At 59.0% G+C, this 115343-nt stretch carries 102 protein-coding genes and 7 pseudogenes (1 of these 109 cut by a window edge); 72 read left to right on the top strand and 37 right to left on the bottom strand.

Annotated elements, in window-relative coordinates; genetic code table 11:
- Positions 1-631 carry the end of a molybdopterin cofactor-binding domain-containing protein gene (locus KW849_RS08650; RefSeq protein WP_218428988.1) on the top strand. It extends 2939 nt beyond the left edge of the window, so the window shows 631 of its 3570 coding nt (coding positions 2940-3570); the start codon falls outside the window, past its left edge; it ends in the stop codon at positions 629-631.
- On the opposite strand, the gene KW849_RS08655 is transcribed toward KW849_RS08650, so the two are convergent.
- A complete protein-coding gene (locus KW849_RS08655) occupies positions 625-1290 on the bottom strand; it encodes a TetR/AcrR family transcriptional regulator (RefSeq protein ID WP_218428989.1) in 666 nt (221 codons plus the stop codon). The two genes, KW849_RS08650 and KW849_RS08655, sit on opposite strands and share 7 nt — an antisense overlap.
- A gap of 313 nt (positions 1291-1603) precedes the next feature.
- Between KW849_RS08655 and KW849_RS08660 the strand changes: the two genes are divergently transcribed.
- Positions 1604-2797, top strand: coding sequence for an XdhC family protein (locus KW849_RS08660; protein WP_218428990.1), 1194 nt, complete (start codon positions 1604-1606; stop codon positions 2795-2797).
- 193 nt (positions 2798-2990) lie between these two features.
- Here KW849_RS08660 and KW849_RS08665 read toward each other — a convergent pair.
- A pseudogene (locus KW849_RS08665) lies at positions 2991-3395 on the bottom strand (methyl-accepting chemotaxis protein); the annotation flags it as partial.
- A 178-nt stretch (positions 3396-3573) separates the two neighbouring features.
- Here KW849_RS08665 and KW849_RS08670 point away from each other — a divergent pair.
- The 3 genes and pseudogenes from KW849_RS08670 to KW849_RS31310 all read left to right on the top strand — a co-directional run bounded on the left by KW849_RS08670 (position 3574) and on the right by KW849_RS31310 (position 5950).
- Positions 3574-4965, top strand: coding sequence for a nodulation protein NfeD (locus tag KW849_RS08670; protein WP_371319122.1), 1392 nt, complete (start codon positions 3574-3576; stop codon positions 4963-4965).
- Between the two features lie 3 nt (positions 4966-4968).
- Positions 4969-5061, top strand: a pseudogene (locus KW849_RS08675) (slipin family protein); the annotation flags it as partial.
- Positions 5062-5449: 388 nt separating this feature from the next.
- Positions 5450-5950 (top strand): hypothetical protein, encoded by a 501-nt coding sequence (locus KW849_RS31310; protein WP_256357132.1) that lies wholly within the window; start codon positions 5450-5452, stop codon positions 5948-5950.
- Positions 5951-6626: 676 nt separating this feature from the next.
- Here KW849_RS31310 and KW849_RS08685 read toward each other — a convergent pair.
- Complete coding sequence (locus KW849_RS08685; protein WP_218429149.1) at positions 6627-7217, bottom strand: helix-turn-helix domain-containing protein; 591 nt, start codon at positions 7215-7217, stop codon at positions 6627-6629.
- Between the two features lie 53 nt (positions 7218-7270).
- Positions 7271-7432, bottom strand: coding sequence for a hypothetical protein (locus KW849_RS08690; RefSeq protein ID WP_218428992.1), 162 nt, complete (start codon positions 7430-7432; stop codon positions 7271-7273).
- A 347-nt stretch (positions 7433-7779) separates the two neighbouring features.
- On the opposite strand from KW849_RS08690, the gene KW849_RS08695 reads away from it, so the two are divergent.
- The 4 genes from KW849_RS08695 to KW849_RS08710 all read left to right on the top strand — a co-directional run bounded on the left by KW849_RS08695 (position 7780) and on the right by KW849_RS08710 (position 12902).
- The gene (locus tag KW849_RS08695) at positions 7780-9774 is read left to right on the top strand and encodes an ATP-binding cassette domain-containing protein (protein WP_371319128.1); all 1995 of its coding nucleotides are present in this window, start codon (positions 7780-7782) and stop codon (positions 9772-9774) included.
- 13 nt (positions 9775-9787) lie between these two features.
- The gene (locus KW849_RS08700) at positions 9788-10837 is read left to right on the top strand and encodes a glycine betaine ABC transporter substrate-binding protein (protein WP_218428994.1); all 1050 of its coding nucleotides are present in this window, start codon (positions 9788-9790) and stop codon (positions 10835-10837) included.
- A complete protein-coding gene (locus KW849_RS08705; RefSeq protein ID WP_218428995.1) occupies positions 10834-11754 on the top strand; it encodes a homocysteine S-methyltransferase family protein in 921 nt (306 codons plus the stop codon). The genes KW849_RS08700 and KW849_RS08705 overlap by 4 nt, the downstream gene beginning before the upstream one ends.
- A 128-nt stretch (positions 11755-11882) precedes the next feature.
- The gene (locus KW849_RS08710) at positions 11883-12902 is read left to right on the top strand and encodes an ABC transporter substrate-binding protein (protein WP_218429150.1); all 1020 of its coding nucleotides are present in this window, start codon (positions 11883-11885) and stop codon (positions 12900-12902) included.
- Positions 12903-12911: 9 nt separating this feature from the next.
- Here KW849_RS08710 and KW849_RS08715 read toward each other — a convergent pair whose 3' ends face one another.
- A complete protein-coding gene (locus KW849_RS08715; RefSeq protein ID WP_218428996.1) occupies positions 12912-13763 on the bottom strand; it encodes a LysR substrate-binding domain-containing protein in 852 nt (283 codons plus the stop codon).
- 244 nt (positions 13764-14007) lie between these two features.
- Between KW849_RS08715 and KW849_RS08720 the strand changes: the two genes are divergently transcribed.
- From KW849_RS08720 to metC, 10 genes and pseudogenes are all read left to right on the top strand, one after another.
- On the top strand, positions 14008-14850 hold the full coding sequence (locus KW849_RS08720) for a transporter substrate-binding domain-containing protein (RefSeq protein WP_218428997.1): 843 nt from the start codon (positions 14008-14010) through the stop codon (positions 14848-14850).
- A gap of 61 nt (positions 14851-14911) precedes the next feature.
- Positions 14912-15763 (top strand): transporter substrate-binding domain-containing protein, encoded by an 852-nt coding sequence (locus tag KW849_RS08725; RefSeq protein WP_218428998.1) that lies wholly within the window; start codon positions 14912-14914, stop codon positions 15761-15763.
- Positions 15760-17178: an FAD-binding oxidoreductase gene (locus KW849_RS08730; RefSeq protein WP_218428999.1), complete on the top strand. Its 1419-nt coding sequence runs from the start codon at positions 15760-15762 to the stop codon at positions 17176-17178. The genes KW849_RS08725 and KW849_RS08730 overlap by 4 nt, the downstream gene beginning before the upstream one ends.
- Positions 17175-18386, top strand: a complete 1212-nt coding sequence (locus KW849_RS08735) for an aminotransferase class I/II-fold pyridoxal phosphate-dependent enzyme (protein ID WP_218429000.1) — start codon at positions 17175-17177, stop codon at positions 18384-18386. Before KW849_RS08730 ends, KW849_RS08735 begins: the two co-directional genes overlap by 4 nt.
- A complete protein-coding gene (locus tag KW849_RS08740; RefSeq protein ID WP_218429001.1) occupies positions 18383-19117 on the top strand; it encodes an amino acid ABC transporter permease in 735 nt (244 codons plus the stop codon). Before KW849_RS08735 ends, KW849_RS08740 begins: the two co-directional genes overlap by 4 nt.
- Positions 19107-19895, top strand: a complete 789-nt coding sequence (locus KW849_RS08745) for an amino acid ABC transporter permease (protein ID WP_218429002.1) — start codon at positions 19107-19109, stop codon at positions 19893-19895. The genes KW849_RS08740 and KW849_RS08745 overlap by 11 nt, the downstream gene beginning before the upstream one ends.
- Positions 19882-20718 (top strand): amino acid ABC transporter ATP-binding protein, encoded by an 837-nt coding sequence (locus tag KW849_RS08750; RefSeq protein WP_218429003.1) that lies wholly within the window; start codon positions 19882-19884, stop codon positions 20716-20718. Before KW849_RS08745 ends, KW849_RS08750 begins: the two co-directional genes overlap by 14 nt.
- 17 nt (positions 20719-20735) lie before the next feature.
- The gene (locus KW849_RS08755; protein ID WP_218429004.1) at positions 20736-21332 is read left to right on the top strand and encodes a cysteine dioxygenase; all 597 of its coding nucleotides are present in this window, start codon (positions 20736-20738) and stop codon (positions 21330-21332) included.
- A pseudogene (locus KW849_RS08760) lies at positions 21329-21484 on the top strand (thiol:disulfide oxidoreductase); the annotation flags it as partial. The gene KW849_RS08755 and the pseudogene KW849_RS08760, both read left to right, overlap by 4 nt.
- 73 nt (positions 21485-21557) lie before the next feature.
- On the top strand, positions 21558-24308 hold the full coding sequence (gene metC, locus KW849_RS08765; RefSeq protein ID WP_218429005.1) for a cystathionine beta-lyase: 2751 nt from the start codon (positions 21558-21560) through the stop codon (positions 24306-24308).
- 448 nt (positions 24309-24756) lie between these two features.
- On the opposite strand, the gene KW849_RS08770 is transcribed toward metC, so the two are convergent.
- Positions 24757-25995, bottom strand: coding sequence for an acyl-CoA dehydrogenase family protein (locus KW849_RS08770; protein WP_218429006.1), 1239 nt, complete (start codon positions 25993-25995; stop codon positions 24757-24759).
- 391 nt (positions 25996-26386) lie between these two features.
- On the opposite strand from KW849_RS08770, the gene msuE (KW849_RS08775) reads away from it, so the two are divergent.
- From msuE (KW849_RS08775) to KW849_RS08810, 8 genes are all read left to right on the top strand, one after another.
- Entirely contained in the window at positions 26387-26950 is a 564-nt protein-coding gene (msuE, locus tag KW849_RS08775; RefSeq protein WP_218429007.1) for an FMN reductase, read from the top strand.
- A 46-nt stretch (positions 26951-26996) separates the two neighbouring features.
- A complete protein-coding gene (sfnG, locus tag KW849_RS08780; RefSeq protein WP_218429008.1) occupies positions 26997-28097 on the top strand; it encodes a dimethylsulfone monooxygenase SfnG in 1101 nt (366 codons plus the stop codon).
- A 15-nt stretch (positions 28098-28112) separates the two neighbouring features.
- Positions 28113-29276, top strand: coding sequence for an AMP-binding protein (locus tag KW849_RS08785; protein ID WP_218429009.1), 1164 nt, complete (start codon positions 28113-28115; stop codon positions 29274-29276).
- Between the two features lie 14 nt (positions 29277-29290).
- The gene (locus tag KW849_RS08790; RefSeq protein WP_218429010.1) at positions 29291-30082 is read left to right on the top strand and encodes an ABC transporter ATP-binding protein; all 792 of its coding nucleotides are present in this window, start codon (positions 29291-29293) and stop codon (positions 30080-30082) included.
- Positions 30083-30152: 70 nt separating this feature from the next.
- Entirely contained in the window at positions 30153-31034 is an 882-nt protein-coding gene (locus KW849_RS08795) for a branched-chain amino acid ABC transporter permease (protein WP_218429011.1), read from the top strand.
- Between the two features lie 11 nt (positions 31035-31045).
- Positions 31046-32113, top strand: coding sequence for a branched-chain amino acid ABC transporter permease (locus KW849_RS08800; protein ID WP_218429012.1), 1068 nt, complete (start codon positions 31046-31048; stop codon positions 32111-32113).
- A 78-nt stretch (positions 32114-32191) separates the two neighbouring features.
- Entirely contained in the window at positions 32192-33517 is a 1326-nt protein-coding gene (locus tag KW849_RS08805; protein ID WP_218429013.1) for an ABC transporter substrate-binding protein, read from the top strand.
- 73 nt (positions 33518-33590) lie between these two features.
- Positions 33591-34361: an ABC transporter ATP-binding protein gene (locus KW849_RS08810; RefSeq protein WP_218429014.1), complete on the top strand. Its 771-nt coding sequence runs from the start codon at positions 33591-33593 to the stop codon at positions 34359-34361.
- A gap of 13 nt (positions 34362-34374) precedes the next feature.
- On the opposite strand, the gene KW849_RS08815 is transcribed toward KW849_RS08810, so the two are convergent.
- The 4 genes from KW849_RS08815 to KW849_RS08830 all read right to left on the bottom strand — a co-directional run bounded on the left by KW849_RS08815 (position 34375) and on the right by KW849_RS08830 (position 37669).
- Positions 34375-35478, bottom strand: a complete 1104-nt coding sequence (locus KW849_RS08815; RefSeq protein WP_218429015.1) for a sigma-54-dependent Fis family transcriptional regulator — start codon at positions 35476-35478, stop codon at positions 34375-34377.
- An 8-nt stretch (positions 35479-35486) separates the two neighbouring features.
- On the bottom strand, positions 35487-36674 hold the full coding sequence (locus tag KW849_RS08820) for an acyl-CoA dehydrogenase family protein (protein WP_218429016.1): 1188 nt from the start codon (positions 36672-36674) through the stop codon (positions 35487-35489).
- A gap of 10 nt (positions 36675-36684) precedes the next feature.
- On the bottom strand, positions 36685-37248 hold the full coding sequence (msuE, locus tag KW849_RS08825) for an FMN reductase (protein ID WP_218429017.1): 564 nt from the start codon (positions 37246-37248) through the stop codon (positions 36685-36687).
- Between the two features lie 253 nt (positions 37249-37501).
- Positions 37502-37669: a hypothetical protein gene (locus tag KW849_RS08830; RefSeq protein ID WP_218429018.1), complete on the bottom strand. Its 168-nt coding sequence runs from the start codon at positions 37667-37669 to the stop codon at positions 37502-37504.
- Between the two features lie 136 nt (positions 37670-37805).
- Here KW849_RS08830 and KW849_RS08835 point away from each other — a divergent pair, with 136 nt between their 5' ends.
- Positions 37806-37961 carry a hypothetical protein gene (locus KW849_RS08835; protein ID WP_218429157.1) on the top strand — a complete coding sequence of 52 codons (156 nt, stop codon included), beginning with the start codon at positions 37806-37808 and terminating at the stop codon, positions 37959-37961.
- Between the two features lie 90 nt (positions 37962-38051).
- Here the strand turns inward: KW849_RS08835 and KW849_RS08840 are convergent, their stop codons facing one another.
- From KW849_RS08840 to KW849_RS08860, 5 genes are all read right to left on the bottom strand, one after another.
- Entirely contained in the window at positions 38052-39320 is a 1269-nt protein-coding gene (locus KW849_RS08840) for an OprD family porin (protein ID WP_218429019.1), read from the bottom strand.
- Between the two features lie 178 nt (positions 39321-39498).
- A complete protein-coding gene (locus tag KW849_RS08845; RefSeq protein ID WP_218429020.1) occupies positions 39499-41271 on the bottom strand; it encodes an acyl-CoA dehydrogenase C-terminal domain-containing protein in 1773 nt (590 codons plus the stop codon).
- A 68-nt stretch (positions 41272-41339) separates the two neighbouring features.
- Positions 41340-43010 carry a cation acetate symporter gene (locus KW849_RS08850; RefSeq protein ID WP_218429021.1) on the bottom strand — a complete coding sequence of 557 codons (1671 nt, stop codon included), beginning with the start codon at positions 43008-43010 and terminating at the stop codon, positions 41340-41342.
- Positions 43010-43336, bottom strand: a complete 327-nt coding sequence (locus KW849_RS08855) for a DUF485 domain-containing protein (RefSeq protein ID WP_218429022.1) — start codon at positions 43334-43336, stop codon at positions 43010-43012. The genes KW849_RS08850 and KW849_RS08855 overlap by 1 nt, the downstream gene beginning before the upstream one ends.
- A gap of 122 nt (positions 43337-43458) precedes the next feature.
- Positions 43459-45081, bottom strand: coding sequence for an acyl-CoA synthetase (locus KW849_RS08860; protein ID WP_218429023.1), 1623 nt, complete (start codon positions 45079-45081; stop codon positions 43459-43461).
- A 219-nt stretch (positions 45082-45300) separates the two neighbouring features.
- Between KW849_RS08860 and KW849_RS08865 the strand changes: the two genes are divergently transcribed.
- From KW849_RS08865 to KW849_RS08895, 7 genes and pseudogenes are all read left to right on the top strand, one after another.
- Complete coding sequence (locus tag KW849_RS08865; protein WP_218429024.1) at positions 45301-47574, top strand: PAS domain S-box protein; 2274 nt, start codon at positions 45301-45303, stop codon at positions 47572-47574.
- Between the two features lie 10 nt (positions 47575-47584).
- A complete protein-coding gene (locus KW849_RS08870; protein WP_108217675.1) occupies positions 47585-48220 on the top strand; it encodes a response regulator transcription factor in 636 nt (211 codons plus the stop codon).
- Between the two features lie 239 nt (positions 48221-48459).
- Positions 48460-48867 carry a thioesterase family protein gene (locus KW849_RS08875; RefSeq protein ID WP_218429025.1) on the top strand — a complete coding sequence of 136 codons (408 nt, stop codon included), beginning with the start codon at positions 48460-48462 and terminating at the stop codon, positions 48865-48867.
- 247 nt (positions 48868-49114) lie between these two features.
- Positions 49115-49225, top strand: a pseudogene (locus KW849_RS08880) (serine dehydratase beta chain); the annotation flags it as partial.
- A gap of 11 nt (positions 49226-49236) precedes the next feature.
- Complete coding sequence (locus KW849_RS08885; protein ID WP_218429026.1) at positions 49237-50262, top strand: GlxA family transcriptional regulator; 1026 nt, start codon at positions 49237-49239, stop codon at positions 50260-50262.
- A 228-nt stretch (positions 50263-50490) separates the two neighbouring features.
- Positions 50491-51702, top strand: coding sequence for a M24 family metallopeptidase (locus KW849_RS08890; RefSeq protein WP_218429027.1), 1212 nt, complete (start codon positions 50491-50493; stop codon positions 51700-51702).
- A 226-nt stretch (positions 51703-51928) separates the two neighbouring features.
- Positions 51929-53269: an MFS transporter gene (locus tag KW849_RS08895; protein ID WP_218429028.1), complete on the top strand. Its 1341-nt coding sequence runs from the start codon at positions 51929-51931 to the stop codon at positions 53267-53269.
- Positions 53270-53412: 143 nt separating this feature from the next.
- Here KW849_RS08895 and KW849_RS08900 read toward each other — a convergent pair whose 3' ends face one another.
- From KW849_RS08900 to KW849_RS08910, 3 genes are all read right to left on the bottom strand, one after another.
- Positions 53413-54429 carry a GlxA family transcriptional regulator gene (locus KW849_RS08900; protein WP_218429029.1) on the bottom strand — a complete coding sequence of 339 codons (1017 nt, stop codon included), beginning with the start codon at positions 54427-54429 and terminating at the stop codon, positions 53413-53415.
- Between the two features lie 308 nt (positions 54430-54737).
- Entirely contained in the window at positions 54738-56132 is a 1395-nt protein-coding gene (gene gabP, locus KW849_RS08905; protein WP_218429030.1) for a GABA permease, read from the bottom strand.
- Positions 56133-56211: 79 nt separating this feature from the next.
- Positions 56212-56994 carry a creatininase gene (locus KW849_RS08910; protein WP_218429031.1) on the bottom strand — a complete coding sequence of 261 codons (783 nt, stop codon included), beginning with the start codon at positions 56992-56994 and terminating at the stop codon, positions 56212-56214.
- Positions 56995-57427: 433 nt separating this feature from the next.
- Between KW849_RS08910 and KW849_RS08915 the strand changes: the two genes are divergently transcribed.
- Genes KW849_RS08915 through KW849_RS08930 form a run of 4 tightly spaced genes read left to right on the top strand, consistent with a single transcriptional unit; the run spans position 57428 to position 61421 of the window.
- Positions 57428-58555 (top strand): extracellular solute-binding protein, encoded by a 1128-nt coding sequence (locus tag KW849_RS08915; protein ID WP_218429032.1) that lies wholly within the window; start codon positions 57428-57430, stop codon positions 58553-58555.
- Positions 58556-58578: 23 nt separating this feature from the next.
- On the top strand, positions 58579-59499 hold the full coding sequence (locus KW849_RS08920) for an ABC transporter permease (RefSeq protein ID WP_218429033.1): 921 nt from the start codon (positions 58579-58581) through the stop codon (positions 59497-59499).
- The gene (locus KW849_RS08925; RefSeq protein WP_218429034.1) at positions 59496-60293 is read left to right on the top strand and encodes an ABC transporter permease; all 798 of its coding nucleotides are present in this window, start codon (positions 59496-59498) and stop codon (positions 60291-60293) included. The genes KW849_RS08920 and KW849_RS08925 overlap by 4 nt, the downstream gene beginning before the upstream one ends.
- A 39-nt stretch (positions 60294-60332) precedes the next feature.
- Positions 60333-61421 carry an ABC transporter ATP-binding protein gene (locus KW849_RS08930; RefSeq protein ID WP_218429035.1) on the top strand — a complete coding sequence of 363 codons (1089 nt, stop codon included), beginning with the start codon at positions 60333-60335 and terminating at the stop codon, positions 61419-61421.
- 285 nt (positions 61422-61706) lie between these two features.
- Here the strand turns inward: KW849_RS08930 and KW849_RS08935 are convergent, their stop codons facing one another.
- Entirely contained in the window at positions 61707-62063 is a 357-nt protein-coding gene (locus tag KW849_RS08935) for a hypothetical protein (RefSeq protein WP_218429036.1), read from the bottom strand.
- Positions 62064-62500: 437 nt separating this feature from the next.
- On the opposite strand from KW849_RS08935, the gene KW849_RS08940 reads away from it, so the two are divergent.
- The 5 genes and pseudogenes from KW849_RS08940 to KW849_RS08960 all read left to right on the top strand — a co-directional run.
- Positions 62501-62857 (top strand): metalloregulator ArsR/SmtB family transcription factor, encoded by a 357-nt coding sequence (locus tag KW849_RS08940; RefSeq protein ID WP_218429037.1) that lies wholly within the window; start codon positions 62501-62503, stop codon positions 62855-62857.
- Positions 62858-62899: 42 nt separating this feature from the next.
- A complete protein-coding gene (locus tag KW849_RS08945) occupies positions 62900-63043 on the top strand; it encodes a hypothetical protein (protein WP_218429038.1) in 144 nt (47 codons plus the stop codon).
- 23 nt (positions 63044-63066) lie between these two features.
- The gene (locus KW849_RS08950) at positions 63067-64071 is read left to right on the top strand and encodes an ArsJ-associated glyceraldehyde-3-phosphate dehydrogenase (protein WP_218429039.1); all 1005 of its coding nucleotides are present in this window, start codon (positions 63067-63069) and stop codon (positions 64069-64071) included.
- A 9-nt stretch (positions 64072-64080) separates the two neighbouring features.
- Positions 64081-65301, top strand: a complete 1221-nt coding sequence (gene arsJ, locus KW849_RS08955; RefSeq protein WP_218429040.1) for an organoarsenical effux MFS transporter ArsJ — start codon at positions 64081-64083, stop codon at positions 65299-65301.
- 185 nt (positions 65302-65486) lie between these two features.
- Positions 65487-65555 (top strand): annotated as a pseudogene (locus KW849_RS08960) (DUF190 domain-containing protein); the annotation flags it as partial.
- A gap of 72 nt (positions 65556-65627) precedes the next feature.
- On the opposite strand, the gene KW849_RS08965 reads toward KW849_RS08960, so the two are convergent.
- Positions 65628-66911 carry a cystathionine gamma-synthase family protein gene (locus KW849_RS08965; RefSeq protein ID WP_218429041.1) on the bottom strand — a complete coding sequence of 428 codons (1284 nt, stop codon included), beginning with the start codon at positions 66909-66911 and terminating at the stop codon, positions 65628-65630.
- 427 nt (positions 66912-67338) lie between these two features.
- Positions 67339-67797 (bottom strand): Lrp/AsnC family transcriptional regulator, encoded by a 459-nt coding sequence (locus KW849_RS08970; RefSeq protein ID WP_218429042.1) that lies wholly within the window; start codon positions 67795-67797, stop codon positions 67339-67341.
- Between the two features lie 217 nt (positions 67798-68014).
- On the opposite strand from KW849_RS08970, the gene KW849_RS08975 reads away from it, so the two are divergent.
- The 10 genes and pseudogenes from KW849_RS08975 (at position 68015) to KW849_RS09015 (ending at position 76795) form a co-directional block, all read left to right on the top strand.
- On the top strand, positions 68015-69055 hold the full coding sequence (locus KW849_RS08975) for a PLP-dependent cysteine synthase family protein (protein WP_218429043.1): 1041 nt from the start codon (positions 68015-68017) through the stop codon (positions 69053-69055).
- A gap of 22 nt (positions 69056-69077) precedes the next feature.
- The gene (locus KW849_RS08980) at positions 69078-70256 is read left to right on the top strand and encodes a PLP-dependent aspartate aminotransferase family protein (protein WP_218429044.1); all 1179 of its coding nucleotides are present in this window, start codon (positions 69078-69080) and stop codon (positions 70254-70256) included.
- Positions 70257-70355: 99 nt separating this feature from the next.
- The gene (locus KW849_RS08985) at positions 70356-71201 is read left to right on the top strand and encodes an ABC transporter substrate-binding protein (protein WP_218429045.1); all 846 of its coding nucleotides are present in this window, start codon (positions 70356-70358) and stop codon (positions 71199-71201) included.
- 44 nt (positions 71202-71245) lie between these two features.
- Positions 71246-71941 carry an amino acid ABC transporter permease gene (locus tag KW849_RS08990; protein WP_218429046.1) on the top strand — a complete coding sequence of 232 codons (696 nt, stop codon included), beginning with the start codon at positions 71246-71248 and terminating at the stop codon, positions 71939-71941.
- Between the two features lie 2 nt (positions 71942-71943).
- Positions 71944-72633, top strand: a complete 690-nt coding sequence (locus KW849_RS08995) for an amino acid ABC transporter permease (protein ID WP_218429047.1) — start codon at positions 71944-71946, stop codon at positions 72631-72633.
- A 4-nt stretch (positions 72634-72637) separates the two neighbouring features.
- Complete coding sequence (locus KW849_RS09000) at positions 72638-73396, top strand: amino acid ABC transporter ATP-binding protein (RefSeq protein ID WP_218429048.1); 759 nt, start codon at positions 72638-72640, stop codon at positions 73394-73396.
- A 58-nt stretch (positions 73397-73454) separates the two neighbouring features.
- The gene (locus KW849_RS09005; protein ID WP_218429049.1) at positions 73455-74318 is read left to right on the top strand and encodes an MBL fold metallo-hydrolase; all 864 of its coding nucleotides are present in this window, start codon (positions 73455-73457) and stop codon (positions 74316-74318) included.
- Between the two features lie 59 nt (positions 74319-74377).
- A pseudogene (locus KW849_RS31810) lies at positions 74378-74695 on the top strand (TIGR01244 family sulfur transferase); the annotation flags it as partial.
- A 51-nt stretch (positions 74696-74746) separates the two neighbouring features.
- Positions 74747-75964, top strand: a complete 1218-nt coding sequence (locus tag KW849_RS09010; RefSeq protein ID WP_371319129.1) for an FAD-dependent oxidoreductase — start codon at positions 74747-74749, stop codon at positions 75962-75964.
- A 9-nt stretch (positions 75965-75973) separates the two neighbouring features.
- Positions 75974-76795, top strand: coding sequence for a sulfite exporter TauE/SafE family protein (locus tag KW849_RS09015; protein ID WP_218429051.1), 822 nt, complete (start codon positions 75974-75976; stop codon positions 76793-76795).
- Here the strand turns inward: KW849_RS09015 and KW849_RS09020 are convergent.
- Positions 76764-77738, bottom strand: coding sequence for a LysR family transcriptional regulator (locus tag KW849_RS09020; RefSeq protein ID WP_218429052.1), 975 nt, complete (start codon positions 77736-77738; stop codon positions 76764-76766). The genes KW849_RS09015 and KW849_RS09020 overlap by 32 nt on opposite strands.
- Positions 77739-77865: 127 nt before the next feature.
- Between KW849_RS09020 and lysA the strand changes: the two genes are divergently transcribed.
- Positions 77866-79104: a diaminopimelate decarboxylase gene (lysA, locus tag KW849_RS09025; RefSeq protein ID WP_218429053.1), complete on the top strand. Its 1239-nt coding sequence runs from the start codon at positions 77866-77868 to the stop codon at positions 79102-79104.
- Between the two features lie 538 nt (positions 79105-79642).
- Here lysA and KW849_RS09030 read toward each other — a convergent pair.
- The 4 genes from KW849_RS09030 to KW849_RS09045 are packed head-to-tail and all read right to left on the bottom strand — an operon-like array spanning position 79643 to position 82697.
- Positions 79643-80407, bottom strand: a complete 765-nt coding sequence (locus KW849_RS09030) for an ABC transporter ATP-binding protein (RefSeq protein ID WP_046031503.1) — start codon at positions 80405-80407, stop codon at positions 79643-79645.
- A gap of 16 nt (positions 80408-80423) precedes the next feature.
- Entirely contained in the window at positions 80424-81134 is a 711-nt protein-coding gene (locus KW849_RS09035) for an ABC transporter permease (RefSeq protein ID WP_218429054.1), read from the bottom strand.
- Positions 81131-81859, bottom strand: a complete 729-nt coding sequence (locus KW849_RS09040; RefSeq protein WP_108217648.1) for an ABC transporter permease — start codon at positions 81857-81859, stop codon at positions 81131-81133. Before KW849_RS09040 ends, KW849_RS09035 begins: the two co-directional genes overlap by 4 nt.
- 55 nt (positions 81860-81914) lie before the next feature.
- Positions 81915-82697: a transporter substrate-binding domain-containing protein gene (locus tag KW849_RS09045; RefSeq protein ID WP_218429055.1), complete on the bottom strand. Its 783-nt coding sequence runs from the start codon at positions 82695-82697 to the stop codon at positions 81915-81917.
- A 669-nt stretch (positions 82698-83366) separates the two neighbouring features.
- Here KW849_RS09045 and KW849_RS09050 point away from each other — a divergent pair.
- The 3 genes and pseudogenes from KW849_RS09050 to KW849_RS09060 form a co-directional block, all read left to right on the top strand.
- The gene (locus KW849_RS09050) at positions 83367-84032 is read left to right on the top strand and encodes a GntR family transcriptional regulator (protein ID WP_218429056.1); all 666 of its coding nucleotides are present in this window, start codon (positions 83367-83369) and stop codon (positions 84030-84032) included.
- A 14-nt stretch (positions 84033-84046) separates the two neighbouring features.
- On the top strand, positions 84047-84898 hold the full coding sequence (locus KW849_RS09055; protein ID WP_218429057.1) for a DUF1989 domain-containing protein: 852 nt from the start codon (positions 84047-84049) through the stop codon (positions 84896-84898).
- A 93-nt stretch (positions 84899-84991) separates the two neighbouring features.
- Positions 84992-85537 (top strand): annotated as a pseudogene (locus tag KW849_RS09060) (SDR family NAD(P)-dependent oxidoreductase); the annotation flags it as partial.
- 65 nt (positions 85538-85602) lie between these two features.
- On the opposite strand, the gene KW849_RS09065 reads toward KW849_RS09060, so the two are convergent.
- Entirely contained in the window at positions 85603-86184 is a 582-nt protein-coding gene (locus KW849_RS09065; protein WP_218429151.1) for a TetR/AcrR family transcriptional regulator, read from the bottom strand.
- A gap of 447 nt (positions 86185-86631) precedes the next feature.
- Here KW849_RS09065 and KW849_RS09070 point away from each other — a divergent pair, with 447 nt between their 5' ends.
- The 13 genes from KW849_RS09070 to KW849_RS09130 all read left to right on the top strand — a co-directional run bounded on the left by KW849_RS09070 (position 86632) and on the right by KW849_RS09130 (position 104372).
- Positions 86632-88056, top strand: coding sequence for a DUF1329 domain-containing protein (locus KW849_RS09070; protein ID WP_218429058.1), 1425 nt, complete (start codon positions 86632-86634; stop codon positions 88054-88056).
- A 23-nt stretch (positions 88057-88079) separates the two neighbouring features.
- Positions 88080-89726 carry a DUF1302 domain-containing protein gene (locus tag KW849_RS09075; RefSeq protein WP_371319123.1) on the top strand — a complete coding sequence of 549 codons (1647 nt, stop codon included), beginning with the start codon at positions 88080-88082 and terminating at the stop codon, positions 89724-89726.
- 8 nt (positions 89727-89734) lie between these two features.
- Positions 89735-92149 (top strand): efflux RND transporter permease subunit, encoded by a 2415-nt coding sequence (locus KW849_RS09080; RefSeq protein WP_218429060.1) that lies wholly within the window; start codon positions 89735-89737, stop codon positions 92147-92149.
- Positions 92150-92162: 13 nt separating this feature from the next.
- A complete protein-coding gene (locus KW849_RS09085) occupies positions 92163-93128 on the top strand; it encodes a YCF48-related protein (protein ID WP_218429061.1) in 966 nt (321 codons plus the stop codon).
- Between the two features lie 165 nt (positions 93129-93293).
- A complete protein-coding gene (locus tag KW849_RS31690) occupies positions 93294-94277 on the top strand; it encodes a PAS domain-containing methyl-accepting chemotaxis protein (protein ID WP_218429062.1) in 984 nt (327 codons plus the stop codon).
- Positions 94278-94741: 464 nt separating this feature from the next.
- Positions 94742-96025 carry an acyl-CoA dehydrogenase family protein gene (locus tag KW849_RS09095; RefSeq protein ID WP_218429063.1) on the top strand — a complete coding sequence of 428 codons (1284 nt, stop codon included), beginning with the start codon at positions 94742-94744 and terminating at the stop codon, positions 96023-96025.
- 54 nt (positions 96026-96079) lie between these two features.
- The gene (locus KW849_RS09100) at positions 96080-97213 is read left to right on the top strand and encodes a trans-acting enoyl reductase family protein (protein ID WP_218429064.1); all 1134 of its coding nucleotides are present in this window, start codon (positions 96080-96082) and stop codon (positions 97211-97213) included.
- Between the two features lie 10 nt (positions 97214-97223).
- The gene (locus KW849_RS09105) at positions 97224-98783 is read left to right on the top strand and encodes an AMP-binding protein (protein WP_218429065.1); all 1560 of its coding nucleotides are present in this window, start codon (positions 97224-97226) and stop codon (positions 98781-98783) included.
- A gap of 17 nt (positions 98784-98800) precedes the next feature.
- Positions 98801-100039 carry a thiolase family protein gene (locus KW849_RS09110; RefSeq protein WP_218429066.1) on the top strand — a complete coding sequence of 413 codons (1239 nt, stop codon included), beginning with the start codon at positions 98801-98803 and terminating at the stop codon, positions 100037-100039.
- Positions 100040-100050: 11 nt separating this feature from the next.
- On the top strand, positions 100051-101415 hold the full coding sequence (locus KW849_RS09115; protein WP_218429067.1) for an FAD-binding oxidoreductase: 1365 nt from the start codon (positions 100051-100053) through the stop codon (positions 101413-101415).
- Between the two features lie 114 nt (positions 101416-101529).
- Complete coding sequence (locus tag KW849_RS09120; RefSeq protein WP_218429068.1) at positions 101530-103008, top strand: FAD-dependent oxidoreductase; 1479 nt, start codon at positions 101530-101532, stop codon at positions 103006-103008.
- 9 nt (positions 103009-103017) lie between these two features.
- Positions 103018-103674, top strand: coding sequence for a c-type cytochrome (locus KW849_RS09125; RefSeq protein WP_218429069.1), 657 nt, complete (start codon positions 103018-103020; stop codon positions 103672-103674).
- A 35-nt stretch (positions 103675-103709) separates the two neighbouring features.
- Positions 103710-104372: a hypothetical protein gene (locus tag KW849_RS09130; RefSeq protein WP_218429070.1), complete on the top strand. Its 663-nt coding sequence runs from the start codon at positions 103710-103712 to the stop codon at positions 104370-104372.
- 157 nt (positions 104373-104529) lie between these two features.
- Here the strand turns inward: KW849_RS09130 and KW849_RS09135 are convergent, their stop codons facing one another.
- The 7 genes from KW849_RS09135 to KW849_RS09165 form a co-directional block, all read right to left on the bottom strand.
- Positions 104530-105207 (bottom strand): c-type cytochrome, encoded by a 678-nt coding sequence (locus KW849_RS09135; protein WP_218429071.1) that lies wholly within the window; start codon positions 105205-105207, stop codon positions 104530-104532.
- Entirely contained in the window at positions 105207-106694 is a 1488-nt protein-coding gene (locus KW849_RS09140) for an FAD-dependent oxidoreductase (protein ID WP_218429072.1), read from the bottom strand. Before KW849_RS09140 ends, KW849_RS09135 begins: the two co-directional genes overlap by 1 nt.
- A gap of 315 nt (positions 106695-107009) precedes the next feature.
- Positions 107010-107690: a TetR/AcrR family transcriptional regulator gene (locus KW849_RS09145; protein WP_223547060.1), complete on the bottom strand. Its 681-nt coding sequence runs from the start codon at positions 107688-107690 to the stop codon at positions 107010-107012.
- 207 nt (positions 107691-107897) lie between these two features.
- Positions 107898-108194 (bottom strand): EthD family reductase, encoded by a 297-nt coding sequence (locus KW849_RS09150; RefSeq protein ID WP_218429074.1) that lies wholly within the window; start codon positions 108192-108194, stop codon positions 107898-107900.
- 83 nt (positions 108195-108277) lie between these two features.
- Positions 108278-108694 carry a RidA family protein gene (locus KW849_RS09155; RefSeq protein ID WP_218429075.1) on the bottom strand — a complete coding sequence of 139 codons (417 nt, stop codon included), beginning with the start codon at positions 108692-108694 and terminating at the stop codon, positions 108278-108280.
- Positions 108695-108708: 14 nt separating this feature from the next.
- Positions 108709-109542, bottom strand: coding sequence for a phytanoyl-CoA dioxygenase family protein (locus KW849_RS09160; RefSeq protein WP_218429076.1), 834 nt, complete (start codon positions 109540-109542; stop codon positions 108709-108711).
- 868 nt (positions 109543-110410) lie between these two features.
- A complete protein-coding gene (locus KW849_RS09165; protein WP_177413253.1) occupies positions 110411-110641 on the bottom strand; it encodes a hypothetical protein in 231 nt (76 codons plus the stop codon).
- Between the two features lie 175 nt (positions 110642-110816).
- On the opposite strand from KW849_RS09165, the gene KW849_RS09170 reads away from it, so the two are divergent.
- Positions 110817-112478 carry a SulP family inorganic anion transporter gene (locus KW849_RS09170; protein ID WP_218429077.1) on the top strand — a complete coding sequence of 554 codons (1662 nt, stop codon included), beginning with the start codon at positions 110817-110819 and terminating at the stop codon, positions 112476-112478.
- Positions 112479-112499: 21 nt separating this feature from the next.
- Here the strand turns inward: KW849_RS09170 and KW849_RS09175 are convergent, their stop codons facing one another.
- The 3 genes from KW849_RS09175 to KW849_RS09185 form a co-directional block, all read right to left on the bottom strand.
- Positions 112500-112688 carry a ribbon-helix-helix protein, CopG family gene (locus KW849_RS09175; RefSeq protein ID WP_095077032.1) on the bottom strand — a complete coding sequence of 63 codons (189 nt, stop codon included), beginning with the start codon at positions 112686-112688 and terminating at the stop codon, positions 112500-112502.
- A 279-nt stretch (positions 112689-112967) separates the two neighbouring features.
- A complete protein-coding gene (locus KW849_RS09180; protein WP_218429078.1) occupies positions 112968-113885 on the bottom strand; it encodes an MBL fold metallo-hydrolase in 918 nt (305 codons plus the stop codon).
- Positions 113886-113961: 76 nt separating this feature from the next.
- Entirely contained in the window at positions 113962-115164 is a 1203-nt protein-coding gene (locus tag KW849_RS09185) for an NAD(P)/FAD-dependent oxidoreductase (RefSeq protein ID WP_218429079.1), read from the bottom strand.
- Positions 115165-115343 lie beyond the last annotated feature (179 nt).

Raw genomic sequence — 115343 nt, forward strand, 5'->3', positions numbered from 1 at the left:
TTTCCTGGCGGGCGGCATGGTCGATGGCTGGGAAGCCCCTGCGCTCAATGGCTTATCCAAATCGCCCACGCCGTGGACCGAAGACCAACTGTTCACCTACCTGAGCAGTGGTTATTCCGATGCCCACGGTGTCGCGGCGGGACCCATGGGGCCAGTGGTGAGTGAATTGGCGAAGCTGCCCAAAACAGACATACGGGCGATGGCGGTTTACCTCGCGTCGCTCGATGGAGCGGCGCAAGCACAGACCCGCTCAAGCACCGAAACCGTAGCGCAACCCAGCATCACAGAGGTGTCGTTGAGCAATGGTCGGCGGGTGTTTGAAGGTTCCTGCCAAGGCTGTCACGCCGATGGTCTTGGGCCGAAATTGTTTGGTGTCAGCCCCTCGTTGGCGCCTAATACCAACCTTCACAGCGCTCTGCCAGACAACCTGCTGAAGGTCATTTTGCAAGGCATCTCCAACCCGGCGACGCCGGACCTTGGTTACATGCCAGGTTTCAAGGACAGCCTGTCCAACAGGCAGATCGCCGAACTGACGGCCTATCTGCGCAATCGCTTCGCCTCAGCTGAACCAGCGTGGCAAGGGCTGGAGCAGAAGGTCGCGCACTTGCGGGCCAATCCCGGATCTCATTGATCAGAGAGTCGCTGAGACGCAGGCAGTGTCAGCACACCGCGCACCACCAGATCGCTGATGAACGCCAGCCAGTCCTGCTGCTGGCCTTGATCCGCCAGGTCTTGACCAAGAAATGAGGTGAGGGTGTGCCGGTTGGAGTTATAGAAGTAGCAGAGCGAGGCGATCATCAAGTAGACGTGATTGATGTCGATGTCCTGGCGAAACACCCCTTGCCGCTGACCCGCTTCGATGATCGGTGTGATCACGCCCAGCGTGGTGCTGGACAGGCGACGAAGCTCACTGGACTGTCTGGCGTGCGTGCCCTCGTGCAGGTTTTCGATATTGAGGATAGCGACGAATTCCGGATGCTTTACATAGTAATGCCAGACGAATGCTACCCGATCACGCAAGGCCTGCACGGGGTTCGAAAGGTCCGGGTGTAGCATGCTTTCGGCTTGGTTGAATGCTTCATAAGTGTGCTCAAGCACCCGTACAAAGAGGTTTTCCTTGCTGCCGAAATAGTAATAGATCATCCGGTCATTGGAATCGGCTTCACTGGAAATCTGTTCGATCCGCCCGCCCGCATAACCATCACGGGTGAAGACCTTGACCGCGGCCTTGAGAATACGAGCCTTGGTCTGGTCGGCCTGTTGGGCTCTGATACCTGTTTTTTTGTTCACGCTGTTGCCCTTGACGATTATGCGTAGCGATATTTATGGCTAGGAAATGACATGACATTCCGTGGTAGTACGCCACCGATCTCTGAACTGGGCACTCCGGCCAAAGGGTTTATTTGGGCGCCCCGGATTTTCTCGTACACCGTATGCATTAGATCGATGGCGCATTGTTCTTCGACGAATGCAAGGGAATGAATAGTACTCCCGTTCACTGCGTTCGGCGGGTTGTTGGCAACGCTGTTTTTCCCCGCAAACGAGGGGCCGATCACTTGGAGACGATGCGCAGCAATCAACTGAATTTGACCCGGGAGTGACCATGTCTGATTTGTACGCCTTGCTCGATGCATTGGATCAAGCCAGCAGCACAAAGATCGATGCTGTACTCGCCACGGTCGTCAAGGTCGAGGGCTCGGCCTATCGGCGTCCGGGTGCGAGGATGCTGATTCCGCTTTTTGGCCAGACAGTCGGAACTATAAGCGGTGGTTGTCTGGAACAGGAATTGGCCAGGAAGGCTTGGTGGTTAACCGAGTCCGGTGGCGCAGTGATTCGTCGTTACAGCACTGCAGCCCAGGAAGATGAGCACGCCGATGATGAAGATGCGGCGCTGACGTTTGGTCTGGGCTGCAACGGTACCGTGCATGTACTCCTGGAACGCCATGATGCCGGCAAGCGGAGTCTGTTGCTCGATGTGCTTCAACGGGTGAGGGCCACTGGTCAACCGGCAGCTCTGGCAACGGTCATCTCGGCGGGTCGAAAAAACCGTGTGCGAGTCGGTGCTCGAATGGGGCTGAACGCCTTTATGAACGCGTGTGAGGGCATCCACTGCCAAGCGTTTCAACACGCCCTGCGTAGTGATTTGCTCACTACCTTTGAGCGCAAAAAGTCTCAGTTGATGAATTACGGAAGCGGTGTAGATGAGGTCGAGGTCTTTCTTGAATACATCGCGCCACAGCGTCGACTGATGATCTTTGGTGCGGGTCATGACGCCCAGCCTTTGGTGCGGTTCGCCAGGGATTTGAACTGGCATGTAACGGTAGTGGACGGGCGTGCGCACTTTGCTCGCCCGGAACGGTTCCCTGGAGCAAGCCACGTCATTGTTGCGCCTATCAACGAGCCCTTTAACTTATCCAGTGCTGTCGACGGTGCCGCAGTGGTGATCATGACCCACAGTTATCGACAGGATCGGTATTGGCTGGAAAACGTTTTGCAATGTTCTCCCGCCTATGTCGGGCAGTTGGGTCCTCGAGAGCGAACAGAACGACTGCTTGATGAGATGGGCGCATCGGCCCGTTCGCCAGAAGTTGTGCCCGGGCTTCATTATCCGATTGGGTTGGATTTGGGGGGCGATACCCCGGCGAGCGTGGCCTTGGCCATTGTTGGCGAGATCACGGCCTACCTCAATGAACGCAGTGGCGGCATGCTGAAATACCGCAAGACCACCATTCACCAAGCTTGTGAGCCAACCCGCTCTCCAGCGGTGGGCGGCCTGCAGGCGAAAATGGAAGCGTAGCGGCTACAGGGACTTGTGCAGTTTTGCGGTTCAGGCTTTCTAAACTGGCAGATCACCTACTGTGTCCTCTGTACGAGCGGTTGATACGATCCTGATATCGATGGGTTTTGAATTCGAGTTTTTATCCTCGATGGCGCGAGCCCGGATTGCGCCGCAGCGGTTGTTGCGCGCCGGTTCTTCCGGCGCATGAGGCTTAGATGCGGAAACTGCCAACCAATTGCTTCAGGCGCGCGGCCTGCTGCTCAAGGTCTGAGCAGGCCCGCAAGGTCGATTGAAGATTTTCCACGCCTTGCAGATTCAGTGTGTTGATCTCGCTGATGTCCATGTTGATCGAGTCAACCACGGCGGTTTGCTCCTCGGTGGCGATGGCCACCGACTGGTTCATGCCGTCGATTTCGCCGATGCGTAGGGTCACGCTGCTCAGGCGCTCGCCGGCAAGGTTGGCAATCTCCACGCTGTCCTTGCTGTGACGCTGGTTTTCACCCATGGTGCTGACCGATTCGCGGGCGCCCACTTGCAGCTCTTCTTTCATGGTCTGCACTTGTTGCGACGACTCCTGGGTCCGGTGCGCCAGGTTGCGCACTTCATCGGCAATCAATGGGGGGATGTCGACCAGTTCCGTCGGATCGCCCTCGACTAGTAAAGCCCGCCAAGGCTGGCGCTTCAGTTCTGGCACTTGCCCTGCATTAACCGCCGCGCCTGTATCGCCTATGGCTGACTCAACTACGCTTTAAGTGAAGGTTGAAGACTGCCGAACCCGCTCCTGGGAGGGTCCCGTGAACAGTCACTGGTGGCGCCGCCTGCTCTTGGTGATGATACTGGTCTGGCTACCGACGGTTTCGACGACGGCGTCGGCTGCGGGCAGTGTCGTGATTCTGACCGTCAACGATGCTATTGGTCCGGCCAGTGCCGACTACGTGGAACGCGGCTTGATACGTGCGGTGACCGAGGGCGCACAGTTGGTGGTCATCAACCTCGACACCCCCGGCGGGCTGGACACTTCGATGCGCTTGATCATCAAGGCGATTCTGGCCAGCCCCCTGCCAGTGGCCAGTTTCGTTGCCCCCAGTGGCGCACGCGCGGCCAGCGCCGGCACCTATATTTTGTATGCCAGCCACATTGCCGCCATGACCCCGGGTACCAACCTGGGCGCCGCTACACCAGTGCAGATCGGCGGCCTACCCGGGACCGCACCCGAACCACCTCACTCACCCACCACACCCGCCACTGACAAGAACTCTCCGCCTGAGCTACGGGACACCATGACTCGAAAACAGATCAACGATGCGGCGGCTTACATCCGTGGTCTTGCGCAATTGCGCGGACGCAATGCCGACTGGGCCGAACAAGCGGTACGTGAATCGCTCAGCTTGTCGGCCGACGAAGCGCTCAAACTCAAGGTGGTCGATTATGTGGCCAATGACGTGGCAGACCTGCTCAAGCAACTGGACGGCAAGAGCCTGAATGTCGCCGGTCAGACGTTGAGGCTGAGCACCGCCGGGGCTACGCTCATCGACCAAGCGCCTGATTGGCGCACACAACTGTTGGTGGTGATCACAAACCCCAGCGTGGCATTGCTGCTGATCATGTTCGGGGTCTATGGATTGATATTCGAATTCATGAACCCAGGGTCAAGTGTCGGTGGAGTGCTCGGTGGTATCTGCCTGTTGCTGGGGCTGTATGCCCTGCAACTGTTGCCCGTGAATTACGCCGGGGTCGGACTGATTCTGCTAGGGATCGCCTTCATGATCGCTGAGGTATTTTTACCGAGTTTTGGTGTAATCGGCTTGGGTGGGGTAGTTGCCTTTGTAGTAGGTGCAGTGATTTTAATGGACACCGATGTACCAGGTTTCGGCATTCCGTTGGCGCTGATCATCGGCATGGCACTGATCAGCACCCTGTTGTTGATGACTCTGGTCGGTATGGCGCTCAAGGCCCGACGCCGTGCCCTGGTCAGCGGCGATGCGGGCTTGGTCGGCAGCCTGGCTACGGTGACGGGGCTGCTGCCGGGTCTGCCGATGAGCGGCTGGGTGCAACTGCAGGGCGAAAGATGGCAAGTTCAGAGCCGCTCGCCCCTGCACCTGGGCCAACAGGTCCGGGTGGTGGCGCGCACGGGTTTGATGCTGGAGGTCATTGCATCGGATGAAACGCCACCGCGAGGAGGTTGATCCATGTTCGTCGAATTGGGTTTTGGCGCGCTGCTAGCCCTGCTCCTTGTGTTGGTGTTCTCGGCCGTCCGGATTCTGCGCGAATACGAGCGCGGGGGTGGGGATTACCAAACTGTCGGTGATTACGGCGAAGCAAGAAACGTTGAAGTCTCTCGAGTTTTTACATAATAGGGGGGCGTATGGTCCGTCTCCCGGCGGAGAAGAGAAACAAGTCGGTGCTGGTTAGATCGTTTATTTCTTTCAGTTATGTAAAAAGATTTAAGTTGCATATCCAAAGCCGATGAAACGGCGTGATGGCTTTAAAGAAATCTGCAATAGCAATTAAACGGCCGCTATAACAGTCGTAACTCCCCCTGGTACTTCATTAATCTGGCTCCGACGTCCATTTTTGCTGCTGGATCAACCTCTTGCCGGCCATCCGCCAATCCTTAGAATCCACTCCATCAGCTTCGTCCAACTCTCAAATCCTCCAGGGAACAACACCATGATGAACGCCATGCAGATGCCAATGCCAATGAACACCAACATGCCGATGATGGGCATGCCGATGATGATGGCGACCATGACCTGCGACATGATGGACGATGGCATGATGTGCAAGATGATGCCGGCCGCCGGCATGGACATGGCGATGTTCAAGAACAGCGCCGAAATGATGCAGATGATGATGAACTGCGGCATGCCGATGATGATGCATTGCGGCAACATGAGCATGATGTGCATGTCCCCGGCGAGCATGGCCATGCCGGGGATGAGCATGATGATGCCAATGCCGATGATGGGCATGCCGATGCCGTCGATGAAGTGCGTGATGGAATGCACCATGATGGATGACTGCATGATGTGCAAAATCATGCCGATGGCAGGCATGAACATGGACATGATGAAAAGCTGCTGCGCCCTGATGATGAAAATGATGAACGACTGCAGCATGCCGATGATGATGAGCTGCAATGGCATGCCGCTGATGTGCTGCACCTGCTGATCCTTGGCATCAGACATTAAAAAGGTTCTTCACGGAATTCCGGGGGGAACACATATAACGAAATATCTGTAGGGGCTGCCGAAGGTTCGGGCCGCGTTCGGACGATCTTTTTGATCTTGATCTTCAGCAATCTCCAGATCGCAAAAGCAAGATCAAAAGATCGTCCGAACGCGGCCCGAACCTTCGGCAGCTCCTACAGGGGAGCGCGTGCACCACCAAACAACGAGGTCGAGCGTTAGCTCGCCTCGCGGTGCTGTTGCGGTGCACGCCCCCTCGTGAGGCCGAGTGGAGGTTCTGCGCAGTGGGCAACCCGGCATGGATGCCGGGTTAGCCGCCGCCGGCCATGGATGGCCGATGGCGGCGGGCCCACGGAGCAGGACCGGAGCGAGGGCATGCCGAGCCACAGCGAGGCACCGAATGTAAGGGGCAGAGCGCTTTGGTTACTTTCGCGCTCTTCGAAAGTGACCCGCCGTCAGGGCGGAACCCTAAGTGGCCGTTACCGCAGCAATGAATATGTACACCAGGAAGAAAATGCTCGGCCGAAAGGTCGCCATCGCTGGCAAGTCGGATCGCCGCACCGCAGCTCCTACAGGTATCGGTGTTCCCCAGGATTGCGTGAAGAACCATTAAAAAGCCCGGCAGGGTTAACCCTGCCGGGCTTTTTAATGTCTGCTTTTCAGTCCAGGCGTTCCGGGTAAGTCACCACAAGATACGCCACCGCCTCACTGTCGGCCGGGTTGCGGTAGCGGTGGGGCTGGTCCGCATAGAACAGGATCGAGTCGCCGGTGGAGAGCAGGTAGCGCTTGTCGTTGACGCTGATCTCCAGCACACCCTGAGCCACCACCAGGTTTTCCTGCACTCCGGGGCCATGCCCTTCGGACTGATCCTCTCCCAGCGGGCTCAGGCGCAGTTCGTAAAACTCCGATTGGCGCGCCACGTCGAACGGAAACAGCGCGCGGCTGACAAAGGCGCCGCTGGCACTGACCAGCCGTTTGCTCTGGCTGGCCGACAGCATCGCCACCCCTTCGAAGGCCCGATGCTCCAGAAAGGCGGCCACCGACACCTTCAAGCCCTTGGCGATTTTGCACAGCACCTTGATGGACGGCACGCTGCGCCCGGACTCGATCTGCGCCAGCATCGCCCGGCTCACACCACACTGCCGGGCCAGGGCGTCAAGGGAAAGATGACGCTTGCTCCGCAGGCGTTGCAAGTTCTGTGCGACCCGTTCGCAGATCGGGTCTTCTGCCAATGGTTCCAGGTTGTTCAAATCCAGCACGGGTTCGTCGGCGCTCGCCAGAAAGCGCGAGGGTTCTTGCGCATTCACGCGTGACGCGTCTCGCTGGCTTTAGCGGCTTGCACCCACTGAGCGGCCTGCAAACCTGCATTGCGTACGTACATTTCCCACATGACCCGCGCCCGTTGCTGAGCCTGTTTGCGTTTGCGGTAGCTGGCGAAGTCGATGACGTTGGCTGTCGGATTCATGGGGCACTTCACTGTGGTGGTAAATGACGGGATGAACGGAGAGTACCCGGATAGATATATAACTATAAATACTGTTTTTGTATTTATTAATTCTTTTTGGTTATTTAAGCTCAGGCAATTGGACCGAGGCCTGACCCAAGGGACGGAACGGAGCAGCTTAAGCTAATTCCAAAAAGATATTTGTTTGTGTTTTTTAAGATCTATTAGCTTTATAGGTCTTAGAAAGTGTGCCGGGAGCTCCTGTGACTATCATTCAATCCTCTTTTGCGACTGCCCGGCCCGAGTCTGCTCAACGACTTGCGAAACCCTCCGACGATCAAGCCAATGAGGATGATGTAGTCCTTGAGCTGCGAAACGTCACCAAAGCTTATCTGCGAAAAAAAGGTTCTTCTGCGCCACCGGCAGTGAGCAATGTCAGCTTGAAGGTGCGTCGGGGCGAGGTCTTGTGCTTGATGGGGACGTCAGGAAGCGGCAAGTCGACGTTGTTGCGTCACATCAACCGCTTGATCGAACCCACGAGTGGTGAAGTCTTGATCGAGGGTCAAGCGATCAGCGGGTTGAGCCACAAGGCTTTACGTGATTTGAGGTCGCGACGCATCAGTATGGTGTTTCAGCATTTTGGTTTGTTACCTCACCGCACAGTGCTGGATAACGTCGCGCTTGCGCTGGAGTTGCGCGGCGAACGTGAGTCGATTCGTCACGCGGCAGCCTCCCTGCAGTTGCAGGCGGTAGGGCTGGAAGGTTGGGGTGAGTATTATCCGCATGAGCTCTCCGGCGGCATGCAGCAACGTGTCGGCCTGGCGCGGGCCTTGGTGACGGAGCCTGAAATCCTGCTGATGGACGAGCCTTTCAGTGCTCTGGACCCAACCATTCGCCGAGATCTGCAAAGCCATTTCCTTGCACTGGCCCGCGAGCGCGGCATCAGCACCTTGATAGTCACGCATGATCCGGCCGAAGCCATACGCCTGGCAGACCGAATAGCTGTGCTGCGCCATGGCCGTCTGGTGCAGTTGGGCACTCCAGAACAGTTGCTTGAACATCCCGCTGACGCCGAAGTCGCGGACTTCTTTCGGGATTGCACATCCACACCATCCCCTCAGTACAGCGTGGACAGCGTTAGCTTCAAGGCTCCAGAAAGTGAACTGCGCGAGCAGTCCGCTACCCCCGGCTTGCGTGGGTGGCAAGCTTTTTTGCTGGGGCCGGCGGCCCTGGCGGCGCGGGCCAAGGGCGGATTGTTCTGGCTTACGTTTGCCAGCGAACTCGCGGCATTGGCCGTCCTGGGTCAAGGCATTGCCAGTTCATCGTTGTTTGCGGTGCTGGCGGCAGTCGCCGTGTTCGCTGCCAGCCGCTTCACTGCGTTCTCGCTGAGCCGAGCGCCCGTGCGGCGAAACGCATCTGGTTGGGTTCTGCCGTTGGTGGTACTGCTGGTCAGTCAGGCCTTGGTGGTCTGGCGAGTCATTACGCCTGACACGACGAATGCAGTGCTGCAGTTCCCGGCCAATCGCCAGGCGCTACTGCTGGCAGCGCAGAGCATTGACGAATTTATCGGCTGGTCTCAGGTCACGTTCGAGGGGGCGTTTATCGGCGTGATCGTTGCCGTTCGCACCGTCATCGAAGGGATTGAAAACCTGCTGGGCTGGCTGCCCTGGACGGTGTCGGCGCTGGCTCTGGTGTTACTGGCCTGGCGTTCGGCTGGCGTCGCGTTGGCGCTGACCAGCAGCGCGGCGTTGTTGTACATCGGCCTGTTCGGCTTCTGGGAGCGAACCATCGCTACGCTGGCGCTGGTCGGTTCGTCGGTACTGATTGCTCTGGTCATCGGCGTGCCCACCGGCATTGTGCTGGCGAAGCGGCCGCTGGTACGACGGCTGCTCACACCTTTGCTGGATGTCATGCAGACGCTGCCAACCTTTGTCTACCTGATTCCTGCCGTGGCGTTCTTCTCGGTGGGCAAGACCCCGGCCGTGATCGCGACGGTGATTTTCGCGCTGGCGCCGATGATCCGTTTGACCTCGTTGGGTATTCAGGAAGTACCGAAGGACGCTGTCGAGGCTGCCGTCGCGCACGGCGCCAGTCCTTGGCAAACCCTGATCAAGGTGCAGCTGCCGCTCGCTCGCCGTTCGCTGTTGCTGGGAATTAACCAGACGATCGTCATGAGCCTGTCGATGGTGGTTGTGGCCGCGCTGATCGGCGCCGGCGGACTGGGTTATGACGTGATGACAGCACTGCGCAATATCAAGGGTGGCGAGGGTATGCTCGCCGGCGTGGCGATTGTCCTGTGCGCGCTGATCCCTGACCGAATCATTCAATCGAGCTTGCGCAAGCAAGATCACCCGCACAACTAACGTGAGACTTGTCATGAAGACACACTTATCGCGCACTGTGGGCGCAGCTGCGCTGCTGGCCTCCCTGATTCTCCCGGCAACCGTGTTGGCCAAGGACAAGATCGTCATCGGCGAGCAGAACTGGACAGGTGCAATCGCCATTCAGAACATCCTCGCAGAGGTGATCAAAACCCGACTGGACGGCGATGTATCGTACCTGGCCGGGGATGTCGCGGTGCTGTTCAGTGCCGCCGCGAAAGGCGATGGCTCGGTTGATGTGTTGACCGACATCTGGCTGCCCAACCAGTCGGCTGCCTGGAACAAGTACGTCACGGGTGGCCCCCGTTCACTGGTGCCAAACGTCAAGCCTTATGCGGGCGAACAAGGGTTCTATATCCCCGGGTATTTGCAGGACAAATACGGCGTTAAATCCATCTACGACCTGAAAAAGCCCGAAGTGGCCAAGCTGTTTGAGCCACTGGGCGGCGGCAAGGCTGAGTTGCTGGTGGGGCCGGCCGGCTGGGAGTCGACTTACATTGGCCAGATCAAGGCCAAGGATTACGGGTTTGCCGATAAATTCGAGTCGGTGTCCACGGAAGCTTCTGTGACCTATGCCAAGCTGGCCTCGGCCTACAAGGCGCAACGTGGCGTGGTGTTTTATGCCTACACCCCGGACTGGATCTTCTCGGCCTATGACCTGCGTCGCCTGGAAGAGCCCGCATTCGACGGCTACGCCCAGGACAACAAAAAAGGTGACCCGCTTTACAAGGTCGATGGCTGCTGGAAATTCATCAGCCCGACGGTCGATCCCGACTGGCTGAACAAAAGTCAGATTACCTGTGCCTTCCCGGATGCCAAGGTTCATGTCCTGGCGTCCGCAGCCTTGCAGACACGCGCCCCGAAAATTGCCGAGTTCCTGAAGAATGTCGCCATCGACCCGGCGCAGCTCAATGAGCTGATCCTGAAGATCGAAAAGGAAAAACTACCGGCTGACGTCGCGGCCAAAGAGTGGGTTCAGGCGAACACCGCCAAGGTTGATCAATGGCTGTCCGCGTCGGCGCCTAAGGTGAGTGCAAACCAATGAGTCAATCTTCTTTGCGTTTACTCGATGGCGGTATGGGGCGCGAGCTGAAACGTATCGGAGCGCCGTTTCGTCAGCCTGAATGGTCAGCGCTCGCACTGATCGAGGCACCCGGGTTTGTGCTTCGGGCTCATAGGGCGTTCGTGGATGCCGGTGCCCGGATAATCACCACCAACAGCTACGCGGTTGTGCCTTTTCATATAGGTGAAGAGCGCTTTGCCGCGCAGGGGCGAGTGCTGGCTGAGCGGGCTGGGCGGCTCGCTCGTCAGGCGGCGTCCGAGAGTGCCGAGCCGGTGACCGTGGCCGGCTCGTTACCGCCGGCTCTCGGATCCTATCGGCCGGACCTGTTCGATCATCAACGCTCTGTCGCGATCCATCGAGAGCTTATTGCCGGGTTGCGGGCGCATGTCGATGTCTGGTTAGCGGAAACTCAGAGTTCTACGGCTGAAGTCAGGGCGGTAGCGCAGGCGCTGGGCACAGAGCTCAAACCGCTGTGGGTGTCGTTTACGCTTCTGGATGAGGTCAATGAGTCACCGCAACTGCGTTCCACTGAGCCCGTCGGCGAGGCGGTACGCGTGGCGGCCGAGTTGGGTGCGAGAGTCGTGCTGTTCAATTGCAGTCAGCCGGAAGTCATGGCAGCGGCACTGGCCGAAGCCCGAGATGTTCTTGATAGCCTCGACCAGAGCATTGAGCTAGGGGTATACGCCAACGCATTTCCTCCCGTCAGCACAGAGGCCAAAGCCAATAGTACGTTGCTGGAGATTCGTAGCGATCTGGATCCCGAGTCATACTTGCGTTGGTCCAGATCCTGGGTCGCGGCTGGCGCCAGTATTGTTGGAGGATGCTGTGGCATCGGCCCAGAGCACATCGCGCAGTTGCACCTGCACTTGTTGGCGGACAGTGGGGTCGCTGGAACATGAGCGATCTTCAACAGCAAACACTGATTGAGCAGGCGACTTTTGGTGCCGGCTGTTTTTGGGGCGCTGAGGCGTCATTCAGAACATTGCCGGGCGTGCTCGGAGCTGATGGCGATGGCGCTGGGGCTTTCATGGCAACTCCCTTCAAGCGTTCAGCGTTGACAGTGTTGGCGACCTCCCTGGCTGCGGTGGGTATGTTACTGAGCTCCGGCGTTCACGCCGAAGGCAAAATCAGCATTGCCCAGCAATTTGGTATCGGTTACCTGATATTGGATGTGGTACGGGATCAGCAGCTCATCGAGAAACATGGCAAGGAGCAGGGCCTCGATATCAAGGTCGACTGGAACAGCATCTCCGGTGCCACGGCGATGAACGAGGCACTGTTGGCCGGCGCGCTGGATGTGGTGTCAGCCGGCGTGCCGCCGATGCTCACGATCTGGGACCGGACAAAAGGCAAGCAGAACGTCAAGGCCATTGCCTCGCTGGGCTCGATGCCCAATTACCTGCTGACGAATAAACCGAATGTGAAGAGCCTCAAGGACTTCACCGAGAAAGATCGCATCGCCGTACCGGCGGCGGGGGTCGGTTTCCAGTCGCGCACGCTGCAGATCGAAACGGCCAAACAGTTCGGCAAAGACAATTTCAAGAAGTTTGACGATATCTCGATCAGCCTTGCGCACCCGGATGCAACAGCGGCGCTGATTGCCGGCGGTTCAGAGATCAATTCACATTTTTCCAGTCCGCCGTTCCAGTACCAGGAACTGCAGAATCCCAACGTGCACAAGGTACTGAGCTCCTACGACGTACTCGGCGGGCAGGCCACGTTTAACGTGCTGTACACCACTGAAAAATTCCACGACGAAAACCCGAAAACCTACAAGGCGTTCTACGACGCGCTGGCCGAGGCCGAGACAATAATCAAGGCTGACAAGTCCGCGGCAGCCCAGACCTATATCCGGGTGGAGCAGTCGAAGCTGGCCTTGCCGCTGGTTGAGAAAATCGTCGCCGACCCCGAAATCGACTTTACCGTCGTGCCACAGCGCACCTTCATCTATGCCGAAAAATTGCAGGAGTCAGGTGTACTGAAAAACAAGGCGGCCAGCTGGAAGGACTACTTCTTTGAAGAAGCCCACGGCGGTGCGGGCAGCTGAACCGGGGCATCAGTGCCCTTGACTGCTTTTAATCAACTCATACGCCCGACGCACTAGCGGGTTTACGGTGTTCGGGCGAATCCACAAGTGATAGGTCACGTCTGGCAGTCGCGGCAACCCGTCATTTTCACCCAGTACGCGCATGTCCGGGCCGAGCATTTCCATACTTCTGGGGGTGACGCCCAGTCCCGCACGCGTCGCCGCTTTGATGCCGATCAGATTCGATGCCAGGTAAGCCTGGCGCCAGGGAATGTTGGCGCGCTCCAGGGCCTCCAGCGCGTAGCGGCGATAGATACTCGGTTCCTCGACGAGAATCAGTGGTAAGGGTTCGCCCGGAGTATGGATGTACTGGGCCGAGCAAATCCACCACACCGGCGAGGTGCGCAAGGCGAAGCCTTCAAGGGTCGGGTCTGCGCGGGTGGAGATCACCATGTCGACCTTGCCCCGGTGCAGGTCGTCCATCAGGAACGGACTGCGACCCACGTCGATCTCCAGGCGCAAGCGCGGTGCCGAGCGGGCGATGCGGCTGAGGATCGGCGGCAGGATGGTGTCGGCGATGTCGTGGGGCGAGCCGATGCGCAGCACACCGCTCAAGCTGCTTTCGTGCAATGAGTTCAGCGCGTCGTCGTTGAGCGAAAGCATTTGCCGGGCATGCCGTAACAACTGCTGCCCGGCTTCCGTAAGCTGCTTTTGCCGCCCGCGTTTTTCGAACAGGCTCACGCCCACCTGTTGCTCCAGGCGTTGCATGTGCTGGGTGACCGACGACTGCGTGCGGGCCATTCGTACGCCGGCCTCGGCAAAGCTGTGGTGATCGGCCACGGCAATGAAGGTGCGCAGTAATTCGAGATCGAGGGTCGACATGGCGGCTGTTTTTATATCAAGGGTGCGAACATAAACATTACATATATTTATGTGTTCGGAGAAATTGATTTTTCTGGAAGCTGGCATGGGTCAATAAACGTTGGCTTATAAGTGTTTTTCTAAAAAGTGACAGTGTCTGAGTTATAACGATATTAGATATTTGTATTTCCGTTACCTTGGTGCACTACGCAGGATGCCCACTCATCAGATCGGGGTTACGCCGATCATCCATGAGGGGAAATCCATGTTGTTTGAGCGCACGCCTGTAAAACGATTATTGCCTGCGATATTGGGTGCCTTGATTTCGCTGGCTGCCAGCACCGCTTCCCAGGCCGATGCGACGCTGGACAAAATCGAGCAGCGTCATGTGCTGGTGGTCGGCGTGCTGCTGTCGGGTGGCCCCTTTGGCGGGATCGATCCAGCCACGCAAAAACCGCGAGGCCTGAACGTTGAGCTCGCTCAGGAGTTGGGTCGGCAGTTGGGTGCTGAAGTCGAACTGGTGACGGTGCTGCCGGCCAACCGTGTGCAGTTTCTGCAGCAGGGCAAAGTCGATTTGCTGATTGCCAACATGGAATGGACGGCGGAACGCGGCGAAATCCTCGGTTTTGTGCCGACGCCGTTTTACCGGGTCGGCGGCACCGCCGCAGTCCTCAAGGACAGCAAGATCAGCCGTTGGGAGGACCTCAAAGGGCAACCGGTCTGCACCTCTCAAGGCAGCAGCTACATCAAGCCGCTTACTGAGTTGGGCGTGGAACTGAAGGCCTTCAAGAGCTCGTCCGAATCCTTGCTGGCACTGCGCGGCAACAACTGCGTCGCGGCGGTGCACGACGCCACGCTGGTCAACCCGTTGATCGCCGACAGTGCCGAATGGAAGGACTACCGGGCGATCACCCCGGAACTGAACCCGGCGCCTTCGGTGATCTGGACCCGTCGCGGTGAAAGCGACACCCAGGCGAAGCTCGACCCGATCATCAAGGAGCTGCACCGCAGTGGCTGGTTGATCGAGGCCCAGACCCGCAACCACATCACGCCCGCATCGCCGGCGCTGGTCGAGCTGCAAAAGAAGTTTCAGGCCAACGGCGTCTGATTCATCTCATCGTCTTCAATACGCCGCCGCATTGCGCGACGGCCGTTCAAGGTAGTCGCGCATGAACCGTCATTTTTTCGCTAAAACCCTGTCCTCGCTGTGCCTGGCCGGTGCTGTCGCGTTGGCCGCGAGCTTCGCTCAAGCCGATGCCACGCTGGACAAGATCGAGCAGCGCCACGCCATCAGTGTCGGGGTGATTCTCAGCGGCCCGCCGTTCGGCACCATCGACCCGAAGACCGGCGAACACCTGGGCTACAACGTCGAACTGGCCAAGGGCGTGGCCAAGGCCTTGGGCGTCGAGGCCGACACCGTCTCGGTGCTGGCGCCGAACCGTGTGCAATTCCTGCAGCAGGGCAAGGTCGACATCCTGATCGCCAACATGCAATTCACCGAAGAGCGCGCAGAAATCCTCGATTACGTGCCCACGCCTTATGAAGAGGTGGGCGGCGCGGCGCTGATTCGCAAAGGTTCGGGCATTGCCCAGTGGGCCGACCTCAAAGGCAAACCGGTGTGCGTGTCCCAGGGCAGCAACTTCATCAAGCCATTGCAGGAAACCTACGGCGCACAGATCAAGGCATTCCGCAGTCAGTCCGAATCGTTGTTGTCCCTGCGCGGCAACGGTTGCGTGGCGGCGGTGCATGTCAGCCCGACCATGCATGCGTTGTTGAGCGATGCCGAATGGGCGGGTTACGAGATCCCGCTGCCGGGTGATTTGATCCCGTCCAACTCGGTGATCTGGTTGCGCAAGGGCGAGCAGGATACCCAGGCGAAACTGGATGCCATCGTGCGCGATTGGCACCGCAGCGGCTGGCTGATCGAACTCGGCGAGCGCACCGGCATGGCACCGTCTCAGGCGCTACGTGACTTGCATGAAAAATATCGCGACGCTGCGCCGCTGGCGGTGCTTCCGTGAGTCTGTTCGCGGACTTGCAGCAACTGCTCGGCGCGAGCCATGTGCAGAGCAGCGAAGAGGTCGCGCCGTACCTGACCGACAAACAGGGACGTTACGTTGGCCAGGTCGTTGCCGCCGTGCACCCGGCCAACACCGAAGAAGTTGCAGCCGTGGTCCGTGCCTGCGTAGCCGCCGATACGCCGGTGGTGGTGCAGGGCGGTAATACCGGGCTGATGGGCGGCGCCACGCCGGACGCCAGCGGTCGTGCGGTGCTGCTGTTGCTGGATCGCCTGAACCGGGTACGGGCCGTGGACACCGACAACGACACGCTGACCGTGGAGGCCGGCTGCATTCTGCAAAACGTCCAGGACGCTGCACGCAATGCCGGACGCCTGTTTCCCCTGAGCCTTGGCGCGCAGGGCAGTTGCACCATTGGCGGCAATCTCGGCACCAATGCCGGCGGCACGGCGGTGTTGCGCTACGGCAATACCCGCGAACTGACCCTGGGGCTGGAAGTGGTGACTGCCGAAGGTGAAATCTGGAACGGCCTGCGCGGTTTGCGCAAGGACAACACCGGTTACGACCTGCGCGACCTATACATTGGAAGCGAAGGCACCCTTGGAATAATCACCGCTGCCACGCTGAAACTGTTCCCGCTGCCCAAGGCGCAAGCCACGGCGCTGCTGGCCTTTGATTCGCTGGCGCAAGCGGTGGAATTTTTATCCCACGCCCGCGCCGGTTTCGGCGCCAGCCTCACGGCCTTCGAGTTGCTCAGTGCCGATTGCCTGGCGCTGCTGCGCGAACAATTCCCCGGAGGTCCGCAACCTTTCCTCGGTATCAGTCAGCCTTGGTTCGCCCTGTTGGAGCTGTCGGACAACCACAGTGAAAGCCATGCCCGCGAGGCTTTTGAAGCGGTGCTTGGCGATGCGTTCGAAAAGGACTTGCTGGCCAATGCGCTGATCGCCGAAAGCCTCGCGCAAAGCGAAGCGCTGTGGCTGTTGCGCGAAAACATGAGCGAGGCGCAGAAGCGCGCCGGACGCAACATGAAGCACGACATCTCGGTGCCGATTTCCCAGGTCGTGGCGTTCGTCAGCCACACCGATGCGCTGTTGCAGGCGCAATTCCCTGGTGTTCGCCATTTCACGTTCGGCCATCTGGGCGATGGCAATCTGCACTACAACGTCGCTCATCCGCTGGATTCGACGGTGGATGCGCACATGGCAAATTACGCGGCGCTCAGCCTGCTGGTGCACGACAGTGCCCATGCCCACGGTGGTTCCATCAGCGCTGAACACGGCATCGGCCAGCGCAAGCTGGGCCTGCTGGGGCGCTACAAAAGCCCAGTGGAGCTGGATCTGATGCGGCGTATCAAACAAGCCCTGGACCCGAAGAATCTGCTCAATCCGGGCAAGGTCGTGGAGGTAACTCAGTCATGACGCTCAGACTTTCCAAGCGTGTGCAGCGCGTCTCCCTGTCGGCCAATGCCGCCGCCAAATCCCGCGCGACCGAATTGCGTGAGGCCGGTCACGACATCCTCGATCTGACCACCGGCGAGCCGGATTTCGACACGCCTGAACACATCAAGCAGGCGGCTTATGCCGCCATCGCCGCCGGTGCCACCAAGTACACGCCGACGCCTGGGGTGAAAGGCTTGCGGCTTGCCGTGCAGCGCAAGCTCCAGCGCGAAAACCATCTCGACTATCCGTTGCCCTCCATCGTGATTGCCAACGGCGCCAAGCAGGTCATCTTCAACGCGTTCGCCGCGACCCTCGACGATGGCGATGAAGTGCTGGTGCCCACGCCTTACTGGCCATCGTTCCCGGACAGCGTGCGGTTCAACGGTGGCGAGCCGGTGTTCATCGAATGCGGGCTTGAGCAGGGCTGCAAGCTCACGGCACACCAGCTTGAACAACACATCGGTGAACGCACGCGCTGGCTGATCCTCAACGGCCCCGGCAATCCCAGCGGCGCGGTGTACGGCGCGGCGGAGTTGCAGGCGCTCGCCGAGGTGCTGCGTCGCCATCCGCAGGTATTGATTCTGCTGGATGAGCTCTACGAGCACATTCGTTTCGACGGTCAGCCGGCGCAGAACCTGCTCAATGTCGCACCGGACCTGCAGGAGCGTTGCCTGCTGGTGGGCGGTGTGTCGAAGACGTATGCCATGACCGGCTGGCGCATCGGTTTTGGCGCAGGGCCACAGGTGCTGACCAGTGCGATGGCTGTGGTGCAATCGCAATCCACTTCCGGGGCGTCCTCGGTGGGCCAGGCCGCCGCGTTGGCGGCCTTCGAAGGCGGGCTGGATTTCCTGCCCGAGCAGGTCGTGGCCTATCAGCAGCGTCGGGATCTGTTGGTGAGCGCCTTGCGCGCTGTCGACGGTCTTGAAGTGCTTGAGCCGCAGGGCGGCTTCTTCGTGTTTGTCCGTTGCGCCGGTTTGCTGGGGCGTTATCGCCCCGACGGCAACCGCTTGAACAGCGACGCTGACGTCGTCGCCTATTTGCTGGAGGAGGGCGTGGCCGGTGTGGCGGGCAGTGCCTATGGCTTGTCGCCGTGGTTGCGCCTGTCCATCGCCACCGCGACCGACCGCGTCGCTGAAGCCGGGCGCCGCATCGCTCGGGCTTGCGCGCAACTGCGGGGGACGGCATGAGTCACTGGCTGGATCTTTTCGTCCACTGGACCGCCGGTTTCGGTCTGAACTACAGCTTTCTGCTGGACGCCTATCAGCGCGCAAGCCTGGTGCAAGGCGCGCTGACCTCGGTGTGGTTGTGCCTGTTCACCATCGTTGGCAGTTTGCTCGCCGGTGTCGGCTTGGCGGCGATGCTGACGTCGGGAAAACCGTGGCTGGCGAAACCGGCGCGGGTCTTCGTCGAAGTCACTCGCAACACGCCGACGCTGGTGCAACTGTATTGCGCGTTCCTGGTGCTAAACATGTTGCTGACCCAGGCTGTCGGCGCGGCGAACCCGCTGACGCCGTTCGCCTGGGTGGTGATCGTGATCTCGCTGCACAAGGGCGCCTTTCATGCCGAGGCCTTGCGCGCCGGCATCGAAGCCGTGCCGGCGGTGACGCTGGAGGCGGCCAGTTCACTGGCGTTCAACGGTCGTCAGTTGCTGTGGAACGTGCAACTGCCGCTGGCGGTACGTTTCGCCTTGCCGTCGCTGATCAACAACCTGATCGACCTGGTGAAGATGACCGCCGTGGCCTCGGCGATTGCCGTCGGCGACATCACCTACGCGTCGATCATGATCTGGACCCAGAGCGATAACGTGCTGGAGCTGATGATCCTGATCCTGAGCTTTTTCGGTCTGCTGAGTTTTATCGTCAATTGTGCGGGGCGCTACCTGGAAGCGCGCCTGAGGATGCCCGGTTATGGCCATTGAATCGTCCGTCACCGCGCCGGTGGCCTGGTCGCGTCGGCATGTCGGCAAGCTGTTGCTGTTGCTCGGCACCGTGCTCTGGCTGCTATGGTTCGCCCCGCAAAGCCCGGTGCTCAAAGCGCTGTTGCAATGGTCGCCGGCCCTGGCGGTTGGCTTTGGCCAGAACATTCTGATCAGCCTGGTCGCCATCGCGCTGGGTTCGGTGCTGGGGTTGCTGGTGGGGGCGTTGGCGCTGTCGCCCCTGCGCCTGCTGCGTTTGCCGGCGCGGATCTGGGTGCAGGTTTTCCGTAACGCCCCCTGGCTGGTGCTGATTTATTTCACCACCTATGTGTTCCCGTTCGAGGTCAGGATCGGCAGCACCTATGTCTCGTTCCCCGACTGGGTCAAGGTCACCCTCGGGCTAGCGCTACCGGCGAGTGCCAACGTCGCGGAAATTTTCCGTGGTGCCATTGCCTCGATCCCCAGCACCCAATGGGAAGCCGCACGTTCCCTGGCGTTTACCCGCGGACAGATTTTCCGCTCGATCATCTTGCCGCAGTGCTTCAAACGCATGTTGCCGCCGTGGATGAACCTCTACGCCGTGATCACCATGGGCACGGCGCTGGCCTCGCTGGTGGGCGTGCATGACGTGATCGACACCGCGCAGATCGCCAGCAACACCGTGAACATGACCGGCTTCACCGTGGTGATTTACCTGAGCCTGCTGGTGTTGTTCTTCGCTTATTGCTACCCGATTTCCCGTCTGACCCAACGCCTGGAGCGACGTTATGCCTTCTACTGAAACCGTCGCCGAGCCTCTGGTCAGCCTGCGCGATCTGCACCTGTCGTTCGCCAACAACCCGGTGCTCAAAGGCATCGACCTTGATGTCCATCGCGGCCAGGCCGTGTCGATCATCGGCCCGTCCGGTTCCGGCAAATCGACCATTCTGCGTTGCATCACCGGGCTGTTGCAGCCGCAGCGCGGGACCATCCGCGTCGGCGCCACCGAGGTGCATAACCTGGCGCAGGAAGCCCAGCGCATCGAGTTGCGCAAGCGCGTGGGGTTTGTGTTCCAGCAGTACAACCTGTTCCCGCATTTGTCGGTGTTGGAGAACCTGGTGATTGCACCGCGCAAGGTGTTGGGGCGCAGCCGCGCCGATGCCGAAAAAGATGCGCGGGTCTTGCTGGCGAAAGTGCGCATGGAGCACAAGGCCGATGCCTATCCGGGGCAACTGTCCGGCGGCCAGCAACAGCGCGTGGCGATTGCCCGGGCGTTGGCGATGCGTCCGGAACTGATCCTGTTCGATGAAGTGACCTCGGCCCTTGACCCGGAAACCGTGGGCGAGGTGCTGACGGTAATTCGCGAGCTGACCGAAGAGGGCATGACCTGCGTGCTGGTCACGCACGAGATGCGCTTCGCCGAAGAGATCAGCGACATCGTTTACTTCACCGAAAACGGCGTGATCGTCGAACACGGCAGCGCCGCACAGATTTTTCAACGCCCGAGCAGTGAGCGCACCCAGGAGTTCCTGCGTCATGCCTTGGGTGATCCGGGGCGCCGTCCCGCCGTTGCCAACGATCCGTATCTGCTGACCAACCTGGGTCGCTACAGCCTGTCCGTCTAATACCGAGGAGCCTGTTCATGAGTACCGAAAACCGTGCCGCCGTCATCGAGGATTTCCTGAAGAAAATCCGTGTCATCAATCAACGCGGCGTCGACCGCGCCGCGCTGGTGGAAATCGTTGCCCTGCTCGAAGCACTGGCCGAGCGTCGTGACCTGTTCAATTTCGACGCCTTCCCGGCACCGGTGCCGGGGCAGGGCAGCACCGCGTTTCGCTACCGTCTGAATGACGACGGCGACACGCCGACGCTGTACCTGAACTCGTTGTTGCCGGGTAAAAGCACAATCGCGCACAACCACGAAACCTGGGCAATCATCAGCGCCGTCGAAGGCCAGGAAATCAACTACGTGTATGGCCGTGACGACGAAGGTCGCGAGCCCGGTTTCACCACCTTGCATCTGCAAAAGGAAGTGATCGTGCAACCCGGCACCTCGATTTCGTTTCTCGGTGAGGACCTGCATGGCATTCGCGTCGAAGGCGAGCAGGCGACCCTGCATTTCCACCTGTACGGCCTGCCGCTGGAATCCCTCAATGGCCGTTACGGCGTTGAGGCTGACGGACGCATTCTCAATTACAACGCCTCGCAAATGGCGCCGTCGATCAAGGCTTACGCATGATCGATCTTTACTACTGGCCGACCGGAAACGGCTTGAAGATCGGCATCCTGCTCGAAGAACTCGGACTGGATTACTGGGTGTTGCCGATCAATATCCGCGAGGGCGAACAGAAGCAGGTGTCGTTCCAGCGGATCAGCGCCAGCGGGCGTATGTGAAGGGCCACGAAGTAGCGGCCAATGAGCGCTCTCTGGCGCTTCAATAATTTCTTTTTCAAGCGGGACTTTCATGAGCCAGACCGTAACCCCGGGGCAATTGCAGCAGTGGCTGTTCGACGGACAGGAACTCGCCCTGTTTGATGTGCGCGAGCACGGCCAGTATGGCGAGGCCCATCTGTTTTTCGGGGTGAACCTGCCCTATAGCCGACTGGAGCTGGAGGTGCGGCGTCTGGCGCCGAATCCTCAGGTGCGGCTGGTGATCTATGACCAGAATGGCGGCGATGTCGCTGCACGTTCCGTTCAGCGCCTTCAGGCGTTGGGGTATGAGCGCGTGCACCTTCTCGAGGGCGGTGCCGAGGGTTGGCAGGCTGCCGGTTATCAACTGTTTGCCGGCGTGCATGTGCCGTCCAAGGCCTTCGGCGAGTTGGTGGAAGAGGTCAGTCACACACCGCACGTCACCGCGCAGCAGCTGGCCGAATGGCAAGCCTGTGGCGAACCGTTGGTGGTGCTGGACGGTCGGCCGTTCGACGAATACCGCAAGATGACCATTCCCGGTTCCGTGTGCTGCCCGAACGGTGAGCTGGGTTATCGCATCCATGACCTGGTGCCGGATGAAACCACGCCGATCGTGGTCAATTGCGCCGGGCGAACCCGCAGTATCATCGGCGCGCAAACGCTGATCAACCTGGGATTGAAGAACCCGATCTACGCCTTGGAGAACGGTACTCAGGGTTGGTATCTGGAAGATTTTCAGCTGGAGCATGGCAGCAGCCGTCGTTATGCCGATGCCGTGTCGGTCGCCTCTTTGGCCGCACAGCGTGTGGCCGCCGCCCGCCTGGCGGAACGCGCAGGGGTGAAAACCGTTGTGGCCGAGCAAGTCGCGCAGTGGGCCGAAGAGGCCGGGCGCAGTCTGTTTCTGTGCGACGTGCGCACTGCTGAAGAGTTTGCCGCCGGCAGTCTTCCCGGTGCACAACACACGCCGGGCGGGCAGTTGATTCAATCCACCGATCTGTACGTTGGCGTGCGTCAGGCGCGGTTGGTGCTGATCGACAGCGACGGCGTGCGTGCGCCGATTATCGCGAGTTGGCTGCGTCAGTTGGGGCATGAAGCCTATGTGCTTGAAGGTGGCGTGAGCAGCAGTCTGGCGTTGCCCGCAATCGAGGTTGAAGCTGAAGAGACGTTGCCATTGATCACGCCATTGGCACTGGCCGATGCGTTGAAGGATGACGCGGTCGCGCTGATCGATTTGCGCCCGAGCATGGCCTATCGCAAGGGCCATATTGCCAGCTCGCGCTGGTCGATCCGCTCGCTGTTGGCGACACATGTAGCCGGTGAGAACCGGCCGTTGGTGTTGCTGGCCGATGATCCATTGCTGGCCGCATTCGCGGCGCAGGAGTTGCCCGAAACCCAGCGTGCACAGCTGCGATTGCTGGACGGCGGACTGGCCGCCTGGCGTGCGGCCGGTTTTGTTGTGGAGGAACGTCCAGACACGCCTGCCAATGATCAGTGCATCGATTTCCTGTTCTTCACCCATGATCGCCACTCCGGCAACAAGGAGGCGGCGCGGCAGTACCTGGCCTGGGAAATCGGTTTGCTGGCGCAGATGAACGACGATGAAATCGCCAGTCTTAACCCCCTGCAGTCTCAAACCCGTGACGATGCGCGGGTGCGCACGCGCCTGGTTCATGCGGCGCGCACCGGGCAAGGCGTCGGTGGTCGATCAGTCAACGTGCCGGTCACCCGTTTAAGCACCGTGCTGTTCGATAACCTGGCGCAAATGCGCGACGCCCGTGCGCGCCGTGATAGCGAGCGGGTGCTGAGTTACGGCGCCCGTGGCAACCCGACGGCCTTCGCCCTGGAAGACCTGGTCACCGAGCTGGAAGGGGGTTATCGCACGCGCTTGTTCGGCACTGGCCTGGCAGCGGTCGCGCAGACCTTTCTGGCCTACCTGCGCCCCGGCGATCACGTGCTGATCACCGACGCGGTGTACGCACCGGTTCGGCGTCTGGCCCGGGAGTTTCTCCAACCGTTCGGTATTCAGGTCAGCTACTTCGCCCCCGACGGCAGCGACTTGCAGGCGCAACTGCAAGCCAACACCCGAATGGTCTACACCGAAGTGCCGGGTTCCTTGCTCTACGAACTCAGCGACTTGCCGGCCATCGCCGCCCTGTGCAAACCGCGAGGCATCCTGCTGGCGGTCGACAACACCTGGGGCTCGGGTTACCTGTACCGACCGCTGGCCCTCGGCGCGGACATCTCGATCATGGCGCTGACCAAGTACCTGTGCGGCCACAGCGATGTGGTCATGGGCAGCGTCTGCACCCGTGAGGAAACCTGGCAGCCACTGGCGGCCATGAGCGACACCTTTGGCGCCACCGTCAGCCCGGACGATGCTTATCTGGTGCTGCGCGGTGCCCGGACACTGGCAACGCGACTGGAGGTGCACGAGCGCCAGGCGCTGGAAATCGCCCATTGGTTGCAAAAGCAGCCGCAGGTGAAACGGGTGTTCCATCCGGCCTTGCCCGATCACCCCGGCCACGCCTTGTGGCAACGGGATTTCAAGGGCAGTAACGGCTTGCTGTCCTTTGAGCTCAACGAAGCGGACGACGCTTATGTCGAGCGCTTCATCGATGCGTTGCAGCTGTTCGGGCTTGGCGCTTCCTGGGGCGGTTTCGAAAGTCTGATCACCGTGGCCGATACCCAGGATCGCCAGAGTGCGGCGGACCGTTCACTGAGTCCGGTGTTGCGATTGCATATAGGGTTGGAGGATGTCGAGGCATTGATAGAGGATTTGAAGCGCGGGTTTGCTGCCGCAACGTAAGCCCGAGGTGCCTCGGTTGTCAAAATAGGGATGGCTGGATGGAGAGTTTTCAGGCGCCAATAGCAGCCATTTGTGGATTGAACGATGAGCCGGAGGGCAGGGTGCCAATTTACTCAAAGCGACCATAACGATCATTGCTTCGCCCCCCGGCTTGCGAGTGCACAGTGGTCGGTGCCGCTTGCGAATGCTGTTGCTCATACTGCGTTTCGGTGGTCGGGCACCGGTAGCCATAACCTATCAGGGAGTGGGCTTCTTGATACGAGTTTGTCCCGGCGTATTGAGCAGTACACGCGAGGAACGGCAGGTCATGGACCTATTACCCGTCTTATGGGACGTTGGTTCCTGGGCGTAGCGACGAGCCAGGGGCCAGACGCGTTGCTGGCCCGTGCTTCGTCGCTGGCCGATCAGGTGCAAGTGCCGGGGTATCTGGCACCCGCGTGATGTCGGCTTACTTCGATCCAGCGCCGATCTGCCAGACGTAGGGTGGTTCGCTGCCGTTGATTTCCCAGTCGCCGATGATGCGTTCCTTGTAGATGAGCGGGTTGTGCGAGGCTGCGGTGCGGGCGTTGCGCCAGTGACGATCGAGGGCCTTGCCGGTGCTGGTGGCTGAGGCGCTGAGGGCGTTGAACAGGTCACTGGTGGCGCGCAGCACCAGGTCGGCGATCACCACTTGGGCCTGGGCTGATTCCAGTTCGGCGGCGATGTTGGCCTTGCGTTCGGCGACTTCGTCATGGGCGAAACGGCTTTCGTACGCCACCTGCAAGGCGGCCGCCGCGCGCAGGGTGGTGGCGTGTGCGGCGTAGACCTGCGCCGATGCCTTGCCCACCACTTGCTGCACCTGGACGTCCTGGCTGACGTGGCTGGCATTGCCGGTGCTGAAGATGCGCGTGCGCTTGCGCACTTCTTGCGTGATGTCGTGCACCGCGGCACGCCCGGCACCGGTCTGAACCGCTAACAGCACCAGTTGATAGAAGGCTGTCTGGTACTTGAATCGGGTGGCGAAGTCGAGCAGGTTTTCGGGCTCCACCACGGCGTTTTCGAATACCGAGGTGCCGCTACCGGTGGTGCGCTGGCCAAAGCCATCCCAATCGTCGCTCTGCGTGATGCCCGGTTGTTGCACGCGGACGGCGGCAATCACGTCGGCACCGTTGTCATCGCGCAGGGCATAGAGGTCGATCCAATCGGCGAAGATGCTACCAGTGCTGTAGTACTTGGTGCCGTTGACCACCCAGTGATCGCCCAGGCGCGAGACGCGAGTGCCGACCTGGCCGATCTTGACGCTGCCGATTTCGGTCCAGGCATTGCCCACCAGATCACCCTCGACAAAACGCTTGAACCAAGTGTCCTGTGGTGCGTCGGCCTGAGCATTGAGGCGGTCTTCGACAAAGGCAAAGTGACCGCGCAACGCCTGTGGCAGATTGGAGTCCGCTTCGGCCAATTCGATCAGCAACTCAAACAGCTGGGACAGGGAAGCGCCGGCGCCACCGTACTGGATCGGCACACGCACAGCGCCAAAGCCGGCTTCCTTCAGCCATTTCACTTGTTCAAAGGGCAGGCTGCGGCTTTGCTCGCGCTCCAGTGCGCCGGCGGCGATGCGTGCAAAGATCGGCCGGAAGCGCTCGGCCAGGGCCTGGTAGTCGGTACCAGTGGAGAGGGGGTGTGGCAGGTGTTGTTGCTGGGCGGTCATGGTGCAGCTCCTTATGGCAGGCAAGAGAAGCAACAGAGCGGTCGATCTGTTGCGTACTGCTGTCAGTGCACAGGTCGTGCCTGGCGCTGTAAAAGCCGTTTTACAGGGCGTGCGGGGTGTCAACGGCGCTCACTCCTGTCGCCTGCCGGGCAACTTGTTGAAGCGCTGACCGCCCGACAACAGCGGCTCGGGCGGGGCTTGGTGCCAAACGCCGCGAGACAACTGTTGTGAACGCAACAGTTGATCAACAGCCTGTCCGTTGGACGACACTGCGGCGTTTTAAGAAAATCGTATAACTAATTGATTTATATTGAATTATTTAAGTGGCACGGTTGCTGCTCTAGTCCTTGTGCAGGTGCCGCGGTGGCCTCTGCCACCACGAGGACGGGCAATGGGCAACACACTGAAAGTGGTCGCGGTATCCGGGAGCGTGCAGCGGCCTACGCGCACCCTGGTGCTGCTCAAGGCGCTGATCGCCGGTCTTGCGCAACAACTGCCGATCGAGCTGCACCTGATCGAGTTGTCCGAGGTCGGCCCGCAGTTTGCCGGGGTGCTGCGCCGTGAAGACTTGCCCGCTGCGGTCGAGGCCGATCTGCAGGCCATTGAAACGGCCAACCTGCTGATTGCTGCCAGCCCGGTATACCGCGCCTCGTACACTGGACTGTTCAAGCACCTGTTCGATTTCGTCCATCACCAGGCGTTGAACAACGTACCGGTGTTGCTGGCCGCCACCGGTGGCTCGGACCGCCACGCCCTGATCATCGATCACCAGTTGCGCCCGCTGTTCGGCTTTTTCCAGGCCCTGAGCTTGCCCATCGGTGTGTATGCCGCCGAAGCCGATTTCACCGATTACCAGATCACCAGCCCGCAGTTGCTCGAACGCATCGAGCGCGCTGTCGAGTCGGCGGTACTGAGCCTCAATCCGACTGTTCAACCGGACTCCAGCGCAGCCTGACGTCCCCGGTCGACCCTCACTTCAACGAATCAATGGAGTACATGCAATGAGCCAGGACAACATCAAGTTTGCCTACTGGGTTCCCAACGTCAGCGGCGGCCTTGTGGTCAGCAAGATCGAACAGCGCACAGGCTGGGACATCGATTACAACCGCAAGCTGGCGCAAATCGCCGAAAAGGCCGGCTTCGAATACGCCTTGTCACAGATCCGCTTCACCGCCGGTTATGGCGCCGAAAACCAACACGAATCGGTGACCATCAGCCACGCACTGTTGGCCGCCACCGAGAAGCTCAAGGTGATTGCGGCCATCCTGCCTGGCCCATGGAGTCCGGTGCTGGCGGCCAAGCAGCTGGCCACCATCGACCAGTTCACCAACGGTCGCGTCGCGGTGAATATCGTGTCGGGCTGGTTCAAGGGCGAGTTCCGCGCCATTGGCGAGCCATGGCTGGACCACGATGAGCGCTATCGTCGCTCGGAAGAATTCATCCAGGCGCTGAAGGGCATCTGGACCCAGGACAACTTCAGTTTTCATGGCGATTTCTACCGCTTCCACGACTACACCCTCAAACCCAAGCCATTGCAGCAACCGCACCCGGAAATCTTCCAGGGTGGCAGCTCGCGCGCGGCGCGGGACATGGCTTCGCGGGTCTCCGATTGGTACTTCACCAACGGCAACACTGTCGAAGGCATCAAGGCTCAGGTCGACGACATTCGGGCCAAGGCCGCGATCAATGGCCACTCGGTGAAAGTAGGGGTGAACGCCTTTGTCATCGCCCGTGAAACCGAGGCCGAGGCCCGCGCGGTGTTGCAGGAAATTATCGCCAAGGCCGACCCCGAGGCCGTCAACGGTTTCGGCAGCGAGGCGAAGAACGCAGGTGCCTCAAGCCCCGAAGGCGAAGGCAACTGGGCCAAGTCCACCTTCGAAGACCTGGTGCAGTACAACGATGGTTTCAAGACCAATCTGATCGGTACGCCTGCGCAGATTGCCGAACGCATCGTCGCACTCAAGGCGGTGGGTGTGGACCTGGTGCTCAGTGGCTTCCTGCACTTTCAGGAGGAGGTGGAGTACTTCGGCCGCAAGGTGTTGCCGCTGGTGCGTGAGCTGGAGCGCGAGGCGGTGGCGACCAAAACTGCGGCACTGGCGTAAGGGACGGGAAAGGTCATGCCGACATTCACCGATAACCCGCAACCCGCCGCAGGTACCTTGCCGCAGTGGCTGCAACAGCAGGCACGTCAGCATGGGACGGGCATCGCCCTGCGCCATAAGCGCCTGGGGGTGTGGCAGGTGCTTACCTGGCGCCAATTGGCCGCTGAGGTTCAACGCCTGTCCACGGCCTTGCTGGCGCGTGGTTTTGTGCCTGGTACGACGTTGGTGATTGTCAGCCGCCCGCGGCCGGAGGCATTGATCGCTGCCCTGGCGGCACAGTGGTTGGGCGGCGTGGCCGCGCTGTTGGATCCGCTGGAAGCTGCGGCCGCGCAGGTGGCGTTGCTGCGTGAGCTGCACAGTGAATGGGTGTTCGCCGAAGGTCATGAGGAGATTCAGCGCCTGCGCGCCGCCGGACTGGCGCCCAGGCTGCTGATTTACGCCGACGGCCGCGGCCTGGCTGAGGTGAGTCAGGCCTGTGACACCCTGGCGTTCGCACAACTGCAGCAGCAAGGCAGCGATCACCGGCTGGAGCCCCAGGCCCGCGCCGAGCGCACAGCCTTTGCTTTCTATCGTCTGGACGCAGGGCAGGGCATCGAGCAGCAGCGCATCAGCCACGCCGAGTTGCTACGGGAAGGCCGGCGCCTGGTGCACAGTGAGCAGTTGGGGCGGCAGGACGAAGCCCTGGCGGCGCGAGCGTTTGCCGCGGGTGGTCAAGCGCGTTATTTGCTGGCGCCTTGGTTGATTGCCGGCTTTCGCCTGAACTTTCCGGAGAACCTGTCGACTCGCGACCAGGACCGTCGTGAGTTGGGCCCGACGCTGGTGGCCGGCACCCGGGAAACCTACCAGCGCCTGCATACCCAGGTTCTGGCCCGCTTGCCGGAGCCAGGCAGCTGGCGCCGGCGAATGGTGGATTGGGCGCTGGTGGCGCACCCCGGTGCGCTGCAACGGCACCTGGGGTATTGGCTGATCAGCCGGCCGTTGCGCGATGTCCTCGGTTTTTCTCGTACCCGTGCACCGTTGCTGGTGGGCGAGGCACTTGCACCGCCAACCCTGGCGTTTTTCCAGGCGTTGGCTATTGAGGTACGCACCTGGCCGGATCCGGCGCAGTGGCACCGCCCCGCGCCGTGGCCAGCTCCGCTGGTCAACGGCTGGATCGAAGACAGCACGCAACCGGCCTGACAAGGACATGATTCATGGCACAGACACAGGCGACAAAGGTTGAACATCTGCTGGTGCTGGAAAACATTGGGTTGTCGTTCAAGGGCGTCAAGGCGGTGACCGACATCAGCTTTGCCGTGGCAGCCGGGGAGATTTGCGCCTTGATCGGTCCCAACGGTGCGGGAAAAAGCTCACTGCTGAATGTGATCAACGGCGTGTACCAGGCCCAGCAGGGACGCATCCGCTTTGCCGGAGAAGAGCACCTTCGCATGCGCCCGCATGATGTGGCGGTGCGCGGTATTGCCCGCACCTTTCAGAACATCGCCTTGTTCAAAGGCATGAGTGTGCTCGACAACGTGCTCACCGGACGCACCCTCAAGCGTCGCAGCAGCTGGATCGAGCAGGCCCTGCGCATCGGCCGCGCTGCGGGCGAAGACGACCGCCAGCGGGAGGCGGCCGAACGGGTCATCGACTTTCTGCACATCCAGCAGTGGCGCGACACCCTTGTCGGCAAGCTGCCCTATGGTTTGCAGAAACGGGTGGAACTGGCCCGTGCCCTGGCCTGCGAACCGCGCTTGCTGTTGCTGGACGAACCGATGGCCGGGATGAACGCCGAAGAGAAGCAGCAGATGAGCCGGTTCATCGTCGACATCAACCGTGAGCTGGGTACCACAGTGATATTGATCGAGCACGACATTGGTGTGGTCATGGGCATTAGCGATCACGTAGTGGTGCTCGACTATGGCCGCAAGATCGGCGACGGCCCGCCCGATGAGGTGCGGAAAAACCCCGAGGTGATTGCCGCCTACCTCGGCACGCGCCACTAACCCCCCGACTCTACAGCGCCGCCGGCTATCGGGTGGCCGGGGACTCTTTGCCCGCAACACAGGAAGGCTCATGGAATTTTTCTTCGAGGTGCTGATCGGCGGGCTGTTGGCCGGGGTGATGTACGCCCTGGTGGCCATCGGCTTTGTTCTGATCTACAAGGCGTCCGGCGTCTTCAACTTCGCCCAGGGCGCGATGGTGCTGTTTTCGGCACTGACTTTCGTCAGCCTGCTGGAGCGCGGGGTGGCGTTCTGGTTGGCGTTCGTCATCAGCCTGGCGGCGATGGTGCTGCTGGCGGTGGCGGTGGAGCGGGTGGTGTTGCGCCCGCTGGTCAACCGTTCACCAATCACCTTGTTCATGGCGACCCTCGGTCTGTCCTACGTGATCGAGGGATTCGCCCAGGCGCTGTGGGGCGCCCAGGTACATGGGCTGGAACTGGGCATAAGCGATGAGCCGCTTGAGCTGGGCGGCATGCTGCTGTCGAAGTTCGACATTTTTGCCGCCGTGACCGCCGCGCTGCTGGTACTGGCGCTGTCGCTACTGTTCAACAAGACCCGTATCGGTTTGTCCTTGCGTGCCGTGGCCGATGACCCGCTGGCGGCGTTGGCCGTGGGCATCCGCCTGCAACGGGTCTGGGTGTTGGTGTGGGCGGTGGCCGGGTTTGTCGGTCTGGTGGCCGGCCTGCTCTGGGGGGCGCGGCTGGGAGTGCAGTTCTCGTTATCGCTGGTGGTGCTCAAGGCCTTGCCGGTGCTGATCATCGGCGGCTTCACCTCGATCAGCGGAGCGATTGTCGGCGGCTTGATCATCGGCGCCTCGGAGAAGCTGGCCGAAGTGTATCTGGGCCCCGTGATCGGTGGCGGTATCGAGAACTGGTTTCCCTATGTGCTGGCGTTGCTGTTCCTGCTGGTACGCCCGGCCGGGTTATTTGGCGAACGCGCGATCGAGCGGGTTTAAGGAGAGGCGTGATGTTTTATCAGGAAACCGGTCAGTTCAGTACTCGCTATGCCCAGGACCGTCGGGTGTTTCGCCTGCGTCAGGACCGTTACGGCCTGGTTGCCTTGCTGCTGTTGGCCTTTGTCGGTGTGCCGTATCTGGGTAACGACTATTGGTTCAGCGCCATTCTGATTCCGTTTCTGGTGCTGTCACTGGCCGGGCTGGGGCTGAACCTGCTGACCGGCTATGCCGGGCAGTTGTCGCTGGGTTCGGCGGCGTTCATGGCGGTGGGCGCCTTTGCCACTTACAACGTTGAGCTGCGGGTGCCGGGCTCGCCGTTGTTGCTCAGCATGGCCCTGGGCGGGGGAGTGGCAGCGCTGGTGGCGCTGCTGTTCGGTCTGCCCAGCCTGCGGATCAAGGGTTTCTATTTGCTGGTGTCGACCCTCGCCGCGCAGTTTTTTGTGACCTGGGCGCTGACCCGCTTCAGCTGGTTCTCCAATAACAGCGCTTCGGGGGTGATCAGCGCACCGCGTCTGGAGATTCTTGGTGTGGATCTGAACTCGCCGGTGGGGCGTTACCTGCTGACCCTGGGCGTGGTGGTGGCGTTGTTCTGGCTGGGCAAGAACCTGGTGCGCAGCGAGCTGGGGCGTAACTGGATGGCGGTGCGTGACATGGACACCGCCGCTGCGGTGATGGGCATTGCGTTGTTCAAGGCAAAGCTGCTGGCGTTTGCCATCAGCGGGTTCTTTCTCGGGGTGGCCGGGGCGCTTTGGGCCTTCACCTACCTGGGGACCGTGGAGCCCCACGGTTTTGACCTGAATCGATCTTTCCAGATCCTCTTCATCATCATTATCGGTGGCCTGGGCAGCATCCTCGGCAACTTCCTGGGCGCGGCGTTCATCGTGTTGTTTCCGGTGCTGCTGTCGAACCTGGTGGCCTTGTTGCCGGCCGGGCTGATCGATGCCGGACAGATAGAAAACCTGCAGAAGATGGCATTTGGCGCCCTGATCATTGTGTTCCTGATCAAGGAGCCGGAGGGCCTGGCGCGCCTCTGGCAGAAGTTTCGAGAGCGCGCCCGGGTGTGGCCGCTGCGCTACTGAGCGACTCGACATAGGCGCCGGTTGCTCTGAATCCCTTTGGTTGACCCTTCACTTGATGACTTGATAAGGAAAACATCGATGTTGAAAACATCTCTACTCAGTAGCCTCGCCCTGGCCGTCAGTCTGAGCACTGCCACATTGACCGCGCAGGCGGATAACGAACAGTACTTCCCGCTGCAGAGCTATCGGGTCGGTCCTTATGCCGCCGGTGGTACCGGGTTTTTTGGTGGTTTTATCGACTACCTCAAGTACGTCAATGCCAATGGCGGGGTCAACGGCGTCAAGCTGACCTGGAGCGAGTGCGAAACCGAGTACGTGGTCGAGAAGGGCGTGGAGTGCTACGAGCGTCTGAAAAAAGGCCTCAATGGTGCGCCGGCTGCCGCCACTAACCCGCTGTCAGTGGGCATCGCCTATGCCACCCTTGAGCGCTCGACCACGGACAAACTGCCGCTGATCACCATCAATCACGGCCGCACCGACTCCACTGACGGCAGCGTTTTCCCCTACGCCTTCCCCTTGCAGCTGAACCCGTACTCCGAAGTCTCGGCGATCATCAACTACATCGGCCAGCAGGCGGGGGGGCTGGACCAGCTCAAGGGCAAGAAGATCGTCACCCTGTATCACGGCTCGCCCTACGGTAAGGAAACCAATGAGGTGTTGCAGACCCTGGCCGACAAGTACGGGTTCAAGCTGACCCTGCTGGAAGTGCCCCATCCGGGTAACGAGCAGCAGTCGCAATGGCTCAACATTCGCCGGGAAAAACCCGACTGGGTGATTCTGCGCGGCTGGGGCGTGATGAACCCGGTGGCGTTGAAAACCGCGCAGAAAGTCGGCTTCCCGGTGGATCACATCATCGGCAATATCTGGAGCAACTCCGAGGACGATGCCGCCCCGGCCGGTGCCGCCGCCAAAGGCTTTATTGCGATCACCACGCACCCCTCGGGCAGCGATTTCCCGGTCTTGCAAGGCATCCAGCAGCAGGTGGTGGCCAAGGGCAATGGTGACCTGGCCGATCCGAAACGCTTTGGCACCGTGTATTACAACCTGGGGGTGGTGAACGGCATTCTCAACGTTGAAGCCGTGCGCATTGCGCAGGAAAAATTCGGCAAGCAGCCGCTGACCGGCGAGCAGGTGCGCTGGGGCTTCGAGCACCTCAAGCTGGACGATGCCCGCCTCAAGGAGCTGGGCGCACAGGGCCTGGTGCAACCCTTGCAACTGTCGTGCGCCGACCATGAAGGCGGCGGGGCAGTGCGCTTCCAGCAGTGGGATGGCAGCCAGTGGAAGCTGATCAGCGACTGGGTGCAGGCGGACCGTGTCTTGCTCAGGCCGATCATCGAAGCCTCGTCGCACCAGTACGCCAGGGAAAAGGGCATCACACCGCGCGATTGCGCCAAGGAAACCTGATGGCTGTAGGAGCTGGTGTTCCCCGGGATTGCGTGAAGAACTTTTTTTTTGGGGGGGGGGGGGGGAGAACAGTATGAATGAAGTACCGATCTTGCAGATCGACGCGATTGAAGTCCTGTACGAACAGGCAATCCTCGCCGTGCGCGGGGTATCCCTGGCGGTGCCGCAAGGACAGATCGTGGTGTTGCTGGGGGCCAACGGTGCTGGCAAAAGCACCACCTTGAAGGCCGCCTCCAATCTGGTGAGGGCCGAGCGGGGCGAGGTGGTGCAGGGACGGATTATTTATCGAGGCGAGGATGTCACCCGCAGCACGCCCCATAGCCTGGTGGCCAGCGGCCTGGTGCAGGTACTGGAGGGCCGGCATTGCTTTGCCCAACTGACAGTGGAGGAAAACCTGCTGACGGGGGCCTTTGCGCGTCAGGTGTCCCGCGGGCAACTGAAGGCTGATCTGGAGCGTATCTACAGCCAGTTTCCGCGCCTCAAGCTGCGGCGCAAAAGCCTGGCCGGCTACACCTCCGGCGGAGAACAGCAGATGGTTGCGCTCGGGCGGGCGCTGATGGCCCGGCCACAGCTGGTGTTGCTGGACGAACCTTCGATGGGCCTGGCACCGCAGATCGTCGAGGAGATCTTCGAGATCATCCATCAGCTCAATCGGCGCGACGGCGTGAGCTTCCTGATTGCCGAGCAGAACATCAACCTGGCTCTGCGTTACGCCCAGTACGGCTACGTGCTGGAAAGCGGCCGGGTCGTCAGCGAAGGCACGACCGGGCAGTTGGCCGCGCGCAGTGATATTCAGGACTTCTATCTGGGGGGCGGGACAGCGGGTAAAGGCGCTGCTGCTTGACCGCAAGCACCCGTCAGATCGACAGGTTGACCACTTTGACCGTCCGGGTGTCTGGTGCCGGGCGGCGTTTGTTCACCACCAGTTCACCGACCTTGATCAGCATCGCGCGGGTGATGTTGCGACTCAGCCCCAGCAGGCTGGCGGTGTGTACCTGGTTGTAGTGGCAGAAGCGATAGGCCGCGCGCAGTAGCGCTTCCTCGACCCGCTCGTGGAGGGCGCCGCTTTCTTCCTCGAACAGCTTCTGGAAGGCTTGCTGCAACAGGGCGTCGACACTGTCGTCCTGGAGGGTATTGCTGGCGTCCTGGCGTTCGATGCGCAGGTTGGACAGGTGCAGGTCCTGGACACGGATCAGATTGTTACGGCAGATCAACAGGGTGTGGTGAATGACGTTTTCCAGCTCGCGAATATTGCCTGGCCATGAGTACTTCACCAGCTTCTGTTCGGCTTCGGTATCCAGCACCACTTCGCCATAACCCAGCCGACGACTGTACTCGGCGATGAAGTGGCGGATCAGCGGCAGGATGTCGCCCGGTCGCTCGCGCAGCGGGCTGAGTTCCAGGCTGACCACGTTCAGCCGGTAATAGAGGTCTTCGCGAAAGTGCCCGGCGTTGATGGCTTTTTCCAGCTGCACGTTGGTCGCAGCCAGCACCCGTACATCGATGGGGATGCTTTTGCGTGAACCCAGGCGAACCACTTCACGCTCCTGCAGCACCCGCAGCAACTTGACCTGGATCGGCATCGGCAAGTCGCCGATCTCGTCGAGGAACAGCGTGCCGCCGTTGGCTTCCTCGAACCAGCCGGCCTTGGCGCTCAGGGCGCCGGTGAAGGCGCCTTTTTCGTGGCCGAACAGTTCGGCCTCCACCAGGCTTTCGGAAAACGCGCCGCAGTTGACCGCGATAAACGGCTTGTTGCGACGGGCGCTGAGGTTGTGCAGATGACGGGCCACCAGTTCCTTGCCGGTCCCGGTTTCGCCGATGATCAACACGCTGGCGTCACTGGGCGCGACCTGTTGCAGGTGCGCCAGCAGCGCCTGTGATTTCGGGTCTTCGAAGACTTGCGCAGTGGCGCGTATCGAGGTGGCCAGGGCTGGTGAGGGCGGCAGCGTGAGTAGTTGCATGGTCGGGCCTATGAGTAAAAGGACGGAGTGGGCAGCGTCGTGTTGAGCGCCCAGTCACCCAGTTCATGGAGCTTGTAGTCCATGGGGTCGTGCAGGGTCTGGGTGCGCAGGTTGCGCCAGTGACGATCAAGGCGCAGCGCGGCATGGGTGGCGCGGGCGCCGGTCACTTCAAACAGGCTGCTGGTCAGGTCCAGGCCGGTGCGGGTGGCGGCGACCTTGGCGGTGGCAATGGCCAGGGCCAGTTGGCCACGCTCCTCGGCGCCGAGCCGGTGCTCCTTGCTCCAGGCTTGGTCGAGCAGGGCGTTGGCGCGTTCAGTGAGCAGGCGCACGCTTTCCAGCCCGACCCAGAATTCGCCATAATGGCGCAGGACATAGGGGTCCTGATTGGCCTGGCTGACGTTGGCCTTGAACCAGGGGCGCGTTTCCTTGAGGGTGTAATTGCGGGCCTCTTCGAACGCGCCCTCGGCAATGCCGAGGAAGATATTGACGAAGGTCAGTTGGGCGATCAGCGGGCGCAGGCAGGCAAAGGGCGTGCTCAGCGGGCCGGGATCCAGCAGCAGTTCATTCTCTTCCACGCGCACCCGTTCGAAGGTGGCGCTGCCGCTGTCGGTCTGCCGTTGGCCGATGTTGTCCCAGTCGCCGTGCAAGGTGATGCCGGTACGATGGCTGGGAATGGCGGCGATCAACAGCTTGCCGCTGGTGGATTCATCCAGCGCCGAGGCAATCAGCATTTCCGAATCGGCGGAGCCGGAGCAGAAACTCTTGCGCCCGGAAAACTCGCGATAGCCGGCAAATTTTTTCGACAGGGTGCGGGTGTCCAGCGGGTTAAGGGCATTACCCCAGAACCAGTTGTTGCGCGCGGTCTGTTCGAACCAGGGCTGCCACTGTTCGGGCCGGGAAAACAGCCGTACCGTGGCCAGCATCAAGTGCTGGAAGCCGAACACATGGGCGATCGAACTGTCGACTCTGGCGAATTCGCGCACGACTTCCAGGGTGTCGCTCCAGCTGGCGCCAAGGCCACCGTATTGCTGGTCAATTTTCATCGCCAGCAGACCGCTACGGCGCAACGCGTCGCGCTCGGCTTTCGGCGTGCCGCCCAGATGGTCGCGTTCGGCGGCGGTTCGGGAAAACTCGGCGGCGAGCGTCCGGGCGATCTGCAGCGGGGTTTCAAGTCTGGATGTATGGATAGCGGTCACAGGCTGTTCCTCAGGCTGTTTTCCGCAAATCGGCGGCATTGGCGGTGAACAGCGGTGCGGCCCGTTCGACTGCCAGGCGGATGCGTGTTTTCAGCGCTTCGCTGCTGATCTGGTAATTCGTGAAATCGGCCTGCGAGGCATACACGCCAAGGGGCAGGGTCACCGACTGGAAGAAGCTGAACAGCGGGCGCAACTGATGATCGATGACCAGCGCATGCCGGTCGCTGCCACCGGTGGCGGCCAGCAACACCGGGGTGTCGATCAATGCGTCCTGGCCAATCAGGTCGAACAGGTGCTTGAACTGGCCCGGGTAGGCGCCACGGTAGACGGGGGCGGCCACCACCAGCAGGTCCGCCGACTCAATCGCACTCAACTCGTACTCAACGGTTTCCGGCAGCTCCTGACGGAACAGGGCGCTGCCCAGCGGGCGGACAATGTCGCCCAGTTCGATGATGCGGCTTTCGATTGGCAGGTACTGGCTCAGCTCGGCAACGATGGCCTGGACCAGGACCAGGGTGCGCGACGGGCGATAGGTTCCACCGGAAACGGCGACGACTTTAAGTGGGCTGCTCATGGGGTCTGTTCCTGTTCGGGTTGCGGGATGTGCAGCCATCGGAGCAAGAGTTGTTCCAAGGATAAAATAATTATTAAAAACAATAAGATGGATTAAATTTTTGTCTCGGCTGCTGTTGCCCGGGCAGCTAACTGTTGAGCGACTGTTGCCTGATCAACAATGGCGCTGCTGTCTACCGGGCAACACGGCGGCATCCATGAATTGAATGTAAATGATCTAAAAAACATTCAATAAATACTTTTTGGTTATTAGCTTAAAGCTTTGTCTGGCCGCCAGTGCCGGGTGAGTCGCCTTTGGTTGGCCTTGGCAGGCCGATATCAGCGGGGAACGTCCCTTGCAGCGGCCATGTGTTGCCCAGCCAATAGCGGTTCAGCATCACTGTTGGGCGGGCAACAGTGCGGTCGACCCAGGCGTACGGCATTCACCTTCCACCGTCGCCGCTCAGATAGCTGTGTGCGGTGCCTGCAGGCCCGCGACGCAGGGCTTCGGAGCTTCCGGTATGCCTCTTGCTCAGGCCCCCGACTCTCCAGCAACAGTGCTGATCAGAGCGCCTCAGAGTGCTCGTTTCCTACATCCGCCGGCCGATCCGCCAGTCGATCGAGGATTTTCAGGCGCTGGGGTTCAAGGATCAGGTGCTGGATAAGTTGCTTTATGGGAATGCGGCGCGGTTGTCAGGATTGGGGGGTAGCCTTGAATCGACGCCCGCCCTATGAAGGCGTGAGTGAGAAAAGCTGAAAGTTGCGCAAGGCAGCCTTCAGCTATAAACCCTATGTACTGGGCAATAGTGACGCAGAGCAGAACGCCTACCAGATTGGCAAGGTGTAGCTGACGATCAAACGGTTTTCATCCAGATCGCTGCCAAAGTTGGTCGAACGCACAGTCGCGTTGCGCCATTTCACCCCGACGTTTTTCAGCGGGCCGCTTTGCACAACGTAACCGATGTCGGTATCGCGTTCCCATTCCTTGCCCTCTGGCCGGTTATTGCCCAGGTCAATGTTGTCGCCGTTAATGTAGCGGGACATGAAGGTCAGGCCAGGCACCCCGATGGCCGCGAAGTTGTAGTCGTAGCGAACCTGCCAGGACTTTTCGTCCTTGCTGGCGAAGTCGCCGATCTGCACGAAGTTCACCAGGAAGGCGTCGGTGCCGTTGACGTAGGCGTAGCCGGTATCGCCGCTCATGCCTTGGTAACCCAGGCCCAACGCATGCCCGCCGAGGCTGTAGGTGAACATCGCGCCAATCGCATTGTTATCGACATTGCTGCCGCCGTCATCCGTGGAGCGGGCGAAGCGCAGATCGGTCTTCAGCGACTGGCCGGTTGTGACCGGCAACACGTAGCTCAGGTTGACCAGGTGCTGGCTGTAGAAGTTGTCGAGGTGACCGTAGCTGTAGCCGGTGGCGAGGTTGCTGGTCCATTTGTAGTTCAGGCTGGCGAAATCGAAGCTGTCGCTATCGAGATGACGTGTGGTGATGCCCTTGGCGCCGGTGCGGGTGATGCCCATGTCCTCGTAGTCCGAGGAGTCGCGCTGATTGACTTGCGTCAGTCGCCCGGCATCTACCGTCAGGCCTTCGATTTCCAGCGACGTCAGCTGACCGCCCTTGAAGGTTTGTGGTAACAGCCGTGAATCGTTGGCCAGTACCGTCGGCAGTTTCGGCAGCAGCGTGCCGAGTTTCAGTGTGCTTTTTGAGGCACGCACTTTGGCCGTCAGGCCCAGTTCGCCGTACTCGTCCAGGGAACCATTGCGGGGGTTGCTGTGGCGTTTGAGCAGGCCGGAGCCTGCGCGATCAGGGCTGGAATCGAGCTTGACGCCGACCAGACCGAGGGCATCGAAACCCACACCGATCAACCCATCGGTGAATCCCGACTCATAGCGCAGCAGGAAACCCTGCGCCCATTCCTCTTGCCTGGATTGGGGAGCGTTGGTCTGACGATAATCTCGGTTGAAGTAGAAGTTGCGCAGTTCGAGGCTGGCCTTGCTGTCCTTGATAAAGTCAGCAGCAGCCGGGCCTGAAAGACTGATGACACCACCCGTGAGCAGGATTCGGGTAGCGAGAGTGCGGGTGCGGCGGTCCATGGTGAAGCTCCTTTGTTTTTATTTTTGGAATCATGGGTCTGTCACCGAGCGGCTGGGGCTCGATGTCCAGGGGCAGTGCTGGTGTGAAGCAGCCCTCGCCAGAGGGGCGAGAGCTAATGGATAAAAAAACGCCAACGCCGAAAGAGAGGATTTTTTTGACGCGGCGTCGGCTTAATCGTTAGAACTGTTCCGCGCTCAGGCCATACAACGAGGCACTGCCGGCCCGAATGGATTGCTCCAGGCTCAAAATGCGTGGTAGCAAGCGCTGGATGTAAAAGTCGGCGGTGGCGATTTTCGCATCGTAGAAATCTTCGTCTTCGGCGCGTTTTTGCCGGGCGACCTGAGCCATGCGCGCCCAGAGCCAGGCGTAGGCGACGTAACCGAAAAGGTGCAAATACTCCACCGAGGCAGCGCCGACTTCATTGCGGTTGGTTGCCGCCCGATCCTGCAGCCAGTCGCTGATGTCCTCCAGCCGCTGCACGGCATCGAGCAGCTGCGTGGCATAGGGTGCATCGGGCTGAGCGGCGAAACGGCGAATCTCACCGGTGAACTGGCGCAGCACGACGCCTTTATCGGCGAGCACTTTGCGTCCGAGCAGGTCCAATGCCTGGATGCCATTGGTGCCTTCGTAGATCTGTGCAATGCGCACATCACGGACCAATTGTTCCTGGCCCCATTCGCGGATGTAGCCATGGCCGCCAAAAACCTGCTGGCCATTGATGCAGCTTTCCAGGCCGGTGTCGGTAAAAAACGCCTTGGCCACCGGCGTCAGCAGCGCAACCAGGTCCTGCGCACTGTCGCGCTCGCTGGCATCGTCGGAAAACTTCGACAGGTCCAGTTGTTGCCCGACATAACTGGCGAACGCGCGGCCACCCTCGGTCATGGCCTTCATGCCGAGCAGCATACGCCGCACATCGGGGTGAACGATGATCGGGTCGGCCAGTTTGTCCGGGGTCACGGCACCGGTGGGCGCCCGACTCTGGATGCGTTCGCGAGCGTAGGCGACGGCGCTCTGGTAGGACGCCTCGGCGCAGCCGATGCCCTGAATGCCGATGGACAGGCGTTCGTAATTCATCATGGTGAACATCGCCGCCAAGCCTTTGTTCTCCTCACCGACCAGCCAGCCACTGGCGCCGTCGAAGTTCATCACGCAGGTGGCCGAGGCCTTGATGCCCATCTTGTGTTCGATCGAACCGCAACTCACGGCGTTGGCAGCACCGAGGGAGCCTTCGGCATTGACCAACACTTTAGGTACGACAAACAGCGAAATGCCTTTCGGACCAGCAGGCGCGTTCGGCAGTTTGGCCAGTACCAGATGCACGATGTTTTCGGTCAGGTCCTGATCGCCCCCGGTGATGAAAATCTTGCTGCCGGTGATCTTGTAGCTGCCGTCAGCCTCAGGTTCGGCGCGGGTGCGGATGAGCCCGAGGTCGGTGCCGGCCTGGGCCTCGGTCAGGCACATGGAGCCGGCCCAGCGGCCTTCATACATCGGTGGCAGATAGATTTTTTTCAGGGTGTCGCTGGCGTGAGCATCCAGCGCCAGGCAGGCACCGGAGCTCAACGCCGAATACAGAGCAAAACTTGAGTTGGCGCCGTAGAGCATCTCTTCGAACTGCACGGCGAGCATTTTCGGCATGCCCATACCACCGAACCCGGCGTTGCCGGACAGTCCCACCCAACCGCCTTCGATGTAGGTAGCGTAAGCCTGTTTGAAACCGATGGGGGTGGTGACCCGACCCTCATGCCACTGCGCGCCTTCTTCGTCGCCGCTGCGATTGAGGGGCGCAATCAGGTGCGAGGTGACTTTTGCCGCCTCCTCAAGAATGGCGTCCGCCGTATCGGTATCGATGCTGTCGGCCAAGGCCGGCAGGCGCGCCCACATGGCCGGGGCATCAAACACTTCGTGCAGCACAAAGCGCATGTCGCGTAGCGGAGCTTTGAATTCGGGCATAACGTGAACCTCGTTGGGACAGTTGTGTCACGGGCACAGCGCCGCACAGGCGGGCCGTGCCCCTTCAGTCAATGGCTGGAAGCGGCGGCAGCGCCGAGGCCGGTCTGAGCTCGAACGAATTGGTCGGCGTAGGCGTCACGCTCCTTGTCGGCGCGCGCACTGCGGTCGAGCCTGGACACCACGACGATCACCAGGAAGGCCAGCGGCATGGAGAACAGTGCTGGATGGTCGTACGGGAAGATCGCTTGCGCATGACCGAGTACGGTCACCCAGACAGGTGGCGACAGGATGACCAGTGCCAGTGCGCAGATCAGGCCGGCAAAACCGCCCAGGATCGCGCCTTTGGTCGTCAGGCCTTTCCAGTACATGGCCATGATCAGCACCGGGAAGTTGGTCGAAGCGGCGATGCCGAACGTCAGGCCCACCAGAATGGCGACGTTCATCTTCTCGAACACAATGCCCAACACAATCGCGATGATGCCCAGGCCCACAGTGGCCATGCGGGTCACGCGCATTTCCTGCTTCTCGTTGGCGGTGCCTTTCTTGTATACGGTGGCGTAAAGGTCATGGGAAATCGCCGAAGCGCCGGCCAGCGCCAGGCCGGACACCACTGCAAGGATGGTTGCGAACGCTACAGCGGCGAGGAAACCGAAGAAGAGATTGCCGCCGACAGCTTTGGCCAGGTGCATGGCAACCATGTTGCCGCCACCAATCAGGGCGCCGCCGACTTCGCCATTGACGTAGTACTGCGGATCGGTGCCTATGATCACCATAGAGACAAAACCCAGGGTGCAGACTACGAGGAAGAAGAAACCGATGAAACCGGTGGCGTAGAACACCGACTTGCGGGCTTCCTTGGCGCTCGGCACGGTGAAGAAGCGCATCAGGATGTGCGGCAGTCCGGCAATCCCGAACACCAGGCCCAGCGACATCGACACGGTGTTTATCGGGTTGGCGAGCAGTGAGCCCGGGCCCATGATGTTCCAGCCGCTGGCGTGAACCTTGACGGCTTTGTCGGCCAGGGTTTCATAGCTGAAACCGAACTGCGACATGGCCATGACCGCGAGGGCGGTGCCGCCGACGAGCAGCAGCACAGCCTTGATGATCTGGACCCAGGTGGTGGCGATCATTCCGCCGAAGATCACGTAGATCAGCATCAGCGCGCCAACGATCATCACCGCAACCGGGTAGTCGAGGCCGAACAGCAATTTGATCAGTTGGCCGGCACCGACCATCTGCACGATCAAGTAGCAGCACACCACCGTCAGCGAGCCGAAGGCTGCGAAGATCCGCACCTTGTTCTGGTCCAGTCGATAGGAAACGATGTCGGCGAAGGTATAGCGCCCGAGGTTGCGCAGACGCTCGGCCATCAGGAAGGTAATGATGGGCCAGCCAACGAAGAAGCCGATGGTATAGATGAAGCCATCGTAACCTTTGGCGAATACCAGGCTGGAAAGCCCCAACAGGGTAGCTGCGGACATGTAGTCGCCGGCAATCGCCAGGCCATTCTGAAACCCGGTGATACCACCGCCCGCCGTGTAAAAGTCCGAGGTGGATTTGGTTTGGCGCGCGGCCCACCAGGTGATGGCCAGCGTGCCGAGGACGAACACGAAGAACATGCCGATCGCATTCAGGTTCAGTGGTTGCTTTTCCACCGCGCCCATCGCCGGCGCGGCGAGCGCAATGGAGGCTGGCAGCAGGCCGGTAGCGGCGAGGATCAGTTTACGCAACAGAGTCATCACTTGCTCTCCTCGATAATGGCTGCGCCCAAAGTGTCAAAGCGGGTATTGGCGCTGTAGACATACCAACCGGTCAGTAACCAGGAAAACACGATGATTGCCGCGCCAACCGGCATGCCCAAGGTCAACATCCGATGTTCGCCCAGTGGTGCATGCAGCCACTGCGGGGCAAACGCCACCACCAGCATGAACAGGTAATAGGTGCCCAATACAACGGCGCTCAACGTCCAGGCCAGGCGTGAACGGCTGCTCACCAGTTGAAGGAATTTCGGATTGCGCCGAATGCGTTCGCAACGTTGGGTATCGGTTGAATGGATGTCGATCATCGGTAGCTCCACATTGTTTTTGTTGTCGTTGTGTAGGGCAGGGCACTGCCGAATTCGGCCTGCACGAACCCCTGGCAGCAGGTAAAACACCTGCTGCTTGATGGATGCAATGTCAGATGGGGTTAGAGCGCCTTGGCCCGGTCGCGCAATACGTACTTCTGGATCTTGCCTGTTGAAGTCTTCGGCAAGAGCGTGAAAACCACTGTTCGCGGTACCTTGAATCCGGCCAGATGTTCACGGCAGAAACTGATGATGTCGGCCTCGCGAACGTCCTGGTGATCAGCCTTCAAGGTGACGAAGGCGCAGGGCGTTTCTCCCCATTTCTCATCGGGACGGGCGACCACCGCTGCTTCCATCACACCCGGGTGGCGATAGAGCACGCCTTCGAGTTCGATGGTGGAGATGTTCTCGCCGCCCGAGATGATGATGTCCTTGAGCCGGTCCTTGATTTCGACGTAACCGTCGGGATGCCAGACGGCCAGGTCACCGGTGTGGAACCAGCCGCCCTCGAACGCTTCGGCAGTGGCGGTCGGGTTCTTCAGGTAACCCTTCATGACAGTGTTGCCGCGCAGGAAGATCTCGCCGATGGTCTGGCCGTCGCGCGGGGTTGGCTCCAGCGTTGTGCTATCGCCGACCATCACGCCTTCCAGCGTCGGGTAGCGCACGCCCTGTCGCGACTTGATTTGCGCCCGCTTCTCCAGAGAAAACTCATCCCATTCGGCGTGCCAGGCGCAGACCGTCACCGGGCCATAGGTTTCGGTCAGGCCAAATACGTGAGTGACCTTGATGCCCATCTCTTCGACGGCACCGATCACTTTGGCCGGTGGCGCAGCGCCCGCGACCAGGGCATTGACCGGGTGATCGATGGCCGCTTTGGCTGATTCGGGCATGTTCACCAGTGCATTGAGCACGATCGGTGCGCCGCACAGGTGAGTGACCTGATGCTCGCGGATCAGCGTGAGGATTTTCTGTGGATCGACCCGGCGCAGGAATACGTGCACACCCGCCAGGGCGGTGATGGTCCATGGGTAGCACCAGCCATTGCAATGGAACATCGGCAGGGTCCAGAGGTACACCGGGTGGTTGCCTATGGCCCAGGTCATCTGGTTGCCCAATGCGCTCAGGTAAGCGCCGCGATGGTGGTAGACCACGCCCTTGGGGTTGCCGGTGGTGCCTGACGTGTAATTCAGCGAAATGGCTTGCCACTCGTCGACCGGCCATTGCCAGTCGAATGCCGGGTCGCCTTCGGCCAACAGCGCTTCGTAGTCCAGGTCGCTCGCGGCCTGACCTTCACCGTATTCCGGGTCATTGACGTCGATCACCAGAGGCGGGTGATCGAGCATGCCAAGCGCCGCCTGGATCACATCATGGAACTCGCGGTCGGTAATCAACACCTTGGCCTCGCCATGCTGCAGCATGAAGGCGATTGCCTCGGCATCGAGGCGCACGTTGAGCGGGTTGAGCACGGCACCGATCATCGGCACACCGAAATGCACTTCAAGCATCTCGGGAATGTTGGGCAGCATCACCGCGACCGTGTCGTTCTTGCCGATACCGCGACCGGCCAGCGCCGAGGCCAGACGTCGGCAACGGGTGTAGGTCTGCGCCCAGGTGCGACGAATCGAACCGTGGATGACGGCGGGGAGATCAGGATAAGTGCTGGCAGTGCGCTCGATGAAACTGAGCGGAGACAAGGCTATGTGGTTCACAGCCGAAGGGCCTAGGCCTTGGTCATAGATAGACATGTGCGGGTACTCGATGGCTGATTGTTAGCTCTATGGTTGACCTCGCCGAGGTCACCTTCAAAGTCCGGGTTACCTTATATAACATTCTGCCGTTAATATGGAAGTACAACCTACGAAGTATAGTATATATACTATATTTGATTCTTTTGACTCCAAATCACCGCCGCCAGCCCTCCAAGGCTGGTATATGCTTGGTTTCCCTGACGAAGTGGACCCGCAATGACCCTGACTCCCGTTCGATTGCACAGTTGGTTGCACCTGCAGCGAGAGGGCGTGTCTCTGGCCGCCCGGGCCGATGCGTTGTGTCAGGCGCTGCAGGATTGCCCCGAGGTGCAGCGGGCGGTTTACCTGAGTTGGCAGCCCAATGCGCGGATCTACAGCCATGAGGGCACCGCCCAGCATTTTCCGCCGGGACTTGGCGATCCGGCGCTGGCCAGCGACCAGTTGCTCTTCGAGCATCTGGTCGAGGCGGGGCGCCTGGACCTGTCTCAAGTCCGTCAACTCGATTGCTGGTTGTCCGGCCGGTTGCGGCGGGCCGCGATCAGCCATGGCCAGGTATTCGATCTGGCCTTGCAGCCGGGGCAGCCGGGGTTGTTGCTGGTGCAGGTGTGCGAGGGCGTGAGTCTCGATTGGCTGGGCTGGGTGCAGGATTTGCTGACGACGCTGCTGAGCAGCGTCAACGGCATGCTGCGTGGTTCGCCGCTGCTGGGCCACGATCCACAACCGAGCCTGTTGCTCGATGCACAAGGTCGACCGCTGGAGTTCAACGCGGCACTGATGGCGCTGCTCGCCGAGAAGTCGCTGACCGATGTGTCGGGTTTTTTACCGGTCAATCATCGGGTGCTGGTGCGTGCCTGCCTGGATCAGCAACGCGCCATCGAAGGCGTCGAGGCTCAGTTTGAAGCGCAGATCCTGATCTGGACGTTCATCCCCGACCCCCAGGACAACCGAGTGCTCGCCCGTTGCCGCGACGCCACGGCCCAAGTGCTGGCGGAGCGTGAAGCGGCCACCGCACGGCGGCTGTACCGGCTGATCATCGAAAACACGACCGACCTGATTTCCCGTCACACGCCGGATGGGCACGTTATCGATGCGTCACCGGCATCCTGGACCTTGCTCGGTTACTGGCCCGAAGAGTTGCGCGGGCAATTGGCCCAGGGCCTGTTTCATGGCCAGGATCTGGCCGGTCTGGTGCAGCGCGCGCGTGATGCGCTGGAGCAGGATGGTTATCACACCATGACTTATCGCATCCGTCATCGCGACGGCCATTACCTGTGGTTCGAAACTGCCAGCCGGGCGATCCGGGAAACCTACACCGGGACGGTGGTCGAAGTCGTCAGCGTATCCCGGGACATCACCGCCCGAGTGCAGGCCGAGGAGAACAAGCGACGCCTGGCCGAAGTGGTCGAGGCCAACATCGATCCGGTGTTGTTCATCGCCCCGGAGGGCCAGGTCACTTACCTCAATCCAGCCGCGCGCCGGATCCTCGGGATTGATGAGCAACAACCCATGCCGGCCCTGGCCGCGTTGTTCGCCAGCGGCGACCTTGCGCGCCTGCAGCGTGATGGCTGGCAGAGCGCCGAGCGCGACGGTGTCTGGAGCACCGATGCGCGGTTGCAACCACCGGGTGGCGGCACATCGGTGCCGGTGTCGCTGGTACTGTTGGCGCACCGTTCCGCCGGGGGCGAGCGTTACTACTCATTGGTCGCGCGCGACATGACCGAGCGCGAGCTGCGGGAGGTACAACAACGCCGTCATCAGGACGAACTGGCACACACCGCACGCTTGGTCACTCTCGGTGAACTGGCCTCGGGGATCGCCCACGAAATCAATCAGCCGCTGGCTGCCGTGGTCAATTATGCGAATGCGAGCCAGCGCTATCTACAGACACTGGATTCCAATCCCCAGGCCGCTGCCAGAGTGACCCAGGGCCTGGAACGCATTACCCATCACGCCACCCACGCCTCCGAAGTGATCCGGCGGTTACGCTCCTTTTTGCGCAAGGGACAGCGGCGCATGCAGGCGTTGAACTTGACCGACGTCGCCCGCGAAGCCGTGCGTTTGTGTGCCTGGGAGGCGAGTAATTGCCAAGTGACAATCGAGGATCGACTGCCGGATAATCTGCCACCCGTTTATGCCGACCGCGTATTGCTGGAACAGGTTCTGCTCAATCTGTTGCGCAATGCCATCGACGCCAACCGTGAGCAACATCCCGGGCTACCTTCGCAGATCGTGATGACCGTGGAGCAGGGCAGTGGCGCCTGCGTGGAAATCCGTGTGCGAGACCAGGGGCCAGGCGTCAGCGAGCCGGAACTGGAACAGATATTTACCCCGTTCTACACCAGCAAGGCCGATGGTCTGGGGCTTGGTCTGTCCATGAGCCGCAGCATCATCGAAGGTTTCGGTGGCGAACTGAATGCCCTGCGTCAGCCCGTCGGGCTGCTGATGTGTTGCCGCCTGCCGCTGGCTGGCCCGACAAAACAACAACAATAGGAATCAGGTAATGGCAGGTGTAACGGAGCAGGTTGTGTACGTGGTCGATGATGACCAGGGCATGCTCGAATCGACGGTCTGGTTATTGGAGTCGGTCGGTCTCAAGGCTTTGCCGTTTACCAGTGGCGTCGCGTTCCTCGATGCCTGCGATGCAAGTCTCGATGCCTGCGTGTTGCTCGACGTGCGCATGCCCGGCATGGGCGGCTTGAACGTGCAGGAAGAAATGCGCGTACGCCAACTGAACCTGCCGATCATCTTCGTCAGCGGGCATGCGGATGTGCCGATCGTGGTGCGCGCATTCAAGGCCGGTGCCCATGACTTTATCGAGAAGCCCTACAACGAGCAGCTGTTGCTGGACAGCGTGCAACAGGCGCTCAGCAACTGTGCCGCCAACCGTTCGGGCAACCAGGGTCACGAAGCCTTGCAGGCGCGCTTGCTGAGCATGACCCCGCGCGAGCGCGATGTCATGTTACCGCTGGTGCAGGGCTACACCACCCGCGAAATCGCGGAGCAACTGGGCGTGAGCGCAAAAACCGTTGATCTGTATCGCGCGCGCGTCATGAAACGCATGCAGGCCAACACGTTGCCGGAACTGGTGGGCATGGCCATCGCGGCGCAGATGGTCGATCCGCTGAAGTTGCGTTGATCCCTCGCTCTTCATATTTCCAATGTAGGCGCGAGGACTTCAAAACGGCGTCTGCGTTTTTACACAGCCTGGGCCGGCTCACCGTTCACGAACGTTATCTTTTCTTCAGGCATGACTTCGTCCTTGCCGCTATAGCGGCTATGCATTAGAGATGAGAGGGAGGTATCGTCTGCCCCGGACAAACAGGCGCTGCGACGCGGTTGTTTGAGCTCTGTCACTCAATATTAAGGATTGATCTTGTGTCGAACTCAGTGACTATCAAGAGAAAGGTATTGTTCGGCGACTGTGATCCGGAGGGGATTGTCTATACACCCAGGTTTTCGTATTTCGTTGTCGAGGCCATTCATGATGCCCTTACCGTCTGGCTTTCCGGTCCCGGATTAAGAACCCTGCTCGGTTTTAATCTACTGCCTCCAGCAAGGGCCTTCTCGCTAGAGTTTCTTCATCCGGTCACTTGGGATGACGAACTTTCCATGAAGGTAAGTGTTTCCAGTATTGGGCTTCACTCGTTCACATTTCTAGTCGAAGGTAGTGTAGCGCCAGATGTTATGGCATTTACTTCTAGCCTTACACACGTTTGCATCTCGCCGGTTACCAGGGAAGTTATTGAGGTTCCAGAGCAACTGAGGGCGCTGCTCCAGTCTTGAGCGTTGTAGTCGCTCGGACGAGATTGAGCTGGGCAGGCGACGGTCTTGCGCTCCATAGCCATCCCGCTCATCGGCGATTCAGTGTGCGCATCGTTTAATGCTCCTCAAGGCTAGTGCGAGCAACACATCCAGCTCGCCCTTGGTAGTGACGAACACTTGGGAGTCGATATCTGACACGCCTTGATGATTCCTGACGCCGACAATCGGGTGAATTCCTGACACCTTTGATGCGGCGCGGAGATCGACGATGGCTATCAGTGTTTTTGACTTGTTCAAGATGGGTGTCGGCCCCTCCATCTCCCATACCGTCGGCCCGATGCGTGCCGGGGCTTTGTTTGTCGAGTATCTTGACCAACGGGGGAGTGGAACATGCTGCAATTGACCGAGTCTGGCCGGCCACAACCGCCGATGCTGCGTATTGGTTTCTGGTTGATGGAAGCCTTCGATTTGTATGCCCTTGCCAATGCGCTGGAGCCATTGCGCCAGGCCAATCAGTTGGCGGGGTGCAATGTTTGCCAATGGCAAATGCTTAGCCTGGACGGACAGCAACTGAACGCCAGCAACGGCATCGCAACCGCCACTGCACGACTGGATCAGGCACAAATGTTCGATGTATTAATCCTCTGCGGTGGGGATAAGCTGCATCTTCAAACTGAAAATCCAGACTTGCTCCAGCAGCTGAACCACTGGGCGAGGCAACCGATCAGCCTGGGGGCGTTGGGTAAGGCCGGTTGGCTACTGGCGCAGATTGGCGCGCTGGATGGTTTCCGCTGCAGCTTGCCGCAGCCCACCCCATCACTGACCTTTGCTGCTTTGCGCGAGTTGACGCCGGTAGCAGCACCGTTCTGTGTCGATCGCCAACGTCTGACCTGCGTCGGCCCGCAGGCCGTTCAAGGGTTGATGCACGAGCTTCTCGCCCGGACCCACGGTCGTGGTCTGATACTGCGGATGGAAAAACATGCAGCACGCCAGGCTCGGCCGCTACTTCCCCTGCATGACGCCCCGGAAAAACTTCAAGCAACACTGGCATTGATGAACGAGCACTTGCGCCGAACGCTGGGTATCGACGAACTGGCCGACACCATGGGCATTTCCCGGCGACATCTGGAACGGCTGTTCAAGCGCAGTCTGGGTTGTTCGCCGTCCCGACACTACCTGGATTTGCGGCTGCAACAGGCGCGCCAGTTGTTGCGGGCCGGTGAACATTCCTTGTCAGATGTCGCCGGGGAGTGCGGTTTCGTCTCGGTGCAACATTTCTCGCGCTGCTATCGCCAATACTTCGGAGCACACCCTCGCGATCATATGGGCGCGAGCTTGCTCACGAAGGCGCAGAATCAGCGGGTAGCAATGTTGAACGCACCGGCCACATCGCGAGCAAGCACGCTCGCGCACTGACTGCGTTGTCCTTTGCCAATGCCCCCGCCAAGCGGCTTTTACCGCGCTTGCCGGGGGCATTTTTGTTTCTGCCGGGGGGATTCGGGGACCACATTCGCAAACAGCGGGTATGACCAACTACAGGTCGGATTCGCGCAAAAAACCTCACCTTGCATCTGTTCGAATGATCTTCAGCGGCCCGCCAGATTGGCGCCTTCTGTTGCTCAAACAATGACAAGGATAAATGACATGCAAATGCCGAAAACCATCCAGATCAAGAACGGCGAAAAAGTGAATCCGACGTTCTCGGCTCAGGAATATGCCAACCGCCAGGCCAAATTGCGGGCTTATCTGGCGCAGAACAATATCGACGCGGCAGTCTTCACGTCTTATCACAACATCAACTACTACAGCGATTTCCTGTACTGCTCCTTCGGGCGTCAGTACGCGCTGGTCGTGACCCAGGACAGCGCCGTGACCATCAGCGCCAACATCGATGGCGGTCAGCCGTGGCGCAGGACCGTCGGCACTGAAAACATCGTCTACACCGACTGGCAGCGCGACAACTACTTCGTCGCGATCCAGCAGGCCTTGCCCAAGGCCGGGCGCATCGGCATCGAGTTCGATCATCTGAACTTGCTCAATCGCGACAAACTCGCCAGCCGCTATCCGCAGGCTGAGCTGGTGGATATCGCCGCACCGTGCATGCGTATGCGCATGATCAAGTCCACCGAAGAACACGCGATCATTCGCCATGGCGCGCGCATCGCGGACATCGGCGGTGCGGCCATCGTCGAAGCCTTGCGTGATCAGGTGCCAGAATACGAAGTAGCCCTGCATGCCACTCAGGCGATGGTGCGCGAAATTGCCCGCACTTTCCCGGATTCCGAACTGATGGACACCTGGACCTGGTTCCAGTCCGGTATCAACACCGATGGTGCACATAACCCGGTCACGTCGCGCAAGGTCAACAAGGGTGACATCCTCAGCCTTAACTGCTTCCCGATGATTGCCGGTTACTACACCGCACTGGAACGTACCTTGTTCCTGGACCACTGCTCCGATGAGCATCTGCGCTTATGGGAAGTTAACGTCAAAGTGCACGAGGCTGGTCTGAAGCTGATCAAACCAGGCATGCGCTGCTGCGATATCGCGCTGCAACTGAACGAGATTTTCCTGGAACACGATCTGCTGCAATACCGCACCTTCGGCTACGGCCACTCCTTCGGTACGCTGAGCCATTACTACGGGCGCGAAGCCGGGCTGGAATTGCGCGAAGACATCGACACGGTGCTGGAGCCAGGGATGGTGGTGTCCATTGAACCGATGATCATGCTGCCCGAGGGCCTTCCGGGTGCCGGCGGGTATCGTGAACACGACATCCTGATTGTCAACGAACAGGGTGGGGAAAACATCACCAAGTTCCCGTATGGTCCGGAACACAACATCATCAAGAAGTAAGATCCCGCGCCGCACAGTGAACCTGTGCGGCGTTTTGCTTTGACGAGTGACGAAAAATCTTCCCGGTGGCTGAGATAAACCGGAACAAAACAATGCATGCACGCTAAATAGCGCGCAGCATTTACCGAGCCTTGACCCTGCCAAGTAAAACAATAGAGGGTTTTGTCATGTTCTACGCCTCGACTCTTCGTTTCGATCACCACACCTCTGACACCGGAGGTGCCCAATGAGCACCCAAAGCGCAAGCTTGACGCCGACCCTGGCGCAGAAACTTGAACAGACCGCCGAGCGCAAGGCCCTGCGGCGCGCGGCCAGTGCCAGCTTCATGGGTAATTTCGTCGAGTGGTTCGACTATGCGGCCTACGGCTACCTGGCAACCGTCATCGCGCTCACGTTTTTTCCGCAAACAGACAAGACGACCGCGCTACTGGCGACGTTCGCCGTGTTTGCGCTGTCGTTTATCGTCCGCCCGCTGGGGGGACTGGTCTGGGGCCACTTCGGTGACAAATACGGGCGGCGTAGTGCGCTGTCCTGGTCGATTCTGATCATGTCGATCTCGACCTTTTGCATCGGTATCCTGCCGACCTACAACCATATCGGCCTGTGGGCACCGGCCTTGTTGTTGCTGATTCGCTTGTTCCAGGGTTTTTCCGCTTCAGGTGAATACGCCGGGGCCTCGGCCTTTCTCGCCGAGTATGCGCCCGAGGGTAAACGCGGTTTGTACACCAGCATTGTCCCGGCGAGTACGGCGGCTGGCTTACTCTTCGGCGCGGTCTTTGTCGCCGGCCTGCATGCGTGGATGAGTGTCGAGGATCTGCACAGCTGGGGCTGGCGTTTACCCTTTCTGCTGGCAGCGCCATTTGGGCTGGTGGGGCGCTACATCCGCATGAGTCTGCAAGACACGCCCAAGTTCCTGGAGATGGAAAAACGCCTTGAAGCGAAGGAGTGCGCGACCCACGCTCCGGTTCGCGAATTGCTGACCGTGCACCGACGCAGTGTGATGATCGGGATCGGCGCGACCTGCCTGAATGCGGTGGCGTTCTACTTGTTGCTCAGCTACATGCCGACCTACCTGTCCACCGAAATGGGCATGAGCGAGAGTGATTCGTTCCTGGCGTCCACGGTATCGCTGGCGACTTACATCGGGCTGATCTTTCTGATGGGCAAACTGTCGGATCGGTTCGGACGCAAAACCATGCTGCTGAGCGCTTCAATATTGTTCCTGGTGCTGACATTTCCTCTGTTCGGGATGTTGGAGAATCAACCGCTGATGGTGATTCTGATGATCCAGATTGCTTTCGGCGCGATCCTGGCGATGAACGACGGCACCTTGCCGTGCTTCCTCGCCGAGATATTTCCCACCCGCGTCCGCTTCAGTGGTTTTGCCTTCAGCTTCAACATCGCCAACGCGGTGTTCGGCGGCACCGCGCCGTTTATCGCAACCTGGCTGATTCAACTGACCGGCAACAAAATGGCCCCGGCCTGGTATCTGCTGGCTGCAGCGGCGGTAGCTTTGATTGCTATGTTGGCGAGCCGGGAAACGGCGCATAAGGCGTTGCAGGACTGACCCTCTCTCGACATGAAACACAACCGGCCCGCGAGGGTGACATTGCGGACGCCATCGCGGGCAAGCCCTAATGTCGATCAGTTAAGGGATCGACATTAGGGCTTGCCCGCGAAGAGGCCAGCCCGGCCAACATCAATGTCGAATCAATGCACCGCCACTACTTGCTTGCGCTCACCCATCGGCGATACGCCAAAGAAACGGCTGTAGCATTTGGAGAAATGCGCAGGCGAAACGAAGCCGCAGGCGAGGGCGATATCACGTACCTGCGATTCGCTGCGCAGCAATAATTGACGCGCCCGTGCAAGGCGCAATTCCAGGTAGTACTGACTCGGCGTGCGCTGCAGATGCTTGTGAAACAGGCGTTCGAGCTGGCGCACCGACACCTCGTTCAACCGCGCGAGTTCCTCAAGGCCCACCGGCTCCTCGAGATTGGCTTCCATGATCGCCACCATCTGGCTGAGCTTGGGCTGCGAGGTACCCAGCTTTTGCCGCAATGGCACACGCTGTTGTTCCTGTGCATTGCGTACCCGATCACACAACAACAACTCGGCCGCATGGGCTGCGATATCGCGACCACCAGGTTCGCGGGCGATCAACTGCAGGGTCATGTCCATGGAGGCCACGCCACCGGAGCAGGTGTAGCGATCACGGTCCAGCTCGAACAGCTGGTTGGAAATGATGATCCCCGGAAAACGCTCTTTCAGTGCTTCGATGTCTTCCCAGTGAATCGTGCAGCGATAGCCCTTGAGCAGATCGGCGCGCGCCAACAAGTGGCTGCCAGTGCAGATCCCGCCCAGTGGTACCTGATCATGCGCCAGCTTGCGTAGCCAATTGAGCAGTGGTCGGCTGCTGTGATTGGAGACGATCGGGTTTGATCCTACAACGAACAGCATGTCGAGTTTGGGTGCATCGGTGATGGTATGGTCAGGCAGGATGCGCATGCCGTTGCTGGCTGTCACCGGATCCAGGCTGGCGGCGATGATGACCGTGCGGAACATCGGTTTGCGCGCGGCCAGGTTGGCCATGCGCAGTGTTTCCACGGCGGAGGCGAAGCCGATGGTGGTGAAGTTGGGGATGACCAGGAAACCCACGGTTTTCACCGGTCGTTGTTCATTCGCCGAACGTCCTGCGGCGGGTTTCACCACCTGGAGTTTCGCCATTATTACCGCTCCTCAACTGCATCAGTGACATGCTCCGCGGCAAGCTGCCGATACGGGCAACGTCATCTCGTTTTTGTGATTGTATGCCCTGCTTACAGGCTTCAGGATTTTACTGTGTGTGTCCGGTCAATGGACCTTGACGAAAGGAATACGCACGCAAGATGTCATGAGTCTCGATTGGCTGGAGGGGGCGCAGAAAGCGTGGGGAGTCAGGCATGAGTGATCAACAAAAAAACCGGCCAGCTCCGTGGTGGAGAGCGGCCGGAAAGAGGTGAACGAGGATGCGTGTTGCTATCGGGGATAGCGCCTCAAGCGTTTTCGGTTCGCGCGATGTCGACGGCTTGCACTGTCTTCTTCCTGGAGTTGAAGATTGCACCCATACAGACGATGGACAATGTCAGCGCACCTGTCGCTACAACTTCCATGCGATGCTGCGGCAAGATCAGCATGACCACCAGGATGCTCAAGATGCAGGCAATGACCAGGTAGCTGAGCCAGGGGAAAAACCACATCTTGAACGCGATCGGTTGCCGCGAAGCATTCATCTTCTTGCGCAGTACCAGTTGCGAAACAGCGATGACCAGATAGACCAGCAGCGCAACGGCACCGGAGCTGGCCAGGAGGAAGGAGAAGACTTCGTTGGGTGCAAAGTAATTGAGTGCCGTGGTCAGAAAACCGACCGCTGTGCTGGCCAGCACCGCGATATAAGGCACCCCTGAAGTCGACGTCTTCTGCAGCACTCGAGGGCCATCACCGCGCTTGCTCAGGGAGTAGACCATGCGTGACGCGGTATAGATGGCTGAATTGAGGCAACTGGCTACAGCAATCAGCACGACGATATCGACGATCATTTTCGCGTGTGGAATGTTCATCAACTCGAGCGCCCTCTGGTAAGAGCCGACTTCCATGAGCATGGGGTCGTTCCAGGGGACGATGGAGATGATGAGGAATACCGAGACGATATAGAAAATCCCCATTCGCCAGACGACGGAGTTGGTCGCGCGGGTGATCTGTTTGGCGGGGTTTTGCGATTCGGCAGCGGCAATGGTGACGATTTCCGTGCCCATGAAGCTGAACACGGTGGTGAGCATCGCGCCGATGACGGCGGTCATGCCATTGGGCATGAAACCTCCGAACTCATGACTTAGTTGAACGACTCCACTCACCGTCGTATCCGGTAATCCGCCCACCAGGGCAAGCGCGCCAAGCGCGATAAACCCCAGAACCGCGATGACTTTGAGCATGGCGAACCAGAACTCGAACTCCCCGTACCGGGCGACACTGAACAGGTTGGTCAAGGTCAGCAGGCCGGTGACCGCTATGGCGAACTCCCAGGTCTGAATGGCGGGAAACCAGGCGTGCAGGATGGCGGCAGCGGCGATGGCTTCAATCGGAATGACCAGTACCCAGAACCACCAGTACAGCCAGCCGATGGTGAAGCCGGCGCTGCGTCCCATCGCCCGCTCGGCATAGGTCGAAAACGATCCTGTATCGGGCGACGCTACGGCCATCTCTCCCAGCATGCGCATCACCAGCACGACCAGGGTGCCGGAAAAAATGTACGCCAGGATGGCGGCCGGCCCCGCCGAGGCGATGGCGTGTCCTGAACCGATGAACAGGCCGGCGCCAATGGCTCCGGCAATGGACAGCATGGTGACGTGACGCTGCTTGAGGCCTGGGGCCAAGGTTGAGCTGCTGGACATGAGACTTACCCTTTTTATTTTACTTGGAGAGGGTGAAGCAATAACCGTGAGTACTTGTTTCGGCACGTCCGTGTGTTCTTCAGGTGTCCAAATCAAAAGCCTCGCGCACAGCGGCGCTGATGCCAGAGACACAGACTTCCAGAATCAGCTCGCCTTTCTCGCGACTGGAACCTTTAGGTGATGACAGTGTTCCGCAGGCCGGTGTGCGCTCCGGGATGATGGGAAAGACGTCGTAAGGCGGGAAGGTCGCGGGAGGATGATCAACCGCACGACTCAGATCGACCTTGTCGGGGTGCAGGGCCAGCATCAGAGAGGTTTCGAAAATTCCGCCATGTTCGATATCCCAGCCGAGGAATCCCTCGGGATATAGCTTTTCGATGACCGCAGGATCGTTGACGAAGTCCCAATAGGACAGCACGACGACCTTGAAGTCACTGATGCCACCGTAGCGAAGCTCCCGAAGGGCAAGGTCTATGCCCTCGACAATGAACATCGAATTTTCAAAGTGCCCGTTCATCATCACCAGTTTGCGTGCGCCATGGCGTGCAAGTTCTCTGATGATGTCCTGCACGGTATGGGTCAGCGTGGCTCCATCGAGGCTGGTTGTTCCCGGGAAGTGGTTGCCGCCGCCTGATTTCTGCTGAGACTTGTAGCCATAGGCGAGGGCAGGTAAAACCAGGCCGCTGACATTCTGCGCTACCGCCTTGCATATCGCGGTAGGCAGCAGCACATCGACTTCCATGCACATGTGATGTCCATGCTGTTCCAGTGCACCCACGGGCAGAAAGATTGGGCTGCCGGCAGCGACCTTCTCTGCATACGCAGGCCAGGTGAGTTCTCCAATAACGACACTGTTGTTCATCTACACACCCTCTGAAAGTGTTTGACCGTTGGTGATTTTTAACCGGTGGTTGGGGGCGTTTGCCTATCGTCTGGCCGACCTTGCGGATTGCAGGAATCGAAGGTGGCGCGTGGATCAATTCGATCAGAGGGGGAGGGCGCAGATTTGTCTAAATCCGACCCGTAAATGACAAAACACCCTCTGATTTGTCATTTCTGTCCGGTTATCGGATTAGGGCTCGTCGCTTTTGCGTGGGAAGGGGCATGAGTCGGATCTGACAAAGTCCAGGTCGGACGCGCACAAAAAAGGGTGATGGCGACCTGATGCAATGCATCCAGCCAGCGAATGATGCGTTTGGTTGGCAGCGATAGCAGGCAGCAGGCAAGAGCAAAAGGATGAGACGGACAGGAGCACTTTTCATCAGAGCCACTTTCCATCACCAGGCGAGACAATAATGAAAAATCGCATCGACCTTTCACGCCGTACATTCCTCAAGACCTCCAGCATTCTGGCAGGCACCGCAGCGCTTTCTGGTTTGCTGCCCTTGAGAAGCTTCGCCGCAGCGGAAAAAGAACTGGTCATACTCGCATGGGCCGGACACGCAGAGCCGGACATCGTCGCTGAGTTCGAGCGCAAATATGGGGTCAGGGTCCGGGCCAAGTACTATACCGGTGGCGACAACATGCTGGGGTTGATCTCACAATCCCCGCCCGGCACTTTCGACCTGATCCTGTCCGACGCCGAATATGTCCAGCAACTCAATGCCGCCGAGTACATCGAGCAACTTGACCCCGCTGACTACCCCTTCGATGACTTCTACCCAGAGTTCCAGCATTTTCCCGGCCACTGGCAGGGGGACAAGCTCTACTCGGTCCTGATTCGCTTTGGCTTCCTCGGCATCGCCTACAACACCCAACTCGTTCCCCAAGATAAGGTGCACAGCTATGACGTGTTCTGGGACGAAAGCCTCAAGGGCAAGGTTGGACACTTCGACTGGCACCTGCCGAATCTCGGACAGATCAGCTTGATGAATGGCAACGTGCGCCCGTACGACATCGATACCGCGCACTGGCAAACGGTGCAGCAGAAGATGATGAGCCTGCGTGCGCAAATCGGTGGTTTCTTCGATTATGGCGGAACCTTTTCTTCACTGAAAAATGGTCAGATCCATGCCATGTGCGGCATCGGCGACTGGATTACCGGTGTCTTGCAACGAGCCGGCGCACCGGTGAAAACCGTCTTGCCGAAAGAGGGCGGATTGCAATGGACGGAGTCTTACTGCATCGCTAAAAAAGCACACAGTCCGGAGCTGGCGAAGAAGTTCATCCAATACATCACCTCACCTGAAGGCCAGGTCAAGTCGGCGAAGATGGCCGCTTATCCAGCGCTGATCCCGAGCAAAAAGGGATGGGAACTGTTGAACCAGACCGATCCCGCCGAGGCGAAGCGCCAAGGCATGCTGCTCGGTGAGCGCAACGTCATGGATGACATACGCGATGGTCGTATCAAGTACCGCGAACTCCCGGTCCGGCAGAGTCTGGATGAGTGGAATGACTTCTGGTCGCAATACAAGGGTGCTTGACGAGACGAGTGGAGGTGGTCGCTATGATTTCAGACAAGTTGAAGGCTTCGTCGTTAGGGCTTTCGGGAAATACCGATGCCCAAACGCAGCATCCCGGCAAGAAGGTGTGGCGCTTGCCGTTGTTTGGCCTGTGTTTCTCGATGCCAATCCTGATCTGGCAATTGATTTTCTTCGTATTCCCGCTGGCATTTCTGGTGGCCATCAGCTTTTGGCTTGTACGCAACTTCCGGATGGTGCCAACGTTCGAATGGCTCAACTGGAGCTACATGCTCAGTCGCGCCTTTTTTTGGGACGCCTACGTCCATACACTCGCCATGGCGGCGAGCGCCACCGTGCTGGTGAGCCTGGTGGCCTTTCCCTGCGCTTATACGATCGCCTTCAAGTTTCGTGAGTCGGCAAAGCAGCTGCTGGTGTTGCTGCTGGTCACTCCGTTCTTCACCAGCTACCTGGTGCGCACCTATTCATGGCAGGTGTTCCTCAGCGATAACGGCATCTTCAATGCCGCACTCGGTCTGCTTGGGATAGAGCCGTTTGCCATGTTGAATACGGCGTTCGGTACTTATGTCGGTTATTTCACGCTGTGCCTGCCATTGGTGGTTTTGCTGCAACTGTTCAGCCTGATGTACATCGATCGTTCGTTGATCGAGGCGGCGCACAACCTGGGCTGCGGACGATTGCGAACGGTGCTGTTGGTGGTGCTGCCATCGGCGCGGATCGGCATCGTGGTTGCGGCGCTGTTCTGCTTCATCCTGACCTTCGGCGACTTTGTCAGCCCGCTCTACCTGGGTGGTGGTCAGCCGCCGACCTTGAGTACGCTGATTACGGACACCACCAAGTCCGGCCAGCAATGGCCACGCGCGGCGGTGATCGCAACGATGATGATTGTGACGTTGCTCATCGCGGCTTTTGGTGCGGTTCGCTTCGCTTACCGGAGGCGCGCATGAACGAGCATCGGTTGATTAACTTCTTGCTTCGCAGCTTTGTCGTAATGGTGTTCCTCTTCATCTTTTTGCCGATTGCCGGCAGCTTCGTGTTCTCGTTCAACATTGACCGTTTCCCTTCCTTGCCACTGGGCGGTTTCAGCCTGCACTGGTACGAGATGATCGCCAGCGATCCGGCGGTCTGGCAGGCATTCAGGAACAGCCTGACGGTGGGTGTGGTCGTGTCGCTGGTCTCAACCCTGCTTGGGTTTACGGCGGCTTACACAGACTTCCGTTACCCGTTCTTCGGCAAGTCGATCTACATGGCGCTCGCGCTACTGCCGCCCACCATCCCGGTGGTGATCATGGGCCTGGCGATGCTGGCTTTCCTGTCGCGGGTCGGGCTTTCCGGCGAGATCTACGCGGTGATGATCAGCCATATCGTAATGTGCGCACCGTTCGCAATGGCGGTCATCAGGATGCGCCTGGCGCAGATGGATCCGAACATTGAGGCGGCGGCCTGGAACCTGGGAGCCAATCAATGGAAGGCCATGCGTCATGTGATCCTGCCATTCACGGCGCCGAGCATTTTCGCCGCGCTGTTCGTGACCATGGCCGTTTCCTTCGATGAGTTCGCTGTCGCCTGGTTCGTGTCGGGGCTTAACGAAACGGTGCCCGTGCGCATCCTCAATACGCTGCAAGGGCAGGTGAGCCCGACCATCAACGCGATCGGCACCATCGTCTTTATCACGACCATGACCCTGGTGATCCTCGCGCAACTGTTGTTGATGCGGCGGCGTAAGCCCGCCAGTGCCTGATACCACCCTGACAATCATCCGAACACGAAGGATTCAGCCATGACTCAACCGTTGGTGGTATTCGACAACGTGGTTAAACATTTCGGTAGCTATCAGGCTGTCGAGCGTATGAACCTGGAAATTTACAAAGGTGAGTTCGTCGCGATCATGGGGTCGAGCGGCTGCGGTAAAACCACAACGCTGCGCATGCTCGCGGGGCTGGATAAACCCAGTGAAGGCGAAATTCGTCTTAACGGTGAGCGCATCAATGATCTCTACTCCTGGGAACGGGAGACGCCGCTGGTCTGGCAAAACCTGGCGCTGTTCCCGTTTCTTGACGTGCTGGAGAATGTCGAGTTCGGTCTGCGAATGAGAGGGATGGCCAAGGCTGAGCGACGCAAGAAGGCGCTACTGTGGCTTGAGCGGCTCGGATTGGAGGAGTTCGCCACTCGCGATATAAGCCTGCTCTCCGGTGGCCAGCGGCAACGCGTGGCGTTGGCGCGCTCGTTGGTCACCGAACCGCCGATCCTGCTGCTCGACGAGCCCCTGAGTGCCCTGGATGCTCATCTGAGTGTGCGCATGCAAGGCGTGCTGACTGGACTGCAGAAGGACCTGGGTATCACCTTTGTCTACGTCACTCACAGTCAATCCGAAGCCTTTGCAATGGCCGATCGTGTAGTGATCATGAGTCGAGGCCGGGTCGAACAGATCGGCTCGCCGCAGGACGTTTTCCTTGAGCCTCACAACCGCTTCGTTGCCGAGTTCGTTGGCGGTAAAAACATCCTTGAAGGCACTGTCGTTGGCTTCGACGATAGCGGGTTGGTTTGCCTCGATTCGCAGCACGGTGGTTTCCTTGCGCGGCTGCCTGAGGGTAAAACGGTTGTTCCCGCTGAGCGCGTTACGGTCTGCGTAAGCGCCGAGCATATCGACCTGACCGCGCAGCCTATGCGACGCAACCGGCTGAACTGCACCGTCGTCGGTGAAGAGTTCATCGGCTCGATGGTCAACATCTATCTCGAAGCCAGCGGCGGGCTTGAGTTGCAGGTGCAGAAACGGCATGCCGATTACAACTTGCCTGGCGTGCACTGCGGGCAAAAAATCTTCGCCGAGTGGGATGGCGCGCATGCGCTGATTCTGCGTGGGGACTGACTCGCTGGTTTGCAACCAGGCGTGATAATGCAAGCGCACCACTTGAATCAGCAGTGGGCCAATGGTTTGCAGGTAACTATCCGGCCGGCATCAATTGCAGTCAGCAACTCGGGTTCTTCGAGGATGATTTTGGTCGATGAAATGGATTTCCCCTATTTTTCCCCCACAAAAACGTCGGCTCTTGATGGCCGTCACTGGACTCTCGTAGAGCAGAACACCGCAGGAGCTCAAGTAAGTACTTGCAGCTTCAATAGCGGCTGACTTTGAAGGGGAGGGGGAATGGTGTTACTTGAGGGCAGACGCAGAGATTTTAGAGTAAGTGTCGACATCAGTTGTGGCAAGAAGGCAGCGGCCATCCTTGAATTTTGCGTAGAAAGTTATTTCCTTTTCTTTGTCGCATAGCCACCAGCCCGCAACCAGTCCAACCGGACCTAAAAGCAATGCTCCAGCCAGGTTCCATCGAATAACGCTCCCTTTCTTATTAACTATTTCCTCGGTTGCTGTTTCTAAAGTTTCCAGTTTTGAAAGGGGTATCTTTATTTTAAGGGAAGGTTTTACTGCGGAATTTAAAATGAACAGTCCAGATTGAAATTCAGCAGCACCTGTCAGAAAGTCACCGGATATCACCGTTATCTTCGACATGGTGCTCCTCTCCTGATCAGGTTTAGCCAGCTGATCACTGGGCTCCAAAGGTCTCTGTCAGTCAATCGGCTTACGACAAAAGGTGAGACCGACAGTCACCCCATCGATACCAGATCCTGGGCATTCTCAACCGTCATGCCGAGGCGGTCGGCGATCAGCACTTGCAGTCGTGCACCTTTCGAATGCTCCCGGCCAGGGAGCGTGGCAGTCCATCGGGGCGTCGATGTCGAGGCGCATGCAGTGGTACGGAGTCCAATCGCTTTGATGTATTGGTTTGCAGTTGTCTCGTTACGTTGCATGCGGTAATCCATATATGCGATAAACCGTATATGAGCTGATGCTTCACAATGGCCAGCAAATCCCGTGTTCCTCCTTCATGAAATTCATGAGCGCATCAAGATGTTCGTCTTGGTCAAAAACAAACACTGAGAACCGATATGGCTGACCATCTGACACCGACCACTGTTTTCAAATGCCTGGCTGACGACACTCGGGTGCGCACGATGATGCTCATCACCCGTGAAGGAGAGCTATGTGTTTGCGAGCTGACCTGCGCGCTGAACGAGAGTCAGCCAAAAATCTCCAGGCACCTCGCACAACTGAGAACCTGTGGCCTGTTGTCGGACCGTCGGCAAGGCCAATGGGTCTATTACCGACTGCACCCCAATCTGCCGGATTGGGTTCATCAAGTGCTGACCACGGTGCTCGAAAGCAACAAGCACTGGTTAAGTCCTGATGCCAAACGCCTTGAAGAGATGGGCGACCGTCCTGAAAGGGCAATCGCCTGTTGTTAAAGCCAGATCGTCTGATTGCGCCTTCGAATACGAGATCGCTCGATGAAAATCTTGTTCCTCTGCACTGCCAATAGCTGTCGCAGCATCGCTTTCGCCACGGTGATTGGCCCGTTGGTGGAAGTGCCAGTGCTGATTTCCCATATCGACTACATCGGCCAGTTCGATACCCAGTCGAACGCCCACTGACAACAAATACAGAGCACAACAACATGACTATCAAAGTTGGCATCAATGGTTTTGGACGCATCGGTCGCCTCGCTCTGCGAGCTGCCTGGAGTTGGCCAGAGTTCGAATTCGTGCAGATCAACGATCCGGCAGGGGACGCGGCGACCCATGCGCACCTGATCAACTTCGACTCGGTGCATGGCCGTTGGAACAACGAAGCCAGCGCCGAAGGCGATAGCGTCGTCATCGACAATAAGCGCATCAAGGTAACGGCCAACAAGGCGATTGCCGACACCGATTGGTCGGGCTGCGATCTGGTGATTGAAGCCAGCGGCAAGATGAAAACCGTCGCGGTGCTTCAGGCTTACCTGGACCAAGGCGTGAAGCGTGTGGTGGTCTGTGCACCGGTCAAGGAGCAGGGCGCCTTGAACGTGGTGATGGGCGTTAACCAGCACCTGTTCGACCCTGCGCAGCATCGCATTGTGACCGCCGCCTCCTGCACCACCAATTGCCTGGCCCCTGTCGTCAAGGTTATCCACGAAAAGCTGGGCATTCGCCACGGTTCGATCACCACCATCCACGACCTGACCAACACCCAGAGCATTCTCGATCAGCCGCACAAGGATCTGCGCCGTGCGCGTGCCTCCGGCATGAGTTTGATTCCAACCAGCACCGGCTCGGCCACCGCCATTGCCGAAATCTTCCCGGAGCTGCGTGGGCGCCTGAATGGTCACGCCGTACGCGTGCCACTGGCCAATGCTTCGCTGACCGATTGTGTCTTTGAAGTCGAGCGTGCCACCACTGTGGAAGAAGTGAATCAGTTGCTCAAGGATGCTTCCGAGAACGAGCTCAAAGGCATCCTCGGTTTCGAGGTGCGTCCGCTAGTGTCCATCGACTACCGTACCGACCCGCGCTCATCGATCATCGATGCGCTGTCGACCATGGTCATCAACGGCACCCAGGTCAAACTTTATGCCTGGTACGACAACGAATGGGGTTATGCCAACCGCACTGTCGAACTGGCGAAAATGGTCGGTCTGGCGGTCTGAGGAGCGGTCATGAAAGCGTTGTCAGCCCTCGCGCCGCAAGTGCGGCAGTACCTGCTCGTGACAGGCAACTACTGGGCCTTCACCCTCACCGACGGCGCCTTGCGCATGTTGGTGGTGCTGCACTTTCACACGTTGGGCTACAGCCCACTGCAAATCGCGGCATTGTTTCTGTTCTACGAGCTCTTTGGCGTGATCACCAACCTGGTGGGGGGCTACCTCGGCGCCCGGCTGGGGCTGAACCGAACCATGAACATCGGACTCGGCCTCCAGGTTGCGGCGCTGCTGATGCTGACGGTTCCGGTGGTCTGGCTGACCATCCCGTGGGTGATGGGCGCGCAGGCGCTGTCGGGGATTGCCAAAGACCTGAACAAGATGAGTGCCAAAAGCTCCATCAAGCTTCTGGTTCCTGATGGGCAGCAGGGCAAGCTCTACCAGTGGGTGGCAATCCTCACCGGCTCGAAGAACGCACTCAAGGGTGTCGGCTTCTTTCTTGGCGGAGCCTTGCTGGCATTGATCGGCTTCAAGGGCGCCTTGCTGGCCATGGCGGGTGTCCTGGCGCTGATCTGGGTCAGCAGCTTGATCCTGTTGAAGAAGGACCTGGGCAAAGCGAAAGCCAAACCCAGGTTTCGCGACATCCTGTCCAAGAGCCGGGCGATCAACATTCTGTCAGCAGCCCGGATGTTCCTGTTCGGTGCCCGCGATGTCTGGTTCGTGGTGGCCTTGCCGGTGTACCTGAGCAGCGTGTTCGGCTGGGACTTCTGGAAGGTTGGCGGCTTCCTGGCGTCCTGGGTGATTGGCTACGGCATCGTGCAGTCCTTCGCGCCCCACATCACTGGAAAGAAGCGTGGGCACGTACCGGATGGTCGTGCAGCATTTCTGTGGGCGCTGGCACTGGCCGGTCTGCCTGCTGGCATTGCTCTCGGGCTGAACACCGGGCTGTCGCAACAGGGGGTGCTGTTGGGTGGATTGATGGCTTTTGGTGCGTTGTTCGCAGTGAATTCATCGCTCCACAGCTATCTGATCGTGTCCTACGCCAAGGAAGATGGTGTGTCACTGGATGTGGGGTTTTATTACATGTCGAACGCCATGGGGCGGTTGATAGGTACGGTGCTTTCCGGCTGGATTTATCAGGTGTATGGGCTGGGGGCGTGCTTGTGGATATCGAGCGCCTTTGTGCTGCTCGCAGCGCTGATTTCTATCGGGTTACCGAGGCATGCCGAGGCGATGTGAAGCCGCCCTGAAGGTGGCTTGCAGCCAATCGCTATCAGCAGCCAGGCATTTGAGGTAAGGCAGGCAAGTGTTGGAGGCAAGTCATGAACCGGTTCACAAGTGTCTTAACTGTTTTACCCGTTTTACTCTCCGTGTTGCCAGGCAGTGGCTGCGATCAAAAAGAGTCTCGTCGCTATCAAGGGAAGATGCTCGGCGAATGGATTGTTGATTTGGCCAAAAAAATGGGCCTGCGTGGTGCGACCCTGTCTACGGGCTAAACAAAAGGTTCTTCCCGGTAATCCGTGAAGAACCTGTTTTTTCAGCTTCTCATTGTTTTCCTCAGGTGCTCAGCATTGACGCAGAGCATTATCCAGATCAGCGATCAGATCTTCCTCGTGCTCGAGGCCAATCGAGATCCGGATCAACCCCTCGGACACCCCTGCTTTACTGCGCAGAGCCTGCGGCACACCCGATTGTGTGGTCGAAGCTGGATGACAAACCAGGGACTCGGTGCCTCCGAGACTGACAGCCGACTTGAAAAGATGCAGGGCGTTGATAAAGCGAAAGGCCCGTTCGCGACCGCCGTCCAGTACGAACGAGAAGGTTGAGCCAGGGCCCGTGCATTGCCGGCGGTAGACCTCCTGATAGCTGCCATCCTCAATAAGCTCTGGATGCAGAACGACGACTTTCTGGTGGGGGTTGCTGGCCAGCCAGCGAGCGATCACGGTGCCGGTTCTTGCGGCCTCTTTCATGCGCAGGACGAGCGTTTCCATCGAGCGGGAGATCATCCATGAGGAATGTGGATCGAGTTGCGAGCCGAACGAGCTGCGAACGCTGCGTATTTTGCTGACCAGCTCTTTGGTGCCCGTAATGCCTCCGGCAACAAGGTCACTGTGTCCACCCACATACTTGGTCAGCGAATACACGCACAGGTCAACACCGTGTTTCACCGGCTTCTGGAAGATAGGCCCGAGCAGGGTGTTATCGCAGACAATTAATGGCCGGTAGCTATGGCGCGTTTCGAAAGCGTCTATTTCCTTGCGCAACCCTTCCAGGTCGATCAGTGCGTTGGTCGGGTTAGCCGGAGTCTCGATATAGCAAATTCTAACTGGCCCCTTGCAGGCAGCAGTTTCCAGTGCATCTGCAATGGATTGCATGGACAGGCCGTCGTCAAAACCATGCGAGCCGATGCCCCAATCCGAGAGAATCTTGCTAATCAGGGTCTCAGTACCACCGTACAGCGGTGCCGATTGCACCAGTTGATCGCCTGGGCGCAGAAACGCAAACAAAACAGCACTGATGGCGGACATTCCACTGGATGTAATTGCGGCGGCTTCTGAGCCATCCAGCAGCGCGAGGCGGTCCTCGACGATTTCCAGGTTGGGATGATTGAAGCGGCTGTAGACCAGGCCAGCTGATGAATCCTGCGGAATCGGTTTACGACCCGACACGACATCGAAGAATTCTGCACCTTCCTCAGCCGTGCGAAACGCAAAGGTGGAGGTCAGGAAAACCGGTGGTTTGACTGCGCCTTCCGAGAGGAACGGGTCGTAACCATAAGACATCATCAATGTCTCAGGGTGCAACGCATGGCTTCCGATAGTTTTTTTGTGATAGCTGGAATAAGACATAAGCCGCACCTTTCTGAGTTTGCGATCAAGACTCATCGCTCATAAACGCACCGCCCTCGAAGGCATCGTTTTTGAGCCTGTTTGTGATGGAAAGAGTGTATTCAGAAGGGGGAGTATGAATTTTTCAATTTTTGTCAGGTTTTTCGTGGAATGAGAAAAATCATTCTCCAAAACGGTCGATTTCGTTAAAACCCGATAATGAGAAAGCGTATCCGGATGAAATGGCGCTCTGAAGGTACTCAGGATTCCTCGGGGCAATGGACGTCCAACAATAGAAAGTTGACGGAACGTGTATCGCTTTCGGTAATCGTCCCATTCGCAGAGCGGTAGCAGCAGAATGGGTGGGCAGGGCGCGGGCCTGTAACAGGTACACCGCTGTCCTGTCAGAGATTGCTTTGTGGCAGATGCACCTGCCACAAACAGCAGATTATCGAGGTAAAGGCAGCGCCGTCGTGTACTTGATCTGCTCCATGGCAAAGCTTGATGTGATGTTGGAAAGTCCGTCGACGCTCGTGATCAGCTTCTTGTAGAAAGTGTCATAGGCGGCAATGTCGCTCACCACAACGCGCAACATATAGTCCCAGTCCCCCGACATCCGATAGAACGCCATCACTTCCTCGAACTGCGACACGGTCTTGGCGAATGTATCCAGCCAGACCTTGTCATGACGCTGCGTCTTGACCTGCACCAGCACCGTTAACCCAAGACCCAGCAGCACTGGGTCCAGCAGGGCTACTTTGGCCCTGATATAGCCCTCTTTCTCGAGTTTCTTGATCCGCTTCCAGCAGGGGGTCGTTGAAAGGTTGACGGCTTCAGCCAGATCTTTGATAGGCATGTCGGCATCGCGTTGCAGGAGGGAGAGGATGTGGCGATCAAAGCTATCCATTTTTTCTTCTTGTTTGTGAGTTCGTAGAATTTTTTTCTAAAAAATAGCCTAAGGACTGAAGAAATGGAAATTAAATTTCGAGTGGGCGGCAGTAGGATTTACACCATGAAAACCGTGCCTGGAGCCACTCAAAAATGAAGAAGATCATCGCCACACTCGCCACGCCTCAGGCGATGGTCCTTATGCCGTTGACGCCTGCCGGGGCGAGGGAAACTCTGTGAACGATTGGATCCGTACAGCAGTCAGCCGTATCTCCTGCGATCTGCTGCGCTCCGCCGACACCCACATCCACAAGCTGGAAATTCCAGGGTTGAAGGGCATCGACATTTATCTCAAGGACGAGAGCACACATCCAACTGGCAGTCTCAAACATCGGCTGGCACGCTCGCTTTTTCTACATGCCATTTGCAGTGGCAAGATCCGAGAGGGTACCCATGTGGTCGAGGCATCCTCGGGCAGCACTGCTGTGTCCGAAGCCTACTTCGCCAAAATGCTTGGCCTGCGCTTCACTGCCGTCATGCCGCGCAACACCGCGAGCAAAAAGAAAGAGCAGCTCGAGCTGCTCGGCGGGCACTGTTACTTCGTTGATCATTCGTCAGAGGTCTATGCCCAGGCGCAGCGCCTGGCACGCGAAAGCGAAGGGCACTACATGGATCAGTTTACCTATGCCGAGCGGGCAACGGATTGGCGTGGCAACAACAATATTGCCGACAGTATCTTCCAGCAATTGACCGGCGAGGCGCACCCCATTCCCCACGCGGTGGTCATGAGTGCAGGGACTGGCGGCACTACCGCCACCATCGGCCGCTACATCCGCTACAAGGGTCATGACACTCAACTGATCGTGGTGGACCCCGAGCACTCGGTTTTCTATGACAGCTATCGAACAGGCGACTCAAGTCTTACCGGCAGCAAAGGCAGTCGCATAGAAGGCATCGGTCGTCCCCAGGTCGAGCCGTCGTTCCTGCCAGATGTGATCGACGACATGCTCAAGATCCCCGACGCGGCCAGCATCGCCACCCTTTATTGGCTGGAGAAAGTACTCGGGAGGAAGCCAGGGGGGTCCACTGGTACCAACATGTGGGGCGCACTGAAAGTCGCATCGAGGATGCAAGAGCAAGGTCTGCAGGGTTCTATCGTGACCCTGATGTGCGATAGCGGTGAACGCTATCTGGACACCTATTACGACCGCGACTGGGTCGCTCGCCACATCGGCGACATCACACCCTATGCGAAACAACTCGATTGCTACCTTTAATACACGTGAGTCACGACTGATTATGAGCCTGAACAAGAGCAACTTTTCGACCCAAGTGATCCACGCTGGCGAACAGTCGACCTATGCCGACAACACCATCTTCCCGGCGATCGTCACCTCCAGTTCGTTCATCAAGCGCAGCCTTGACGACAACCCGGACTACGCCTACGGACGAGTGGGTAACCCAACCCGACATGCCTATGAGAGCTGCATTGCGCAGTTGGAGCATGGCCTTGGAGCCGTGGCCTGCGCTTCGGGTCTGGCTGCGACCGCCACCGTGCTTGAGCTATTGCCCAAGGACTCCCATGTAATCGTGATGGCGGGCGTCTACGGGGGCACCTTCCGTCTGATGGAAGACTACCGCAGCAAGACGTCCGGGCTCACCACCACTTACGTCGACCTCAATGACCTTGAGGCACTGGCCGCCAGTCGCCGCGACAACACCCGGCTGATCTGGATCGAGACACCGACCAACCCTCTGCTGCAGCTGGTGGACATCCCGTGCGTGACAGAGTTTGCCCGTGCCCACGGCATCCTGACTTGCGTCGACAACACCTTCTGCTCACCCTGGAACCAGCGTCCGATCGAGCACGGCGTCGACCTGGTGATGCACTCAGCGAGTAAATACATTGGTGGGCACTCCGACCTGATCGGTGGAGTCGTGGTGGCAGCCGATGAGCAACTGTTCACCCGCCTGCGCGGCATCAGCATGGCCATTGGAGCAGTCCAGGGACCGTTCGACTGCTACCTCGCCCTGCGTGGGCTCAAGACCCTCGACGTGCGCATGGAGCGCCAGTGCAGCAATGCGCTACAGATCGCTCGCTACCTCAACCAGCACCCGCAGGTAGAGGCGGTGTATTACCCCGGACTGGAAAGCCATCCGCAGCACGAACTGTGCAAACGCCAGATGCGTTCTGGCGGCGCAGTGGTCTCGTTGAAGTTGAAGGCCAATCGCAAGGCGATAGCACCCTTCATCGAAAAGCTGTCGATCTTTGTATTGGCCGATTCCCTGGGCGGAGTCGAGAGCATGATCAACCACTCCTACAGCATGTCGCACAACTCGTTGAGCCATGAACAGAAAATCGGCCTGGGCATCAGCGAGAACCTGATCCGCCTCTCCATCGGCCTGGAACATGTCGACGATCTGATCGCCGATTTGAATGCGGGCTTTGTGCGGCTACCCACGACCAACGTCGAATAACAGAAATTCCCACTCCACCCACAAGAGGGTATCGAGGTCCATTGCACTGACGTTTCATGAAAACCGGCGTTCCGTTTATCAAACAATAAGGTCTATAAAATGCAAACGAACCGCATGCTCAAAAAACACTGGAAAACCGCAGTACTGGCACTGACGCTGGTAACCAGCTTCTCTGCTGCAGCTGATCAACTCAGCGATATCAAGGCCAAGGGTGAGTTGGTCTGTGGTGTGCTCGGCACCGACGAGCCGTTCAGCTACATCAAGGACCCAGCGTCTCGCGCGATCGTCGGTTACGACGTCGACATGTGCAACGCCATTGCCGCGACCATCGGGGTCAAACCGGTACTCAAGCAATTGACCGTCGCCGCACGTATTCCTGAATTACAACAAGGCCGTGTCGATCTTCTGGCTGCCTCCCTGACGCATAACAAAGAACGCGAAGCATTGATCAACTTCTCCCTTTCGACCTTTATCACGGGTCAGAAAGTCATGGTCAAGGCTGACAGTGGCGTCAATCAACTCGACCAACTGGCCGGCAAGAAAATTCTGACAATCAAAGGCTCCACCATGGAGCAGAGCATCCGCGCGAAGATCGCTGACGCCCAGATCGTATCGTTCGACAGCAACCCTCAAGCTTTGCTCGCCCTGCAACAGGGCAAAGGCTTGGGTTACGCCAACGATGAGACCTCATTGGCCGGCAACTTCGCCAAGCTGGGTGATGCGGCAAAAGATTTTCGGATTCTCCCAACGCCCCTGTCCACCGAGCATATTGCGCTGGGCCTGAGAAAAGAAGAACCCGCCTTCCAGGAGCAGGTGAACAAGACGCTGCGCGATCTGGAGTCGTCTGGCAAGGCTGAGACGCTCTTCACCAAATGGTTTGGTCCTGAGACCAACATGAAATTTGCCAGCCGCTCATTCAAGATCGAAACCGACCAAATCAACTAACTTCATTGAGGGCCCGACCTTTGGGTCGGGCCACGGGACTGGTTATGAATACGTTTGATTTATCGGTTGTGCTCTCCGGGCAGTATCACGACTGGCTCATCAGTGGCTTCCTGCTGTCCATCCAACTCGCATTGATCTCGTTGGCCATTGCCCTACCGCTGGCAATCGTCATCGCTGTATTGCGAATGGCCCCTTACGCTGCACTCCGGGCAATCGCGATCACTTATGTGGAAGCCATACGCAACGTCCCGCTGCTGGCACACATGCTGTTCTGGTATTTCGGGGCACCGGAGCTGCTGCCAACCCCCATCAAGGCATGGATCTACGAACACAATATCGAAGCGGTCAGCGCGGTTATCGCTCTGGTGCTCTACACGGCAGCCTACATGTCCGAGGACATCCGCAGCGGCTTGCGTTCCATTCCCAAGGAGCAAATGGAGTCCGGCAGAACCCTGGGCTTTGGCTTCCTCAGCACCATGCGTCTGGTCATCCTCCCACAGTCACTACGGGTGACAGTGCCACCGCTGATTAGCCAGACACTTAACCTGTGGAAGAACACCAGCATCGCCATGGTGATCGGCGTCGCTGAAATGATGTATCAGGCCCAGCAGGTGGAAAGCTCCACATTCCGGGGTTTCGAATCGTACGCCGTTACCACGGCAGGTTATGTCGGCATCTCGATCATCATCACGCTGCTGTCCAGTTGGTACCAGCAACGCTATCCCGTCCGGAGTGCCTGACGATGCTCGATATCATCCACAACTATGGGCTTTTCTACCTGATTGGCCAGTACCCGAACGGCCCCTTGGGCGGCTTGGCGATGACGCTGATCCTGGCAGCGTTGGCCTTGGTATTGGCTTTCCCTGTTGGGGTGCTGCTCGCACTCTGTCGCATCAGTCCTTACCCACTGTTGCGTCTGCCGGTCACGGGGCTTGTGTACGTACTGCGCGGAACGCCATTGCTGATGGTGATTTTCTGGGCCTATTTCCTTCTGCCAACCCTGACCGGTCAACGCACCGATCAATTTGGCACCATGTTGGCTGCCCTGGTGATTTTTGATGGGGTCTACCTCGCAGAAATCATTCGCGCAGGCATTCTCGGATTGCCTCGCGGGCAAATGGAAAGCTCCCGTTCACTCGGCTTTTCGTACCTGGCCACAATGCGCCTGGTCATCATGCCCCAGGCCTTTCGCAACATGCTGCCCTCACTGGTGAATCAGTTTGTCTCCACCATCAAGGAGACCTCGCTGGGTTACATCATCAGCCTCTCGGAAGTGTCCTTCGTCGCCTCGCAGATCAGTGCTCAGTTGCTCACCAAGCCGGTCCAGGTCTATGCCGTGCTCGGTCTCACTTACTTCGTCATGTGCTTCAGCTTGTCTCGCTTCGCCTTCTGGCTGGAAAGACGTCTCGCTGTTCGAACTGCAGAGGTTTAACCCCATGATCAAACTGAAAAACGTTAACAAGTGGTATGGCAGTTACCATGCCCTGGATGACATCAACGAAACCGTCGCCAAGGGTGAAGTGGTCGTGGTCTGCGGTCCGTCAGGCTCCGGCAAGTCGACGATGATTCGCACGCTCAATCGGCTGGAAGCTATCCAGAGCGGGAATATCTTTATCGATGGCGTGGATATCCATGATCGCTCCGTCAGCGTGAACGCCTTGCGCAGCGGTATTGGCTTCGTGTTCCAGCAGTTCAATCTGTTTCCCCACCTCACCGTTCTTGAGAACTGCACGCTGGCACCGCGTCGCCTGCGCAAGCTGGGCGCCAAGGAAGCGGACGATCTGGCCATGAACTTGCTGGACCGCGTAGGGCTGGCTCACAAGGCATGCGCTTACCCATCCGAGTTATCGGGTGGTCAGCAACAGCGCGTAGCCATCGCCAGGGCATTGGCAATGAACCCACCGGTGATGCTGTTCGATGAACCCACTTCCGCGTTGGACCCGGAGATGGTCGGCGAAGTGCTTCAAGCAATGAAAAGCCTGGCCAAGGAAGGCATGACCATGGTGTGCGTCACCCATGAGATGGGTTTCGCGCGTGAAGTGGCCGATCGAGTGATCTTCATGGATCAAGGCAAAGTGCTCGAACGAGCGACGCCCGAGTCTTTCTTCCAGCGCCCTGAACACCCTCGTGCACAACGATTCCTGTCCGATATCCGCTCGCCCTGGGTCGAGAGTGGTATGCCGCAAGCCTGCTGAATGGAGTACAGGGGGGGCAGGCTCGATGGCCGCCCCCTTGAGAATGGAGGCAATGACCATGCAATTTGATGTCGAGTCGTTCTTCGACGCCGAGAGCTGTACCTACAGTTACCTGGTCATCGACCCGGTGACCCGGCACTGCGCGATCATCGATCCGGTGCTCGACTACGATGCCGCCGCCGCGCGTATCTCGTATTCAAGTGTCGAGCGCCTTATCGAGCATGTGCGCGCCAACGCGCTAACGCTGGAGTGGATTCTGGAAACCCATGTGCATGCCGACCACCTCTCGGCTGCCCGTTACCTCAAGCGTCAACTGGGTGGACAGATCGGCATTGGCGACCGTATTCCTCAGGTGCAGAAGGCCTTTGCCACGCTGTTCGACGCCGACGATGACTGGTGCCCGGACGGCAGCCAGTTCGATCGATTGTTCGTCGACAACGAAACATTCCATGTCGGCGCCCTGGCCGTCAGTGTGCTGCACACGCCTGGCCATACCCCGGCCTGCGTGACGTACCTGATCGAAGATGCCGCTTTCGTCGGTGACACGTTGTTCATGCCCGATTGCGGCACCGCCCGCTGCGATTTTCCTGGCGGTGACGCACACCAGTTGTACCACTCGATTGGCCGGCTGTTCCAGCTGCCGGGCAGCACGCGGCTGTTCATGTGCCACGACTACAAAGCGCCCGGCCGCGACGCCTACTGTTACCAGAGCACGGTGGACGAGGAGCGCGCGCACAACATCCATATCGGCAAGGGCATCGCCGAGGCTGATTTCGTTGCTCTGCGCTCGACGCGCGACAAGACCCTGAATCAGCCCAGGCTGCTGCTGCCGTCAGTGCAGATCAACATGCGAGCCGGTGAGACACCTGCGGCCAGGGTCAATGGCATCAGTTATTTGAAGATACCGCTCAATATGTTCTGAACACCTTGATTGAGTTCAGGCAGGGCGAAATGGATAACCTCTTTACGAGTCTAAATGGCATGCAAATCACCACTCACAGCAAAAACTTTGCAACAACCGGTCAATTAACCCCAGAAGATTTGAACGAAGCCGCCAATCTGGGTTTTCGCTCAATCATCTGTAACCGACCGGATTGTGAAGGTGGCGCGGATCAACCTGCCAGCGCGGCCATACACGCCGAAGCCAAACGGCTAGACCTTGAGTTTGCTTATTTCCCGGTTCAGCCCGACACCATCAGTGAAAACGATGTACGGCATTTTGCCGACTTGCTGGACATCCTGCCTGCACCGGTATTGGCTTTTTGTCGTACCGGTAATCGCTCTACCAGGCTTTACCAAAAAGCGTCGGCGTGTGCCGCGCGAAGTGAAGTTGCCACAAAATGCCCCGATATCACTGCCGACGTCGTGGTCATTGGTGGCGGGTCGGCAGGCATCGGTGTCGTGGCAAGCCTGCTCAAGCGTGCACCCGATCTCCAGATCACGCTCATCGAACCCAATGATCAGCACTACTACCAGCCGGCCTGGACGCTGGTCGGTGGGGGGGCTTATGACGCGCGCAAGACTGTCAGACCCATGTCGCAGGTCATCCCCCGTGGCGTAACCTGGATCAAGGCGGCAGTGGTCAAGGCCCTGCCCGAAGGAAAACGTCTAGAGCTGAATAACGGCAAAAGCGTCGCTTATCAAAATCTCATCGTCTGCCCGGGACTGCGGCTAGCCTGGGAGAAAATCGAAGGGCTGGAAGAAACCCTGGGCAAGAACGGGGTGACTTCCAACTACCGCTATGATCTGTGTGCCTACACCTGGCAACTGGTGCAGGGACTACGCAAAGGCAAGGCCCTCTTTTCCCAGCCTGGGATGCCGATCAAATGTGCTGGCGCCCCGCAGAAGGCCCTGTACCTTTCCTGCGATCATTGGCAAAAGTCAGGTGTTCTGCAGAACATGCAGGTCGAGTTCAATCTCGCTGGCGCAGTGCTGTTCGGTGTACCGGCCTTCGTCCCTCCCCTGATGAAATACATCGAGAAGTATCAAGCACACTTGGTATTCGGCTCGAACCTGGTGAAAGTTGACGGCCCGAGCCGGACAGCCTGGTTTGAAAGCAAGGACGAACACGGCGCAGTCATTCGCCAGGCCAAGACCTTCGACATGCTCCATGTCGTCCCCGCGCAGGTCGCCCCTGACTTCATCCGCACAAGTCCTCTGGCGGACGAGGCCGGTTGGTGTGAAGTGGATCCGGGGACGCTGCAACACAGCCGCTATCCGGACGTGTTTGCGCTCGGTGATGTCTGCTCCACCAGTAACGCCAAGACCGCTGCCGCTGCGCGCAAACAAATCGTTGTCGTCGCCGAGAACCTCATGGCAGCACGTGACAACCAGCCCATGCCCTTGTGCTACGACGGCTATGGGTCATGCCCGTTGACTGTCGAAAAAGGCAAAGTCGTGCTGGCAGAGTTCGGCTACGGCGGGAAACTGCTGCCCACATTCCCCCTTGACGCAACGGTCGCCCGAAAAAGTGCATGGTTCCTCAAGGCTCGGCTCCTGCCTTGGTTCTATTGGAACGGCATGCTCAAAGGCCGTGAGTGGTTGACCAGCCTCTCCAAGGTTGAGTGAGGCGCGAGCATGCTATTGAGTGGAATATTCGGGATTGCCATCGGCATCATTCTCGGCCTTACCGGTGCGGGAGGTGGAATTTTGGCCGTGCCGGCACTCGTGATCGGCCTGGGGTGGTCAATGACTGAGTCTGCTCCCGCTGCGCTGTTCGCCGTCAGCGCAGCGGCAGCTGTAGGGGCTGTGGATGGTCTGAGGAAAGGTCTGGTACGTTATCGGGCTGCCCTGCTGATGGCATTGTTGGGGGCCGCGTTTTCGCGCCTGGGCGTGCATTTTGCCCATCTGCTGCCCGACACCGTACTGACGTCGATGTTCAGCATGGTTATGGTCATTGTGGCGATACGCATGATTCGGCAGGCGAGCGGCATCTCGGCTAAGGCCACCGACAATCAGCAGTGCTGGCAAGAAAAGAATTGCATGATCAACCCTCAAACCGGCCGACTGCGCTGGACACCGAAATGCTCAGCCAGCCTTGCCGTCGTTGGCTCACTTTCTGGACTGCTCACCGGGATGCTTGGTGTGGGAGGCGGGTTCTTGATCGTGCCTGCTTTTCAACAGCTTTCAGACATCCGCATGCATGGCATCGTCGCGACTTCACTTATGACTATCGCCCTGATCTCGGCTATCGCGGTGACAGGCGCAATTCACGCAGGAGCCCACATAACGGTCACGGGCGGCGTTTTTATCGCTGCGAGTATGAGCGGAATGCTATTGGGAAGACTCCTCTCACCCAGGATTCCCGCCAAATCGATACAACTGGGTTTTTCCGCCGTATGCCTGGTGGTTGCGGGCTACCTGATGCTCAAAACCTGGATATGGAAAACCTGGGACTGAGCATAGGTACGTCGACCTGACCGGCCCCCGCCATTCTCTTGTCCAGGGCACTGGCAAGACTCGACACCTCAACACTCAATGCCTTGCAAAAGGCGTCAACGAAAACTGAGGAGGGTCGAAAATCAGGCCTTATCAGCATGACTCGGTAGGGAATGGACACGTTGATTGGTCGAATGACCAATCCTCTGCCTGACTCTTGCTCGGCGCTCAATGGGTTGATGATCGCCACGCCCAATTGTTGCCTGACCATGGCACAGACCGACGCAGCATTGGTGGTTTCGATCACGGTATGCCGATCGACACCTGCGTGACTAAAGTGCTGATCGAGCTTTTGACGGTAAATGTCCAGGCCTGACAGGTTGATGAAATTGACACCGCGAAAGTCCTCTATTGCCAGCAGCGACCTGGACAGCAAAGGATGCCCCTCTGGCAGTATGCAGACCATGTCGGCACAAAAGAGCATTTCCCCTCGGGTGCCTCTTGGCACATGTTCACTTTCGGTCAAGCCAAGGTCGTGACGCTGTGCGCTGAGAGACTCCTCGAGCAAGGGCGATTCCTGCGCGGTGATACTCAAGCCTATGCCCGAATGCTGCTGATGAAACTGCTTGCAAACGTTGGGCAATAGCGTCTGAGAAAACAGCGGCAGGCAGGTGATGCTGAGTTGGCCATGTTCGAAACGACGGATCGATTGCGCAACGCTATTGATTCGTTCCAACCCGATATAGGAGCGTTCGACCTCTTCGAGCAACATTATTGCCTGAGCCGTCGGTACCAACCTGCCGCCCTCCCGATCAAACAGACGTAAACCCGAAAGGCTTTCAAACCGGGCCAGTTCCCGGCTGAGCGTCGGTTGGGAGGTCAACAATAAGCGCGCCGCTCCCGTGACGCTGCCTGCTTGCATGATCGCTCGGAAAACTTCGATATGCCGCAACGAGACTTTCATACCCAACCTTCATGATCGCTTGAAGCCCATATCAAAACTGAATTGATAACTAAAAAGAAGATATTTTATTGAATGCCCTGCAATCGGCATGATGGTCGCCACTCTCTTGATCAGATCGACTATCTTTATGCCCAGTCAGCCCGCCTTCCAGCAGTTAGCCGCTATTGCCACTGAACATGGCACCCCGTTCTGGTGTTATGACGCACAGACCATCAAGGCACGTGTCGATCAACTGGCGTGCTTCGAGACCGTACGATTCGCACAAAAAGCCAGCTCCAACCTGCACATCCTGCGCTTGATACGAGAGCAAGGCGTTCGGGTCGATGCCGTCTCGCTGGGTGAAATCGAGCGGGCACTGCTGGCAGGTTTCAGCCCGGCCGGCACACCAGCGGGCATCGTTTTTACGTGTGATCTGTTCGACGAGGCTACATTGCGCCGCGTGGTCGAGCTGAATATCGAGGTCAATACCGGTTCGATCGACATGCTCCGCCAATTGGGCGAACGCTCCTCGGGCCATCGCGTCTGGCTGCGGATCAACCCCGGGTTCGGGCACGGTCACAGCCGCAAGACCAATACCGGTGGGGAAAACAGCAAGCATGGCATCTGGCATGACCAGGTTCACGAAGCGCTCGACGTCATTCGACAGTTCGGGCTGAAGCTGGTGGGATTGCACATGCATATCGGCTCGGGCGTGGATTACGCACATCTGGAGCAAGTGGGCTGTGCAATGGTCTCGGCCGTGAAAATGCTCGACCATGATATCGAAGCGTTTTCTATTGGTGGCGGGCTCTCCACCCCCTACCGCGAGGGCGATGAGCCGGTTGACATCCAGCGTTACGCCAACGCATGGCATCAGGCCAGGCAGGACATCGAGGCGTTTCTCGGTCATCCGGTGCGGATGGAAATCGAACCCGGCCGGTTTTTGGTTGCCGAGTCAGGTTGTCTGGTGACGGAAGTTCGCACGGTCAAAAAAGTGGGTCGCCGGAACTTCATCCTGGTGAACGCCGGCTTCAATGACCTGATGCGCCCGGCCCTCTATGGCGCCTATCACCACATGACCTTGCTGGACGCCGAGGGTACCCCCGTCAATCGCGTTGAACACGATTACGTGGTGGGCGGCCCGCTGTGTGAATCCGGCGATATCTTTACGCAGGATGAAGACGGTGTGACGCCCCGTTTGCTGCCCGAGGCGCAGGTTGGCGACTTGCTGATCATGCACGATACGGGCGCGTACGGCGCCTCTATGTCATCCAATTACAACAGCCGCCCCCTGTTGCCGGAAGTATTGATCGAGCAAGGGCAAGCCAGATTGATTAGACGCCCACAGCCATTGTCGGACTTGCTGGCCTTGGAGTTGGGGCTTTAAGGAGCAGGTGGCGTGCGTAAAAATCGAGTGATGAAGTGGGCCTACAATTTCCTGAATCGTCAATGAGGACAACTTGCTATGCAATCGAAGGCGGTACGAGAAGCTCGAAGCCGCCGCACTGTCCAGGCAGCACTTCAAGCGTTCCATGTGGGCCATTCATGCTGGATGAACCACGCGTCAGACGTTTGAGCACGAGGACCATCAGGCCCCCGTTTTGAGGGGTGAGCCAGCGCCTTCGAGCGACCCTGCGGTAGCTCGAAGGCGCTCTAGGGGGCGTTCTCCATTAGTTTCCCTACCGCGTTGTCGCCTTAAAGCTGGCCAGGCAAGGCGTAGGCCGCCGGGAATGGTTGTTCCCTTTCCAAGGCCTGCAACGCAGCCTGGCCAGCTTTAAGGCACAACCCGAAGGGCCGGGCCTGCTGTTGTGCAGGGCTGTGTTGCTCGAAGCTGATTTGGAATGACCAAACTGCGCTTCTCGCGCCTTGCCCTGCACAACAGCAGACCCGGCGCGGTAGGGAAACTAATTGAGAGCGCCCCCTAGTTACTTCAGGTTGCCGCTGAGGAACTGCTGCAGACGCTCACTTTTAGGGTTACCCAATACGTCCTCGGGTGCACCCTGTTCTTCGACCCGCCCCTGGTGCAGGAACAGCACCTGGTTCGACACTTTGCGCGCAAAGCTCATTTCGTGGGTCACCATGATCATGGTGCGGCCTTCTTCGGCCAGCCCCTGGATCACCTTGAGCACTTCGCCCACCAGTTCCGGGTCCAGGGCCGAAGTCGGCTCGTCGAACAGCATGATCTCCGGTTCCATGCTCAGGGCACGGGCAATGGCGACCCGTTGCTGCTGACCACCCGAGAGAAATGCCGGGTATTGGTCGGCCACCCGTGCCGGCAAACCGACCTTGTCCAGGTAGCGCCGGGCGCGATCCTCTGCGTCCTTCTTGCTGACGCCCAGCACCCGGCGTGGGGCCATGGTGATGTTCTCGAGCACGGTCATGTGGCTCCACAGGTTGAAGTGTTGGAACACCATCGCCAGGCGAGTGCGGATGCGTTGCAGTTCATTGGCGTCGGCGACGCGCATGCCGTGGCGGTCATGGACCATTTGAATCGGCTGGTTGTCCAGGCTCATGGCGCCGTCATTGGGCGTTTCCAGGAAGTTGATGCAACGCAGAAAGGTGCTCTTGCCCGAACCACTGGCGCCAATCAGGCTGATCACATCGCCGGTCTTGGCGTTTAGCGAAACGCCCTTGAGGACTTCATGGTTGCCATAACTTTTGTGCAGGTTTTCAACGGTCAGTTTGTACATGAACAAGCATCCTGAATTAGTGAGCCGGGCCGAGGAAAGACAACCAACGGCGTTCAGCCAGGCGGAACAGGCCGACCAGAGAGAAAGTGACTGCCAGATAGATCAACGCGGCGATGCCGAACGACTGGAAGGTCAGGAAGGTCGCCGAGTTGGCGTCCCGCGCGACTTTCAGGATGTCCGGGATGGTCGCGGTGAAGGCCACGGTGGTCGAGTGCAGCATCAGAATCACTTCGTTGCTGTAATACGGCAACGAACGACGCAGGGCCGACGGCATGATCACGTAGGCGTACAGCTTCCAGCCGGTCAGTCCGTAAGCCTTGGCCGCTTCCACTTCACCGTGGGCCATGCTGCGGATTGCCCCGGCGAAAATCTCGGTGGTGTAGGCGCAGGTGTTCAGGGCGAAGGCCAGGATGGTGCAGTTCATCGCATCGCGAAAGAACGCATCCAGCACGGGCTGAGCACGCACCGCGGCCAGGCTGTAAATGCCGGTGTAACAGATCAGCAGCTGAATATAGAGTGGAGTACCCCGAAACAGATAGGTGTAGAACTGCACCGGCCAGCGCACCCAGACATTGCTCGAGACTCGGGCAATCGATAGCGGGATCGACATCACGAAGCCGAAGAAGATCGAGGCACTGAGCAGCCAGAGGGTCATGGCCAGCCCGGTGATGTGATTGCCGTCCTGGAACAGGAAAGGTTTCCAGTATTCCTGCAGTAGCTCAATCATCGCACGGCCTCCCGGGTGCCTGCGGCGTAGAAGATTTCCATCCGGCGCAAGACGTAGTTCGAAACGGTGGTGATCACCAGATAGATCAAGGCGGCCAGAATCAGGAAGAAGAACAGCTGATAGGAGCTCTTGCCGGCGTCCTGGGCCACCTTCACCAGATCGGCCAGGCCAATGATCGACACCAGCGCGGTGGCCTTGAGGATCACCATCCAGTTATTACCGATGCCCGGCAGGGCAAAACGCATCATTTGCGGGAACACCACCAGGCGAAAGCGCTGAGCGCGGGTCAGGCCGTAGGCGGTAGCCGCTTCCATCTGCCCTCGCGGTACGGCGAGGATCGCGCCACGGAAGGTTTCGGTGAAATAAGCCCCGTAGATGAAGCCCAGGGTAATGACCCCGGCGCTGAACGGGTTGATTTCGATGTATTCCCATTCCATGAAATCGGTAAACGAGGTCAGCCAGGTTTGCAGGCTGTAGAAGATCAGCAGCATCAGCACCAGGTCCGGCACCCCGCGGATCAGCGTGGTGTAGGCCTGCGCAGGGACGCGCAGCAGTGCCGATTTCGAAAGCTTGGCGCTGGCGCCGATCAGGCCCAGGCCAACGCTCACCAGCAAGCACAGAAAGGATAATTTGACAGTCATCCAGGAGCCTTGCAGCAACAGCGGGCCGAAGCCTTTAAGGCTGAAGCCTGACAGCCCCAGAATCATCAAGAGGTTTTCTAGCATTGGGCAGCCCTACATCGATCAAAAAAGTGCCCATCCGGAAATGGGCGCAGGGTCATTATTTGCCGCTGTAGAGATTCAGATCGCCAAAGTGCTTCTGCTGGACGGCCGCATAGGTGCCATTGTCGTGCAGTGCCTGGATACCTTTGTTCAGCAAGGCCTGGAGCTCGGCGTTGCCTTTGGTCAGGCCCACGGCGGTTTTGGCTGGCAGCAGGGGGCTTTCGACCGGCTCGCTGACTTGGAAGTCAGCGCCTGGTGGCGACTTCAGGAAGCCCAGTTCGGCTTGCAGCATGTCCTGGATCCCTGCATCGAGGCGTCCGGAGATCAGGTCAGCGTACACCTGGTCCTGGTTGGCGTAGGCCTGGGTCTCTACCCCGGCCTTGTCCAGCACGGCCTTGGCGTAGGCTTCCTGGATGGTGCCTTGCTCGTAGCCGACTTTCTTGCCCTTGAGGGAGGCCGGATCGGTGCCGATGGCCACGCCTTTCTTGAATACCAGCGCGGTCGGGCCAGAGAACAGCTCGTTTGAGAAATCGATAACTTTCTCACGCGCTGGCGTGGCGGTCATGGAAGAGATCACGCCGTCGAACTTGTTGGCCTTGAGGCCGGGAATCATGCCGTCGAAGTCGCTTTCGACCCACTTGCACTTGACCTTCAGCTCCGCGCAGATGGCGTTACCCAGGTCGATATCGAAACCCACCAGGCTGCCATCGGCGGCCTTGGATTCGAACGGCGCATAAGAGGGGTCGACGCCAAAGCGCAACTCTTTGTACTCCTTGGCCAGCGCGGAACCGGCAGCCACACACAAAGCCAATGCAGAAAGGGTGAGAAATGCTTTTTTCATTGTTTTATTCCCTGGGACCATCGAAAGCGCTTGTGACGCAAGAGCACGGGTACTGCTTGGCAATATCTCTTATGCACACGCAGATACTTGTACAGACAAGCGTATGCAATCACCCGGCCAATTCGCGGACTGAACGTTTGAGAAAGCGCGTACACCGCTCTGGGATGGGCTTTTCAGGCAGGTGAGCGCAGGGTGGGAGGCAGCCTGCGAGGCTGTTACCAAAGCAGGTTTTTATACACGTTTGGGGTATGTGGTAACAAAATGTGAGATTAAGGACGCCGACTTTCCTGGCTCAATCCTTGATGCTCCAGCAGCGTCGACGGTCAATCCATTGCAGCTTACGAGCTATGCGGGAAACGTGCGCGTCCGGTAATCACTCGGAATTTCAGCTGCGTAAAACTGTTTTTTTCTCTGCAACGTAGCGTTCGGTAACGAATCGCACTGTGTTGGCGTACCCGCCTGTCCATAAAAGGCGTTCTCCAGACAAAAACTTTCAAACAGGTCTTGAATTCGGTAATTGGCACAGTATTAGCAAATATGTAATCAAGTGATTGTTGAACAATCATGGCCGCCCTTACTGCTTCCACCTACCGAGGATACGAACGTGCGAAAAGGTCTGATGGGCAAGAAAACCACGCGCAACCTCGCGTGAACGGAGGGAGTGCAACAGTGAGTCAACCCAAGGAAAAAAGCCTGTCGCTGCCGGACCAGGTCGCCATCGAGCTGCGCGAAGACATCATTGGCGGGCGCCTGTTGCCAGGCACGCCACTGGTGGAAAGCGAGCTGGTCAACGCCTACAACGCCTCGCGCAACACCGTACGCGAGGCGCTGCACCAGTTAGGTCGCGAAGGCCTGACCAGCTATGTGCGCAACAAAGGCGTGATGGTGCGCCGAATGGGTATCGACGATGTGCGCGACATCTTCAAGGTCCGCCGCACGCTCCAATTGCAGGCGATCGCCGCGAGCAAGCCGTTACGCGAGTACCAGTCCGATCTGATGCTCGATGCCATCGAGGCGGCGCAACTGGCCCAGGATCGCGAGAACTGGCAAGCCTTCGGTACCTACAGCCTGCGTTTTCACCAACACATCGTCGGCCTGATGCGCAGCCCGCTGTTCGACGAATTCTTCACCCACGTGGCGGCCCAGATGCGCCTGGTGTTTTCCAACGCCCCCAGCGAGGAATCGTTCCAGAAACCGTGGCTTGAGCGCGACCGGCATATTTACGACCTGCTGGGCGACGGCCGCAAGAAGGAAGCCGAGGAAGCCATGAGCAGCTATCTCAACGACTCCGAGCTCGTGCTGCTGGATATTCTGAACAGCCGACCAAAACACTGAAGAGAGGATCCATCATGTACAAGGATTATCCAGCGGCCTACCAAGTCAGCAAGGGCGCCGCATTGCAGGTAGACAAAGCGTTCTATGACCGCGTGCGCGAAAGCCAGGAAGGCCGCACGCTGGTCGAGCAATTCGAAGTGCCGATTCGCACCGGCCGCGCCTGGAAGGTGCCGGCGGGGCATGTGTTTCGCGTGACCACGCCTGTGGGGCCGCAGGTCGGCGACTTCAACGTGTGGAGCGCCAACGATCCCCGCGAACGCATGTGGGCGGCCCGCACCCGTCAGTTGCAAGGCGCGCACGTCACCACCTACGACCGCTTGTGGTCGAACCTGCCGTTCCTGCGACCGATGGTCACCATCACCGACGACAGCCTGGCCGGCTACGGCATCGACGAACATGGCGGCCGTTTGCACGACCTGCTCGGCACCCGCTGCGATCCTTACGTGAACAAGATGCTCACCGGCGAGGATTTCCATCACCATTGCCACTCCAACCTGACCCGCGCGGTATTGCCGCACGGCCTGACCGAGTTCGACGTGCACGATGTGTTGAACATTTTCCAGTGCACTGGCCTCAATCACGACGACATGTACTTCATGAAGGCGTGCCCGGCGAAGCAGGGCGACTACCTGGAGTTCTTCGCGGAAATCGACCTGCTCTGCGCGCTGTCCACCTGTCCGGGCGGTGACCTGTCATTGCCGATGTGGGGCCCCGACGCCGAGGATCCGCTGAAGGTTTGCCGTCCTCTCGGTGTGGAAATCTACCGTCTCGACAATTCGCTGCTGGAGGGTTGGAAACAGCCTGAGCGCGCCGCTTACAACGGTAACCACGGCTTGATGATTCCCAAGGCCGAGTGGGAAAAGTAATAGCCGCTGGAAGGATGTGCCCTCTTGCGCCAGGCAGCGTTGGGCCAGCCAGTTGACTCTGTGCGTCATCTGTATCGCAGTCGAGGTGTATTGATGGATCGCGACTTCGCCCAGCGCTTTTCCTTGGCCGGCCGAACGGTGCTGATCACTGGCGCCTCCAGCGGCATCGGCGCGCACTTGTCGCGGATCGCGGATCGCGGATCGCGCTCGCGCTGGCGCCCGCGTCGCGCTCGCTGCGCGGCGCGTCGAGCGGCTCGAACAGGTTGCCAAGGACATCAAGTGGGAGAATGGCCAGGTGCTTTCGGTCGCTCTCGACGTCACCGACCGGGCCAGCGTCGAGGCGGTCTTTGACACCGCCGAGGCGCAATTCGGGGTAATCGACGTAGTGCTCAACAATGCCGGTATCGGCAATGGCCAACGCCCGCTGGAAATCGGTGAGGAAGATTGGCGTGCAATGCTGGCACCAACCTCGACGGTGTCTGGCGCGTTGCTCAGATCGCAGCGCAGCGGCTGGTTAAAGCAGGACGTAGCGGCAGCATCATCAATATTGCCTCGATACTTGGTCTACGTGTCGGCACCGGCTATAGCCATCACCGGCACCTCCAACAGCTAAATCCGCCACAGCTCAACAAATCACTCAGGCCCCGGCGATCACCCACCGGGGTACAGGTTGATGATCGTCAGGTAGATACGGATCGAAATGTTCAGCGGCTGGCCACTAATAGCGCTACCGCTTCGCAGGCCGTTTCAGTTTCTGCCTCCAGCCGTGCCAAGTCTCCATGAGCGGACCAGGCAATGATCAGACCATCCACAAGATGAACCAGCAGTCGACTTGTGGCCTTCAAGAAGGTCTTGTCGAATTGCGTACCGATGGCTTTTTCCATGGCCTGTTCCGTTGCTTCTATCGCTACCGCGTAGATCCTGCTCGCCATCTCGGGATTGTTGCGCATGGCCCAGAAGAAAAGCTCGGTTTGTGCCTTGGCTATGTCGGGGTTGGTGGAGAACCACGTGACTAATTGGCGAAGCATTTCCGCTGTCGTTTCGGCTGCGGTAGTCCCCGCAGGCACGTTCGTCAGGGCCTGATGTGGCAAGTTGAAAAGAGACTCATAGACTGCATAGAGGAGGTCGTCTTTTGTATGAAACACGTAGTGCAGCGACGCGAGAGGGCAGCCTGCGGCAGCGGCGATACGTCGAGTCGTTGCATTGGCAACCCCATGTACAGCAATCACTTTGACAGTGGCTTCCACGAAGTCCTGTCTACGCAATTCAGCGCCTACTCTGGCCATAGTCAAGCAATCTCCTTTGTTACTGCAGCAGCGCCTGCCTGGGGGGCGGCGTCAACGCCGGCGGATGCTACAGCATGACTGGTCTGCGAGTCATGAGCCGGCGTGGAGCGGCGCATGGGTTTTGTTGCCAATGTCACACGTGAATAGCTCATTCCAATGCAGTGATAATGCGTAACAACTGTTTCGTAAATTCCCAGATTGGTGCGGCCTGCTGACACAAGCGGGTGCGTCGGTGAGTAAGCAGTGTTGCCTGGCCGATTGATCAAATTTATAACACATTGATAACTAAGCAAATTAACTTTACCTCCATGGTTTGGCATGTGGTTTGCTTTGTAGTCAATTGACTTGGTCAAGTGATCAAGTCAATTGATTAGAGAGTGTGGCACAGCCCGAGTCTTCCCTCCAGGAAGGTCGCGCCGCCGGTTCCAGCCCCATGAGGATCTTCCAATGAATGAAGTTATTGAGCGGCCACGCGCCGGCATCACCACCAGAAGTGGAGTCAGGTATCTGATCGTGGCATTGGCAGCAATGGCTGCTATTGGCACTGTTCAAGCTGCACAGAAGGATCCTGCTCTGCTCGGTACGAAGCTAACGCCGCTGGGAGGGGAGGTCGCGGCAAGTACTGATGGGGTCATCCCGGCCTGGACACCACCCGGTCCGCAGGGCGGTGGCTGGACTTATGGCCAGGTGCGTGGTCAATCCTGGAAATTCAAGAACGACAAGCCGCTTTTCAGTATCGACTCCAACAATATCTCGCAATATGCGAACAAGCTTTCACCCGGTCAGGTGGAACTGTTCAAGAAAATCCCGGGCTATCGCATGGACGTGTATCCGACCCGTCGTAGCTGCGGCGTGCCCGACTTTGTCGCTGATAACACCAGGAAGAACGTCGGGTTCGCCACATTGGATGCCGATGGTCTGGCGCTGAAAGAAGCTCACGTACCCGGTATTCCATTCCCTATGCCGAGCACGGGTGCCGAGGTGATGTGGAACATGAAAATGCGCTACCGCGGCGTTGGTTTCGATATGTCCAAGACCGTTTCCGGGATATCGCCGCGCAAGGGGGGGAACGACTGGCTGCGCACTTCGACGGACTGGTTCATGTATACCCCATGGGGAGAAAAGGGCAGTGCGTTGTTCTCTTCCTTCGATCGCCTGGAAGTCGCCACTTATTTCTCCTATCTGGATCCTGCTGCCCTTGCCGGACAGGCCGGTGTGGTGACTACCAAGGCCGGCGAACAGGCGACCACGTTCTATTACTTCCCCGGCCAGCGTCGTGTGCGTCGCATGCCCGCCTACTCCTACGACTCTCCGCAAATTGGTCTCGACAATCAGTACACCATCGATGAGTCGAACGTGTTCTTCGGGCCGATGGACCGCTTCGACTGGAAGCTGGTCGGCAAGCAGGAGTTGTTGGTGCCCTACAACGCCTTCGGGGCCTATGACGCCTCTGCCAACATTGAGAATGTGGCCAAGCATGATTACATCGCGCCCGAATCACGCCGCTATGAATTGCATCGTGTCTGGGTCGTCGAGGCCACGGTTCGCCAGGGCATGCGCCACCAGGCTCCGAAGCGACTCTTCTACATCGATGAAGATAGCTGGAACGCGCTGATGGCTGTCGACTACGACAAGCAAGGGCAAATCTGGAAGGTTCGCGAAGGCTATACGATCCCGGTCTACGAAACAGGCACCTGCGATATGGAGGCACAGGCGCAGTACAACCTGGTTGACGGTCGCTATCTGTACGACATGACGTCTGTCGGAGTGGGCAAGAACGATCACCGCTGGCTCACCGAGAGTACAGGCAACCCCCGCCTGAAGCGTGACTTCTACACCTCCGACAACTTGCGTGCCATCAGCGAACGCTAAAAAGCGATCGATCGAGAGCCATCATGAAAAAAATAATCACAAAAGCATCAGGCCTTGTCATCGCGTGTGCAACCCCTTTGGCAATGGCGTTCACGTTTGAAACCGAGAACATCCGTGGTTCATTCGATTCCACCATTGCCGTGGGCATGGGCCTGCGCACCGATTCGCAATCCTGCAATCTGGTCAACACCGGCGCTACCGGACACAACCCGCCCAGTGGTTGCCTGGCACAAACTTCTGGCATTGGTGATCAGGGCAACTTGAACTACGACAAGGGTGACCTGTTCACCAACTACATCAAAGGCTCCCATGAGTTGCTGCTGAAGTTACCGGAGGACTTCACCTTCATGGCGCGTGGAAGCTGGATTCGTGACTTCGCCGCCACCGATACCACCGGCGCCCTGTCTTTCAACACACCAGCGGGCGTTGGCAGCGACGGTCTTACCAATGATGCGCGTGACGACCTCGAATTCAAGGCTCGCCTGCTCGACCTGTGGGTGAGCAAGAGCTTCGATGTCGGCGATCAGCGCGTACGGGCTCGCTTGGGCAACCAGGTGATCAACTGGGGCGAAAGCCTGTTCGTGGTGGGTGGCATCAACAACACCAACGCTTACGATTACCAGGCCCTCGCGCGTCCTGGTGTCCAGCTCAAGGAAGCCGTGCTGCCGGCCCCGATGCTCAGCCTCGCTTCGGGGCTGGGTTCAGGTCTGAACATTGAGGCCTACTATCAGTTCGGCTGGAACAAGAGCGAGTTGCCGCCCGTTGGCAGTTACTGGTCAACCACTCACGGGCTCGGTGAGGGCATGCAATCCTACGGGTTCGACGATAAGGATGCTCGGAATAGTGGACAGTGGGGCATCTCGCTGCGCTGGCAACCGGATGACACCGATCTCAATCTTGGCCTTTACGTGATGCGTTATCACGAAAAGCTGCCGTCGCTGACGGTGCAGGTGCTCGATCCGGAGACCTTCGCCCTTTCGCAAAAGTGGGTATATCCGGAAGACCGTATGCTCTATGGCGTCAGCGCCAACATGCCGATTGGCGACTGGGCTGTCGGCACGGAGTTGTCCTACCGTCCCAAGGATGCGGTGCCACTCAACCCTGTTCTCGATCTCTGTGCAAACAATGGCGGCAAATGCTGGGACGACCAGAAAAAATTCCAGTGGCACCTGACCGGCCTATACAGCCTGACACCCTCCAACTCCCCCGGACTGCTTGACTTCACCGGCGCCAGTACGGGCACCCTGCTGTCTGAGTTGGTGGTCGTGAAGTATCCCGATCTGCATGACAGCGTCGACGGTGAGCTTATTTCCGCGGGTTTGAACACCTGGCAGCTAGATCCATCGACCCCGCCGACGGCCAAGGGCGACAAAACCTCATCGGGCGTCAATGTGGACTTCAGCCTCACCTATGACGGGACGTTGCTTCCAGGTTGGCAGGTTACGCCTGGGATCTTCTATTCGCGCTCCCTGGGCGGACGGACACCCAATCTGTCTGCAACCTTCACCGAGGGTGCCAGCAGCATGAACCTGTATTTGAACTTCGTGCGTAACCCCGCAAGTTGGCAGGTCTCTTTCAACTACGCGAAATTCATGGGAGGCGACACCCCCTACGATCAATTGTTGGGTGATCGCGACTATGCCGGTTTCGTGATTTCGCGCACTTTGTGAGGCATGTCGTGAATACTTCTGTAAAAGTGCCCGTCAAACGGGGGCGTGGCGTGCTGCCTCGCATCGAAAACTGGCTTTTCGGGCATCGCCGGCCAGTACTGGCGAGTCTGGTCATCTTCACTCTGATCATGGCCTGGTTTGCTGTTCAGTTGCGCATGGATGCCGGCTTTGAAAAGCAGCTGCCCATCGGCCATGAATATGTAGAAACGTTCGAGGCGTACCGCAATGACCTGTTGGGGGCGAATCGCCTGACCATCGTGGTCAAGGCTCGCACAGGCAAGATCTGGAGCGAAACGGCTCTCAAGCGTCTGTATGACGTCACTCAGGCAGTCACCTTTCTACCCAATGTTTCGCGTAGCAGCGTGCGTTCGTTGTGGACGCCGAACGCTTTCGTCAACGAGATAACCGAGGAGGGCTTCCGTGCAGATCCACTTGTACCGGGTACGGTAACCCCCGAACGCCTCGATGATGAAACCATTGCCAGGATCGCCGATTCGACGGCTCAGGGGGGCTTTATCGGCACGCTGGTCTCGCGGGATCAGAGCAGCGCGATGATCACCGTCGAACTCAACGAGTTTGACGCCACTGGCGCGCGCCTGGACTATGTGACCTACAACCAGGTCCTGGAAAAGCAAATTCGTCAGCAGTTCGAGGACGGTGATTTCGAAATTCAGATCATCGGCTTTGCGAAGCAGATCGGCGATATTGCCGATGGCGCGTCTGCAGTATTGGAGTTTTGCCTGCTGGCATTGCTGCTGACGGCCGCTGCGGTGTACTGGTACTGCCACTCCGTACGTTTCACTCTGCTGGCACTGGGGTGTTCATTGGCGTCGCTGGTCTGGCAGTTTGGCAGTCTAAGGCTGCTTGGCTATGGCCTCGACCCGCTTGCCGTGTTGGTGCCCTTTCTGGTGTTCGCCATCGGCGTGTCCCATGGCGTGCAGCAGATAAATTTCATCGTGCGGGAAATCGCCCATGGCAAGTGCGTCGAGGAGGCGGCGCGTTCCAGCTTCAGCGGTTTGCTGATCCCCGGCACGCTGGCACTGGTGACCGCTTTTGTTTCCTTTGTAACGCTGGTGCTGATCCCGATTCCGATGGTACGCGAGTTGGCCATCACCGCGTCGCTCGGTGTGTCCTACAAGATCATTACCAATCTGGTGATGTTGCCGTTGGTGGCGTCGATGCTGCGGGTCGACGGTGACTACGCCGCGACCGAGGAGATCTCCCGTCAACGCCGTGCCCGTTGGTTGCATGGACTGGTCAGGCTCACCGAATGGCGTAATGCCAAATGGGTGCTTGGTGTTGCTTTGCTCGTCTTTCTCGCGGCGGTCTGGCAAAGCCATGACCGAGTCGTTGGTTCCCTGCAGGCAGGTGCTCCGGAATTGCGTGAGGATTCTCGCTTCAACCGTGATGCAGTAGCCATCGCCAGCAACTACGACATTGGCCTGGATTGGCTAAGCGTCGTCTTCGAGGTCAATCCAGGCAAGTCTGGTGACGGCGCTTCAGTCTCCTGCGAAGAGGTCGCCTTGGGTCAATATCAGGATCGCTTTGTGTGGGCAATGGAAGGCGTACCCGGAGTGGTGTCGGTTGCCGCATTTTCCACCAGCATGCGCCAGTTCAACGAGGGTTATAACGAGGGCAATCCGAAAATGAATGCGGTGCCCATCGATCCGGCGAACTACTCCTCGTTGGCTACCGAAGTGGCTCGTATTCCGGGAGTCATGCGCTCTGATTGCAGCATGGCCGCCGTACACCTGTATCTGGCGGACCACAAGGCAACGACTATCAACAAGGTGATCGAAGCCGCCAAGGCCTTTCGTCGCGAATTCCCGATGCCAGGGGTGACGGTGCGACTGGCCTCGGGCAATGCAGGGGTGATCGCAGCCATCAACGACGAAGTTGAAAAAAGTGAGACGCCAATGATGCTGTATGTCTATGCCGCAATCGCGCTGCTGGTATTTGTCGTTTATCGGGATCTGCGCGCTGTGCTGGTGTGCTGCCTTCCTCTGACCATTGGCACCTTTATCGGCTATTGGTTCATGAAGGAACTACAGATCGGTCTGACCATCGCGACGCTGCCGGTGATGGTATTGGCGGTTGGCATCGGTGTGGACTACGCCTTCTACATCTACAACCGCATGCAACTGCATCAGTCCCTGGGCCTGCCGATCGACAAGGCTGTCGAACACGCCTTGCTCGAAGTCGGTGTGGCAACCATCTTTACCGCGATTACTCTGGCAGTCGGCGTCGCCACCTGGGCGTTCTCCGACCTCAAGTTCCAGGCCGATATGGGCAAGCTGCTCGCCTTCATGTTCATGGTCAACATGGTCATGGCCATGACCGTGTTACCGGCTTTCGCAGTCTGGCTCGAGCGGGTGTTCCCGCGTAAGCGCCCTGTGCGCATGGTCGGCGCACTGGCGCACTGAGGAGAAAAGCAACATGCGATACATGATTTCATTCATGGGGACTTTACTCGCTGCAGTGCTGCCACTGGTCACACTTCAGGCGTCTACATTGGAAGCTGTGCCGGCAGTCCCTTCGAGCAACGCCACGCAGGCCACCTTTCTGGATGCTGCATGGGCAAAGGATCGTGTGGTCGCCGTTGGCGATCATGGCATGGTGTTGCTTTCCGATGATCAAGGGAAAAGCTTCCATCAGGCAAGCTCGGTACCGTTGTCCACGCCATTGACCGGTGTTTCATTCGTCGATTCCAGGCAAGGTTGGGCGGTTGGTCACTGGGGGGCAATTCTGGCCAGCAACGACGGCGGTGACTCCTGGCAGATCCAACGACTGTCCAGCAATGAGGATCGGCCACTGTTCGCTGTGCATTTTTTCAACGCCAAACAAGGTGTCGCCGTTGGCCTTTGGTCACTGGTGTTGACGACCGATGACGGCGGAAAAACCTGGGATGAGCAGAAGCTTGAAGCCCCACCGGGATCTAGCCGTGCCGATCTGAACTTGATGGGGCTTTTCGTCGACGCTCGCGGCAGCGTGTATGCCGCTGCCGAACGAGGCCAGGTGTTGCGTTCCGATGACTTTGGGAAAAGCTGGAGCTATCTGGATACCGGCTATGAGGGCACGCTTTGGTCGGGAGCGGTGTTGGCCGATGGCACCCTGCTGGTCGGTGGCCAACGCGGCACACTGCTGCATGGCACCGTGGACGGACAGGTTTGGCAACGCGTGCCCCTGGAGAGCAAGAGCTCGATCACGGCCATCGCCGTTTCAGGAAAGCAGGTAGTCGTGGTCGGTCTGGATGGGCTGATGGTACGCAGCAGCGATGGTGGAGGGAGTTTCCAGGAGCAGAAGACGCCCGATGGCGTTTCGCTGACGGCTGCATTACTCAGCGGCAATGACTATCCCGTCCTGTTTTCTCGACGTGGTGTGGTGCCGGTACAAATCAAGTAAAGGCATCTCTCGAGACGTCGCAGGAACGGCAAGTTGTTGACTCTGTTCTTTGCCCCATAGCTGATTTTGATTCCTCCCTTTGAGGGACCTCGTCGGATCCGGCGTCCGGTCCCTTTTTTTTTGAAATCAGCCAATCATGAATTCGACTGTTTTTAAGGAGGACCCATGTTTTCCGGAAGAAAGCTCAAGCGCCTGGCTGAAGAGGTCAGCTCGCGAATATCGTCGCTGTTGAGTGGTCAGCCAGCTCCCCATTTCCAAGGGGGTTTGATCAACAAATATCCATGGTTGGCTGACAGCTTCGATGGGCTGGAGCAGCGGCTCAACCATCAGCAGCATAACAGTGCTGGTCAGAGACCAGATGACTCTGAAAGTGCCCTGGTCAGTGATCTGAAAAGCTCTCTGCAAGCCGCTCGGGATGAAATGCGCGAGCTTCAATGTGAGATCAAGGAGAGCAACCTGAAACTGTCCGATCTGAATGAGCAGTTGGTTTCATGCCGGGAAAAGGAACAGGTCTGGGAAGTGACCAAGAATGCGCTCACAGAGGTTTGCTGGGAGCTGTTTATTGTTGACGGAAATCCGGATCACCCTGAAAACCAGCTTCGCTGGTCGAAGCAGTTCCGCGAACTCGTGGGCTACTCGGAACAGGATTTCAAGGATGATTGGGAGGGGTATTTTTCAATCGTCCATCCGGATGATCTGAAGCACGTCATGAAGGTGGTGACGCAATACCTCAATGCTGCAGACCCTTCCTCAGGTTATACGGTCGAGTACCGAATGAGGCACAAATTCAAAGGCGAGATCTGGTACCGCGAAAGGGGACAGGGCGTGATGGATCGCAGTGGCAGGCTCCGCCGCATCATCGGGGCAGTACGTGATATCTCGGACGAAAAGCTTGCCCAAACGATACGCGCGCGGGAGTTGGCTGGCATACAGGCGACTTACGAACAGATTTCGCAGGTCGTGAACGTGATCAAGAGCATCACTGACCAGATCAACATGCTCGCCCTCAATGCAGCAATCGAAGCGGCACGAGCCGGTGATGCGGGGCGCGGATTTTCCGTAGTGGCCGATGAAGTCAAGAAGCTCGCGGGCAGAACTCGAGAAGCCACTCAGACGATTCAGGAAATGCTCTCTTCAAAGGCGCTTTAGCCATCTGAGAGGGTGTCCTGTCGGGGCACCCTGCATAGCGATTGATCTGCGCGCAAGTGTCCGTTGCTCCCACAACCTGCATCTCAGGCACCCGCTCGATGAGCAGGGCACCTCGTATTTTTGGCCCTTTTGTCAGGTAGTGCCTGCGCTGGGCCTTCCATCTCCCGGTTGAACGACTGGCGAACCATAAGGGCTCGCTTTCAGGGGACGTTTGCGCGCGGTTATTATTAACATAACAGTCGTTGCGTAAAATAAAACTCCTTGTTAAAGTCGACAAAACAACAAAAGGCCCCCAGGAGGTCGAACATGAAAGATTCCAAGGCTGGTTCCTGTCCAAACGACGGCTTGGCCGTTGCCAGAGGCTCTCTGGGCGAAACGCCAAAGGCCCCATCCACTATCGAACTCAACTGCCTGGGCGGTCGCCAGCCAATGACTTGCGTGCCGGTTCCGGCGAGGGTGCTCTGATGATTACGCTCAAATCCACCATGACGTTGCCGGCTGCCGGGTTGTCCGGTTTCGAGCCCCCCCTGAGTGAAGAAGAAGCAGCGATCCAGGCCTCGGTACACCGTTTTTCCAAGGAGGTGCTGCGGCCGCTGGGTCGTGAACTGGACCGGATGAAAGCCGAGGAGGTCATCGCTCCTGGCTCGCCTTATTACTCACTCTTCAGTGAGTTCGCCAAGCTGGGATTGGATCCCGCGCTGCTGGCGGAGTTACCGCCGGAAATGGCGGTGCGGATCGAATCCCTGATCGGTGAAGAGCTTGGCTGGGGTGATGCAGGTCTGGCGGTTTCTCTCGGCTGTGCCGGTTTCCCGCTACAAATGGCGGTCGCTGCCGGCAATGCTGAACTGGTGGAGCTTTGTCAGGGCCGAATCGGTTGCTGGATGGCCACCCAGCCTGATCGAGGGAGCGACAATCAACTCTTCGATATAGCGCGCGATTGGCCTGCGGGGCAGCAGGCTAACATCGGCAACCTGACCGCAAAGGTCGTCGGCGACGAGATCATCATCAATGGACAGAGCTCGGCCTGGGTGTCCAATGGCGCAGTGGCGCAGGTCGCCTTTGGCCTGATGTGCGCCGACTATGGTGACGGCTTTTTCGATAGCAACGGACTGCCCCATGGCATCGCCGTGGTCATCCCGCTGGACCTCAAGGGGGTTTCCAAGGGCAAGCCGCTGGACAAGATCGGGCAGCGTTCCTTGCCTCAGGGTGAGATCTATTTTGACAGTGTGCGGGTACCTCGGCGCTTTGCCATCGCCGAGCGGGATGCCTACTACGGCGCCGTCAGCTCGTCCTGGTCCTATGCCGGTACTCACATGAGCCAAGTCTTCACTGGCGTCGCTCGGGCAGCCTTCGAGTATGCGCTGCAATATTGCCATGAGCGTCGCCAGGGCGGTCGGATGTTGATTGACCACCAGATGACGCGCCTGCGTCTGGGCGAAATGCTGCGCCGCGTAGAGATCGCTCGCGCCGTGGCTCGTCGTTCGCTGAGCTTTGCTCGTCTGTCGCCGCAAACCCACCCTTACGCCACTGCCTCCGCCAAGGTCACGGTGACTGAAGAGGCGTTGGCCGTTGTCGAGGAAGCCTTCCGCCTGTTCGGGGGGAACGGGACCACGCGCGAATACCCGATCGAAAAGCTGTTGCGAGACACACAGGCCGCTTTGATCGAGGACGGGGAAAACCGTGTCCTGACCATGCGCCTGGGGTTGCTGGCCCAGCAGCTCTACGCCGAAGGCTGGGCCCAGGGCTGAGCCGACAAAACCCACCCTGTAAAAATCATCCAATAAGAAAGCGAGGAACACGAGATGGCCAAATATCCTGTCGTTGTCTATGGCGCCAGTGGTTACACCGGCATGCTGACCATGGACTGGCTGATCGACCAGAACATTCCTTTCACTGCTGTGGCGCGCAACGCCGGTCGTGCCCAGGAAATGATGGCGCAACGCGTCGTCGGCCTGGAGTCGGCCAAATATGAAATCATCGAGTGCCCGCACGAGGTCGAAGCGCTTGTAAAGGTGTTCAAGGGCGCGCGCGTGGTCTGCAACACCGTCGGCCCATTCGTCAATTTCGGCAAGGTGACGGTCGAGGCCGCGCTCAAGGCCGGCTGTCACTACCTGGACCCTGCCGGTGAGCAGGAGCACATTCGTGCACTGCGTGATGAGTTCGGCGAGTTGTTCCGCCAGGCCGGCCTGCTGCTGTCGCCTTCGCTCGCCTACATGTACACCTTCGCCGAGATCGCTGCCGAGCTGGCCCTGGAAACCCCCGGCGTGGACTCCCTGGAAACCGCGACCCTGACCCGTGGGCCGCGTGTCGGTGCCGCCGGTGTGACCGTAGGCTCCACCGCTACCATCTTCGAAGGCTTTCGCCATCAGGGCTCCTATCTGTGGGACAAGGCGCTGGTTCCGTATGCGCCCAACGCCAGCTTCAACATCGTTTGCCCCAATCTGATGGAGTCGGTGTTCTGCCTGCCCTGGGGCGGAACCTCGCTTCCAGTGTATTTCGAGCAGGATGCGCGCGTGCGCAGCTGCATGTCCTGCGTCGGCTTCTACGACAACCCTGTGATGAAGAGCGTCCACGCGCTGGGGCAGAAGTGGGAAGCCGAATACAAGCACCTGCCGAAGGAACAGCAGGATGAGGTGATCCAGAGTCTGGTGGATTCGACCACGCCGAGCATGCCACCTCGTGAGCGCAGCACCCTGCAGCGCACAGTGGACTTCGCGATCGGCCGCGGTCAACTGACGGCAGTCCGGGCGACCGTGCACGGCATCACCCCCTACATCGCCACCGGCGCCCTGCAAGCCGCGGCAGTGGCCAAGCTGCTGGACAACGACGTCGCCAAGGTGGGTTTCGCCTCGTCCTCGAAGGCCTTCGGTCACCGCTACATGCTCGGCTTCCTCGAGCAGCGCGGCCTGGCACGCGCCACCATTACCCAACTGTGAAGTGACGAAGATGGCGATTATTGATTTTTTCGATCGTGGCTGGCGGATCAATCCGCACGGCGTGGCATACATCCAGGACGGCAAGGTCACGACCTTTACTGAAGCGGGGGAACTGTCCTGCCGCATCGCCAACGCGCTCCTCGCGCAGGGGTTCGCGTCCGGAGTCAAGGGCGCGGTCTGGGCGGCCAACGATGTGACGGCCTGGCTCTGTACGCTGGGCCTGTGGCGCGCCAATCTGTGCTGGATTCCGGTGGGCGCGCGCAACGCGCCCGAGGAAAACCGTTACGTGCTGGACGCCTTCGACTGCGAGATCCTGTTCTTTCAGCGCGAGTTTACCGAGGTGATTGTTGCCCTGCGGCCGCAGCTGCCCAAGATACGCCGGTGGATCTGCATCGACGGCGAGGTGGAAGGTGCCGAGTCTCTTCAGCACTTCGTCGCGCAGCAGCCGGCAACCGACCCGCAGGTGGACGTTGATCCGGAAGACGTAATCTGGGTTGGTCCCACGGGCGGTACGACGGGCTTGCCCAAGGGCGTCATGAACACGCATCGCAGCGTGCAGACCAGCTTTGCGCACTTCATGATCAATACCCCTTATCCGGCCAACGCCAGGCCGGTGAATCTGGCGGCGGCGCCGATGACCCACACCGCCGGCATGCTGTCCATGCCCTGCACGGCCAGGGGCGGCACGGTTGTCGTGATCACCAAGCCGGAACCGCAACAGCTGCTCGCGGCAATCGCGCAGTACAAGGTGACGGAATTCTTCCTGCCGCCGACCGTCATCTATCGGCTGCTCGACATTCCCGATCTGAACAAGAAGGTCGACTTCTCGTCACTACGCTACTTCCTCTACGGTGCGGCGCCGATGTCGGTCGAGAAGCTGCGCCAGGCGATCGAGGTCTTCGGGCCAGTCATGATGGAAGGCTATGGGCAGACCGAAGCACCAGGCGCCATCGCGCATCTGACGCCGGGCGAGCACTTTGTAGATGGACATGTTGCGGGTGATGAGCGGCTGTCCTCCGTCGGCCGACCCAATCCTCTGGTTCGCGTCGAGATCATGAACGACGACAACGTGATTCTGCCGCAGGGAGAAACCGGTGAGATCTGCGTACGCGGCGATCTCATCATGAAGGGCTATTACAAGGACCCGCAGAAGACCGCCGAAGCCATCATCGATGGCTGGCTGCATACCGGCGATATCGGTCATCTCGACGCCGATGGCTATCTGCATATCACCGACCGCAAGAAGGACATGATCATTTCGGGTGGCTTCAACGTCTATCCGAGCGAGGTCGAGCAGGTGATCTGGGGGCATCCCGCTGTGCGCGACTGTGCAGTGATCGGTGTGCCGGACGAGACGTGGGGCGAGGCGGTCAAGGCCGTCATCGAGTTGAACGAGGGTCAAACCATCGACGCGCAAGCGCTGATTGCCCTGTGCAAGGAACAGTTGGGCTCGGTGAAGGCACCCAAGACGGTGGACATAGTGCTGTCCCTCCCGCGCAGCCCGGTCGGCAAGGTGCTGAAGAAAGACCTGCGTGCCCGTTATTGGCAAGACGCCAAACGGCAAATCTGAAGTCCAGGAGTCCTCTGATGGAACCAATCTATATTGCCGGCATCGCCATGACCGAGTTCGGGCGCCATCCGGATCGCAGCCTCCAGGACATGGCCCTGGAGGCACTCAATGGTGCGCTGGCGGATGCCCGCGCCCAGCGCTCCGATATCGGTGCCGTCTTCTACGCCGGCATTACCAACGGCCAATTGCAGGGGCAGCTGTCGATCCCCGGGCAGGTGGTGTGCAGCAAGATCGGCATTGAAGGGGTGCCGATCTACAACGTCGAAAACGCTTGCGCCTCGGGCAGTACCGCCGTTCATCTGGCGGTGCAGAGCCTGCGCGCCGGCGCCACCGACGTGGCGCTGGCCCTGGGCGCCGAGAAGATGGTCGTACCCGACAAGATGAAAACCCTTTCCCTGTTCGAGGCTGGCTGGGACGTCTCCACCGCCGAGGAGAACTACGCGACGCTAGTGAGGATGGGGGAGGGCATCGTCCTTCCGGCGGGCTCCGAGTCCGATCGGCCGTACAGCAAGTTCATGGCCATCTACGCGGCCATGTGCCGTTGGCACATGAAGACCTACGGCACCACCCAGCGCCAGATCGCCGCGGTGTGCGCCAAGAACCACAATCACTCGGTGCACAACCCCTATTCGCAGTTTCGCAAGCCCTTCACCATCGAAGAGGTGCTGGCCGCGCCACCCATCACCTATCCGATCACCCTGCCGATGTGCGCACCGATGACCGACGGCGCTGCGGCCGCGATCATTTGCACCGAGGCGGGCCTGAAGCGCATAGGTGCCGACCCCAAACGTTGCGTGCGGATCGCCGCCAGCGTGATTCGCAGTTTCACCCTGCGCGACCTGGCCGAACCTGAGAAGCATGTCAGTCACCTGGCCGCGCTTCAGGCCTACGAGATCGCCGGGCTGGGTCCGCAGGACATGCAGGTCGCCGAGGTCCATGACGCCTCCGCGATGGGCGAGATCATTCAATCGGAAAATCTCGGCCTGGCGCCCCTGGGGCAAGGCGGGATCTGTGCCGAGCGCGGTGATTTCACCGTGGGCGGTCGGATACCGATCAATCCCTCTGGCGGCCTGGAATCCAAAGGTCACCCGCTCGGCGCAACGGGCATTGGCCAGTTGTTCGAGCTGACCACCCAACTGCGGGGCGAGGCAGGGGCTCGTCAGGTCCAGGGCGCACGCCATGCGATCCAGGAAAACGGAGGGGGACTGATCGGCATCGAGGAAGGCGCTGTGGCTGTCCATATTCTGAGTCGTTAGGAGAACTCGCCATGTCTACCCACCATCGCAACGAAAACCAAATAACCCTTACCGATCCGGGGCAGTTTCGACGCTTCGGTGGGTGGATGGATAAGCCGGACGATCTGCAACCGCAGCTACAGGGCGATGTCAGCGCCGACGTGATAGTGGTCGGTGCCGGCTTCGCTGGCCTGTCCACCGCATTAGAGCTGACGGCTCGCGGGGCCAAAGTCATCGTCCTCGAGCAAGAATTTGCCGGCTTTGGCGCCAGTGGGCGCAATGCGGGCTACCTTGCCGGCAGCATGGGGCTTGAGTTCGAATTGTTCGTCAGTCGAGTGGGGCGCGAGCGGGCGAAGCAGATCGTCCGTTTCTACGATGCAGGCGTCCCCTATGTGGAAAAGCGGTTGATCGAGCTGGGCATCGACTGCGACTACAACCCTTCCGGGCTCATCCGCGCCGCCGTTCATCCCTCGCAGGAAAAGCGACTGCGCAAGAGCATGGAAGTTGGGCTTGATCTGGGTTCGGTCACGCGCTTCGTGGATCAGGCCGAGATGCGTGCACGCGGGATTCCGCCAGCCTTCCTGTTCGGTTGCACCCAGCACGGCGGCACGCTGGATCCGGGCAAATACGTACTGGGGCTGCGCCGTGCAGCGATTCAGGCGGGCGTGAAGCTGTACGAGCAAACTCCGCTGCTGTCCTATAGCGAGGGGCGAACCATCACCTGCAAGACCTCGCACGGTAGCGCGAGTGCGCCAATCATGGTGCTGGCCACCAACGCCTTTACCCCACAACTGGGCCTGCTGCGCAATAAGATCGCGCCGTTTCGGGTTTCTGCGATCGAAACCCGGCCGCTGTCGGCGACGCAGTTGTCATCGCTCGGCTGGCGAGGGCGCGAAGGCATTGTGACGCCGCATATAACCATGGAGAGTCACCGCCTGACTGCACGTAACACGCTGGTGCTGACCACCAAGCAGCTCAGTTACGTCTATGGCTCGAAGACGCCCAACGTGCCGGACGCCAGCGCCTATCGCGCATTGGGGCAGGCGCTGCACGAGCGCTTCCCGACCCTGCGCGGCCTTGGCATCCAATCTTGCTGGAGCGGTTACGTCAGCATGGCGTACGACGCTCTGCCGGTGGTGGGCGCAACCGGGGCACAGCAAAACATCCTCTACACGGCTGGGTGTGCGGGACACGGTGTTGCTACCCAATCGCTCATGGGGCTGCTACTCGCCGAGCGAATCGGTGGTGTCGAGAATCCGCTGATGGAGGCGTTGCACCACAAGACGCCTTCAATGCTTCCCGAACCCCTGCAGTGGTGCGCCATGAATGTTGGCCTTGTGGCGGCGAAAGCTCTTGATGAGTGGACGAACTGGAGAGCCCTGCAGCGGCGCAGCTGATTATCGTTGTTCTGATATTTCCCATGTGACTGATCATGTTCGCTTCGCCAATGTTGCGCAGCGAAATACCTGTTGGTCAGTGATCTCGATTAACCGCTGCGTGAGGCATTAGCCATGGCCAAGAGGCCTGACTCCGATACCGGACTCGATTCAAAACGTAGACAATTTCTGAAACTCGCCGGTGCCTCCGTGGCCGTAGGAGGTTTCGGCCTGAACGTGGGGCTGGCGCATGCCGGTGCAGCCACTGGCGAGGCGGGCGATGTTCTGGATGTCGCCATCATAGGCGCTGGCCTGGCTGGATTGACTGCCGCCCGGGACCTGCAGCTGGCCGGCAGCCAGTCCTTCGTGGTCCTCGAGGCACGGGACCGCGTGGGAGGTCGAACCCTCAATTTCGACATGGGCAACGGCCATGTTTCCGAGGTCGGTGGCCAGTGGATCGGGCCGGGCCAGACCGCTGTCGAGGATCTCGCGCGGCAGCTGGAGGTGGGAACCTTCCCGAGCTTCTACGAAGGCAGCACGGTCATTCTCGGCGGCGACGGCCGCCTTGAGGTCGATCTCAAGGGAACCTTCGGCACTGATATGACCGTCGCTGGAAAGCTCAGCGAGCTTTCGCGCGATGTGCCCTCGGGGGCGCCCTGGAATTCGCCGAAGGCAGCGGAGCTGGACAAGCTTTCGGTTGGCGATTGGCTGGCCCGGCAAAACATCAAACCCGAGGATCAGCCAGGCTGGGATGCCAGCATGACGCTGAGCGGTGGGGTAACCCCGGCCAAAATGGGGCTCTTGCATTTCCTGTCCATGATCAACTCAGCCAGCTGTGATTACGAAAAGCTCGACTCGATCAAGGACAGCGCCCAGGGTACTCGGTTTGTCGGCGGCTCGCAGATTCTCAGCACCACAATGGCCGGGCAACTGGGGGACAAGGTGCGCTTGCAGTGCCCGGTCCGCAGGATTGCCGACTGGGATCGCGAGGTCGTCACGCTACACACGGACCAGGGGCTGGTGCGTGCGCGCAAGGTTATCGTGGCCATCCATCCAGCCCTCTGCAACCAGGTGCAGTTCGATCCGCCCCTGCCGCCAGCGCGTGCCGCTCTGCAGCGTGCCTGGCCAGCGCACTCCCCGGCGCGCAAGACGGCCATGGTGTACCCCCGGCCGTTCTGGCGCGACAAGGGCCTGAATGGGCACATCATCATGCTCAACGGTCCCATTATCTGGGCCTGGGATAACTCACCACCCAATGGGGATGTGGGCGTCATCAACGCCTTCATATCCAACGCCAATCTGCCCTCGGACCCTGCAACGGCGAAGCACATCCTGACGGAACTCTACGCGCGCGCCTGGGGAGACAAAGCGCTGCAGCCCGTGGCCTATCACGATCAGGATTGGGGGCGTGACGATCCTTGGTCGATCACCTGCATTTCGGCCATACCTCCGGGATTCTGGACCACCCATGGTGAGGCGCTGCGGCCAGCCTGCGGCAATCTGATCTGGTCCGGTACCGAGACCGCCGAAATCTGGGCCGGCTACATGGATGGCGCTGTGCGCTCGGGCCACCAGAGTGCCCTGCAGGCCCTCAACGCCCTGCGCCGGGCATAGGAGGTGAATATGAAGAAGTGGATTTTGCTGGGATTTGTTACGGTCGTTGCGGGCCTGCTGGCTGTTTACGGCCGGGACCTGCTCGATCTCTATCGCCTGCTGACTCACATCAGCACGTCCAGCGAGGCGCGGCAGGCTGATGGTGGGCCGTGGCCACGCCTGACCGATGCGTGTGTCGGTTGTCATGGGGCCCAGGGCAACTCGCTGCATCAGGGCTACCCGAGTCTCGCGGGCCAGCCGGCTCCCTACCTGGCGGCTCAGCTGCGCCACTTCGCCAGCGGCGAGCGAGCCAACCCGAACATGGGCCCGCTGGCATTGAGCCTGAGTGAGGCTGACATTCAGCTCCTGTCGGAGTACTTCGCCAAGCACCCTGCTGCTCAAAACGGGTCGTTCAAGCCTGATCCCGCTCTGCAGGAGAAGGGCAAGAAGCTGGTGGCGAGCGGGGGCTGCGCCGCTTGTCATGGTGAAGGTCTGATGGGGCACGACCAATTCCCGCGGTTGGCCGGGCAGGGGCATGACTACCTGCTGGCGCAGCTGAATGCTTTTGCGCTGGGTCACCGCAAGGATCCGTCAGGCGCGATGACCGCCATTGTCACGACGTTGTCCGCGGATGATCGCAAAGCACTTGCCCATTATCTCGCGGCACTCGCTCCTGTGGCGAAGTGATGTATTGAGTCCAGTATTTGATAGAGGCTATTACTATGGAAATCAGGGATACCTTTGCGTTGCTTGCTTGCGCTCTGTTGATTCTTTGCGGAGTGACTTACGGGATCAAGTTTCTTAAAAAACAGAATTATCTGCTCGGTTTCGAGTGGCTGATCGTTGCCTTCTCCGGGTCGAATCTTCTGATATACCTCCTCACTGAGTGGAAGTTTAACTACAGCATCTCATTCTTTCTCGATGCCTTTTCCCGCGGGTTCGGTATACCGATTGTTGCCACTCTTGGCCTGATGGCGGTCACTCATAATTACAAACCATCGGTTTCCAAGGATGTCGTGATATTCGCGGCTTCATTCGCTGCCACCTTCGTGCTCGTCCTGGCTGACTTCGTTCGCGAACCGCTCCCGTACTTCTATGTGATCATGTGGTCGGGCTACACGATTTATCTCGCGTATTTCACCTGGCAACTGGTTTGTGCCCGAGAGAACCTGCACGCCCTGGCCACGGCGGTGGGTGCTGCGGTCGCCCTGGTCGTGGCTCTCGTCTATGACCTCTTCCCGATCCCGGGTGACGACACCAAAATGGTATTCATGACCTTTGCCTTGACCACTTGGTCTTACACCATGGTCCAACTGTATTACGCCTATGGCGCGCTGGGGCGCGCGATGGGAGGTTCGTCTCGATTGCTTGTGCAGGTCCGCTGACCGATTTGCGAGTTGCATAGAGTAAGCCGCCATGTTCTGGCGGCTTACTCGTTTCGGCGCAATGTCCGAGTTGGCAGCAATGATCCGGGGGAGTTCTGTCTCTCGAACGGGAATGTGGGGCAGGTGAGCGTCCATGCCCACCTCCACGAATAACCGATTACCTGGTTACCGGATTCGAGGTTGGTGTCTGGTTGGCCAGGAAGTGGGCCGTGGCCCTGATCTCCTCCTCCGAGAGTGTGCGGGTCATGGCGTTCATGGCCTGGCTGGGGTCCTTGCGTTGCCCCTGCTTGAAGGCGGTGAGCTGGTCTATCAAGTAGTGTTCGCCCTGGCCCGCAATGCGGGGAGCCAGCGGGCTCCCCGACAGACTTTCGCCATGGCAGGCGGCGCATCCCCTGGTCGCGACTGTGGCTTGTCCGCGTTGTTCCAGCGTTTCATCGCGGCTGGGGGCCTCTGTCCCTCCCGGCTGCTGACGCGCGAAATAGTCCGCCAGGGACTTGATTTGATCTGTAGTCAGATTTGCCGCGAGCGGGCTCATTTGCGGGCTGTGTCGACGCCCTTCGGCGAAGGCGTGCAACTGGGCTTCGATGTATGGCGCGGGTAGACCGGCCAGGGAAGCGTACTGCGCGTCCCGGGGCTGGCCATTGGCGCCGTGGCAAAGTGCGCAGGAATCCTGAATCTGTGGCCAGGCGCCGCCATTGGCCTCGTAGTTGGCATAATGCTGGTCGAGGGCGTCCATGAAGCGATAGCCCGCCACCATCTCCGGGCCATATATCACGCTCGATACCGCCAGGGCCGCCACAGTTACGACCGCCCCCATCACAAATGCTCGCTTCATTACACGTTCCTCTGACGTTGAACCAACGCCTGGAGCGCCTCGAGTGCTGCGCGGTGGCCGGCACGGATAGCACCATCCATCGAACTGGCCCAGAGATCGGCCGTTTCAGTGCCGGACCAGATCAGGCGGCCGACCGACGGTTTCAGGTACTGACCCCATTTGGTCAGAAAACCGGGTGGTATCGACGCGACGCAGGTAAGGGTCCAGGGATCGACCTTGCCCCAGTCGTGGTCGTGGAACTGGATGGGGTGCAGCGCTTCGTCGCCCATTGCTTGTGCATAGATCTCTGACAGGGCGCTTTGGGCGGCGTTGGCATCGTGGGGCAATTGGCCGCTTCTGACGAAGGCGCTGAGGACACCGACGCTGCCATCCGGGGGCGAGTTGTCATAGGACAGGATCAGCGGTCCGTCGGCTTGCGTGATCTGGCCGTTCAGGCCCTTGTCCCGCCAGAACGGACGCTCGTAGACATGCACGGTCTTGCGCATGGGGGCATGGGACGGCCAGCGGCGCTGTAACTGCGCCCGCCCGTCGGGGAGGGGCGGATCGAAGCTGATCTGGTTGCACAAGGCCGGGTGCAGCGCAGCAATGACCTGTCGGGCGCGAATGACGCCCTGGTCGGTATGCAGTTCGACCACATCTTGGTCCCAGCTGACGATCTTGCGCACCGGGCAGGACAATTTGACCTTGTCACCCAGTGCCTCTGCCATCTTGAGACTGAGGATCTGTGAGCCGCCGACGAAGCGAGTTTCCTGGGCGCCGCCCTTGAACCCCTCGAGTTTTTCCATGCGGCAATCGGCGGAATTGATGAGGGACAGGTAGTGCAACAGCGCCAGGACTGAGGGAGGGGTACCCGTTGTCAGGCCGATGGAGGTATCGAAGCCGAGCTTGCTCTCATTGCTGACTCCCTGCTGCGCAAGCCACTCGCCGACCGACAGTTTGTCCAGGGCGGCCGCATCCGTCGCGGTCCATGGCTCCTTGCTGGGCACTCCCCGTGCCAGTTCATTCAGCTTCTCGACTATCGAGGCATTGGAGTTCGGGCCTTTGGTCAGGTCCTGCTCGAACTTGGCGTCTCCCACCAGGTAGACGTTTTTGCCCTGGTACCAGGTCGGGAAGGTGTCGATCTCGAGTTCACGGGCCAGGTCGAAGATGGCCGTCTGGCCGGGACCGATCCACTCGCCACCGGCTTCCGACACAACGCCTTTGCCCAGGTCGTGGTTGTAGGTGCGCCCACCGACACGGTCCCGGGCCTCGAGTACGACGAAGGACTCGCAGCCAGCGCGGCGCAGGTCCCGCGCCGAAGTCAGGCCGGCCAGTCCTGCCCCGATGATGGCTACGTCAAGGATGTCGTCCTGGCCAGCATGTAGCACCTGAGCCGTGGCCCGCCCGCTCAGTGCGATCCCTCCGATCAAGGTGGCGCTTCCAATCGCCTGAAGCAGCAAGCGTCGCTGGCGCGCTGGCAGCGACAATTCATCGTTATCTGAATCCATCTTCGCCTCTGTCATATTTATAGTGTATTTTTACATAACAATTGTTATGTAAAAATACAGCACATTTGAAACCGTGCAAAGCAGAACAGGAGGGCGTTTTGGTTTTGAGGGGGGAGGAGGACGCAGGCCCCGGCGCCTGTGAGATGGGCCGCGGCATGATAAGGGCAGGTGTCCTGCTGGATAGGGCGGTCAGAACAAGGCAACCGGTGCCATGTAATGGCCATTGCAAGAAAGCGCGATGCGCAGCCCCGACCTGATGATCCTGGAGAAGCGCGCGGCCCGTGGAAGCAATCTCAGCTGCGCGCGTTAACTGCTTTACTTGGCGACTGCCTTTCTCTTGGAAGATGGTTTTTGCGGTTGGGGTGGAGTGATCAAGGTCATGAGGGCATCGAGAAGGGATTGACCTCGGCTCGAACCGAACCGTTCAGGTTCGATCGGCAACATCATCATCCATCCATCGCTGATCGCGCTGAGCTGATCGGCGAGCAACTCAGCGGGGATATCGTCGCGGATTATGCCTTGGCTTTGCCCTCTCTCCAGTACCGATGTAAACACCTGGCGGAACCTTGCATATCGTTGCTTGATGACGCCGGCGAAAGCCGGTTCGTGCCTTGCGTAGCCAAGCAATTGGAGCCATGCGAGCCATGCGTCCGGCTCGTCGGTGTTCGTCCAGTCGAGCCATTGTTCGATGAGAGCCTTGATATCGATCCGCTCCTGGTTGTTCTCCAGCAAAGTATCGATCTGGTCGAACAGGCTTTGTGCGACAGCGGTGATCATCTCCTCCTTGTTTGCGAAGTAGTAGGTCACCGCTCCCGTCGTGCACCCGGCGTGCTGCGCCACTTTGCGCATCGAAGCTCCGGCATAGCCCTCGCGTGCGATCACCGCGATCGCCGCCGCCAGCAACTCGGCCCGTTTCGCCTTGTGGTCGCCTACGGGCCGACCCCGGCGGGAGACCGGTTCGGATTCGCTATCACTCGCTTGAGAGCTGTTGTTCATGGGAGGCTGGGGTCGTGAATCAGGCATAGGAAATGGGTAATTTTCGCTGGCTCAATTGATCGGAGTAACAGTTGCAATGAAAAAGCTGCAACTTGCTATTAGCGGCTCAGCATATGGAATTTATTTGAAGAAAGCACCCATGCAAGACTCGATACCGGGGCTCTCCCGAAGGGCGCATCAGCGGCCTTCGGGCAGCCGTGCGATACATCAGTCGTCCGCGCGGAAGATCACCGGAGCGATATTGGTGAAATTCGCCACGTCGCCGAGAACCTCAGCCGTCCTGGGGGAGGTGAGCGCGGCATCGATTCCGGCCTGATTGTTGAAGCGCAGAATCACCAGGCCGGCCAAGGGCTGCGGACCGACGGCCGGAAACAGGATCTCGGCCGATTGCAGTCCAAACTCACCCCATGCGGAGCGCGCAAGCGGGATGTGGGTGGAAAGGTAGTACTCCCGGTCGAATTTCGCATCTTCGGTTAAGGGGTAGCTCACGATAAGGGTAGCCATGGGTAGTCCTTGCTCTTGTTGTGATGGGGTAGAGAGGGCGTGAGACGCGCCTCGGCAACCTGAGGCGCGGTGTCTTTGTGAAATCAGCTTTCGCCGCAACCCACGACCGCAACGGCGCGAATTTCCACGCGAAGCCCGGGAAGGGCCAGTTGCGAGATGCCGATGGCGGTCCATGACGGATACCGGTCGGGGAAGTACTGGTGCTTGACCTGGATGAATGCGTGCGTATCAGCTTGAAGCTCAGTATGAAATGTCATCAGCTCGACAACATCCGCCAGGGTCGCGCCCGCCGCCTCAAGGGCGATTTTCAAGCCTTGGAAGGCTAGGTGCGCCTGCTCTTCGATACCGTTGCCCGGTGTCATTGTGGCGTCGATTCCGACCTGGCCGGAAACCCAGATCATGTCCCCGACACGCGTCGCTTGCGGAAAGTGATAGTTATCGTAGAACACTTGGGATTGGGGAGGGGTGATGGTTTGCCGTTTCAGGATCTGCGTACTCATTGCTTGGTCTCCGATCATACGAGTTGGCGGAAGGTGGGGTGACGGAAGGGTTCTCCCGGCTTCAAGGTCATCAATTCTTCGGTGAAGAGAACGCCTTCCTTCGGATAACCAGCATCGCTGTGCTCCGGCAGGGGGTTGAAGGTTGCATCGTCACCAAAGAAGCGGAAAACAAAGGTGTGGCGATCCGGGAAGGCTTCGTCGACCGGCGCGCCGCCGTGTAGCGAGCCGGGATGGAGCACGACCACATCCCCGGGCTCCGTTGCCCACGACAGAATTTCGTACGCATCGGGCGCCTGTTCGCGCTCAGCCTCGATATCGGGAAGGCGAGGCAGCATGCCGCCTCCATGCAAGGGTTGGGTTGGGTCGTTCGGGTCGAGGAAGGTGGTGCCATCAAAACGCGTTCCGCGGTGTGAGCCCCGAATGATCTCCAATGCATTCTGCTTGGGAACGGATTCGAAACTGATCCATGCATTGCCCCAATGCATGCCGGCCCAGGGCAAATAAGAGGTGTCCTGATGCCAGAGTGTGCGCGAACCGCGTCCGCCGGCCTTGAGGAACACTTCCTCGGCGAAATACCAGACATTTTCGGAACCCCAGAGGTGTGCGAATAACTGGCCAAAGGGGAGGGAAGAGACCAACTCCTCCAGGCGCTCCTTGGCGAGCGGATTAGCGTTGTCGACGTGCGACTGCTGCAAGGTCCCATCGAACATTCGAAACGCGTTGGGGCCGTGGTTCTCGACTGCCCAGTCATAGGCAGTCCGACACTGAGCTAGTTGCTCCTCGCTCAGAAGTCCTTTGATCAGGACTGCTCCGTCTTCCTGGAATGCCTTGCGCAGAGAGTCTTGCATAGCGGCTTTCTCCTACGAGATTTCACTAAAGTGAGATTGATCGTAGCAGCCAGATTTATTTTACGCAACGATCGTTACGTAAAACCAGCATAACGCCGAAGATACCAACTCTCTGGCCGTGGTGGCGTCGGATGTGGCAGCTTTTTCCCTCCAAAAGGCGGCCAGCCGCTGCCGAATCAATTAGGCCACTTGAACTATCGGCGAGGGTATATGCGTGGCGCAAAGGGGAGCACTAGAAGACGTAATAGACGTAAACCTCCCTTGCCGCTGGAGAAGAGTTTCTAGGCGCCGTCGCAGCCTATCACCGGCATTGCCAATATCGAGGGGGCGGACAGGCTTGCCCGCATTAAAATCTAATGAGTTCTTTTTTGTTTTCTAACAACCGTCGAAGTAGAGCCTTCGAGGTTGAATGGACGAGTAGTCGTCAAACGAGCTCAATAACATGGAGTTTCCCACAATGTCGTCGATGCACGACTGGCCGATCAGGGTCGAGTGTTGCCTGCCGCTATCGTCGGCTATTGGCCGATTCTGTTGAAAAGTCGACCATGGTTTGTGCAGTAGAAAAGTATGCGTCCGAAATTGAAATCTTTACTTTCGGCAGAGGCTTCCGGGCTCGGATTTCACGTAGCAGTGTGCAAAAAAGGCGTCTTCACCAGTCAAAGATCAGGGAGTTTGGGCAGACCGACTGTTTTCAACAGAATCGGCCAGAAGCAGCCACTCCCGTGTAGTTGCACGCTTATCTGACCGGCGATTCTGTTGCTCAGTTTTTTTATCGGAGGTCCCGGGTTCAATCGGATCCGTTATGTAGAACAAGCAGGCAGGTATGCAGGGTGAGGTTCAATCTGCCTGTACCGATCAACCATGATTTTCAGAAATGGATTTCAGCGGTCTTGAGGCCCAAGTCCCGAAGCTCGGCGATCAGGTCATCCAGATGCCCGAAAGACTCGACTTCCTCGTTGTCATCAACCAGGAAATAACTTCTCCCGGCGTCCTTCTTGAAGAACACGATCCACTCCTTGGGGTTGGTCGGATTCGCGATCACATGGGTGTCAAAGGTCACGCCTTCGGCGTGTTTGCTTCTCACAGCTTTACGATTCATGTCAGTCACCACGCTACACGCGCTTTCAAGATTCTCTATTTGCAGTGCATGCCCGCCCAGCTCCATCTGAACTTTCACTATAGACATCTCCAACCGCACGAAGCGGTGGATCAAGGGCATTTCAATTATCACAGTATGTTAATATTATGCACATGCATCCACTGAGGAGCTAGCCATGATTGCGATAGGTGAGGCATGGAAGGCGGGGTTGTTGAGGCGAGAGCATTGGCTGCGCAATGTGGTGTCTGGCGTGATCGTCGGGGTCGTGGCGCTCCCCCTTGCAATGGCGTTTGCCATTGCATCCGGGGTCAAACCTGAGCAAGGCGTCTACACCGCAATCATCGGTGGCCTGCTGGTTTCACTCTTTGGCGGAAGCCGCCTGCAGATTGCCGGGCCGACAGGTGCGTTCATCGTGATTTTGGCGGGGGTCACCGCCAAGCACGGTGTTGACGGTTTGCAAATCGCCACGATGATGGCGGGGGCCATGCTGTTATTGCTGGGGATGGCCCGCCTCGGTGCAATCATCAAGTTTATCCCTGACCCGGTGATAGTCGGATTCACTGCGGGCATCGGCGTGATCATCTGGGTCGGACAGTGGAAAGACTTTTTCGGTTTACCGAAGATCAGTGGAGAGCATTTCCATGAAAAGCTCTGGCATTTGCTCCAGGCGCTCCCGGATCTTCACATGGCCACAAGCCTGCTGGCGGTACTTAGTCTTTTCCTGGTCATCACCGCGTCCAAAGTCCCCGGACTCAAACGGCTACCTGGCCCATTAGTCGCAATGGCGGTCGCTACAGCGATACAGTCAACCTTTCATTTCGAGGGGGTAGCCACGATCGGCAGCGCATTTGGGGGAATACCTCAAGGCCTTCCAGCGTTTAGCCTGCCTGAAATCACGTTGTCTCGCGTCATCGACTTGATTGGTCCGGCGTTCACTATTGCCATGCTTGGAGCAATCGAATCACTGCTGTCCGCAATGGTGGCCGATGGCATGGCAGGCACCAAGCACGACTCCAATCAGGAACTGATCGGTCAGGGAGTGGCTAATCTGGTCACGCCATTGTTTGGCGGTTTCGCAGCGACCGGAGCCATTGCCCGTACTGCAACCAATATCCGTAACGGCGGCACGAGCCCGCTGGCCGGCATTACGCACGCGGTCACGTTGGTGCTTATTATTCTGTTTCTGGCACCTCTGGCCTCAAACATTCCACTGTGCTCCCTGGCCGCCATTCTTTTCGTGGTCGCGTACAACATGAGCGAGTTGAAGCACTTCAAGCGCATGGTCCAACGGGCTCCACGCGCAGACGTCGCTATCCTGCTCATCACCTTCAGCCTCACCGTGTTCAGCGACCTGGTGATCGCCGTGAATATCGGCGTCATTCTTGCGATGCTGCACTTCCTGCGCCGCATGGCCTCATCTGTGGAGGTGCAACAGGTCGTCGAGCACGAGCTTGAAGAAGAGCTGAGGACCAATGGGCACACTCGTCTGCCGCCAGGGACATTGATTTATACGATTGAAGGGCCATTGTTCTTTGGCGCGGCAGAGACCTTCGAGCGTGTCTTGGCACAGACCCATACCGATCCACGCCTGCTGATCATTCGCTTGAAGCGTGTACCGTTCATGGATATCACTGGCTTGCAGGTGCTGGAGGAGGTCATTCAGCAACTGCACAATCGCAACATCGTGGTGAAACTCTGTGAAGCGAACGCGAAGGTGCTCCACAAGCTCGATAGGGTGGGTATCTTGCAGGAAATCGGCACGGAGCATTACCACGCCGACTTCAACACCGCGCTGGCTAACGCGGTCAGTATTGCAGAGGGTCCGTCGACCCTCTAAAGGCTTACCGCCCGTGTCAGGTCATGACTTGGTGCTGGCGGCATGCTTGCTCTTGGTCGAATAGCTGGCACCGTGGGTGTCCAGGTAGTCACGAATCAGTTGGCGGACAACCTGTGAAGACGTCAGGTCTTGTGCCGCACAGAGTTCCTCGAAAGCTTTTTTCTTGACGGGATCAATGAGCACAGTGAGGCGCGCAGTCTTGCTTTCCATGGGGGTATTCAATCGCTCAAGTCGCTAGATGTTAATCAAATTGTAATTGTCTTGTCCGGTGCTGTCACTGTACTGCTCGTTACTTGGACTTTACCCACAAGAAAAGATTTGGCTCCCATGGTGTCTGCGTTTTTACACAGCCTGGGCCGATTGCTGCCGTTGGCGAACAACAGACCTCCAGCGAATGCTCATCCAAAGTTCTCAGCAGGCCTGCGCCTGGTCCGCTCTCCCGTGAATGCGGGAGGGCGGACCAGGCGCAGGCCCGATACCAACTGGCGATCAATAATCCCAGAAGGCCGCAATCCAGCGGAAAGCGGCACCGTCGACGGCCACTCGGCCGACCGATGGGAAGGGCAGGTGAGTGGCGACGAACAACTCGCCGCTCGCCGCCGCCTCCTGTAGCAGGCGGACTCGAACGCGAACCGATTCCTCGGGATCGTGCTCGAAGCCGTTGTGCCAGTCGGGATGGTCGAAGGCCACCGGGAACAGGGCGTCACCGGCGAAGGTCAGGCGCTCGCCGCCGGAGGTAACGTAGACCACGCAGTGCCCGGGAGTGTGACCGCCGGTGAGTTTGGCGACTACGCCCGGTGCCACTTCATGCTCATCCTCGAAGATGTGCAGCTTGCTGTGGTACTGCTCCATGAACTGATTGGCGGTTCTGCGCAGGACGTCCGGCACCGGTTGCGGCATCGAGGTGTGGGAGAAATCGGGGGTTGTCCAGAAGTCGACTTCGGTGGCTGTGACGTGGATGCGCACGTCGGGACGCAGGCGGTTCTTCACCTCATCGACGAGCAGCCCGCCGATATGGTCCATGTGCATGTGGGTGATCACCACGTCAGTGATGGACGCGAGGTCGATACCGGCGGCTTCCAGTCGCTTGGGGAACTGCCCGGCTCGCGGAAAACCGGGGAACTGGCCGCCCAGCCCGGCGTCGACCAGAATGGTCTGCTCGCCGCTGCGTACCACCAGCACGTTCAGTGCCCAGTCGAACATGTCCGGCCCGAGGTACATGTCCTTGAACCAGGCCGCGCGGGCAGCCGGGTCGGCGTTGGTGGACATTGTTTCGGTCGGCAGCGGCAGCACTCCATCGCTGACCACCAGTACGTCAATCTCGCCGAGCCGCAGTGCGTAGCGCGAAGAAACCAGTTCCTCGGCATCCGCTTGCAGGTGGGGGAAGGATTTCATAGGCATGGTCATGGTCATTCTCCTATTGCTTGGGTCGAATACATCAGGCGAATGTCGCTCTCGCGACGGCAGAAACGGCGCGAAGCGGTCAGGCCACCGGGATCAGGGGGTCGGCTGCGGCCAGGGCGGTGCGCCGGTCGGCGGCCGGGGGGTAGATCCACAGGGTGTTGATCTGCGTCTTGAGTTCCTTGGCTTCCTCCTTCACCAGTTTCAGCTGACGATCCCAGCCTTCGGTGTACACCGCGCCCCAGGCACCCAGGTCCAGGCAGGTCACGTACTTGGGCTGGCGGTAGAGAGTCGCAGGTACGCCCAGCAGGTCGGCAGCAGCGTTGTTGCCGGCGTGGCGACCCAGGCTGATCGCGTGCTGGCAGGACATCGCGGCGAAATTGCCGATATCGTCGGTGGCCGCGTAGGCCACATCGCCTGCGGCGAACACATTGTCCTGGCCACGGACCTTCAGGTTGCCGTCAACGTGCAGACGGCCCTGGCCATCGCGCTCGCCAGTGAGCTGTTCGGTGAGGGGACTGGCGCGGAAACCGACGGTCCAGATCACCGTGTGGCTCTCGATGTGTCGGCCGTCGGCGAGGGTTACGCCGTTGGCGTCTACCGAAGCAACCGTTGCACCGGTGATCCACTCGATGCCCAGCTCCTCGGAGGCCTCGACGATGGAAGGACGAATGCCGTCGCCCATAGCGGCTGCAATGCGCTCACCGCGGTCGACGATAATCACTCGTACGTCCTGATCCGCACCCAGCACGGCGCGCAGGCGGGCTGGCATTTCGGTGGCGGTCTCTATGCCGGTGAAGCCGCCACCGGCGACCACTACCGTGTTGCGGGCGCGGCTCGCAGGTTGGTTGCCGAGCGACATCAGATGACGCTCCAGGCGTGCGGCGGACTCGATCTGGTCGACGTTGAAGGCGTGCTCGTTCAGGCCCGGCACCGGGGGGCGTGACAATTGGCTGCCGGAGGCCAGCACCAGCCTGTCGTAGGTCAGTTCGGCAGGACGGCCGGCCTCGTCACGATAGCCGACGTGGCCGGCTTGCTCGTCGATGCGTTCAGCGGTGCCTTTGACGAAGCGCACGTTCACCGCGTCGAGCAGGGCATCCAGCGGGGCGAACATGCTGTGCACATCGGGCTCGTAGAAGCGCGGGCGAATGCGCAGTTCGGCTTGCGGTGCCAGCAGAGTGATCTCCACATCCTGGCGGTCATGCATGTCCAGCAGGCGGGCAGCGCTCAAGGCACTCCACAGACCGCCGAACCCCGCGCCAATAACCAGAAGTTGCTGTTTCATGATGTGCTCCTGACTCGAATGAATGAAACTTGAAGGAGTGGCTTCAAGCTCGGCGTGACAATGAATGGCCGCCACGAAATACAAGCGGTGTTGTTCTGTTTCCAGTTGTCCGCTGTGGATTCATGCTATGGGAGCGAACGTCGAGGTGCACTTCTCCATCGGTGTGCGAGAACTATGCA

Origin of the sequence: Pseudomonas sp. PDM26, from assembly GCF_019219185.1 — a bacterium.
Classification (GTDB): domain Bacteria; phylum Pseudomonadota; class Gammaproteobacteria; order Pseudomonadales; family Pseudomonadaceae; genus Aquipseudomonas.

What these genes read in the sequence shown, in the direction of transcription:
- KW849_RS08990 (WP_218429046.1), top strand. Translation starts at nt 71,246, where the DNA reads ATGAATACGTTTGATTTATCGGTTGTGCTCTCCGGGCAGTATCACGAC.
- KW849_RS08735 (WP_218429000.1), top strand. Translation starts at nt 17,175, where the DNA reads ATGACGCTCAGACTTTCCAAGCGTGTGCAGCGCGTCTCCCTGTCGGCC.
- KW849_RS08885 (WP_218429026.1), top strand. Translation starts at nt 49,237, where the DNA reads ATGCTGCAATTGACCGAGTCTGGCCGGCCACAACCGCCGATGCTGCGT.
- KW849_RS08870 (WP_108217675.1), top strand. Translation starts at nt 47,585, where the DNA reads ATGGCAGGTGTAACGGAGCAGGTTGTGTACGTGGTCGATGATGACCAG.
- KW849_RS09115 (WP_218429067.1), top strand. Translation starts at nt 100,051, where the DNA reads ATGTCTACCCACCATCGCAACGAAAACCAAATAACCCTTACCGATCCG.
- KW849_RS08865 (WP_218429024.1), top strand. Translation starts at nt 45,301, where the DNA reads ATGACCCTGACTCCCGTTCGATTGCACAGTTGGTTGCACCTGCAGCGA.
- KW849_RS09145 (WP_223547060.1), bottom strand. Translation starts at nt 107,690, where the DNA reads ATGAACAACAGCTCTCAAGCGAGTGATAGCGAATCCGAACCGGTCTCC.
- KW849_RS31690 (WP_218429062.1), top strand. Translation starts at nt 93,294, where the DNA reads ATGTTTTCCGGAAGAAAGCTCAAGCGCCTGGCTGAAGAGGTCAGCTCG.
- KW849_RS09150 (WP_218429074.1), bottom strand. Translation starts at nt 108,194, where the DNA reads ATGGCTACCCTTATCGTGAGCTACCCCTTAACCGAAGATGCGAAATTC.
- KW849_RS08660 (WP_218428990.1), top strand. Translation starts at nt 1,604, where the DNA reads ATGTCTGATTTGTACGCCTTGCTCGATGCATTGGATCAAGCCAGCAGC.
- KW849_RS08900 (WP_218429029.1), bottom strand. Translation starts at nt 54,429, where the DNA reads ATGGCGAAACTCCAGGTGGTGAAACCCGCCGCAGGACGTTCGGCGAAT.
- KW849_RS09065 (WP_218429151.1), bottom strand. Translation starts at nt 86,184, where the DNA reads ATGGCCAGAGTAGGCGCTGAATTGCGTAGACAGGACTTCGTGGAAGCC.
- KW849_RS08810 (WP_218429014.1), top strand. Translation starts at nt 33,591, where the DNA reads ATGAATGAAGTACCGATCTTGCAGATCGACGCGATTGAAGTCCTGTAC.
- KW849_RS08940 (WP_218429037.1), top strand. Translation starts at nt 62,501, where the DNA reads ATGGCTGACCATCTGACACCGACCACTGTTTTCAAATGCCTGGCTGAC.
- KW849_RS09030 (WP_046031503.1), bottom strand. Translation starts at nt 80,407, where the DNA reads ATGTACAAACTGACCGTTGAAAACCTGCACAAAAGTTATGGCAACCAT.
- KW849_RS08980 (WP_218429044.1), top strand. Translation starts at nt 69,078, where the DNA reads ATGAGCCTGAACAAGAGCAACTTTTCGACCCAAGTGATCCACGCTGGC.
- KW849_RS08720 (WP_218428997.1), top strand. Translation starts at nt 14,008, where the DNA reads ATGTTGTTTGAGCGCACGCCTGTAAAACGATTATTGCCTGCGATATTG.
- KW849_RS09165 (WP_177413253.1), bottom strand. Translation starts at nt 110,641, where the DNA reads ATGAATCGTAAAGCTGTGAGAAGCAAACACGCCGAAGGCGTGACCTTT.
- KW849_RS09055 (WP_218429057.1), top strand. Translation starts at nt 84,047, where the DNA reads ATGTACAAGGATTATCCAGCGGCCTACCAAGTCAGCAAGGGCGCCGCA.
- KW849_RS08895 (WP_218429028.1), top strand. Translation starts at nt 51,929, where the DNA reads ATGAGCACCCAAAGCGCAAGCTTGACGCCGACCCTGGCGCAGAAACTT.
- KW849_RS31310 (WP_256357132.1), top strand. Translation starts at nt 5,450, where the DNA reads ATGATGAACGCCATGCAGATGCCAATGCCAATGAACACCAACATGCCG.
- KW849_RS09130 (WP_218429070.1), top strand. Translation starts at nt 103,710, where the DNA reads ATGGAAATCAGGGATACCTTTGCGTTGCTTGCTTGCGCTCTGTTGATT.
- KW849_RS09120 (WP_218429068.1), top strand. Translation starts at nt 101,530, where the DNA reads ATGGCCAAGAGGCCTGACTCCGATACCGGACTCGATTCAAAACGTAGA.
- KW849_RS08815 (WP_218429015.1), bottom strand. Translation starts at nt 35,478, where the DNA reads ATGCAACTACTCACGCTGCCGCCCTCACCAGCCCTGGCCACCTCGATA.
- KW849_RS08715 (WP_218428996.1), bottom strand. Translation starts at nt 13,763, where the DNA reads ATGTCGACCCTCGATCTCGAATTACTGCGCACCTTCATTGCCGTGGCC.
- KW849_RS08965 (WP_218429041.1), bottom strand. Translation starts at nt 66,911, where the DNA reads ATGTCTTATTCCAGCTATCACAAAAAAACTATCGGAAGCCATGCGTTG.
- KW849_RS09040 (WP_108217648.1), bottom strand. Translation starts at nt 81,859, where the DNA reads ATGCTAGAAAACCTCTTGATGATTCTGGGGCTGTCAGGCTTCAGCCTT.
- KW849_RS09070 (WP_218429058.1), top strand. Translation starts at nt 86,632, where the DNA reads ATGAATGAAGTTATTGAGCGGCCACGCGCCGGCATCACCACCAGAAGT.
- KW849_RS09160 (WP_218429076.1), bottom strand. Translation starts at nt 109,542, where the DNA reads ATGCAAGACTCTCTGCGCAAGGCATTCCAGGAAGACGGAGCAGTCCTG.
- KW849_RS08925 (WP_218429034.1), top strand. Translation starts at nt 59,496, where the DNA reads ATGAACGAGCATCGGTTGATTAACTTCTTGCTTCGCAGCTTTGTCGTA.
- KW849_RS08915 (WP_218429032.1), top strand. Translation starts at nt 57,428, where the DNA reads ATGAAAAATCGCATCGACCTTTCACGCCGTACATTCCTCAAGACCTCC.
- KW849_RS08910 (WP_218429031.1), bottom strand. Translation starts at nt 56,994, where the DNA reads ATGAACAACAGTGTCGTTATTGGAGAACTCACCTGGCCTGCGTATGCA.
- KW849_RS08755 (WP_218429004.1), top strand. Translation starts at nt 20,736, where the DNA reads ATGAGTACCGAAAACCGTGCCGCCGTCATCGAGGATTTCCTGAAGAAA.
- KW849_RS09125 (WP_218429069.1), top strand. Translation starts at nt 103,018, where the DNA reads ATGAAGAAGTGGATTTTGCTGGGATTTGTTACGGTCGTTGCGGGCCTG.
- KW849_RS08950 (WP_218429039.1), top strand. Translation starts at nt 63,067, where the DNA reads ATGACTATCAAAGTTGGCATCAATGGTTTTGGACGCATCGGTCGCCTC.
- KW849_RS08700 (WP_218428994.1), top strand. Translation starts at nt 9,788, where the DNA reads ATGAAGACACACTTATCGCGCACTGTGGGCGCAGCTGCGCTGCTGGCC.
- KW849_RS08995 (WP_218429047.1), top strand. Translation starts at nt 71,944, where the DNA reads ATGCTCGATATCATCCACAACTATGGGCTTTTCTACCTGATTGGCCAG.
- KW849_RS09015 (WP_218429051.1), top strand. Translation starts at nt 75,974, where the DNA reads ATGCTATTGAGTGGAATATTCGGGATTGCCATCGGCATCATTCTCGGC.
- KW849_RS08705 (WP_218428995.1), top strand. Translation starts at nt 10,834, where the DNA reads ATGAGTCAATCTTCTTTGCGTTTACTCGATGGCGGTATGGGGCGCGAG.
- KW849_RS08840 (WP_218429019.1), bottom strand. Translation starts at nt 39,320, where the DNA reads ATGGACCGCCGCACCCGCACTCTCGCTACCCGAATCCTGCTCACGGGT.
- KW849_RS08750 (WP_218429003.1), top strand. Translation starts at nt 19,882, where the DNA reads ATGCCTTCTACTGAAACCGTCGCCGAGCCTCTGGTCAGCCTGCGCGAT.
- KW849_RS08745 (WP_218429002.1), top strand. Translation starts at nt 19,107, where the DNA reads ATGGCCATTGAATCGTCCGTCACCGCGCCGGTGGCCTGGTCGCGTCGG.
- KW849_RS09175 (WP_095077032.1), bottom strand. Translation starts at nt 112,688, where the DNA reads ATGGAAAGCAAGACTGCGCGCCTCACTGTGCTCATTGATCCCGTCAAG.
- arsJ (WP_218429040.1), top strand. Translation starts at nt 64,081, where the DNA reads ATGAAAGCGTTGTCAGCCCTCGCGCCGCAAGTGCGGCAGTACCTGCTC.
- KW849_RS09105 (WP_218429065.1), top strand. Translation starts at nt 97,224, where the DNA reads ATGGCGATTATTGATTTTTTCGATCGTGGCTGGCGGATCAATCCGCAC.
- KW849_RS08935 (WP_218429036.1), bottom strand. Translation starts at nt 62,063, where the DNA reads ATGTCGAAGATAACGGTGATATCCGGTGACTTTCTGACAGGTGCTGCT.
- KW849_RS08690 (WP_218428992.1), bottom strand. Translation starts at nt 7,432, where the DNA reads ATGAATCCGACAGCCAACGTCATCGACTTCGCCAGCTACCGCAAACGC.
- msuE (WP_218429007.1), top strand. Translation starts at nt 26,387, where the DNA reads ATGGGCAACACACTGAAAGTGGTCGCGGTATCCGGGAGCGTGCAGCGG.
- lysA (WP_218429053.1), top strand. Translation starts at nt 77,866, where the DNA reads ATGCCCAGTCAGCCCGCCTTCCAGCAGTTAGCCGCTATTGCCACTGAA.
- KW849_RS08740 (WP_218429001.1), top strand. Translation starts at nt 18,383, where the DNA reads ATGAGTCACTGGCTGGATCTTTTCGTCCACTGGACCGCCGGTTTCGGT.
- KW849_RS08795 (WP_218429011.1), top strand. Translation starts at nt 30,153, where the DNA reads ATGGAATTTTTCTTCGAGGTGCTGATCGGCGGGCTGTTGGCCGGGGTG.
- KW849_RS08855 (WP_218429022.1), bottom strand. Translation starts at nt 43,336, where the DNA reads ATGATCGACATCCATTCAACCGATACCCAACGTTGCGAACGCATTCGG.
- KW849_RS08785 (WP_218429009.1), top strand. Translation starts at nt 28,113, where the DNA reads ATGCCGACATTCACCGATAACCCGCAACCCGCCGCAGGTACCTTGCCG.
- KW849_RS08930 (WP_218429035.1), top strand. Translation starts at nt 60,333, where the DNA reads ATGACTCAACCGTTGGTGGTATTCGACAACGTGGTTAAACATTTCGGT.
- KW849_RS08850 (WP_218429021.1), bottom strand. Translation starts at nt 43,010, where the DNA reads ATGACTCTGTTGCGTAAACTGATCCTCGCCGCTACCGGCCTGCTGCCA.
- KW849_RS09095 (WP_218429063.1), top strand. Translation starts at nt 94,742, where the DNA reads ATGATTACGCTCAAATCCACCATGACGTTGCCGGCTGCCGGGTTGTCC.
- gabP (WP_218429030.1), bottom strand. Translation starts at nt 56,132, where the DNA reads ATGTCCAGCAGCTCAACCTTGGCCCCAGGCCTCAAGCAGCGTCACGTC.
- KW849_RS08770 (WP_218429006.1), bottom strand. Translation starts at nt 25,995, where the DNA reads ATGACCGCCCAGCAACAACACCTGCCACACCCCCTCTCCACTGGTACC.
- KW849_RS08830 (WP_218429018.1), bottom strand. Translation starts at nt 37,669, where the DNA reads ATGCCGTACGCCTGGGTCGACCGCACTGTTGCCCGCCCAACAGTGATG.
- KW849_RS08945 (WP_218429038.1), top strand. Translation starts at nt 62,900, where the DNA reads ATGAAAATCTTGTTCCTCTGCACTGCCAATAGCTGTCGCAGCATCGCT.
- KW849_RS08800 (WP_218429012.1), top strand. Translation starts at nt 31,046, where the DNA reads ATGTTTTATCAGGAAACCGGTCAGTTCAGTACTCGCTATGCCCAGGAC.
- KW849_RS09035 (WP_218429054.1), bottom strand. Translation starts at nt 81,134, where the DNA reads ATGATTGAGCTACTGCAGGAATACTGGAAACCTTTCCTGTTCCAGGAC.
- KW849_RS08920 (WP_218429033.1), top strand. Translation starts at nt 58,579, where the DNA reads ATGATTTCAGACAAGTTGAAGGCTTCGTCGTTAGGGCTTTCGGGAAAT.
- msuE (WP_218429017.1), bottom strand. Translation starts at nt 37,248, where the DNA reads ATGAGCAGCCCACTTAAAGTCGTCGCCGTTTCCGGTGGAACCTATCGC.
- KW849_RS09000 (WP_218429048.1), top strand. Translation starts at nt 72,638, where the DNA reads ATGATCAAACTGAAAAACGTTAACAAGTGGTATGGCAGTTACCATGCC.
- KW849_RS08890 (WP_218429027.1), top strand. Translation starts at nt 50,491, where the DNA reads ATGCAAATGCCGAAAACCATCCAGATCAAGAACGGCGAAAAAGTGAAT.
- KW849_RS09180 (WP_218429078.1), bottom strand. Translation starts at nt 113,885, where the DNA reads ATGACCATGCCTATGAAATCCTTCCCCCACCTGCAAGCGGATGCCGAG.
- KW849_RS09135 (WP_218429071.1), bottom strand. Translation starts at nt 105,207, where the DNA reads ATGAAGCGAGCATTTGTGATGGGGGCGGTCGTAACTGTGGCGGCCCTG.
- KW849_RS09110 (WP_218429066.1), top strand. Translation starts at nt 98,801, where the DNA reads ATGGAACCAATCTATATTGCCGGCATCGCCATGACCGAGTTCGGGCGC.
- KW849_RS09185 (WP_218429079.1), bottom strand. Translation starts at nt 115,164, where the DNA reads ATGAAACAGCAACTTCTGGTTATTGGCGCGGGGTTCGGCGGTCTGTGG.
- KW849_RS09005 (WP_218429049.1), top strand. Translation starts at nt 73,455, where the DNA reads ATGCAATTTGATGTCGAGTCGTTCTTCGACGCCGAGAGCTGTACCTAC.
- KW849_RS08805 (WP_218429013.1), top strand. Translation starts at nt 32,192, where the DNA reads ATGTTGAAAACATCTCTACTCAGTAGCCTCGCCCTGGCCGTCAGTCTG.
- KW849_RS09020 (WP_218429052.1), bottom strand. Translation starts at nt 77,738, where the DNA reads ATGAAAGTCTCGTTGCGGCATATCGAAGTTTTCCGAGCGATCATGCAA.
- KW849_RS09075 (WP_371319123.1), top strand. Translation starts at nt 88,080, where the DNA reads ATGAAAAAAATAATCACAAAAGCATCAGGCCTTGTCATCGCGTGTGCA.
- KW849_RS08985 (WP_218429045.1), top strand. Translation starts at nt 70,356, where the DNA reads ATGCAAACGAACCGCATGCTCAAAAAACACTGGAAAACCGCAGTACTG.
- metC (WP_218429005.1), top strand. Translation starts at nt 21,558, where the DNA reads ATGAGCCAGACCGTAACCCCGGGGCAATTGCAGCAGTGGCTGTTCGAC.
- KW849_RS09045 (WP_218429055.1), bottom strand. Translation starts at nt 82,697, where the DNA reads ATGAAAAAAGCATTTCTCACCCTTTCTGCATTGGCTTTGTGTGTGGCT.
- KW849_RS08845 (WP_218429020.1), bottom strand. Translation starts at nt 41,271, where the DNA reads ATGCCCGAATTCAAAGCTCCGCTACGCGACATGCGCTTTGTGCTGCAC.
- KW849_RS08790 (WP_218429010.1), top strand. Translation starts at nt 29,291, where the DNA reads ATGGCACAGACACAGGCGACAAAGGTTGAACATCTGCTGGTGCTGGAA.
- KW849_RS09170 (WP_218429077.1), top strand. Translation starts at nt 110,817, where the DNA reads ATGATTGCGATAGGTGAGGCATGGAAGGCGGGGTTGTTGAGGCGAGAG.
- KW849_RS09140 (WP_218429072.1), bottom strand. Translation starts at nt 106,694, where the DNA reads ATGGATTCAGATAACGATGAATTGTCGCTGCCAGCGCGCCAGCGACGC.
- KW849_RS08860 (WP_218429023.1), bottom strand. Translation starts at nt 45,081, where the DNA reads ATGTCTATCTATGACCAAGGCCTAGGCCCTTCGGCTGTGAACCACATA.
- KW849_RS08725 (WP_218428998.1), top strand. Translation starts at nt 14,912, where the DNA reads ATGAACCGTCATTTTTTCGCTAAAACCCTGTCCTCGCTGTGCCTGGCC.
- KW849_RS09085 (WP_218429061.1), top strand. Translation starts at nt 92,163, where the DNA reads ATGCGATACATGATTTCATTCATGGGGACTTTACTCGCTGCAGTGCTG.
- KW849_RS08970 (WP_218429042.1), bottom strand. Translation starts at nt 67,797, where the DNA reads ATGGATAGCTTTGATCGCCACATCCTCTCCCTCCTGCAACGCGATGCC.
- KW849_RS09100 (WP_218429064.1), top strand. Translation starts at nt 96,080, where the DNA reads ATGGCCAAATATCCTGTCGTTGTCTATGGCGCCAGTGGTTACACCGGC.
- KW849_RS08710 (WP_218429150.1), top strand. Translation starts at nt 11,883, where the DNA reads ATGGCAACTCCCTTCAAGCGTTCAGCGTTGACAGTGTTGGCGACCTCC.
- sfnG (WP_218429008.1), top strand. Translation starts at nt 26,997, where the DNA reads ATGAGCCAGGACAACATCAAGTTTGCCTACTGGGTTCCCAACGTCAGC.
- KW849_RS09155 (WP_218429075.1), bottom strand. Translation starts at nt 108,694, where the DNA reads ATGAGTACGCAGATCCTGAAACGGCAAACCATCACCCCTCCCCAATCC.